The 95,337-nt window shown below is 70.7% G+C and carries 100 protein-coding genes, 1 tRNA gene, 1 other RNA gene and 1 pseudogene; 55 read left to right on the top strand and 48 right to left on the bottom strand.

The window, feature by feature from the left end:
* The 3 genes from ACIBHX_RS48635 to ACIBHX_RS48625 all read left to right on the top strand — a co-directional run.
* The coding region (locus ACIBHX_RS48635; RefSeq protein ID WP_397075377.1) for a DUF899 family protein at positions 1-245 on the top strand (245 nt) is incomplete at its 5' end.
* Between the two features lie 94 nt (positions 246-339).
* The gene (locus ACIBHX_RS48630) at positions 340-813 is read left to right on the top strand and encodes a hypothetical protein (RefSeq protein ID WP_397075376.1); all 474 of its coding nucleotides are present in this window, start codon (positions 340-342) and stop codon (positions 811-813) included.
* Positions 814-936: 123 nt separating this feature from the next.
* Positions 937-2,277 carry a serine hydrolase domain-containing protein gene (locus ACIBHX_RS48625; RefSeq protein ID WP_397075374.1) on the top strand — a complete coding sequence of 447 codons (1,341 nt, stop codon included), beginning with the start codon at positions 937-939 and terminating at the stop codon, positions 2,275-2,277.
* Here the strand turns inward: ACIBHX_RS48625 and ACIBHX_RS48620 are convergent.
* Complete coding sequence (locus ACIBHX_RS48620; RefSeq protein ID WP_397075373.1) at positions 2,264-3,070, bottom strand: TIGR03620 family F420-dependent LLM class oxidoreductase; 807 nt, start codon at positions 3,068-3,070, stop codon at positions 2,264-2,266. The two genes, ACIBHX_RS48625 and ACIBHX_RS48620, sit on opposite strands and share 14 nt — an antisense overlap.
* 48 nt (positions 3,071-3,118) lie before the next feature.
* Entirely contained in the window at positions 3,119-3,409 is a 291-nt protein-coding gene (locus tag ACIBHX_RS48615) for a hypothetical protein (RefSeq protein ID WP_397075372.1), read from the bottom strand.
* Positions 3,410-3,573: 164 nt separating this feature from the next.
* Here ACIBHX_RS48615 and ACIBHX_RS48610 point away from each other — a divergent pair, with 164 nt between their 5' ends.
* Positions 3,574-4,926 (top strand): glycosyltransferase 87 family protein, encoded by a 1,353-nt coding sequence (locus ACIBHX_RS48610; protein ID WP_397075371.1) that lies wholly within the window; start codon positions 3,574-3,576, stop codon positions 4,924-4,926.
* Here the strand turns inward: ACIBHX_RS48610 and ACIBHX_RS48605 are convergent.
* Positions 4,830-5,480 carry a glycosyltransferase family 2 protein gene (locus ACIBHX_RS48605; protein WP_397075369.1) on the bottom strand — a complete coding sequence of 217 codons (651 nt, stop codon included), beginning with the start codon at positions 5,478-5,480 and terminating at the stop codon, positions 4,830-4,832. The genes ACIBHX_RS48610 and ACIBHX_RS48605 overlap by 97 nt on opposite strands.
* Positions 5,477-6,469 (bottom strand): NAD-dependent epimerase/dehydratase family protein, encoded by a 993-nt coding sequence (locus ACIBHX_RS48600; protein WP_397075367.1) that lies wholly within the window; start codon positions 6,467-6,469, stop codon positions 5,477-5,479. The genes ACIBHX_RS48605 and ACIBHX_RS48600 overlap by 4 nt, the downstream gene beginning before the upstream one ends.
* Positions 6,470-6,595: 126 nt before the next feature.
* Between ACIBHX_RS48600 and ACIBHX_RS48595 the strand changes: the two genes are divergently transcribed.
* A complete protein-coding gene (locus ACIBHX_RS48595) occupies positions 6,596-7,567 on the top strand; it encodes a zinc-binding alcohol dehydrogenase family protein (RefSeq protein ID WP_397075365.1) in 972 nt (323 codons plus the stop codon).
* Here the strand turns inward: ACIBHX_RS48595 and ACIBHX_RS48590 are convergent.
* A complete protein-coding gene (locus ACIBHX_RS48590) occupies positions 7,557-7,733 on the bottom strand; it encodes a hypothetical protein (protein WP_397075363.1) in 177 nt (58 codons plus the stop codon). The two genes, ACIBHX_RS48595 and ACIBHX_RS48590, sit on opposite strands and share 11 nt — an antisense overlap.
* 7 nt (positions 7,734-7,740) lie before the next feature.
* Positions 7,741-8,625: an alpha/beta fold hydrolase gene (locus tag ACIBHX_RS48585; protein WP_397075361.1), complete on the bottom strand. Its 885-nt coding sequence runs from the start codon at positions 8,623-8,625 to the stop codon at positions 7,741-7,743.
* 60 nt (positions 8,626-8,685) lie between these two features.
* Between ACIBHX_RS48585 and ACIBHX_RS48580 the strand changes: the two genes are divergently transcribed.
* Positions 8,686-9,219 (top strand): helix-turn-helix domain-containing protein, encoded by a 534-nt coding sequence (locus ACIBHX_RS48580; protein ID WP_397075359.1) that lies wholly within the window; start codon positions 8,686-8,688, stop codon positions 9,217-9,219.
* On the opposite strand, the gene ACIBHX_RS48575 is transcribed toward ACIBHX_RS48580, so the two are convergent.
* The gene (locus tag ACIBHX_RS48575; RefSeq protein ID WP_397075358.1) at positions 9,182-11,143 is read right to left on the bottom strand and encodes a polysaccharide lyase 8 family protein; all 1,962 of its coding nucleotides are present in this window, start codon (positions 11,141-11,143) and stop codon (positions 9,182-9,184) included. The two genes, ACIBHX_RS48580 and ACIBHX_RS48575, sit on opposite strands and share 38 nt — an antisense overlap.
* 47 nt (positions 11,144-11,190) lie before the next feature.
* Between ACIBHX_RS48575 and ACIBHX_RS48570 the strand changes: the two genes are divergently transcribed.
* The gene (locus ACIBHX_RS48570) at positions 11,191-11,964 is read left to right on the top strand and encodes a CPBP family intramembrane glutamic endopeptidase (protein ID WP_397075356.1); all 774 of its coding nucleotides are present in this window, start codon (positions 11,191-11,193) and stop codon (positions 11,962-11,964) included.
* Between the two features lie 2 nt (positions 11,965-11,966).
* Here the strand turns inward: ACIBHX_RS48570 and ACIBHX_RS48565 are convergent, their stop codons facing one another.
* Both ACIBHX_RS48565 and ACIBHX_RS48560 read right to left on the bottom strand, forming a co-directional pair.
* Positions 11,967-12,944, bottom strand: coding sequence for an NADP-dependent oxidoreductase (locus tag ACIBHX_RS48565; RefSeq protein WP_397075355.1), 978 nt, complete (start codon positions 12,942-12,944; stop codon positions 11,967-11,969).
* 91 nt (positions 12,945-13,035) lie between these two features.
* Positions 13,036-14,409 carry an APC family permease gene (locus ACIBHX_RS48560; RefSeq protein ID WP_397075353.1) on the bottom strand — a complete coding sequence of 458 codons (1,374 nt, stop codon included), beginning with the start codon at positions 14,407-14,409 and terminating at the stop codon, positions 13,036-13,038.
* Positions 14,410-14,517: 108 nt separating this feature from the next.
* Here ACIBHX_RS48560 and ACIBHX_RS48555 point away from each other — a divergent pair, with 108 nt between their 5' ends.
* From ACIBHX_RS48555 to ACIBHX_RS48545, 3 genes are read left to right on the top strand one after another with little or no spacing between them, the layout of a single operon-like run.
* Entirely contained in the window at positions 14,518-15,138 is a 621-nt protein-coding gene (locus tag ACIBHX_RS48555) for a TetR/AcrR family transcriptional regulator (protein ID WP_397075351.1), read from the top strand.
* On the top strand, positions 15,125-16,186 hold the full coding sequence (locus tag ACIBHX_RS48550; protein ID WP_397075349.1) for a P1 family peptidase: 1,062 nt from the start codon (positions 15,125-15,127) through the stop codon (positions 16,184-16,186). Before ACIBHX_RS48555 ends, ACIBHX_RS48550 begins: the two co-directional genes overlap by 14 nt.
* A 44-nt stretch (positions 16,187-16,230) precedes the next feature.
* Positions 16,231-17,028, top strand: a complete 798-nt coding sequence (locus ACIBHX_RS48545; protein WP_397075347.1) for a class I SAM-dependent methyltransferase — start codon at positions 16,231-16,233, stop codon at positions 17,026-17,028.
* Here the strand turns inward: ACIBHX_RS48545 and ACIBHX_RS48540 are convergent.
* Positions 17,025-19,529 (bottom strand): AAA family ATPase, encoded by a 2,505-nt coding sequence (locus ACIBHX_RS48540; RefSeq protein WP_397075345.1) that lies wholly within the window; start codon positions 19,527-19,529, stop codon positions 17,025-17,027. The genes ACIBHX_RS48545 and ACIBHX_RS48540 overlap by 4 nt on opposite strands.
* Before the next feature lie 66 nt (positions 19,530-19,595).
* Here ACIBHX_RS48540 and ACIBHX_RS48535 point away from each other — a divergent pair, with 66 nt between their 5' ends.
* The 3 genes from ACIBHX_RS48535 to ACIBHX_RS48525 are packed head-to-tail and all read left to right on the top strand — an operon-like array spanning position 19,596 to position 22,909.
* On the top strand, positions 19,596-20,420 hold the full coding sequence (locus tag ACIBHX_RS48535) for a hypothetical protein (protein WP_397075344.1): 825 nt from the start codon (positions 19,596-19,598) through the stop codon (positions 20,418-20,420).
* A 37-nt stretch (positions 20,421-20,457) separates the two neighbouring features.
* Positions 20,458-21,339 carry an ATP-binding cassette domain-containing protein gene (locus ACIBHX_RS48530; protein WP_397075343.1) on the top strand — a complete coding sequence of 294 codons (882 nt, stop codon included), beginning with the start codon at positions 20,458-20,460 and terminating at the stop codon, positions 21,337-21,339.
* A gap of 1 nt (position 21,340) precedes the next feature.
* Positions 21,341-22,909: an ABC transporter permease gene (locus ACIBHX_RS48525; protein ID WP_397075341.1), complete on the top strand. Its 1,569-nt coding sequence runs from the start codon at positions 21,341-21,343 to the stop codon at positions 22,907-22,909.
* Here ACIBHX_RS48525 and ACIBHX_RS48520 read toward each other — a convergent pair.
* Together ACIBHX_RS48520 and ACIBHX_RS48515 are read right to left on the bottom strand one after the other, a co-directional pair.
* Positions 22,906-23,823 carry a DUF5996 family protein gene (locus ACIBHX_RS48520; protein ID WP_397075340.1) on the bottom strand — a complete coding sequence of 306 codons (918 nt, stop codon included), beginning with the start codon at positions 23,821-23,823 and terminating at the stop codon, positions 22,906-22,908. The genes ACIBHX_RS48525 and ACIBHX_RS48520 overlap by 4 nt on opposite strands.
* Positions 23,824-23,837: 14 nt before the next feature.
* Positions 23,838-24,290: a MarR family winged helix-turn-helix transcriptional regulator gene (locus ACIBHX_RS48515; RefSeq protein WP_397075338.1), complete on the bottom strand. Its 453-nt coding sequence runs from the start codon at positions 24,288-24,290 to the stop codon at positions 23,838-23,840.
* Positions 24,291-24,321: 31 nt separating this feature from the next.
* On the opposite strand from ACIBHX_RS48515, the gene ACIBHX_RS48510 reads away from it, so the two are divergent.
* Together ACIBHX_RS48510 and ACIBHX_RS48505 are read left to right on the top strand one after the other, a co-directional pair.
* Positions 24,322-24,735, top strand: a complete 414-nt coding sequence (locus ACIBHX_RS48510; RefSeq protein WP_397075336.1) for a cupin domain-containing protein — start codon at positions 24,322-24,324, stop codon at positions 24,733-24,735.
* An 8-nt stretch (positions 24,736-24,743) separates the two neighbouring features.
* On the top strand, positions 24,744-25,118 hold the full coding sequence (locus ACIBHX_RS48505) for a cupin domain-containing protein (protein WP_397075334.1): 375 nt from the start codon (positions 24,744-24,746) through the stop codon (positions 25,116-25,118).
* On the opposite strand, the gene ACIBHX_RS48500 is transcribed toward ACIBHX_RS48505, so the two are convergent.
* Positions 25,096-27,321: a xanthine dehydrogenase family protein molybdopterin-binding subunit gene (locus tag ACIBHX_RS48500; protein ID WP_397075332.1), complete on the bottom strand. Its 2,226-nt coding sequence runs from the start codon at positions 27,319-27,321 to the stop codon at positions 25,096-25,098. The two genes, ACIBHX_RS48505 and ACIBHX_RS48500, sit on opposite strands and share 23 nt — an antisense overlap.
* A gap of 80 nt (positions 27,322-27,401) precedes the next feature.
* On the opposite strand from ACIBHX_RS48500, the gene ACIBHX_RS48495 reads away from it, so the two are divergent.
* From ACIBHX_RS48495 to ACIBHX_RS48475, 5 genes are all read left to right on the top strand, one after another.
* Positions 27,402-27,779 carry a VOC family protein gene (locus ACIBHX_RS48495; RefSeq protein ID WP_397075331.1) on the top strand — a complete coding sequence of 126 codons (378 nt, stop codon included), beginning with the start codon at positions 27,402-27,404 and terminating at the stop codon, positions 27,777-27,779.
* Between the two features lie 4 nt (positions 27,780-27,783).
* A complete protein-coding gene (locus tag ACIBHX_RS48490) occupies positions 27,784-28,155 on the top strand; it encodes a VOC family protein (RefSeq protein WP_397075329.1) in 372 nt (123 codons plus the stop codon).
* A 219-nt stretch (positions 28,156-28,374) separates the two neighbouring features.
* Entirely contained in the window at positions 28,375-29,754 is a 1,380-nt protein-coding gene (locus tag ACIBHX_RS48485) for an LCP family protein (RefSeq protein WP_397075328.1), read from the top strand.
* Between the two features lie 173 nt (positions 29,755-29,927).
* Entirely contained in the window at positions 29,928-30,362 is a 435-nt protein-coding gene (locus tag ACIBHX_RS48480) for a VOC family protein (RefSeq protein ID WP_397075326.1), read from the top strand.
* Positions 30,363-30,396: 34 nt separating this feature from the next.
* A complete protein-coding gene (locus ACIBHX_RS48475) occupies positions 30,397-31,341 on the top strand; it encodes a serine hydrolase domain-containing protein (RefSeq protein WP_397075324.1) in 945 nt (314 codons plus the stop codon).
* Here the strand turns inward: ACIBHX_RS48475 and ACIBHX_RS48470 are convergent.
* Positions 31,331-32,278, bottom strand: coding sequence for a zinc-binding alcohol dehydrogenase family protein (locus ACIBHX_RS48470; RefSeq protein WP_397075322.1), 948 nt, complete (start codon positions 32,276-32,278; stop codon positions 31,331-31,333). The two genes, ACIBHX_RS48475 and ACIBHX_RS48470, sit on opposite strands and share 11 nt — an antisense overlap.
* A 63-nt stretch (positions 32,279-32,341) precedes the next feature.
* On the opposite strand from ACIBHX_RS48470, the gene ACIBHX_RS48465 reads away from it, so the two are divergent.
* The gene (locus tag ACIBHX_RS48465; RefSeq protein WP_397075320.1) at positions 32,342-32,941 is read left to right on the top strand and encodes a TetR/AcrR family transcriptional regulator; all 600 of its coding nucleotides are present in this window, start codon (positions 32,342-32,344) and stop codon (positions 32,939-32,941) included.
* Here the strand turns inward: ACIBHX_RS48465 and ACIBHX_RS48460 are convergent.
* Positions 32,922-33,791 (bottom strand): LysR substrate-binding domain-containing protein, encoded by an 870-nt coding sequence (locus ACIBHX_RS48460; RefSeq protein ID WP_397075318.1) that lies wholly within the window; start codon positions 33,789-33,791, stop codon positions 32,922-32,924. The genes ACIBHX_RS48465 and ACIBHX_RS48460 overlap by 20 nt on opposite strands.
* Positions 33,792-33,862: 71 nt before the next feature.
* On the opposite strand from ACIBHX_RS48460, the gene ACIBHX_RS48455 reads away from it, so the two are divergent.
* Positions 33,863-34,717: a 4-hydroxy-tetrahydrodipicolinate synthase family protein gene (locus ACIBHX_RS48455; protein WP_397075317.1), complete on the top strand. Its 855-nt coding sequence runs from the start codon at positions 33,863-33,865 to the stop codon at positions 34,715-34,717.
* Between the two features lie 44 nt (positions 34,718-34,761).
* Here the strand turns inward: ACIBHX_RS48455 and ACIBHX_RS48450 are convergent, their stop codons facing one another.
* On the bottom strand, positions 34,762-34,995 hold the full coding sequence (locus ACIBHX_RS48450) for a hypothetical protein (protein ID WP_397075315.1): 234 nt from the start codon (positions 34,993-34,995) through the stop codon (positions 34,762-34,764).
* Positions 34,996-35,223: 228 nt separating this feature from the next.
* Positions 35,224-35,733, bottom strand: a complete 510-nt coding sequence (locus tag ACIBHX_RS48445; RefSeq protein ID WP_397075314.1) for a DUF1269 domain-containing protein — start codon at positions 35,731-35,733, stop codon at positions 35,224-35,226.
* A gap of 102 nt (positions 35,734-35,835) precedes the next feature.
* Here ACIBHX_RS48445 and ACIBHX_RS48440 point away from each other — a divergent pair, with 102 nt between their 5' ends.
* Positions 35,836-36,756 (top strand): NADP-dependent oxidoreductase, encoded by a 921-nt coding sequence (locus tag ACIBHX_RS48440; RefSeq protein WP_397075312.1) that lies wholly within the window; start codon positions 35,836-35,838, stop codon positions 36,754-36,756.
* Here the strand turns inward: ACIBHX_RS48440 and ACIBHX_RS48435 are convergent.
* Positions 36,734-37,210: a CGNR zinc finger domain-containing protein gene (locus ACIBHX_RS48435; RefSeq protein ID WP_397075310.1), complete on the bottom strand. Its 477-nt coding sequence runs from the start codon at positions 37,208-37,210 to the stop codon at positions 36,734-36,736. The two genes, ACIBHX_RS48440 and ACIBHX_RS48435, sit on opposite strands and share 23 nt — an antisense overlap.
* A gap of 103 nt (positions 37,211-37,313) precedes the next feature.
* Here ACIBHX_RS48435 and ACIBHX_RS48430 point away from each other — a divergent pair, with 103 nt between their 5' ends.
* Entirely contained in the window at positions 37,314-37,841 is a 528-nt protein-coding gene (locus ACIBHX_RS48430; protein ID WP_397075308.1) for an HPP family protein, read from the top strand.
* Here ACIBHX_RS48430 and ACIBHX_RS48425 read toward each other — a convergent pair.
* The 3 genes from ACIBHX_RS48425 to ACIBHX_RS48415 all read right to left on the bottom strand — a co-directional run bounded on the left by ACIBHX_RS48425 (position 37,829) and on the right by ACIBHX_RS48415 (position 40,225).
* Positions 37,829-38,746 (bottom strand): aminoglycoside phosphotransferase family protein, encoded by a 918-nt coding sequence (locus ACIBHX_RS48425; protein ID WP_397075307.1) that lies wholly within the window; start codon positions 38,744-38,746, stop codon positions 37,829-37,831. The two genes, ACIBHX_RS48430 and ACIBHX_RS48425, sit on opposite strands and share 13 nt — an antisense overlap.
* 78 nt (positions 38,747-38,824) lie before the next feature.
* The gene (locus ACIBHX_RS48420) at positions 38,825-39,703 is read right to left on the bottom strand and encodes a 1,4-dihydroxy-2-naphthoyl-CoA synthase (protein WP_397075305.1); all 879 of its coding nucleotides are present in this window, start codon (positions 39,701-39,703) and stop codon (positions 38,825-38,827) included.
* 9 nt (positions 39,704-39,712) lie between these two features.
* A complete protein-coding gene (locus ACIBHX_RS48415) occupies positions 39,713-40,225 on the bottom strand; it encodes a PadR family transcriptional regulator (protein ID WP_397075304.1) in 513 nt (170 codons plus the stop codon).
* Between the two features lie 74 nt (positions 40,226-40,299).
* Between ACIBHX_RS48415 and ACIBHX_RS48410 the strand changes: the two genes are divergently transcribed.
* The gene (locus ACIBHX_RS48410; protein WP_397075303.1) at positions 40,300-40,854 is read left to right on the top strand and encodes a hypothetical protein; all 555 of its coding nucleotides are present in this window, start codon (positions 40,300-40,302) and stop codon (positions 40,852-40,854) included.
* 4 nt (positions 40,855-40,858) lie between these two features.
* Here the strand turns inward: ACIBHX_RS48410 and ACIBHX_RS48405 are convergent, their stop codons facing one another.
* A complete protein-coding gene (locus ACIBHX_RS48405) occupies positions 40,859-41,197 on the bottom strand; it encodes an ArsR/SmtB family transcription factor (RefSeq protein WP_397075301.1) in 339 nt (112 codons plus the stop codon).
* Between the two features lie 86 nt (positions 41,198-41,283).
* Between ACIBHX_RS48405 and ACIBHX_RS48400 the strand changes: the two genes are divergently transcribed.
* On the top strand, positions 41,284-41,439 hold the full coding sequence (locus tag ACIBHX_RS48400; RefSeq protein ID WP_397075299.1) for a DUF3073 domain-containing protein: 156 nt from the start codon (positions 41,284-41,286) through the stop codon (positions 41,437-41,439).
* Positions 41,440-41,895: 456 nt separating this feature from the next.
* On the opposite strand, the gene ACIBHX_RS48395 is transcribed toward ACIBHX_RS48400, so the two are convergent.
* A complete protein-coding gene (locus ACIBHX_RS48395; RefSeq protein ID WP_397075297.1) occupies positions 41,896-42,732 on the bottom strand; it encodes an alpha/beta hydrolase in 837 nt (278 codons plus the stop codon).
* Between the two features lie 417 nt (positions 42,733-43,149).
* On the opposite strand from ACIBHX_RS48395, the gene ACIBHX_RS48390 reads away from it, so the two are divergent.
* The 6 genes from ACIBHX_RS48390 to ACIBHX_RS48365 all read left to right on the top strand — a co-directional run bounded on the left by ACIBHX_RS48390 (position 43,150) and on the right by ACIBHX_RS48365 (position 48,532).
* Positions 43,150-44,121, top strand: coding sequence for a polyprenyl synthetase family protein (locus tag ACIBHX_RS48390; protein ID WP_397075295.1), 972 nt, complete (start codon positions 43,150-43,152; stop codon positions 44,119-44,121).
* 86 nt (positions 44,122-44,207) lie between these two features.
* Positions 44,208-44,870: a hypothetical protein gene (locus tag ACIBHX_RS48385; RefSeq protein ID WP_397075294.1), complete on the top strand. Its 663-nt coding sequence runs from the start codon at positions 44,208-44,210 to the stop codon at positions 44,868-44,870.
* Positions 44,871-44,921: 51 nt separating this feature from the next.
* The gene (locus tag ACIBHX_RS48380) at positions 44,922-45,488 is read left to right on the top strand and encodes a hypothetical protein (RefSeq protein WP_397075292.1); all 567 of its coding nucleotides are present in this window, start codon (positions 44,922-44,924) and stop codon (positions 45,486-45,488) included.
* A gap of 94 nt (positions 45,489-45,582) precedes the next feature.
* The gene (locus tag ACIBHX_RS48375) at positions 45,583-46,533 is read left to right on the top strand and encodes a 3-oxoacyl-ACP synthase III family protein (RefSeq protein WP_397075290.1); all 951 of its coding nucleotides are present in this window, start codon (positions 45,583-45,585) and stop codon (positions 46,531-46,533) included.
* The gene (locus ACIBHX_RS48370) at positions 46,530-47,645 is read left to right on the top strand and encodes a cytochrome P450 (protein WP_397075289.1); all 1,116 of its coding nucleotides are present in this window, start codon (positions 46,530-46,532) and stop codon (positions 47,643-47,645) included. Before ACIBHX_RS48375 ends, ACIBHX_RS48370 begins: the two co-directional genes overlap by 4 nt.
* Positions 47,642-48,532, top strand: a complete 891-nt coding sequence (locus tag ACIBHX_RS48365) for an NAD-dependent epimerase/dehydratase family protein (protein WP_397075287.1) — start codon at positions 47,642-47,644, stop codon at positions 48,530-48,532. The genes ACIBHX_RS48370 and ACIBHX_RS48365 overlap by 4 nt, the downstream gene beginning before the upstream one ends.
* Here the strand turns inward: ACIBHX_RS48365 and ACIBHX_RS48360 are convergent.
* A complete protein-coding gene (locus ACIBHX_RS48360; RefSeq protein WP_397075286.1) occupies positions 48,487-49,251 on the bottom strand; it encodes a class I SAM-dependent methyltransferase in 765 nt (254 codons plus the stop codon). The genes ACIBHX_RS48365 and ACIBHX_RS48360 overlap by 46 nt on opposite strands.
* A 125-nt stretch (positions 49,252-49,376) precedes the next feature.
* On the opposite strand from ACIBHX_RS48360, the gene ACIBHX_RS48355 reads away from it, so the two are divergent.
* Positions 49,377-50,750, top strand: coding sequence for an LCP family protein (locus ACIBHX_RS48355; protein ID WP_397075284.1), 1,374 nt, complete (start codon positions 49,377-49,379; stop codon positions 50,748-50,750).
* On the opposite strand, the gene ACIBHX_RS48350 is transcribed toward ACIBHX_RS48355, so the two are convergent.
* Positions 50,747-51,475, bottom strand: coding sequence for an SAM-dependent methyltransferase (locus ACIBHX_RS48350; RefSeq protein WP_397075283.1), 729 nt, complete (start codon positions 51,473-51,475; stop codon positions 50,747-50,749). The two genes, ACIBHX_RS48355 and ACIBHX_RS48350, sit on opposite strands and share 4 nt — an antisense overlap.
* Before the next feature lie 162 nt (positions 51,476-51,637).
* On the opposite strand from ACIBHX_RS48350, the gene ACIBHX_RS48345 reads away from it, so the two are divergent.
* Genes ACIBHX_RS48345 through ACIBHX_RS48330 form a run of 4 tightly spaced genes read left to right on the top strand, consistent with a single transcriptional unit; the run spans position 51,638 to position 54,738 of the window.
* Entirely contained in the window at positions 51,638-52,675 is a 1,038-nt protein-coding gene (locus ACIBHX_RS48345; RefSeq protein ID WP_397075281.1) for an ABC transporter substrate-binding protein, read from the top strand.
* Between the two features lie 4 nt (positions 52,676-52,679).
* On the top strand, positions 52,680-53,462 hold the full coding sequence (locus tag ACIBHX_RS48340; protein WP_397075279.1) for an ABC transporter ATP-binding protein: 783 nt from the start codon (positions 52,680-52,682) through the stop codon (positions 53,460-53,462).
* A gap of 26 nt (positions 53,463-53,488) precedes the next feature.
* On the top strand, positions 53,489-54,343 hold the full coding sequence (locus ACIBHX_RS48335; RefSeq protein WP_397075278.1) for an ABC transporter permease: 855 nt from the start codon (positions 53,489-53,491) through the stop codon (positions 54,341-54,343).
* The gene (locus tag ACIBHX_RS48330; protein WP_397075276.1) at positions 54,343-54,738 is read left to right on the top strand and encodes an RrF2 family transcriptional regulator; all 396 of its coding nucleotides are present in this window, start codon (positions 54,343-54,345) and stop codon (positions 54,736-54,738) included. The genes ACIBHX_RS48335 and ACIBHX_RS48330 overlap by 1 nt, the downstream gene beginning before the upstream one ends.
* Here ACIBHX_RS48330 and ACIBHX_RS48325 read toward each other — a convergent pair.
* Positions 54,708-55,130, bottom strand: coding sequence for a tetratricopeptide repeat protein (locus tag ACIBHX_RS48325; RefSeq protein WP_397075274.1), 423 nt, complete (start codon positions 55,128-55,130; stop codon positions 54,708-54,710). The genes ACIBHX_RS48330 and ACIBHX_RS48325 overlap by 31 nt on opposite strands.
* Positions 55,131-55,194: 64 nt before the next feature.
* Here ACIBHX_RS48325 and ACIBHX_RS48320 point away from each other — a divergent pair, with 64 nt between their 5' ends.
* Positions 55,195-56,124 (top strand): ATP-binding protein, encoded by a 930-nt coding sequence (locus tag ACIBHX_RS48320; protein ID WP_397075272.1) that lies wholly within the window; start codon positions 55,195-55,197, stop codon positions 56,122-56,124.
* Between the two features lie 78 nt (positions 56,125-56,202).
* Positions 56,203-56,589, top strand: coding sequence for an SCO5389 family protein (locus ACIBHX_RS48315; protein WP_397075270.1), 387 nt, complete (start codon positions 56,203-56,205; stop codon positions 56,587-56,589).
* 25 nt (positions 56,590-56,614) lie between these two features.
* Here the strand turns inward: ACIBHX_RS48315 and ACIBHX_RS48310 are convergent, their stop codons facing one another.
* From ACIBHX_RS48310 to ACIBHX_RS48300, 3 genes are read right to left on the bottom strand one after another with little or no spacing between them, the layout of a single operon-like run.
* Positions 56,615-57,718, bottom strand: coding sequence for an LLM class flavin-dependent oxidoreductase (locus tag ACIBHX_RS48310; RefSeq protein ID WP_397075268.1), 1,104 nt, complete (start codon positions 57,716-57,718; stop codon positions 56,615-56,617).
* A gap of 33 nt (positions 57,719-57,751) precedes the next feature.
* A complete protein-coding gene (locus ACIBHX_RS48305; protein WP_397075266.1) occupies positions 57,752-58,423 on the bottom strand; it encodes a ribonuclease HII in 672 nt (223 codons plus the stop codon).
* 52 nt (positions 58,424-58,475) lie between these two features.
* Positions 58,476-59,411, bottom strand: coding sequence for a LysR family transcriptional regulator (locus ACIBHX_RS48300; protein WP_397075264.1), 936 nt, complete (start codon positions 59,409-59,411; stop codon positions 58,476-58,478).
* A 79-nt stretch (positions 59,412-59,490) separates the two neighbouring features.
* On the opposite strand from ACIBHX_RS48300, the gene ACIBHX_RS48295 reads away from it, so the two are divergent.
* From ACIBHX_RS48295 to ACIBHX_RS48285, 3 genes are all read left to right on the top strand, one after another.
* On the top strand, positions 59,491-60,777 hold the full coding sequence (locus tag ACIBHX_RS48295; protein ID WP_397075262.1) for a pyridoxal phosphate-dependent aminotransferase: 1,287 nt from the start codon (positions 59,491-59,493) through the stop codon (positions 60,775-60,777).
* 131 nt (positions 60,778-60,908) lie between these two features.
* Positions 60,909-61,553: a GNAT family N-acetyltransferase gene (locus ACIBHX_RS48290; protein ID WP_397075260.1), complete on the top strand. Its 645-nt coding sequence runs from the start codon at positions 60,909-60,911 to the stop codon at positions 61,551-61,553.
* 251 nt (positions 61,554-61,804) lie between these two features.
* A complete protein-coding gene (locus ACIBHX_RS48285) occupies positions 61,805-64,819 on the top strand; it encodes an AfsR/SARP family transcriptional regulator (protein ID WP_397075259.1) in 3,015 nt (1,004 codons plus the stop codon).
* A 269-nt stretch (positions 64,820-65,088) separates the two neighbouring features.
* Here ACIBHX_RS48285 and ACIBHX_RS48280 read toward each other — a convergent pair whose 3' ends face one another.
* Positions 65,089-66,489 carry a methyltransferase gene (locus tag ACIBHX_RS48280; RefSeq protein WP_397075258.1) on the bottom strand — a complete coding sequence of 467 codons (1,401 nt, stop codon included), beginning with the start codon at positions 66,487-66,489 and terminating at the stop codon, positions 65,089-65,091.
* A 155-nt stretch (positions 66,490-66,644) separates the two neighbouring features.
* Here ACIBHX_RS48280 and ACIBHX_RS48275 point away from each other — a divergent pair, with 155 nt between their 5' ends.
* Positions 66,645-66,947 carry a hypothetical protein gene (locus ACIBHX_RS48275; protein ID WP_397075257.1) on the top strand — a complete coding sequence of 101 codons (303 nt, stop codon included), beginning with the start codon at positions 66,645-66,647 and terminating at the stop codon, positions 66,945-66,947.
* Here ACIBHX_RS48275 and ACIBHX_RS48270 read toward each other — a convergent pair.
* The 3 genes from ACIBHX_RS48270 to ACIBHX_RS48260 all read right to left on the bottom strand — a co-directional run bounded on the left by ACIBHX_RS48270 (position 66,922) and on the right by ACIBHX_RS48260 (position 69,053).
* Positions 66,922-67,878: an NAD(P)-dependent oxidoreductase gene (locus ACIBHX_RS48270; RefSeq protein ID WP_397075256.1), complete on the bottom strand. Its 957-nt coding sequence runs from the start codon at positions 67,876-67,878 to the stop codon at positions 66,922-66,924. The two genes, ACIBHX_RS48275 and ACIBHX_RS48270, sit on opposite strands and share 26 nt — an antisense overlap.
* 66 nt (positions 67,879-67,944) lie before the next feature.
* Positions 67,945-68,544 carry a TetR/AcrR family transcriptional regulator gene (locus ACIBHX_RS48265; RefSeq protein WP_397075254.1) on the bottom strand — a complete coding sequence of 200 codons (600 nt, stop codon included), beginning with the start codon at positions 68,542-68,544 and terminating at the stop codon, positions 67,945-67,947.
* Positions 68,541-69,053, bottom strand: coding sequence for a GNAT family N-acetyltransferase (locus tag ACIBHX_RS48260; RefSeq protein WP_397075252.1), 513 nt, complete (start codon positions 69,051-69,053; stop codon positions 68,541-68,543). Before ACIBHX_RS48260 ends, ACIBHX_RS48265 begins: the two co-directional genes overlap by 4 nt.
* A 59-nt stretch (positions 69,054-69,112) precedes the next feature.
* Between ACIBHX_RS48260 and ACIBHX_RS48255 the strand changes: the two genes are divergently transcribed.
* The 4 genes from ACIBHX_RS48255 to ACIBHX_RS48240 all read left to right on the top strand — a co-directional run bounded on the left by ACIBHX_RS48255 (position 69,113) and on the right by ACIBHX_RS48240 (position 72,462).
* On the top strand, positions 69,113-69,580 hold the full coding sequence (locus ACIBHX_RS48255) for a winged helix-turn-helix transcriptional regulator (protein ID WP_397075251.1): 468 nt from the start codon (positions 69,113-69,115) through the stop codon (positions 69,578-69,580).
* 43 nt (positions 69,581-69,623) lie between these two features.
* On the top strand, positions 69,624-70,409 hold the full coding sequence (locus tag ACIBHX_RS48250; RefSeq protein WP_397075249.1) for an SURF1 family protein: 786 nt from the start codon (positions 69,624-69,626) through the stop codon (positions 70,407-70,409).
* Between the two features lie 10 nt (positions 70,410-70,419).
* Complete coding sequence (locus ACIBHX_RS48245) at positions 70,420-71,160, top strand: tyrosine-protein phosphatase (protein ID WP_397075248.1); 741 nt, start codon at positions 70,420-70,422, stop codon at positions 71,158-71,160.
* A 123-nt stretch (positions 71,161-71,283) separates the two neighbouring features.
* On the top strand, positions 71,284-72,462 hold the full coding sequence (locus ACIBHX_RS48240) for an amidohydrolase family protein (RefSeq protein WP_397075246.1): 1,179 nt from the start codon (positions 71,284-71,286) through the stop codon (positions 72,460-72,462).
* On the opposite strand, the gene ACIBHX_RS48235 is transcribed toward ACIBHX_RS48240, so the two are convergent.
* Genes ACIBHX_RS48235 through ACIBHX_RS48225 form a run of 3 tightly spaced genes read right to left on the bottom strand, consistent with a single transcriptional unit; the run spans position 72,443 to position 75,172 of the window.
* A complete protein-coding gene (locus tag ACIBHX_RS48235) occupies positions 72,443-72,769 on the bottom strand; it encodes a YkvA family protein (RefSeq protein ID WP_397075245.1) in 327 nt (108 codons plus the stop codon). The genes ACIBHX_RS48240 and ACIBHX_RS48235 overlap by 20 nt on opposite strands.
* A gap of 45 nt (positions 72,770-72,814) precedes the next feature.
* A complete protein-coding gene (locus ACIBHX_RS48230) occupies positions 72,815-74,218 on the bottom strand; it encodes an amidase (RefSeq protein WP_397075244.1) in 1,404 nt (467 codons plus the stop codon).
* A gap of 12 nt (positions 74,219-74,230) precedes the next feature.
* Positions 74,231-75,172, bottom strand: a complete 942-nt coding sequence (locus ACIBHX_RS48225; RefSeq protein WP_397075242.1) for an LLM class F420-dependent oxidoreductase — start codon at positions 75,170-75,172, stop codon at positions 74,231-74,233.
* A 138-nt stretch (positions 75,173-75,310) separates the two neighbouring features.
* Between ACIBHX_RS48225 and ACIBHX_RS48220 the strand changes: the two genes are divergently transcribed.
* On the top strand, positions 75,311-76,066 hold the full coding sequence (locus tag ACIBHX_RS48220; protein WP_397075241.1) for a hypothetical protein: 756 nt from the start codon (positions 75,311-75,313) through the stop codon (positions 76,064-76,066).
* On the opposite strand, the gene ACIBHX_RS48215 is transcribed toward ACIBHX_RS48220, so the two are convergent.
* Together ACIBHX_RS48215 and ACIBHX_RS48210 are read right to left on the bottom strand one after the other, a co-directional pair.
* Positions 76,063-76,824, bottom strand: coding sequence for a hypothetical protein (locus ACIBHX_RS48215; protein WP_397075239.1), 762 nt, complete (start codon positions 76,822-76,824; stop codon positions 76,063-76,065). The two genes, ACIBHX_RS48220 and ACIBHX_RS48215, sit on opposite strands and share 4 nt — an antisense overlap.
* 20 nt (positions 76,825-76,844) lie before the next feature.
* Positions 76,845-77,522 (bottom strand): TetR family transcriptional regulator, encoded by a 678-nt coding sequence (locus tag ACIBHX_RS48210; protein WP_397075238.1) that lies wholly within the window; start codon positions 77,520-77,522, stop codon positions 76,845-76,847.
* Positions 77,523-77,686: 164 nt separating this feature from the next.
* Between ACIBHX_RS48210 and ACIBHX_RS48205 the strand changes: the two genes are divergently transcribed.
* Positions 77,687-78,310 carry a hypothetical protein gene (locus tag ACIBHX_RS48205; protein ID WP_397075236.1) on the top strand — a complete coding sequence of 208 codons (624 nt, stop codon included), beginning with the start codon at positions 77,687-77,689 and terminating at the stop codon, positions 78,308-78,310.
* Positions 78,311-78,449: 139 nt separating this feature from the next.
* Here the strand turns inward: ACIBHX_RS48205 and ACIBHX_RS48200 are convergent, their stop codons facing one another.
* On the bottom strand, positions 78,450-78,719 hold the full coding sequence (locus ACIBHX_RS48200; RefSeq protein ID WP_397075378.1) for a hypothetical protein: 270 nt from the start codon (positions 78,717-78,719) through the stop codon (positions 78,450-78,452).
* A gap of 37 nt (positions 78,720-78,756) precedes the next feature.
* On the opposite strand from ACIBHX_RS48200, the gene ACIBHX_RS48195 reads away from it, so the two are divergent.
* A complete protein-coding gene (locus ACIBHX_RS48195; RefSeq protein ID WP_397075234.1) occupies positions 78,757-79,296 on the top strand; it encodes an ArsR/SmtB family transcription factor in 540 nt (179 codons plus the stop codon).
* Entirely contained in the window at positions 79,293-80,603 is a 1,311-nt protein-coding gene (locus ACIBHX_RS48190) for an MFS transporter (protein WP_397075232.1), read from the top strand. The genes ACIBHX_RS48195 and ACIBHX_RS48190 overlap by 4 nt, the downstream gene beginning before the upstream one ends.
* A 741-nt stretch (positions 80,604-81,344) precedes the next feature.
* Here the strand turns inward: ACIBHX_RS48190 and ACIBHX_RS48185 are convergent.
* The 5 genes from ACIBHX_RS48185 to ACIBHX_RS48165 form a co-directional block, all read right to left on the bottom strand.
* Positions 81,345-82,400, bottom strand: coding sequence for an aspartate-semialdehyde dehydrogenase (locus ACIBHX_RS48185; RefSeq protein ID WP_397075231.1), 1,056 nt, complete (start codon positions 82,398-82,400; stop codon positions 81,345-81,347).
* Positions 82,397-83,671: an aspartate kinase gene (locus ACIBHX_RS48180; RefSeq protein ID WP_397075229.1), complete on the bottom strand. Its 1,275-nt coding sequence runs from the start codon at positions 83,669-83,671 to the stop codon at positions 82,397-82,399. Before ACIBHX_RS48180 ends, ACIBHX_RS48185 begins: the two co-directional genes overlap by 4 nt.
* A gap of 72 nt (positions 83,672-83,743) precedes the next feature.
* Positions 83,744-84,274 carry a DUF5063 domain-containing protein gene (locus tag ACIBHX_RS48175; protein WP_397075227.1) on the bottom strand — a complete coding sequence of 177 codons (531 nt, stop codon included), beginning with the start codon at positions 84,272-84,274 and terminating at the stop codon, positions 83,744-83,746.
* On the bottom strand, positions 84,267-84,866 hold the full coding sequence (gene recR, locus ACIBHX_RS48170; protein WP_397075225.1) for a recombination mediator RecR: 600 nt from the start codon (positions 84,864-84,866) through the stop codon (positions 84,267-84,269). The genes ACIBHX_RS48175 and recR overlap by 8 nt, the downstream gene beginning before the upstream one ends.
* A gap of 3 nt (positions 84,867-84,869) precedes the next feature.
* Entirely contained in the window at positions 84,870-85,220 is a 351-nt protein-coding gene (locus ACIBHX_RS48165; protein WP_397075224.1) for a YbaB/EbfC family nucleoid-associated protein, read from the bottom strand.
* Positions 85,221-85,527: 307 nt separating this feature from the next.
* On the opposite strand from ACIBHX_RS48165, the gene ACIBHX_RS48160 reads away from it, so the two are divergent.
* Positions 85,528-86,967 (top strand): GAF domain-containing protein, encoded by a 1,440-nt coding sequence (locus ACIBHX_RS48160; protein ID WP_397075223.1) that lies wholly within the window; start codon positions 85,528-85,530, stop codon positions 86,965-86,967.
* A 1,568-nt stretch (positions 86,968-88,535) separates the two neighbouring features.
* Here ACIBHX_RS48160 and ACIBHX_RS48155 read toward each other — a convergent pair.
* Positions 88,536-90,587, bottom strand: a pseudogene (locus tag ACIBHX_RS48155) (DNA polymerase III subunit gamma and tau); the annotation flags it as partial.
* Between the two features lie 31 nt (positions 90,588-90,618).
* Positions 90,619-90,714: signal recognition particle sRNA small type (ffs, locus tag ACIBHX_RS48150), an RNA gene on the bottom strand.
* Positions 90,715-90,797: 83 nt separating this feature from the next.
* On the opposite strand from ffs, the gene ACIBHX_RS48145 reads away from it, so the two are divergent.
* Positions 90,798-90,882, top strand: a tRNA-Ser gene (locus ACIBHX_RS48145).
* 145 nt (positions 90,883-91,027) lie between these two features.
* Entirely contained in the window at positions 91,028-91,603 is a 576-nt protein-coding gene (locus ACIBHX_RS48140; protein WP_397075222.1) for an HAD family hydrolase, read from the top strand.
* A 97-nt stretch (positions 91,604-91,700) separates the two neighbouring features.
* Here ACIBHX_RS48140 and ACIBHX_RS48135 read toward each other — a convergent pair whose 3' ends face one another.
* Positions 91,701-92,126, bottom strand: a complete 426-nt coding sequence (locus ACIBHX_RS48135; protein ID WP_397075221.1) for a GntR family transcriptional regulator — start codon at positions 92,124-92,126, stop codon at positions 91,701-91,703.
* A gap of 104 nt (positions 92,127-92,230) precedes the next feature.
* Between ACIBHX_RS48135 and ACIBHX_RS48130 the strand changes: the two genes are divergently transcribed.
* Positions 92,231-92,875 carry a hypothetical protein gene (locus ACIBHX_RS48130; RefSeq protein ID WP_397075220.1) on the top strand — a complete coding sequence of 215 codons (645 nt, stop codon included), beginning with the start codon at positions 92,231-92,233 and terminating at the stop codon, positions 92,873-92,875.
* A gap of 664 nt (positions 92,876-93,539) precedes the next feature.
* Here ACIBHX_RS48130 and ACIBHX_RS48125 read toward each other — a convergent pair.
* Positions 93,540-94,826 (bottom strand): hypothetical protein, encoded by a 1,287-nt coding sequence (locus ACIBHX_RS48125; RefSeq protein WP_397075218.1) that lies wholly within the window; start codon positions 94,824-94,826, stop codon positions 93,540-93,542.
* Positions 94,827-95,337: the final 511 nt, after the last annotated feature.

Below are 95,337 nucleotides of genomic sequence, written 5' to 3'. Positions count from 1 at the left end.
CGGGCCGCGGCAACGAGCCGGCCAACGGGACCTTCGCCCTGCTCGACATGACGCCCTACGGCCGCCGCGAGGCGTGGGAGGACAACCCCGAGGGCCGGCCCGAGGGACGCGGCCCGTGCTGGTACTGGCGCTCGGACGCGGACGGGAACGCCACCTGGGGCCCGACCAGCCGCCCCGTACCGCAGTGGACCCGCCCCGGCGCGAACCCCGTGGAGACCCTCGGCCGGCACGGCCACCACCACTGACGGCCTTCGTCCACGGCGTCGGCAAAGGTGTCGGGAGCCGGGCGTGAACCTCCGGACGATGCTCTTCGACCCTGGCGCCTCTAGGATCAAGCCAATGGGTATCCCGCTTACGCAGTTCCGTTTGTATCGGTACGCGTGCGTCGAAGAATGTCAACACACATTGCTGGTCCGGGTGAACCGGCCGGGCTATCCCAACCACGATCAGACGGCCGAAGACGCGGCTGAGGATTTCGCGGATTCCGCGGCCGATCACCTTCGGACCTGGTGGCAGCACTGGATTTTGCCCCGTGACTGCCGCCGTGAACACGAGTCCCGACTGATGAACGTCTTTTTCCAGGCCGTTTCTGAAGAACTCGACGGCCCGGGCTTGCGAGAAATGTTGGTGTGGGAGGCGGTGATCGATGACGATCGGATCATCGGCGCGGCCTCTGCCGAAGAAGAGTTTTGGCGCCAGTTGAACGACTACTACGCGCCGGACGACGTACCCACATCCGACCGGCGGATTGTCTCCCATTCCGTCTATTTCCTGACTGAGCAGGACGGAGCAGGCGATCTCCGCGATGCCTGACAGGCAAAATACCGTGCCCGGGTTCGAGGTCGACGAACCTGTTGGCGTAACAGCGCGACATCAGCACCGTGACAGCGAAGGTGGGCATCGTCGGGGGCATCCACGAGGGAAGGAAACCAGAGGATGTCCCACGACAAGCTTGCCGAGTTCGTCCGGAGCGCCGCCGAGGAGTTCGGCATTCCGGGCGCCGCTGTCGGGGTGTGGGTGGGCGGCGAGGAGATCTACGCCTGCCACGGCGTGACGAGCATCGAGAACCCGCTGCCCGTCGACCAGGACACGCTCTTCCAGCTCGCCTCGATCACCAAGACTTACACGGCGACCGCGCTGATGCGTCTGGTCGAGGCGGGCAAGGTCGAGCCGGCCGCGCCGGTCCGCCGGTACGTGCCCGAGTTCCCGCTGGAGGACGAGCGGGTGACCGTGGCACGGCTGCTCAACCACACCGCGGGCCTGGACTGGGCGGTCATCGTCGACACCGGCGAGGGCGACGACGCGCTGGCCGCCTACGTGGCGAAGATGGGTGGGCTCATCGCGCCGCCCGGCAGCCGCGCGTCCTACAGCCAGGCGGGCTACAACCTGGTGGGGCGGATCATCGAGAACGTCACCGGCCTGCCGTACGAGAAGGCCGTCGCCGAGCTGGTCCTCGGGCCGGCCGGGCTGGAGAACAGCTTCTTCACGGCCCAGGACGTCATCACCAGGCGCTTCGCCGTGGGGCACGACCTCGGTGACCACGGGACACTGTCCGTCGCGCGGCCGTGGAAGGGGACGCGGGCCAACAACCCGGGCGGCGGCCTGGTGTCCTCGGTGGCCGACCAGCTGCGCTGGGCCCGCTACCACCTCGGGGACGACCCCACGCTGCGCGGGATGCGGGAGCCGACGGTCGCGCTGCGGGCCAGCACGCTGGGCGACGCCATCGGCACCGCCTGGTTCCTGCGCGACGTCGACGGCGTGGGCACCGTCGGGCACGGCGGGTCGGCCAACGGGCTGTTCGCCGAGCTGCTCCTGGTGCCCGAGCGCGATTTCGCGGTCGTCGTGGTGTCCAACGCCGGCCCGAACGGCATCCCCTTCGACCAGGCGGTCGTCCGCTGGGCGCTGGAGCACTACCTGGGCGTGATCGACCGCGACCCGGAGCCGATCCCCTACGACGCGGCCCGGGTCGGTGAGATCGTCGGCGCCTACGACATCGACGCCATGACGCTCACCATCACCGACGAAGGCCAGGAGCTGACCCTCGAGGTTCTCATCAAGCCGGAGATCCGCGCCGCCGCCGAGACCGAGCTGCCCCGCGACCACGCCCCGTTCCCGTTCGGCCTGCTCCCGGGCGACACCGATGAGTACGTGATCACCGACGGCGCCTTCAAGGGCCAGCGCGGCTTCTTCACCCGCGACGCCACCGGCACTATCACCGGCGTCGACCTGGCCGGCCGCCTGTTCAACCGCCTGGACGGCTCCCTCAGGGCCGGATGAGCGCGGCCGCCAGGTCCTGCCAAGCCTGGTGCGGGTCGGGGAGGAGGACGCCGATGGCCACCTGGTCGGCGCCCGCGTCGAAGTGGGCCTGGACGTCGGCGCTGATCTGCTCCGGCGTGCCCCAGGAGGCCACGGCGTCCACGAGGCGATCGCTCAGGCCGGAGATGTCGTCGTCGGTGAAGCCCTGGGAGCGGAAGCTGGCGACGTACCCGCCGATCTTCGACAGGAACGACAGCGGCGTCCTGATGTGCCCCCTGGCCTCCGCCGGATCCGTCAAAGGGACCACGAACTGGTGGATGACCAGCGTCGAGTCCTCGCCCAGGATCTCCCGCGCCTGCGCCGTGTACTCCGGCGTGACCAGCAGCGGCAGCGAGCCCGCCGTACGGTCGCGGGCCATGGCGAGCTTGCGTGGGCCCATAGCTGCCAGCATCCGGCGCTCGGCCGGGATGACCGGGTCGAGCTCGTCCAGGTAGGCGTTCAGCGCCGCGAGCTGGCGCGGCTCCTGCCGTCCCCCGAGCCCGACGACGAAGCGCCCCGGGTGCTCCTCCTCGATCGAGGCGTAGGTCTCGATGACGGTCGGCGCGTCGTAGATGCCGGTCGGGATGACGGAGCTGGCGACCGACACCCGCTCGGTGGCCCCGATGACCGCGCCGATCGGGTCCAGGGTCCGCAGCTGCCCGCCGGCCAGCCAGATCGTCGAGTAGCCGAGCCGCTCCAGCTCCGCGGCGTCATCCAGATAGGTGTCGGTCACGTTCAGGCCCACGCCGATGCGGCCGAGGTTCAGTCGGGTCATGCGGCCACGCTAGGAGCTCAACCACAGTTGAGGTCAACGCGTGCCGTGCTAACTCTCGTCGATGAGCCGGCCGTTCTGGGCGGAGGCGTCCCGGGTGAGCGACATGGCCAGGGGCGCCTCGGGGAAGTTCGGGATGTCCTGCAGCGCCGCGACGAGCTGCTCGACGCTGTCCCAGTACCAGATGTCGGAGTAGGTGCCGTCCTCCAGGCCGATGAGCCGGGTGGCCGACAGTCCGGGGTGCTTGGCGCGCACCGCGGCGATCAGGGTGCCACGGCGGACGATCAGCTCGTCCAGGTCGGCCGGGTCGACGGAGTAGACGTGGCTGCGAACGACGGTCATCGGGTCCTCCAGGTGGTCCGTTCTGGCTACGGACAAGAGCTTGCACGCCCCGGTTAATACATTCGCGATGCGTTCACGATGCTCGGGGTGATGACTTCTTACGGACTAAGGAAGATCTACCGCCTGCAGATGTCTTCGCAGGTCAGGCATGCGAGGCTCGCCTCATGGCGGTGGTGGTGCTCCTGGCTCTGGTGGCCGTGCTCGTCAGGCTGGCGCTCGGCGGGCCCGGCCTGCTCGGCTGGTATCTGGCCGCGTGGGCACTGTTCGGCGCCGCCCTGTGGCTGTCGCGGCGCGGCCGCCACCTGAAGCTGCTCGTCATCGGCGGCGGCCTGGCCGTCATCGCCACCGGCCTCGCGGGCCCGCCCAGCACCAGCAGCGACTCCTACCGCTACGCCTGGGACGGCCGCGTCCAGGCGGCCGGCATCTCCCCCTACGACCACGCCCCCGCCGACCCGGCGCTGGCCCCGCTGCGCGACGGCTGGCTCTTCCCGCCCGGCTGCGGCGGCTGCACCCGGATCAACCGGCCCACCGTGCACACGATCTACCCGCCGGTCGCCGAGGGTTACTTCCTGGTCGTGCACTGGCTCTCGCCCGCCGGCTCGCGCCACAAGCCGCTCCAGGTCGGCGGGGCGCTGCTGGCCTTCGCGGTGCTGCTCGCGCTGTGCCGGGTTTCCGGGGTACGGCGGGCCGCCGCGTGGGCGTGGTGCCCCGCCGTACCCATCGAGGCCGTCAACAACGCGCACGTCGACACGCTGGCCGTGCTGCTGGTCGTGCTCGCGTTCAGCGTCAACCGCGGGCGGGGAGCGCTGCTCGGCGCGGCGATCGCGGCCAAGCTGCTACCCGTCGCCACGCTGCCCGGCGCCTTGTCGGGCGTGCTGCGCCACGGGGTGGCCTGGCGGCGGATCCTGGCCATCATGGTGCCCGCGACGCTGGTCGTGGCGCTGGTCTACCTGCCCTACGTGCTGCTCTCGCGGTCCTCCGTGCTGGGCTACCTGTTCGGGTACGTCCAGGAAGAGCACTACTCGGCGCCCTCCGCCGGCGACCGGTACGCGGTGCTGCGGCTGGTGCTGCCCGACTCGTGGGCGCCGGTGGCCGCGATCGTCGTGCTGGCCGCCGTCGCGCTCTACGTGCTGCGGTACGGCGAGCCCGACCGGCCGTGGCACGGCGCCCTGCTGGTGACCGGGTCCCTGCTGCTGCTGTTCACCCCCGGCTACTCCTGGTACGCGCTGCTCGTGGTCGCGCTGGCGGCGATGGACGGCCGGTGGGAGTGGCTCGGCGTGGCGCTGGCCGGCGGCGTGGCCTACCTGGCGGGCCCGGCGACCCTGGCCTACACCCTGGCGACCGTGGCCGTCCTGGCAGGTCAGTGGCCCTCCATCAAGCGGCTGGCGGGTCAGTGGCCCTTCATCGAGCGGCTGGCGGGTCAGCGGTCGTTCATCACGCGGCGCATGTCGGAGATCGCTCGGGCGGTGCCGCGCAGCGTGCCGGTGACCTTGGAGCGGCCCCGGCGGCGCAGGTAGGCCACGTCCACCTCGGCGATCCGCCAGCCGCTCGCCGCGGCCCGCAGCACCATCTCCAGCGGGTAGCCGAACCGGCGGTCGGTCAGCCCCAGCGCCAGCAACCCGGCCCGCGAGCAGGCCCGCATCGGCCCCAGATCGTGCACGCGCGCCCCCGCCCGGCGGCGCAGGTTCCAGGCCAGGACCGCGTTGCCGAGCCGGGCGTGCAGCGGCCACGCCCCCGGCTCGGGCACCCGCCGCCCGAGCACCAGCTCGGCCTCCCCTGCCGCGACCGGCGCGACGACCTCCGGCAGCTGCCGGGGATCCAGGGAGGCGTCGGCGTCCATGAAGCACACCAGGTCCGCCGTGGCCGCGAGCAGCCCGGTGTGGCAGGCCGCGCCGAACCCCCGGCGCGGCTCGCGGACCACCCGGGCGCCCAGCTCGGCCGCAATCTTGGCGGTGCCGTCGGAGGAGCCGTTGTCGACCACGATCGGGGTGAAGCCGGGCGGGATGCGTTCCAGCACCCACGGCAGCGCGGCTTCCTCGTCCAGGCAGGGCAGCACCACGTCCACGTTCATGACTCCCCCAGCGGTGCCGTGGCGAACTCCTTCATCCCGGTCTCGAACCCGATCTCCGCCGCGAAGCCGAGCTCGGCCCTGGCCAGGGCGGGTGAGGCGACGATGTGCCTGACGTCGCCCAGCCGGTACTCGCCCGTGACCACCGGCTCGGGCCCGCCCCGCGCGGCGGCCAGCGCGGCGGCCATCTCGCCGACCGTGTGCGGGGTGCCGCTGGCCACGTTGTAGGCCACCAGCCGCCCGGGTGCCCCGGCACCCGCCGCCGCCAGGTTCGCCCTGGCCACGTCCCGCACGTGCACGAAGTCGCGCAGCTGACCGCCGTCCTCGAACACCCGCGGCGTCCTGCCCGCCTCCAGCGCGGACCTGAAGATCGCGGCCACCCCCGCGTACGGGGTGTCGCGCGGCATCCGCGGCCCGTAGACGTTGTGGTAGCGCAGCGCGACCGCCGTCCCGCCCGTCTCGCGGGCCCACCCGGCGACCAGGTGCTCCTGGGCGAGCTTGGTCGTGGCGTAGGCGTTGCGCGGGTCGGTCGGCGCGTCCTCGCTGATGACGGCGTGCCGTACCTGCGCTCCGCACACCGGGCAGGACGGCTCGAACCGGCCCCGCTCCAGGTCGATGCGGGAGCGCGGGCCCGGACGTACCCGGCCGTGCTCGGCGCAGTCGTAGGCGCCCTCGCCGTAGACCACCATCGAGGAGGCCAGCACCAGCCGCTCGACGCCATGCCTGGCCATCGCCGCCAGCAGCACGGCCGTGCCGTACACGTTGGCCGAGGCGTAGGCGGGCAGGTCCGATACGTCCACCCCGAGCCCCACCTTGGCGGCCTGGTGCACCACCAGCGCCACCCCGGGCAGCATCCGGTCCAGCGCCGCGTCGTCCCTGACGTCGGCGCCAGAACGCAGGTCGAACCCCAGCACGTCGTGCCCGGCCCCCTCGAAAGCCGCCACCACGTGCCCGCCGATGAACCCGGCCGAGCCGGTGACCAACACCCTCACGCAACCGACGGTAACCATGCCACCGCGCCCGGCTGAAGCACCGGCGGCGTGTCGTTCGCAAGCCGTAAGAACCTCAGGTCACCCGGGTCGGACAGCCCGCGGAACCGTATGAATAGGATCGGCGCCATGCGCGCCGTCGTCCTCATCGAACCCGGGCCGGTCGAGAACCTGAAGCTGGCCGACCTGCCCGTTCCCGAGCCCGAGCCGGGCTGGGTCCGTATCCGGGTGAAGGCCTTCGGGATCAACCGGTCCGAGCTGCACACCCGGCTCGGCCTGGCCGTGGGCGTGACGTTCCCCCGTGTGCCCGGGATCGAGGCGGTCGGCGTGGTCGACGCGGCGCCCGGCAGCGACCTGGAGCCGGGGCAGCAGGTGGCGGCGATGATGGGCGGGATGGGCAGGCAGTTCGACGGCGGCTACGCCGAGTACACCGTGGTGCCCAGGTCCACGGTGGTGCCGTTCTCCTCCGACCTGCCGTGGGAGGTGCTCGGCCAGGTCCCCGAGACGCTGCAGACGGCCTACGGCTCGCTCACCACCGGGCTCGACCTGCGGCAGGGCCAGAGCCTGCTGATCCGCGGCGGCACCTCCGGGGTCGGCTTCGCGGCCGCCGCTCTGGCCAGAGACATGGGCGCCACCGTCTTCGCCACCTCCCGCAGCCGCGACCGGCTCGCCGCGCTGGCCGAGCGGGGCGTCGACCACCCGCTGCTGGACGACGGCGATGTCGCCGCCCAGGTCCGCGCGATCGTCCCCGAGGGCGTGCAGGCCGCGCTGGAGCTGGTCGGCACGCCCACGCTGCCTGACACGCTGGCCGCAACCGCCGTGCACGGCACGGTGTGCTTCACCGGCATGCTGTCCAACCAGTGGACGGTCCCCGACTTCTACCCGATCGGCTACCTGCCGGCCGGTGTCCGCCTCACGGCCTACGGCGGCGAGGCGTCCGACCTGCCGACCGCGGTGCTGCAGCGGTTCCTGGACCAGATCGCCTCCGGCGAGCTGAGCCTGGGCCCGGCGACCGTCTACCGCATGGAGGAGATCCAGCGGGCCCACGACGACCTGGAGCACAATCGCGTCTTCGGCAAGCTGGTCGTCCTCACGTCGTGACAGGGGCAGCCTGCGGGCGCCCGGCGACCACCCCGTCGGCCCGCCAGCTGGACCATTCGGTCCGCACGAGGAACCCGTCGGAGGGGGCGTCCAGCCGGACCGCGACCGCGATCACTCCCAGCACGACCAGCGCGATCGCCGCTAAAGCCGGGATCCTGCGCCTCACCCCGCCATCATGACCGGCCCTCGCCCGCGCCGGGAGACCCGGCGAGTTCGGCGATGGCTTCGATCACCGCGTCCTGGCGTTCCTCGTGCAGCCAGCCGTGCCCGGCGTCGTGCAGGATCCGATGGGTGCCGCGCGGGACCGAGGCCGCCAGCCGCGCGTGCAGGCCGGTCTTGGCCGCGTTGATCGCGCGCAGCGTCTCCTCGGGCCACAGCCGGTCCTGGGTGTCGTCATGGCCCACCACGGTCAGCACGATCAGCGGCACGTCCGGCAGGGCGAGCGCCTTCCTGAGCTCGTCCGCGACCTGGTCGTAGAGGTTCCTGTCCTCCAGCAGGCCCGCCTTCCACGCCTTGGTCAGGTGGTGCTCGACCAGCCGGTCGCGCACGTCCTCCGGCCAGGCCGCGAACTGCGGCGCGACCTGCTCGCGGGCCTGTTCCAGCTGTTCTGGGGTGGGCTCGGGCCAGTCCTGGGCGTGCATGTGCTCCACCTGGTCGCGCGCCTCCTGCGGCGCGGCGGCGTGCAGGTCCTCGTGGAAGGGGTCGAGCAGCAGCAGCCCGGCCACCTCGGCGGGGAAGCGCTGGGCGTACAGGCGGGCGTAGGCGCCGCCCAGCGAGTGGCCGACCAGCACGTAGGGCCCGGGCACCGCGGCCTCCCGCAGCAGGTCGCGCAGCTCGGTGGTGACCTCGGCGGCGCTGCGGGGCAGCTCGGCCGCCTCGCTCCAGCCGGTGCCCGCCCGGTCGTAGAGCACGCTGGTGGTCAGCTCGGCCGCCCGCTCGTGGACGTTCAGGTAGTCCAGCCCGACCTGGCCCGCGCCCGGCAGCCACACCACGGCCGGGCTCCCGCTTCCCGCCTGCTCCAGCACGAGCGTGCGCCCGCCCACCTGGTAAGGCCGCATCGACGACTCCCATCATTCTCAAGAATTGAGACTATTCGCAATCGGTGAGAGCATACATCCATGGACCTCCTGGAACTGCTCGCCCATCCCGTACGGCTGCGCATCGTGCACGCCATGTCAGGAGGCCGGGTGCTGACCGCCTCCCAGCTCTGCGAGCGCTTCCCCGACGTGTCCAAGGCCACCGTGTACCGGCACATCGGCCTGCTCGCCGACGGCGGGGTGCTCGAGGTGGAGAGCGAGCAGCGGGTGCGGGGCGCGGTGGAGCGGCACTACCGGCTGCGCAGGGACCGGGCGGTCATCGACGCCGAGGCGGCTGCGGCGCTGCCTGTCGATGGTCACCGCCGGGTCTTCTCCGACGCGATGGCCACGCTGATCGCCGAGTTCAACGCCTACCTCGACGGCGATCGGGCCGACCCGGCCGCCGACCTCGTCGGATACCGCCAGCACACGCTGTGGCTGACCGATGCCGAGCGCGCCCGGCTGATCGAGGGCCTGCGGGCCGCGATCCTGCCCGTCGTCGGCAACCAGGCCTCGGACGAGCGCCGGCCCTACCTGCTCAGCCCGATCCTGTTCCCGGTGGCAGAAGCACCGTGACGGTGTGTGAGGCGCCGCCCCGGTCCGCCAGGCGGCCGAAGGTGAGCGTGAGCTTCTGCCCGGTAGCGGCGCTCGTCAACCGGGGATGGGCGCGCAGCACCCGGGAGACCGGCCGGTCCCAGGCCACGGTGAGCCCGTCGAGGTCGCGCCGAGGATCCGCCACCGTCACCGTGGCCGTGCCGCCGTGCTCGCGCACCAGCACGGCGCAGGGACCCGAGGCCGACAAGGGCCCCGCGGAGCCCGCCGTCCAGAAATTCACCGCGATCAGACCCGGAACCTGGATGCCCTGCTGATGGGCGGTGTTGGTGATCACTCTGGCCCAGCTCGGGTCGGCCGCGCGGGCCTCGGTCGCCACCTGGGTGGCGCCGGGCATCAGCAGATAGGCGTAGCTCGCCGAGCCGGGGTCGACGCCGTGGTCCAGCCAGAGCGTGGCGTAACCCCCTTCCCTTGAAGAGCGCAGGCGGCCGTCGATCACGACGTATCCCCCGTGCCCGGCCAGGTGCGCCCAGGCCGGCCGTACCGTCAAAGGCGTCGTGGCGCGGCGGTTGTCCACCACGGTCTCCACGGGGACGCCGTCGTCGCAGGTGATCCCGGCGCCCAGGCACACCACGGCATCCTGGAGGAAGATCCACGACTTGAACGCCTCCAGCGTGCTCTCCAGCCCGTTGAGGTGCTGTCCGACCGTGGCGTAGACGCCGTCGGTGGCCCCGCCGACCCATCGGCCCGGCGGGCAGGCGCCGCCCCAGGCCTCGCCCGCGCCGTCGGGCAGGCGTTTGGTGGAGACCGTGGTGCCGGGCAGCCGGTAGGGGTCGACGGTGGACCAGAACGTCCCGAAGTACTGGTCGGCGTGCCCGTCGGCCCACCAGTAGAGCATCCCCGCGCCGGTGTGCCAGCCGTGCGGGTTCTCGCCGTTGCCGTGCTCGTAGTGGGCGATCCGGTAGGAGGACATGCTGAGCCCGGCGCACCAGCCGCCCGCCCGGTGCACGGCGCGGGCGCTCATCGGCAGCAGCCGGTGCCCTGGCGGCTCGGGCGCTCCGCTCTCCCACCGCTGGATCATGGCTTCCCACCTGCGACGAAGCGCCGATGGGGCCGTCTCGCCGAGCAGCCGCACCGCCGCCGCCAGCCTGACGGCGCTGCGCCGGTCGCCGGACGGCGCCCTGCTGATCGCGCGCCCGCGCACCAGGTCCATGCAGGCGCCCGCGTGCACGAACGGCGCGAAGCCCCGTTCCACCGCGTCGTGGACGTTGCGCCGCGCCGGATCGGTCACCTCCCACGGCGTGCCGCGGACCAGCTTGAACATCGCCGCCAGCCCCGACAGCAGCACCACGCCGTACTCGCCCTGGTAGGGCACGGTCGAGTGCTGGATGAACGACCCGTCGCGGTAGATCCCGTCGCCCTCGCTCACGTAGCGGAACACCGGCGACAGCGCCGAGGTCGCCAGCGCAGCCTTGCCCGCGTCGCCGGTCAGCGTCGCCCGCAGCAGCGTCACCAGGCACAGATCCACCCGGTTGGCCGCGGTGCTGGTGCCGCTGTAGTCGGCTAACAGGCACTCGGGCACGAAGTGGTCCACGGCCTCGGCCAGCTGCTGCCCGTCCCCCAGATACGGCCCGATCAGCAGAGCCGCGTCCAGCAGCCGCTTGGGGATCCCGATCTGCCACGTCCACCAGTTGCCCTCAGGCTCGGCGCCCGCGTAGTAGACCTCCCGCCGGTACCGGTCGATCTCCGCCGCCACCGCCCGCCCCAGCGCCGCGTCCCCGGTCGCGGCGTACCGGCGCGCCATCGCCACCACGCCAGAGCCCGGCCCGCCGGCCAGTGAGATCTCCCGCCACCGCGACCGCATCGTCCCGAAGTCGTCAGAAGGTACGGCCGGCAGCACGGAAACCACGCCGAGCTGGAGGAAATCGCGCCGCGTGAGGCCCGTCACGCAAGGACCTTATCCGGGACGGACCCGATGGCCGCTACCCTGCGGCCATGCGCACAGAGACCGAGACCTTCACGCTCGCGCCCAGGCTCATCAGGGCCGAGATCCTGGCCGTGATGTCGGTCTCGCTGGGCGCCAGCGCGCTGGTGTCGCTGGTCAGGCTCATCGGGGCGCTCACGGCGCCCAAGCAGCTGAAGGGCCAGCAGGCCGTCCTGGTCGGCTCGCTGGCTCCCGGCCGGCCCTGGCTGGACCTGGCGCTGCAGCTGGTCGACATCGCGATCACGGTCGCTCCCGTCGGGCTGGTGGCCTACCTGCTGGTCAGGTCCGGGGAGTCGATGCGGACCATCGGCGTCGACCTGCGCGAGCCCCGCCGGGACCTGATCCGCGGCGCGCTGCTGGCGGCCGCGATCGGCGGCACCGGGCTGGCCTTCTACCTGATCGTGTACGCCGCGGGAGTCAACCTGACCGTGGTGCCCGGCCAGTTGCCCGACGTGTGGTGGCGGATCCCGGTCCTGCTGCTTGCCGCGGCGCAGAACGGGATCCTGGAAGAGGTGGTCGTCAGCGGCTACCTGCTGCACCGCCTGGACCAGGCGGGCTGGCGGCCCTGGCGGGCGGTCGCGCTGTCGGCGGCGCTGCGCGGGTCCTACCACCTCTACCAGGGCTTCGGCGGCTTCGTCGGCAACGTCGTGATGGGCGTCGTCTTCGGCCGCCTCTACCAGCGCTGGGGAAGGGCGATGCCGCTGGTCGTGGCGCACACGCTCATCGACGCCGTCGCCTTCGCCGGCTACGCCGCCCTGCACGGCCACGTCAGCTGGCTGCCGTGAGCCTAGTCGTCGATGACCTGCAGGACGATCTTGCCCTGGATGTGCCCTGCCTCGGCGCGTTCGTGGGCCTTCGGCGCGTCCGCGAGCGGGAAGACGCTGTCGATCCCGGCGCGCAGCAGGCCGGCGTCGACCAGGCGTGCGAGCTCGGCCATCTGCGCCCCGTCGGAGTGGACCTGACCTGAGGGGAAGGTGATGCCCAGCTCGGCCGCGCGGTCACGGTGGTATTCGCCGTGGAAGACGGGACTGATCGTGCCGCCGCGCCTGACCACGGGGAGCAACCGGTGGGCGTGCGGGCCCCCGACCGTGTCGAAGAGGTGGTCGACGTCGCGCACCACGTCCTCGACGGCCGTGGAGGTGTAGTCGATGAACCGATCGACGCCCAGGTCGCGCAGGAACGCCGCATGACGCCCGGAGGCGACCCCGATGACCCGCGCGTTCCTGGTCCTGGCGAGCTGGACGAGGAAGTGGCCGACGCCACCGGCGGCGCCGTTGACCAGGACGGTCCTGTCCGGTTCGAGCCGCACGTGGTCGAACAGGTACTGGTAGGCGGTGAGTGCGGCCATCGGGATCCCGGCGGCCTGGACGTGGTCGATCCCGGCCGGCTTGCGCGCGAGATGTGACGCGGGCGCGGTGGTGTACTCGGCGTATCCCTTGCCGCCGTTGTTCAGCTGGGGGAAGCGCACCAGCCCGAACACCTCGTCGCCTTCGCTCCACTCGGTGACCTCCGGGCCGACGGCGGCGACCACTCCCGAGACGTCCGAGCCGGGGGTGAAGGGCAGCCGCAGGGTCGGCCGCATCGCCTCGGGAATGTTCGCGAACCCGGTCCTGGCATACCAGTCGGGCGGGTTCAGACAGGCCGCGTGGATCCGGATCAACACCTCGCCCGGGCCCGGTTCGGGAAGCGGGACCTCCTCGTACGCCAAGACCTCGGGGCCGCCGAACGCGTGCAAGCGCACGGCCATCATCGTCTGCTTCGGCATCGCTACTCCTGGATCGCTCGAGCTCGATGCCCCGCCAAATATGCGGAGCGGTGCTCCGGAATATATCCGGAGCACCCCTCCGCTTGTCAATTCACTCCGATGGTCCTGTGAGCTCCCATGCGCGGCGGCGCAGGACGAGCAGGTAGTAGACCGCGCTCAGCACCGCGATCACGACGGTGGCGATCAAGCTCGGCCTGCCGACGACCGGGTCGAGGAAGTTGCGGTAGGCCACGTAGCCCAGCGCGAGCAGGGCCAGGATCGGCGCGAGCGGGAAGGCCGGCATCCGGTAGCCGGCGTGCGCGGTGGTGCCGTTGCGGCGCCCGGCGATCGTCGACAGGCACAGCGCGGCGTAGATGGCGATGATCGTGGTCGAGGTGACCACCAGCAGGAAGTGCTCGTCGACGTAGCAGAAGGCGGCGCCGATGAGCCCGGCGACGAGCGTGGCGATCCACGGGCTGCCGAAGCGCGGGTGGATGGCCCCGAGCGCCCGGCTGACCGGGCTCGGCCAGGTGCCGTCGCGGCCGGTGGAGAACACCATCCGGGCGGTGACCAGCACGATGGCCAGCACCGCGTTGAGGATGGCGACCACGATGGCCAGGCTGATGACCGTGTTCAGCGTCGAGCCGGCGGTGGCCCCGACGAAGTAGCTCATCATGTTCTCGGCCCCGAACAGGTCCTTGAGCGCGGGCGCGCCGATGAGCACGGCGGTGACCGGGATCAGCTCGGCGGCCACGGTGATGGCCAGCGCCCACAGGATCGTCCTGGCCATGGAGCGCTTGGCGTCCTGGAGCTCCTCGCCCAGGTAGACGGCCGCGCCGTACCCGTTGTAGGAGAAGATCGCCACAGCCGTGGCCGCGCCGATGAGCCCGGCGGACGCGGCGATGACCGTGCCGTCGCCGCTCGCGGCGACCGGGTGCAGCAGCAGGTCGGCGAAGGAGCGCTGCGGCTTGAGGAAGCCGAGCAGGCTCACCACGACCAGCGCGATCATCTCGATGGCCAGGAAGATCCCGGTGATCCAGGCGTTGAGCTTGATGTCGAAGACCGCCAGCACAGTCGCCAGGACCGTGGTGACGGCGCCCACGGTGGGGGCGTGCAGGCCGGGGAAGACGACCGACAGGTAGGTGCCGACGCCGAGCGCGATCACCGCGATGATCAGCAGCTGCGTGACCAGGAACAGGCCGAGCACCACGAACCCGGCCGGCTTGCCAGAGACGCGGGCCACGATCGCGTACTCGCCGCCGCTGAGCGGGTAGGCCGAGCCCAGCTCGGCGTAGACGAAGGCCATGAAGACGCCCACCACGGCCGCGAGCACGTACGCCCAGAAGGCGCCGGTGCCCGCCTGGCCGATGACGCCGGGCGCGATGATGAACACGGACGAGGCGGGAGTGATGGCGGACAGGGTGATGAAGAGGGTTCCCAGAACCTTCAGTCCGCGATGGAGATGGGGATGCCGAACGTCTACCATGACGCCTCCTGCGGGCGTGCCGTTCTTTGATTGCGTATCAAAGAACGGCACAGAAGCCCCGTCAAGACCCACTTGAGTTTTTTGACGGTTGTACAGAGAATCACCTTCATGGCCCGACCGAGCCGAGCACACGAGAAGCGCGCCGAACTGATCGCCGCCGCGCGCCAGGCGGTACTCAGGCGCGGCATCGCGGATCTGCGGCTGCGCGATGTGGCCGAGCAGGCGGAGATGTCGACCGGCTCGGTGCTCTACTACTTCCCCGCGCTCACCGACCTGCTGCGCGAGGTGCAGCGGGAGGCCGTCGAGCGCTTCTGCGTCGATCGGGAGCAGGCCGCGCGGGCCGAGCCCGACCCGCGGCACCGCCTGCGCGGCATGATCCGCACCGGCCTGCCCACCAGCACCGACGACGAACTGTGCGTGCTGCTGCTCGAGCTGGGCACCCATGCCCGGCGTGACCCGGCGTACTCGGCGCAGTACATCAGGCTGTACGAGCGGCAGGTCGCCCTCTACGCCTCGATCCTGGAGGCGGGCGCGGCGACCGGCGTGTTCACCCTGACCCGTGACGCGACCACGATCGCGCGCAGCCTCGTGGTGCTGGAGGACGGCCTCAGCCTGCACCTGACGATGGCCGTGCCGACTCTCGAACCCGGGCAGGCCGAGCGCCTGCTGCTGGCCTATGCCGCCGACGCGACCGGCTGTGACCTGGAAGGACCCGATGCGAGCACGTGAACTCGGCCTGGAACTGCCCGGCCGCCCCGGACCCGGCAACGCCATCACCGACGTGCCGGGCGTGGAGGTCGGCTACACCACGCTGATCGAGGGCGAGGCGGTGCGCACCGGCGTCACCGCGATCCTGCCGCGCGGCAGGGAGGGCTTCGACGTGCCGTGCGCGGCCGGCTGGCACTCGCTCAACGGCAACGGCGAGATGACCGGTACGGCATGGCTCAGCGAGACCGGGGTGCTCCGCCTCCCCGTGCTGATCACCAACACGCACGCCGTCGGCCCCTGCCACCGGGGCGTGATCGACTGGGTGGCCCGGCACAAACCGTCGGCCGCGGACCAGTGGCTGCTGCCCGTGGTGGCCGAGACCTGGGACGGCTACCTCAACGACATCAACGGCCCGCACGTCCGCCCCGAGCACGCGATCGCCGCCATCGACGCGGCCAGGCCCGGCCCGGTGGCCGAGGGCTCGGTCGGCGGCGGCACGGGCATGAACTGCTACGGCTTCAAGGGCGGCAGCGGCACCTCCTCCCGGCAGGTGTCGTACGGCTCGGCCACCCACACCGTGGGGGCGTTCGTGCAGGCCAACTTCGGCTCCCGCAAGGAGCTCACCGTGTGCGGCGTCCCGGTCGGGCGGGACCTGGCCGACGACGACCCGCTGGAGACCTTCTACGCCGGCGCCGGCTCGGTCATCGCGGTGATCGCCACGGACGCGCCGCTGCTGCCGATGCAGTGCACCGCGCTGGCCCGCCGGGTCCCGCTCGGGCTGGCCCGCACCGGCACCACCGGGTCGCACTTCTCCGGCGACATCTTCCTGGCCTTCTCCACGGGCAACCCGCAGGCCTTCGACACGGCGTTCCCGCGCGGCGAGCCCGGCTACGCGCAGGTGAGCTTCGTGCCGTGGAACCGGCTGGACGACTTCTTCGAGGCCGTCGTGGAGTCGGTGGAGGAGGCCGTGCTCAACGCGCTGCTCGGCGCGGAGACGATGATCGGCCGCGACGGCCACCGCTCGCCAGGCCTGCCGGTCGACCGCCTGCTCGAGCTGCTCGGCCGCTGAGCCTTTGGATTGTATTTGCTAGCCGTTTCAGTCACAATTGAAATATGCAACTCGGCCAGATCCAGCAAACGGCGCTGCTCACCCTGTATGCCCGGGCTCTGGACAGCAGGCTGTCCAGACCGATACTCGGCGACCCCCTGTCGGCGGACATCGCCTCCCAGATCGACTACGACTTCGCCAAACTGAAGGTCAAACCCAACCTGGTGTACAGCACGGCCCTGCGGGCCAGGCGGATCGACGACGCCGTCCGGGCGTTCACGACCGCCCACTCCGAGGCGATCGTGCTCGACCTCGGCTGCGGGCTCGACACCCGCGCCGCCCGCTGCGCCCCGCCCAGCGGCGTCGACTGGTACGACGTCGACTACCCGGAGATCCTCGACCTGCGGGAGAAGTACCTGCCGGGCCGCTCCCACCTCGTCGCCGCCGACCTGACCAGCGACGCCTGGCTGGAGCAGGTGCCCACCGGCCGGCCGGCGATGCTGGTGGCCGAGGGGCTGCTGCCGTTCATGCCCGGCGACACCTTCGCCACCATGATCCGCCGCCTCGCCCGGCACGTCTCCGGCGGCGAGCTCGCGCTGAACGGCTACACCCGCTTCGCCGCGTGGACCATGAAGTACCACCCCACGATCAAGGCGCTCGGCATCCAGGCCGCGCAGGGCTTCGACGACCCGCGCGAGCCCGAGTCGTGGGGCTCCGGGCTCACTCTGGCCGGGGAGCAGCTGCTCTGCCGCGATCCGCTGGTGGCCGAGTTCCCGCAGCCGCTGCGGGCGGCCACCCGGTTCATGGCGCTGGGCACCGGCATGTCGCGACAGGGCAGCCGCGTCCTGCGGTACCGCTTCTAGAGACCGCCCACGCGCTGGGCCAGCTCGGTCCTGTTGGAGACGCCGAGCTTGGGGAAGGCCCGGTACAGGTGGTGGCCCACGGTCTTCGGGCTCAGGAAGAGCTGGGCACCGATCTCCTTGTTGGTGGCTCCCGTCGCGGCCAGCCGTACGATCTGCAGCTCCTGGGGGGTCAGGGCGGACAGCGCGTCGTCCTGCGCGGCGGCGACCTGCTCTCCCGCGGCGCGCAGCTCGGCGCGGGCGTGGTCGGCCCATGGGGCGGCGCCGGCGTGCTCGAAGTACTCAAGCGCCGGGCGGAGCTGGGCGCGGGCCTCGGTCTTCCTGCGCGACCTGCGCAGCCACTCGCCGTACAGCAGCCTGCTCCTGGCCTGCTGGAAGGGCAGGTCGGGGCAGACCACCGCCTGCTCGTAGTGGTCGTTCGGGTCCTCGGCCAGCAGGGCCAGGCAACGCTGGTGTACGGCTGCCGCCCACGCCTGCCCGCAGGCCGCCGCCCACCGGCCGAAGCGGTCCACCGGGGCGCGCTCGGGACGCCCGCCCCGCACGGCCGCCTCGACCTGGTCGGCCAGGAAGTACACGGCCAGCGGGCGGGTGGCCAGCGCCTCGAACCGGTCGAAGGCCGCCTCGAAGCGACCGCGCCCCAGATCCAGCACCGCCCGCGCCCGCTCCGCCCAGTCCCCCTCGCCCGCGTAGCCCGCCCCGCCCAGAGATTCGCCTGAGGAACCTCGCGCATCGGCTGGGTCGTCGCCTCGGAGGGCGGCGGCGTAGGCGAGCAGGCCGCCGGCGTGGGCGGCGTGCCGTACCTGGCCCGTGTCGCGCGCGATGGCCAGGGCCTCGCTGGCGGTCTCCCTGCCAAGGCCGAGCAGCGTCTCAGCCTCGGCCAGCGTGGCCAGTACCCCCGGCAGCCAGCCGATCGCGCCCCTGGAGCGCAGGTCGGCCGCCAGCGCGAGCAGGTGCTCCCTGGCCGTCAGAAGGTCGCCGGACAGCAGCGCCACCGAGGTGGCACCGATCCGGAGCCCGTCGGCGCCCTCGCGCCGATGTTCCGAGGCGCGCTCCCTGATGAGCGCGAGACCCTGCCCCGGATCCCCCGACAGCAGCTCGATCGCCCCGCTGATCAGCGTGCCCGTGTCGCCGTTGAGCCGGTCGCGGACAGCGCGCAGCCCGTCCAGGTCCCCGACCGACCACGCCACCCTGGCCGCCTCGACGAGCAGCGAGGGCTCCTCGGAAAGCAGCCGCCAGGCCGTCCCGGGCGAGCCGTGCTCGAACTCGATGCGCGCCCGCAGCCGCGCCAGGTCCGCCGAACCCCCGCCGAGGTGCGCGGCCTGGTCGATCAGCACCCGCGCCCGGTCGGAGTCGCCGGAATCGGCCGCCAGCGTGGCGGCCGCGGTCAGTCTGCGGACCCGGTCCGGCACGGCGGGCGTGAGCCGGGCGGCCCGCTCGACCGCGTACCCGGAGATGTCGTGCGCCGTGGCCTCGAGCGCCGCGGCGACCTCCTCATCGGGGCCGGTCGCGGCGGCCGCCAGGTGCCAGGCCCGCCGGTCGGCCTCGGAGACCGCGGCCAGCGCCTGGTGCACCGCGATGCGCTCGGCGAACGTCGCCCCCTGATAGGCGGCGGCGCGCACCAGCGGGTGGCGGAAGGCGCCGCCGGCGACCAGCCCGGCGTGCTCGGCCGAGGCCAGCGCCGCCACGGACAGCCCGGTGGCGCGCAGCGCGGCGTCGAGATCCTCGGCCGCCAGCGCGAGCAGCAGGGTCCTGGTGTCCTGCGGCAGCCCGGCGATCCGCTCCTGGTAGGCCTCCTGGAGCCGGTGCGGCAGCGGCAGCGGCCCGGCCGACAGCGAGTCCACATCCATCGACGGCAGCTCGATCAGCGCCAGCGGATTGCCACCCGACTCGGCCAGGATCCGGTCGCGCACGTGCGCGGGCAGCCCGGGCGCGTGCTCGGCCAGCACGCCCAGCGCCGCCTCCCTGTCCAGCCCCTCCAGCACCAGCTCCGGCAGTGCCGCCGAGGCGAGCAGGTCGCGAGAAACGGCCCGGGTGGCGAACACCAGCGCCACACCCTCGCAGTCCAGCCGCCGCGCGGCGAACAGCAGTGCCTCGAGCGAGGCCCGGTCCACCCACTGGGCGTCGTCCACCAGGCAGGCCAGCGGCCCCGCCTCGGCCAGCAGCGTCAGCGTGGCCAGCCCGATCAGGAACCGGTCCGACCCCGACGACCTGGCCAGCCCGAGCGCGCCGCGCAGCGCGTCGGCCTGCGGCTCGGGCAGCGCGTCCAGCCCGCCGAGCAGCGGCCGCAGCAGCAGGTGCAGCGCGGCGAACGGTAGCTCGGCCTCGGTCTCGACGCCGCTGCCCCGCAGCACCCTGATCCCGGCCTCGGCCGCCGCCGCGTCCAGCAGCGCGCTCTTGCCGGTGCCCGGCTCGGCCCTGACGACCAGGACGCCGCTGCGCCCGGCCGCTGCGCCGGCGATCACCTGGCGCAGCCGGTCCTGCTCCTTCTGGCGGCCGAACAGCATGCCCGACAACATATCGGGCAAATGCCCGATACCTCCATTCACCAGTGGCTTCCTAGCGTGCCGGGCATGTACTCACTCGACGAGCGCGACCGGCGCTGGGCCCTGGCCCGCGACCTCATGGACGAGGAGGGCGTCGAGGCCGTCGTCGCCTACGGCGGCCCCGCCGACTCCTACCTCAGCGACGCCGGCGGCCCGATCGTGCTGCTGCCCCGCCATGGCGACCCCGTCTGCCTGTCCGACGCCCCGCTCGGCGGCGCCTGGGTGACCGACGTGCGCCCGGCCCGCCACGCCTACGGGCTGGCCGAGGCCGTACGCGACAAAGGGCTCGCGCAGGCGCCCATCGGCGTGCTCGGGCTGGACGGCGTGCCGTACCCGATCTGGGAGACCGTGCTGCGCCAGCTCCCGCAGGCGGCATTCAGGTCGGTCTGGCCGGGTTTCCTACGCCGCGCGATGCCGCAGTCGGCCGAGGAGATCGAGGTCGTCCGGCGCGGCGCGGCGCTGGGCTCCGCGATCCCCGGCGACGAGGTGAGCTTCGTGTACGGCTTCCGCGAGACGTACCACGTGGCCGCCCGGGAGTCGCCCGTGGCACGGCGGGTGTACGAGGCGGGGCTGGCGGCGCTGCGCCCGGGCGCCAGGTTCGGCGAGGCGGCGCAGGCCATGACCAACGCGCTGGAGAACGAGCGCTGCGACGGGCCGATGCTGCTGGGGCTCAACCCGCGCGGGGCGGTGGGCGCCGATCCGTCACGCCCGCCGGTGGGGCACGACCTGGAGATCGTGGCGGGGATGACGTTCGCGCTGCGGGTGGTGTGCGGCGGGGGCGCGCTGGGCGGGACGGTGCTCGTCACAGCGTTGGGCACATGCCCGATACCGCCTGATCGTCGCCTTCCATAGCGTTCTGACCTGCAAGCACACCCCCTCAAGGAGCGCCATGAACACCGCGATAGCCGTACACGGGCTGCACAAGAGCTTCGGCAAGGTCCACGCGCTGGACGGGCTCGACCTGACGGTCAGGCAGGGCGAGGTGCACGGGTTCCTCGGCCCGAACGGCGCGGGCAAGTCCACCACGATCCGCGTGCTACTCGGCCTGATGCGCGCCGAGTCGGGCAGCGCCCGGTTGCTGGGCGGCGACCCCTGGAAAGACGCGACCGAGCTGCACCGGCGGCTGGCCTACGTGCCTGGCGACGTGAACCTGTGGCCGTCGCTGACCGGCGGCGAGGTGATCGACCTGCTCGGCAACCTGCGCGGCGGCCTGGACCCGGCCCGGCGCGCAGAGCTGCTTGAGCGCTTCGAGCTGGACCCGCGCAAGAAGTCCAAGACCTACTCCAAGGGCAACAGGCAGAAGGTGGCCCTGGTCGCGGCGTTCGCCTCCGAGGCCGAGCTGCTCATCCTGGACGAGCCCACCTCGGGACTGGACCCGCTGATGGAGGCGGTCTTCCAGGACTGCGTGACCGAGGAGAAGCGCCGCGGGCGCACGGTGCTGCTGTCCAGCCACATCCTCAGCGAGGTCGAGGCGCTGTGCGACCGGGTGAGCATCATCCGCTCCGGCCGCAACGTCGAGTCCGGCACGCTGGCCGAGCTGAGACACCTCACGATGACCCGCATCGACGCCACGATCTCTCGCGAGGTCCCCGACCTGCCCTGGGCGCACGGCCTCACCGTGGCCGGGCGCCGCCTCGGCTTCCAGGTGGACGACCAGGACCTGGACAAGGTCATGCGCCGCCTGGCCGAGGCCGGGATCGTCAGCCTGACCAGCCGGCCGCCGTCCCTCGAAGACCTGTTCATGCGTCACTACTCGGAGAAGAGCGCCTGAGATGACCGGCACCTGGAAGCTCGCCAAGCTGATCCTGCGGCGCGAGCGGCTGATCGCCCCCGCCTGGATCCTCCTGCTGGCCGTGCTCGCCGCCGGCCAGGCCAAGCGCTACCTGCAGACGTTCCCCACGCCGCAGGCGATCGCGGACTTCGCCCGCGAGATGGCCGCCAACAAGGCGCTGACCGCCTTCGGCGGCGAGGTGTACTCCTCGACCGTGGCCGGGATGGCGGTCTGGAAGAACGCCGACGCCATCTACACGGTCCTGGGCCTGCTGGCCATCCTGACCGTCGTCCGGCACACCCGCGGTGAGGAAGAGTCCGGCCGCGCCGAGCTGGTCGGCGCCGGAGTGGTCGGCCGGCTGGCGCCGCTGACGGCGGCGGTGCTCGTCACCTCCTCGCTGATGGTGATCACCGGACTCGTCTCAGCGGCCGGGATGATCAAGATGGGTTTCGACGTGACCGGCTCGCTGGCCTTCGGCGCCGCCATCGCCGGGGTCGGGCTGGTCTTCACCGGGATCGGCGCGGTGGCCGCGCAGCTCACCGAGGGCGCCCGCACCGCGATCGGGCTGGCCGCGATCGGGCTGGGCGTCAGCTACCTGCTGCGCTTCGTGGCCGACGGCAGCGGGCTGGGGGTGCTGAAGTGGCTCTCGCCGCAGGGCTGGTCGCACCTGGTCAAGCCGTACGCCGACAACCACTGGGCGGTGCTGCTGCTCAGCCTGGCGCTGGCCGCGATCTCGACCCTGGTGGCCTACCGGCTGGCGGCCCGGCGCGACCTCGGGCACGGCGTCATCCCGCAGCGCCCCGGCCCCGCCGGCTCGACCCGGCTGCGCAGCCCGCTGGCACTGGCATGGCGGCTGCAGAAGGGCCTGCTGACCGGCTGGATCGCCGGCTACGCCGTGGCCGGGCTGGTGCTCGGGTCGCTGGCCCTGTCGATCCCCGAGGTGTCCAAGCAGGGCGCCGCCGTGCAGGAGTTCCTGCGCCGCTACACCGCCGGCGAGGGCGCCACCATGACCAGCGCCTACCTCTGGCTGATCGCGCTGAGCCTGGGCTACGTGGCCTCCCTGTACCCCCTGCTCGCCCTGTTGCGGCTGCGCGGCGAGGAAACCGGCGGCCGGGCCGAGCTGCTGCTGACCACCCCCGTCAGCCGCCTGGCCTGGGCGGGCAGCCACCTGCTCATCGCCCTGGCCGGCAGCGCCACGATCCTGGTGGTGGCCGGGCTCGGCCTGGGCATCGCCTCCGGCGACGCGCTGGGCGTGCTCGGCGGCACGCTGGTCCAGATCCCCGCGGTGTGGGTGCTGGCCGGGGTCGGCGTGCTGGCCTTCGGCCTGCTACCCAGGGCGGCGGCTGGGATCAGCTGGGCGGCCTTCCTGTTCGTGAACCTCTTCGGCGAGGTGCTCGGCCCGATCCTGGGCATCGACTACTGGATCGCCAAGTACTTCGTGCCCTTCCCCAACCTGCCGATGGTGCTGTCGGGCGAACCGTTCACCGCGGCGCCGCTGCTGGTCATGACCGCGATCACGGCGGTGCTGGCCGGGGCCGGGCTGGCCGCGCTGAACCGCCGGGCGGTCTAGTGGGAGTGCTTCAGGTGGGGGTCGGTGACGCCGTCCGGGCTGGCCAGCCCGGCGGCGTCGCAGCCTGTCGTGCGGGCTCCCGCGCGGTAGGCGCTGTTCAGGAAGCCGAGCACGGTCTCGGCGGGGTCGTCGGCCTGCCGTACGTCGTCATAGCGCAGCACCGCCAGGTGGCTGCCCCTGGCGGGGATCCAGGCCGCCCAGTCGGGCCAGAGCTTGTGCTCGGTCAGGCCGGCCGGCTCGGGCGCGGTGTAGGAGTAGAAGGCAGGCCAGGGCCGCTCCTCATCGCCGAACCAGAATCCGCCGCTGATCACTTCCCAGCTGTAGGCCTCCCTGGTCACCGGGTCGGCCTCGGCGGACGGGTCCACCTTGCGGCCGGTGAAGCGGGTGACCGCGATGTCAAGGGTGTGCCAGAAGTGGTGGACCGGGCTGGTCTTGCCGCAGAAGTCGGCCGCGTACCGCTCGAGCACCTGCGCCACCTGCGAGAGGATCACCCAGTAGCGGTTGATCAGGGCGGGGTCGTAGGCGGCGTGCTTGGTGTCTTCGGCGAAGGGGGTGCTGTCGGCCAGGTCGAACGGCACGGCGCGGATCTCGACGTGGATGCCGAGGTCGTGCAGGATCTCGAAGAGCCCGGCGTAGAAGCTCGCGACCGACTGCCCGATCAGTGAGAGCTCGGCGCTGCGGCCGTCCATCCTGTCGACGACGAGCCGGTGGCGCACCAGGTCGAAGTCGATGCAGAAGCCGTCCATCGGCCTGGTGGTCAGGCCCCGCCCGGTCAGGTGGAAGGGCACGTTCCACCAGTGGTTGCGGCGGACGCTAGCGGCCAGCCGTACTTTGCCCACGATCTGGGCGAAGCGGTGGAAGGTGTCCTTGGTGTCCACCCACTCGTCGTAGGGCATCGCAGGAAAGAGCTCCACAGCGTCACGGTAACTCAGAGCTGCTTGAGTGTCCTGGCCAGGCTGTCCGGTGAGTCGCTTCGCGCCACCATCGCGTCCAGGACCTGGCGGAACGCCTCGATCCGCGCCTCGCCCAGGCTCTGCGCGAGCTCGCGCTCGAAGGCCTGGTGGAACTCGTGCCCCACCTCCAGCAGCGCGCGGGCGCGGTCGGTGAGCACCAGCAGCTTCACCCGCCCGTCGGACGGATCCGACACGCGGTCGACGTAGCCGGCGGCCACCATCTCCTCGACGGTCTTGGCCGCGCCCTGCGGCGTGATCCCCAGCAGCGCGGCCAGGCGGCTGGTCGTGACGCTCTCCTGGGCCAGCACCTTGAACGCGAAGCCGAACGTGGGCTTGAGGTGCGTGAATCCATGCTTCGCCAGATGCGCGTGCAACTCGTCGACGAACTGGTTGTAGGCCAGCCCCAGCAGCACCCCGAAATGGGTCACTTGACGTCCCTCCTTCCCGAGATATACAACTATGGTTGTAAACCTCGGTTGTAGATCTGTTGAGAGGATACCAATGCCGGTTATCAGCGGGGCCACCGCCCCGACCTTTGACCTCCCGACCGCCACCTTCACCGGTCTTGCCTCCCCCAGTAGGGGCGCCAAGGAGACCTGCGTGTGGCGCACCAAGGTCCACCCGGGCGCCGAGCCCGGCATGCACTCCTTCGACCACGAGGAGGTGCTGGTCGTCGTCGCCGGCGCCGGAGTCGCCCACCTCGGCGAGTCCGAGCATCCCATCGTCACCGGCGACGCGATCGTGGTGCCCACGGGGACGCTGTTCGGCCTCGGCAACCCGCACGACGAGCCGCTCGAGCTGATCGTGGCGCTCCCCGTCGGCGCGCTCGCCCACATGAACGGCCAGAGCGTCGTCCCCATGACCGCCCAGTAGGAGGAAACATGCCCGTGATCGACGGGGCCACCGCCCCCACCTTCAACGTCCCCAACGTCACCGCCACCGGGCTGGCCGCGCCCAGCCGGGGCTCGACAGAGACCTGCATGTGGCGCTTCACCATGGATCCCGGCACGCCCGTCGGCATCCACCAGGTGGACCGCGAGGAGATCTTCGTCATCCTGTCCGGCCGGGCGCAGGCCACCATCGACGGCGCCGAGCACACCCTCCAGCCGGGCGATGCCCTGGTCGTGCCCGCGCACACGCCCTTCGGCATCGCCAACCCGCACGAGGAGCCGCTCGAGATGGTCGCCGTGCTCCCCGTCGGCGGCCAGGCGATCATGCCGGGTCAGGATCCGTTCATCCCGCCGTGGGCCCGCTGAGGTAGCTCCAGATCCTGGCGGGCGTCATCGGGGTCCGGGTGAGCCGGGCGGCGATCTCGGGCACGGCGGCGGCGATCGCGTTGCCGATGGCCGCCGGCGGCCCGATCGTCCCGCCCTCACCCACCCCTTTCATCCCGCCGGGAGTGATCGGCGAAGGCGTCTCGAACAGCACCACCTCGATGTCGGGCACGTCGGAAGCGGCCGGCAGCAGGTAGTCCACGATCGGCTGCCCGTCGTCGGTGTAGACGATCTCCTCGCTCAGCGCCATGCCGATGCCCTGCACGACCCCGCCGTGGATCTGCCCCCGCACGATCGCCTCGTTCACCACGACCCCCGAATCGTGGACCGCCCAGTACCCCTCGACCTCGACAGCCCCCGTCTCCACGTCGACGGCCACGGCCGCCGCGTGCGCCCCGTAGGCGAACGTGGTCTCCGCCGGGTCGTAGCTGGCCCGCTCCTCCAGCCCCGGCTCCATCCCGGGGGGCAGGTCCCAGCCCCGCCAGGCCGCCGTCGCCAGCTCGCGCAGCGTCAGCCCCGACTGCGGATCGCCCTTGACCCGCACGCCCGAGCCGTCCAGCTCCAGGTCGGCCTTCGCGGCCTCCAGCCGGTGCGCCGCGATCGTCAGGATCTTCTCCCGCAGCTTGCCCGCCGCCTGGACCAGCGCCCCGCCGCCCACCGCCAGCGCCCTGCTGGCGATCGACCCCAGCGAGGAGTACGGCGTGGCCGCGGTGTCACCCAGCACCACCCGCACACTCTCCACGGGCACGCCCATCCGCTCGGCGGCCAGCTGGGCCAGCGTGGTCTCGATCCCCTGGCCGATGCCGACCACCCCGGCGATCACGACCAGCGACCCGTCGGGCTCCATGCGCAGGATCGCGGTCTCGAACCCGCCGGCCCGCATCCCCATCGCCTTCATCGCCATCGAAGGGCCCAATCCCGTCCCCTCCACGTGGCAGGAGAAGCCGATCCCGCGCCTGCGCCCGTCGTCGCTCTGGCGCACCTTGGCCAGGTCGCGCACCATCCGCAGCGCGCGCGGGTAGTCGCCGGAGTCGTAGGACTGCCAGATCCGCGAGGTGTAGGGCAGCTCGCCGGGTCCCAGCATGTTGCGCAGCCGCAGCTCCACCGGGTCGAACCCGAACCGCCTGGCCGCCTCGTCGATCAGGCGCTCCCTGGTCATCGCCGCCTCGGGCTGGCCGAACCCGCGGTACGACCCGGTGGGCGCCGTCGTGGTCAGCACGCCGCGCAGCCGTACGCCCGCCTTGTCGAAGCGGTAGGGGCCGGGCAGCAGCGTGGCCGTCACGGCGAACGGCGAGATGCCGACGTTCGATGGATGCGCCCCGAGATCGCCCACCACCTCCGCGTACAGCGCCACGAACCGCCCCGACGAGTCCAGGGCGAGCCGGGCCCGATGGACGGCCTCGCGAGCGGGCAGCGTGGCCACCAGCCGGTCGACCGGCGACTCGCTCCAGGCCACCGGGCGGCCCAGGCGCATCGCCGCCAGGCAGATCAGCGCCTCGTCCGGATACAGATGCTCCTTGCCGCCGAACCCGCCGCCTATGTCGCCGCTGATCACCCGGACCTGCCCGTGCGGCAACCCGAGCGCGTCGGCGGCGTGGTCGCGCACGTGGTGCGGCGCCTGGGTGGCGATCCTGATGGTCAGCTCGCCGTCTGCGAAGGAGGCCACCAGGCCGCGCGGCTCCATCGGATGCGGGGAGCACCTGCCGAACCTGAACTCCAGCTCCACCACGTGCTCGGCGTCCACCGCAGCCGCGTCGGCGTCGCCCATCGCGAAGTCGCAGAACTCCTCGCCCCGGTCGATCCCGATCACCGGGGGCAGCTCGTCGAACTCCAGATCCAGCAGGTCGGCCGCGTCCCTGGCGGCCTCCGGCGTGGCGGCCACCACGACCGCCACCGGCTGGCCCACGTACCTGATCGCCTCGTCCATCACCGGGTAGGACAGCACCTGCTGGCCGGGCGCTAGGCTCACACACGGCAGCCGCACCCCTTCGGCGTCCCGCGCGATGATCACGTCCAGCACTCCCGGGTGCGTGCGGGCCGCCTTGGCCTCGCAGCTCACCAGCCTGCCGTGCGCGATCGGGCTGCGCACGACATGCGCGTGGGCCATGCCGGGCAGCCTGATGCCGGCGACGAACCTGCCCCGTCCGCTCAGCAGCCGGGGGTCCTCTCTACGGGCCATGCTCATGAACCCGATTGTGACCGCGCACCGATGAGTTTCCAGTCTCTGGTTGGTCTACATGGTCAACGACAGAAGGAGGCAACACCATGACGAGCCCGACCCTTGGCAGCATGCTGCTCTCCAGCGCCGACCCGCAGCGGCTGCGCGACTGGTACGTGGCGGCGCTCGAGCCGGCGGAGAACAATGAGGGAAACGGCTACCGGATTCTCAAGTTCGGCGAGTTCCACGTCCTCATCGACTCCCGCGCGGACATCGGTGACAAGAACCCCGAACCAGGCCGGGTGATCTTCAACTTCCACGTGGACGACGCCCGCGCCGTCGCCGCCCGCATCGACGGGCTCGGCTCGACCTGGCTGGCCGAGCTGGAGGACCGTGACGGCGGCCTGTTCGCCACCGCGATCGACCCGGACGGCAACTACGTGCAGATCATCCAGCTCAGCGAAGAGCAGAAGAAAGCGATGTAGCGACATGTTCGGCGACACCAAGGCATTCAGCGGCTTCTCCGTGAACGACCTGGCCGCGGCCAAGCAGTTCTACGGCGAGACGCTCGGCATCAGAGTGACCGAGGAGCACGGGCTGCTCACCCTGCACCTGGCCGGTGGGGACCGGCCCACGCTGGTCTATCCCAAGGACGACCACACGCCCGCCACCTACACGGTCCTCAACTTCCCCGTCGAGGACATCGAGAAGGCGGTCGAGCAGCTCGCGGGGCGGGGTGTGCGGTTCGAGCGGTACGAGCACCTGGAGACGGACGAGAAGGGGATCTTCCGCGGGGGCGGTCCCCTGATCGCCTGGTTCACCGACCCGGCGGGCAACGTCCTGTCGGTGATCCAGCAGTAGAACACCGGCTGGTCCGCGCCGCGGCCCCGACTTCCCGGGCGGCGGGAGCCGCTCCGGCCGCGGGCGGACCAACCGGGCAAACGATCACCGTTCGCGTGAACCTTACGCCGCGTTTACCGGCAGTGAGTACACTCGGGCGCGATCCAACCGGCCGAGAACTGTACGGCGAGGCTCTTGGCCATGGGCGGCGGCCCTCGGCCCTGTCCCATGGAGAGTCACGTGCTTCTAGACGCTGCGCCGCCCTCCACCGCCCCGCCGAAACGGCGCCGCTGGCTGCGCTGGACCCTCATCATCGCCGTGACCCTGGTGCTCGCGCTCGTCGGTGCCACCGTGGCCGTCTACGCCAAGCTCACCGGCAACGTCAAGCACATCGACATCACCGGCGAGGACCTCGGCGCCACCCGCCCGCCCAAGATCGCGACCACCGCGCAGAACATCCTGATCGTCGGCTCCGACCAGCGCGACGGCAAGAACGCCAAGTACGGCCACCGCGTCGCCGGCGAGCGCACCGACACGATCATGCTGGCCCACCTGTCGTCGAAGCGCGACGGCGCGATGGTCGTCAGCTTCCCCCGCGACTCGCTGGTCCAGCTGCCCGCCTGCCGCGCCAAGGCTCCCTTCGTGGGCCAGCAGCCGCACCTCGGCATGATCAACGAGTCGTTCAACTCCGGCGGCATCGGCTGCACCTGGAAGACGATCGAGTCGCTCACGCACATCCACATCGACCACTTCGTCAAGGTCGACTTCACCGGCTTCAAGAGCATGGTCGAGGCGGTCGGCGGCGTCGAGGTGTGCCTGCCGCAGCGCATCGACGACACCAAGGCCCTGCTCCACCTGCCGGCCGGGCGGCAGACGCTCACCGGCGAGCAGGCGCTCGGCTACGTCCGCGCCCGCTACAGCATCGGCGACGGCTCCGACATCGGACGCATCCAGCGCCAGCAGATGTTCATCGCCTCCATGATCAAGAAGGTGATGAGCGGCCAGACGCTCACCAACCCAGCCAAACTGCTCGGCTTCCTGGACGCGGGCACCAAGTCGGTCACCACCGACCCCGACCTCACGCCCGGCGTCATGAAGGACCTGGCCACCAGCCTGCAGGGTCTCAAGGCCGGCCAGATCCGCTTCATCACCACGCCCTGGCGCTACTCGCTCACCCAGCCCGGCCGGGTCGAGTGGGTACAGCCGCAGGCGGGCAAGCTCTTCGAGACCGTCGCGGGCGACCACAGCCTGCAGGGCGTCAAGGGCGGCCAGGCCAAGGTCCCGCGCGAGAAGATCCAGATCGAGCTGCGCAACGGCACCTACCGCGGCGGCTTCGGCACCCAGGTCGCCGCCGCCCTCGAGCAGCGGGGCTACCACATCACCAAGGTCACCGACACGCGCACCAAGCCTGTGGCCAAGACGACCATCCTGTACTCGCCCACCGGCGAGACCCGGGTCCCGACCCTGACCAAGGACCTGCTGGCCGGCCAGACGCACCTGGTCCCCGCCGCGCAGACCCCGCACCTGGTCCTGATCATCGGCTCCGACTGGAAGGGCCTCAAACCCCAGCCCCCCACCGTCCCCAGCTTCGACGCCACCCACGACACGTGCGCGTCCTGATCCTCTGCGTGCTGTATGACAAGGCCCTCTTCCTGTTACGGCGAGCCACGCCCACCGGCCGCCCGCCGTACTTCGGTTGAGGGCCTGTAAGCGGCGCTTCCGGCGAGTCGAGGACGGTTGCCCGCCGCCACGGCGCACGAGCTCGTGGGCGCGGCGCATCGCGGCCCGGGTGGGTGTTGCTGGGGAGTGGGGCGTGCGAGCATGGCTGGGTGATTGGTCATATTGGGGTAAACGTGCCGGATCTCGGGGCGGCCAAGGGGTACTACGACCAGGTCATGCCGTTGCTGGGGTTCGAGGAGTTCGTGTCTAGCCACGACCAGTTCGCCTACCGGCCCGCGGGCGGGAAGCCGGGGACGTTCCTGTTCTTCTATCCGGCGCTGGAGGACAGTGGCTTCTCGCGGCACCGGACCGGCCTGCAGCACCTGGCGTTCATGGTGAGGTCCCGCTCCGCCGTACGGCAGGCGCGCGATCTGGCCGAGAAGCTGGGCAGCGAGATCGTGCACGAGCCGCGCGAGTTCCCCGAGTACCCGCCGCCCTACTACGCCGCCTTCTGGCTCGACCCCTTCGGTTTCATGATCGAGGCGGTCTGCCACCACGACCGCGATTGACCCTGACATGGTGTGAGGACCTATGCCTGGAGTCATGAAACTCAGCGAACGCATCGACGGCCTCTTCGACTCCGGCAAGGCGCCCAATCTGCACGGCATCGTGATCCTCCAGGACGGCGAGCAGATCTACGAACGCTACGGCCAGGGCGAGGACTACAAGCTCGGCGAGGCCCTGGGCGACGTGCGGTTCGACGCCGACACGCTGCACGACGTCCGCTCGGTGTCCAAGAGCGTCGTCGCGCTGCTGTACGGCATGGCACTGGCGCAGGGCAAGGTGCCCGGCCCCGGCGAGCCGCTGGTGCCGAACTTCCCCAAGTACCCGGACATCGTGGCGGACCCGTCCAAGGCCCGGCTGACCGTCGGCCACGCCCTGACCATGACGCTCGGCCTCGACTGGGACGAGAGCGTGCCGTACACCAGCGCGGCCAACAGCGAGATCGCCATGGAGGAGGCCCCCGACCGCTACCGCTACATCCTGGAGCGGCCTTTCACCGACGAGCCGGGCGCCACCTGGCACTACTGCGGCGGCGCCACGACCCTGCTCGGGAGCCTGATCGCCACCGGCACCGGCGAGCCGCTCGAGGACTACGCCCGCACGGCGTTGTTCGAGCCGCTGGGCATCACCGCGTCCGAGTGGAGCACCGGCGCCGACGGCGTCGCGCTGGCGCCCGCCGGGCTGCGGCTACGGCCCCGCGACCTGGCCACCATCGGGCAGCTGGTGCTGGACGGCGGGCGCGACGTGGTGCCGGGCAGCTGGATCGAGGAGATGCTCACGCCCCGGATCAAGATCGACGAGGGCTTCGAGTACGGCTACCAGTGGTACGTCGGCCCCACCTGGGTCAGCGGGATGGGCAACGGCGGGCAGCGGCTCTTCCTGATGCCCGGCCGCCGCCTGGTCGCCGCGGTGGCGGCCGGCGACTACGAGAACTTCACCCAGCCGAGCACCGCGGCGGTGATGGACGAGCTCGTCAGGGAATGAGGACGATCTTGCCCTGCGCGCCGCGCTCCTCGACCAGGCGGTGCGCCTGCGCCGCCTGCTCCAGCGGGAACGTCGGCCCGACCGCGGCCGTGGTGCGCCCGTCAGCGAGCCTGGCGAACGCCTCCGGGTAGTGCACGTCGAAGGTCTCCTGGAACCAGGCGGGCCCGCTGCACCCCACCAGCGACACTCCGCGGCCGAGCAGGTCGTCGGGCGTGACGGCGGGCGCCAGGCCGCTGAGCCGGCCGTAGTACAGCATCCGTCCCGCGCCCGGGGTGAGCGCCGCGACGACGCCGCGGGCCGAGTCGCCGCCGATCGACTCGAAGGCCACATCGATGCCGTCCAGCTGCGAGGTCCACCCCTCCTCCCGGTGATCGATCACCGTGTCGGCGCCGAGTTCCTCGGCCCGGTCGCGCTTGTCCCGAGCTCCCGCGGTGGCCACCACCCGCCCGGCGCCGAACTCCCTGGCCAGCTGGATCAGGTAGCCGCCCACATTGCTGGCACCCGCCTCGACCAGCACGGTCTCGCCGGCACGCAGCCCCGCCCTGCGCACCAGGCCGAGCGCCACGGCCAGGGCCGCGCCGGCGGCGACCGCCTCGACCGCTGAGACGCTCTCGGGAACGGGCCTGACCATCGCGGCGGGCATCGCCGCGTACTCGGCGTACGAGCCGGTCGCGCCCGTCACCCCGCCGACCGTCTGGCCGAGCAGTCCCTGGTCGACGCCCTCGCCGGTGGCGACCACCTCGCCCACGGCCTCGACCCCGAGGACCGCGGGCAGCGGGAGAGGCAGGATCCCCGCCCGCATGTGCGCCTCGACGATGCTGACGCCGATCGCCTGGGTGCGGACGACGACCTGTCCGGGCCCCGCCTCGGGCCAGGGCACGTCCTCCAGTAAGAGCACTTCCGGGCCGCCCGTCTCGTGAACGACTATCGCGCGCATACGCGGACCTCCTAAGTGAACCGTTGGTCCAGTTAATATATGGACCGCTGGTCAAGTTTGTCCATGGGCAAGAATGGCACGATGGAGCGGAAGGAGCGGGCGGACGCGGCGCGCAACCGGCGGGCGATACTGAAGGCCGCCGAGAAACTGCTGCGCGAGCATCCGCCCGAGCAGGTCTCCGTGGAGCGGGTCGCGGCCGCGGCCGGCGTCGGCAAGGGCACGGTCTTCCACCGCTTCGGCAGCCGGGTCGGGCTGATGCAGGCGCTGATGACCGAGCGGGCGCTGGCGCTGCAGGAGGCCATCGTTTCTGGCCAGCCGCCACTCGGGCCCGGGGCCGCGCCGCTCGAGCGGCTCCTGGCCTTCCTCGACGCGGTGGTCGAACTGGCGGCGCGCAGCGGGGGGCTGCTCACCGCGCACGAGCACGCGCAGGCGATCAGGAAGGACAGCGCCGAGCCGCGTCAGTCCAGCCCGATCTACCTCTTCTGGCACGAGCACATGACGAGCCTGCTGGCCGAGCTGCGCCCCGACGCCGACGCCGACCTCATCGCGCACCTCATCCTGAGCTCGCTGCACAACGAGCCGATCGCCGCCCTGCTCCGGTCAGGTGATCACGAACGCCTGGCAGCCTGCTTCCGCGGGCTCGTCACAGCGGTAGCGGTGTGATCGCCGTGTGGAAGGCGGCCACGGCGGCGCGGATCGCGGGGTGCTCACCGTTGCCCCGGCGGAAGGCGGCCAGTGTGCGGCGGCCGAGAGGCAGCGGCGCGAGCCGTACGCCCTGAGGAGGGGACAGGGCCGCCAGGCGCGGCACCAGCGCGACACCCTGGCCGGCGGCGGCGAAGGCGAGGATGGTGTCGAAGTCGTCGATGTGGTGGCGGACGCGGGGTTCGAAGCCGGATGCCTGGCAGGCCCTGATGGCCATGGTGTGGCAGAGCGTGCCCGGCTTGTTGGTGATCCACGGGTCCTCGCGCGCCTCGGCCACGGACGAGCGGTTCGTCAGGTACATGACCTCGGTGAACAGGGACTCGGTCTCGAGCGAGGCGTCGGTGACCGGGGGCACGAAGTCGTACTCGTGGACCAGCGCCAGGTCCAGCTCGCCCGCACGCAGCGCGGCCGAGACGTCGGCCGGGTCGATCTCGGAGACCATCGGCTCCAGCGCGGGATGGGCCTGGGCCAGTTCGGCCAGCGCGACCGGGAGCAGCACCCGGGCCGCGGTCGGGAACGCGCCGATGCGCAGCGGGCCCGCCGGGCCGCCGCTGGCCGCCGCCAGCGCGGCCGAGGCCCGCTCGAGCTGCTCCAGCACCGCCTGCGCGTGCTCGACCAGCAGGTTTCCCGCCGGCGTCAGCGTGACGGTGCGCCCCGTGCGCTCGAGCAACGGTAGGCCCGCCTCCCGTTCCAGCGCGCTGAGCTGCTGGGAGACCGCCGACGGGGTGAACGTGAGCGCCTCGGCGACGGCCGCGATCGTGCCGCGCTGGGCGAGTTCGCGCAGCAGGCGGAGCTTGCGTGGGTCCAGCATCAGATCATCTTACGCTCGACGGTAGAAACGTGCGCTGGACCTAACCAATCGCGGCGAGGCACGCTCATTGCATGCTGAAGGGAATCCACGTACCGCTGGTCACGCCGTTCGACGAATCGGGCGCGGTCGCGCTCGACGCGGTCGAGAAGCTCGCCAGGCACGTGCTCGACCAGGGCGCCTCCGGGCTGGTGGCGCTGGGCACGACCGGCGAGGTGGCCGCGCTGACCGCCGAGGAGCGGGCCGGCGTGATCGAGACCTGCCTCGGGATGGGCGCGCCGCTGGTCGTCGGCGTCTCGGGCAACGACACGCGCTCGACCGCGCAGGCGCTGCGCGAACTGCCCGCGGGGGTGACGGCCGCGCTGGTGCCCGTGCCGTACTTCCTGCGGCCGTCGGAGCGCGGGGTGATCGCGCACTTCGAGGCGCTGGCCGAGGCCTCGCCGGTGCCGATCGTGATCTACCACATCCCCTACCGGACCGGACAGCCGGTCAGCGCCGCCACGCTGCGCCACCTGGGCGGGCACCCGATGATCGCCGGGGTGAAGTACGCCACGGGCGGCATCGACCAGGACGCTGTGGACCTGCTCGGCGACCTGCCGACCGGGTTCGAGGTGCTGGGCGGCGACGACGCCTACATCTCGCCGCTGCTCGCGCTGGGCGCCTCGGGCGGGATCCTGGCCTCGGCCCACCTGGACACCGGCTCGTTCGCCGATCTGGTCACCGCCTGGCACGCCGGCGACGCCGTCCGGGCGCGGGCGCTGGGCCACCGGCTCGCGCGGCTGTCGGCGGCGTTGTTCACCGAGCCCAACCCGACCGTGATCAAGGGCGTGCTGCACGCGCGCGGCCTGATCCCCACGGCCGACGTACGGCTCCCGCTGCTCCCCGCGGGCGCCGATTCGATCGCCCGAGCCGAAGCACTGGCGGCGTGACAACCGCGTGGTCGCGATGGCCCGGCCCATCGCGACCACGCGAGTCAGCGGGCGGCGCGGGCCGCCGCCACCTTCTTCTTGCCGATGGCGAACCAGAAGATCCACCCGAACGGGATGAACAGGATCAGCAGCCACCAGCCGAAGGTCGCCTTGTTCCTGATCGCCGAGACCAGGGTGGCGATGGCGATGACGTAGTAGACCGCCACGAGGACCAGCGAGATGACCGAGGACCCGGCCGAGGCCGTGGCCACCTCTTCACCGTCAGCAAGCAAGTACACGAGTGCTCCTTTGGGTCGGATCGCAATGACCCGCAGACACTCGCAGCGCCACGTAGACGTCCGATCGACAACCCGTAAACGCGCACGCTCGACGGTGCCGACGCGCCGTACCGCCTCGAGACGGTACGTCTCCAGGCGGTACGGCGAGCCGCTGTGGAAACCCGGCGGACGGCAGGCAAAGCCGCCCGCACGGGGTCACGAGGGGCTGTGTTTTACGTGAAACCTTGCTCAGGAGGCCTCGGGGCGGGCAGCGCGGACGACCGCGACCGCGTGCTTGAGGCGGGCCTCGTCCTCGGCGCTGAGCGAGGTCTTGATGATCTCGCCCCTGTACTTGTCGATCTCCGGGATGACCTTGTCGGGCGTGCTGCTGACGACGAGCAGGAACAGCGCCGCCGAGCCGGGCTCCAGCTTGGAACCCAGGTCCTTCATGAAGTCGTTGTTGACGCCGACGTCGGTGAGCGCGCCCCCCGCGGCGCCCGCGGCGGCGCCGAGCGCCATGCCGAGCAGCGGCATGAAGAAGATCAGGCCGATGAGGCCACCCCAGAGCGCCCCGCCTGCCGCGCCGACGCCGGTGGTGCTGCGGACCTGATGGAGCTTGATCTTGCCGTCCTGCTCGCGCTCGACGACCGCGGCGTCCTCGAGCGTGATGAGCTTCTCCTTCTGCAGCTCGAAGAGCCGATCGCGGGCCGCGGTGGCGGTGGCGACGTCCGGGTAGGCGATCACGACTAGATTACTCATGGTTCCCCCGATGCTACGTTTGGTAGTCGAAACGATACTAAGTCCCGCTTGACCTCAACCAAGCTTGAGGGAGCACGCTTGGCGCTCATGAGCGGAAATTTCATGAATGCAGCGGCGTTTTCGGAGTTCGGCGGGCCGGAGGTACTCCGGGTGATGGAGCTGGAGGCGCCGCAGGCGGGCCCGGGCCAGGTGCGGGTCCGCGTCAGGGCGGCCGGGGTGCAGCCCTATGACGCGGCGGTGCGGGCGGGCTGGACGCCGCCGGGCGTGACCAAGGAACTGCCACGCATCCCGGGCAACGAGTTCGCCGGGGTGATCGACCAGGTGGGCGAGGACGTGACCGGCGTGTCGCTTGGTGCGGAGGTGCTCGGCTTCACCCAGCTCGGCGCGTACGCCGAGTACGTGGTGGTGCCCGCGACCGACGTGACGGCCAAGCCGGCCGGCGTGCCGTGGGAGGCGGCGGGCGGGCTGACCGCGGGAGTGCAGACCGCGGAGATCGCACTGGACGGGCTCGGCGTGGGCGAGGGTGACACGGTGCTGATCCACGCCGCCGCCGGCTCGGTGGGCACCGCGGCCGTGCAGATCGCCAGGATGCGCGGCGCCACGGTGATCGGCACGGCCCGTGAGGAGAACCACGAGTACCTGCGCGAGCTCGGCGCGATCCCGGTCGTCTACGGTGACGGGCTGGCCGACCGGGTCCGCGCGCTCGCGCCCGGCGGCGTGGACGCGGCGCTCGACGGCGCCGGCGGCCAGGCGCTGGAGGTGTCGCTGGAGCTGGTCAAGGACCGCCGGCGCATCCTGACCCTGGTCGAGCACGGCAAGGCCGCCGAGCTGGGCATCAGGCTCACGCAGGGCGTGCGGACGGCCGAGCGGCTGGGCCGCTACGCAAAGCTGTACGCCGAGGGCGCCTTCGCCTTCCCGATCCGCCGCGCGTTCCCGCTGGAGCAGGCCGCCGACGCGCACCGCGAGATCGAGACGGGCCACGGCCGCGGCAAGCTCGTCATCACGATCGCTGCCGCTCGTTGAACCTGCCCACCTTGGCGCGGTTGCCGCAGGCGTCCATGCGGCACCAGCGGCGGCTGCCGTTCTTGCTCACGTCCAGGAACCACAGCACGCACCGCGGGTTCGCGCACTTGCGGACCCGCTCGCGCCGCTCGCCGTACACGTGCACGAAATCGGCCGCCGCCACCCAGGCCGCATGCCACGCGGGATCGTCCACGATCACCAGGTCCGCGTCATCGAGCCGGGGGCGGCGGCTGCCGTGTTCCAGCACGGCCCGCAGCCCCTCCTTGCGGCCGTCGGACAGCAGCGCGCGCAGCGCGTTCCTGGTCTCGACCAGGCGGTCGCGCACCCGTTCCAGGTCGTCGGCGCCCGGCAGGTCGTGGTCGGCCAGCCAGGCGCGCACTCCCTCCAGGTCGTCGAACTGGTCGGCGAGCGCTCCCTGATCCATCCACACGGTGTCGACCAGGTCGAGCGCCACCGGCTCACCACGTAGCGGCCGACTTCTCACGTCTTAACCCCTCAAACCGATTTGACTGGTTACTGATCACCATGCTATCACCTAACCAGCAAATGTGATTTAGATGGTTAATGAGAGGTTCGTCATGTCCAACGTGCAATCCGCCAGGACTGGGGCGAAGGCCCCGGCCGCGCCCCCGCTGCCAGTAGTGATCAAGGCGACCGTGGCGGCGCTGGTGGGCCTGCTGTTACTGGCGGGCGTCACCAGGTTGACCGGGCTCGCGCTGTTCGCCCTGCCATTTGCGGCCACCGCCGGGCTGGTGGCGTCCGCCCCGGCCGCGCCGTTCGCGCAGCCGCGCAGCATCTTGCTCGGCCACGCCAGCGCCGCCGCGCTCGCCCTGGCGATCACGGCGCTGACCGGCCCGTCGCTGTGGACGGCGGCGGTGGCGGCGGCCCTGTCCACAGCCCCGATGCTGCTGCTACGGGCGCCGCATCCGCCGGCGGGAGCCACGGCCGCGCTCATCGGCCTGACGGCCCCCGCCCCGATCTACCTCCTCACCCCGGTCCTGACGGCCAGCGCCGTCGTCATCATCGGCGGTGTGATCCTCGGCCGGATCCTGCCCGGCCACCGCTACCCGGTCTACTGGCGGTGACGGACCACCTCGGCGATGGCGAGCTGCTCCTGGTTGAGGTGCGGCGCGCCGTCCGCGACGTCCCACAGCCCGTTCTGCAGGATCCGGCCCAGGGTCCAGCCCGCGGCCCTGGCCGGGTCCAGCCCGAGCCTGTCGACCATCTGGTCGAAGCGGCGCAGCACCGCGCGGCGCACGTCACCGGTGGCGAGCACGTCCTCCCACCTGTTGTTCAGCGCGGGCCACAGGTCGAAGCCCGGGTCACCGGCCAGCGGCTTGGGATCGATGGCCAGCCACGGCTCCCTGTCGGCGGCCAGCACGTTGTCATAGTGCAGATCCCAGTGCAGCAACCGGTCGCCCGGCTCGTCCACCAGCTCCCGCACCGCGCCTGCGCACACGTCCAGCCAGCGCCTGTCCGACTCCCGCGACAGCTTCTCCGTCGCCTCGGGGACGTCGTCCAGCATCCGCCGCGCGATGTCGCCGAGCGTCCGCATCCCCGGCGGCGCCGGCACCTCGACCAGCCTGGCCAGCAGCTCGGTCAGGATGGCCAGCGCCTTGGCGTCGTCGGTCACGGACGACAGCGAACGTCCGGCGTCCAGCCGCTCGAGCAGCAGCGTCCCGGTGGCAGGGTCCTCGTCGAGCAGCAGCACGGACCCGTCGCCCGCCCAGGCACGCAAACCCGGCGCCTCGGTGGCGTTCTCGTCCGACACCGGCTGCAGCTTCAGTGCCGCCCCGGTGCCGTCCTCACGCACGACCGGCAGGACCAGCGACACGTACCCGTGCGCAGGCTCGCCGTCCAGCCGCAGGCCCCACCGCTCCAGATACGTCTCCGCCAGCGCCGGCAGGCCGGCCGACCAGGCCCGTCCTGCCTCTCCCTGCTGCTCCACGTGATTGGCGGTCAACGCCGCGGGCACAACAAATCCACTCATGATCTCCCCTTGGTTCTACGAGTACGGTCGGCAGGGAGACCACGGCGGAGCACGCGCCCGCCGTACGCGAGGGAAGCGTCAAAAGTGCCAGGGGAACGGCGACCAGTCAGGCGCCCGCTTCTCCAGGAAGGCGTCGCGGCCCTCGGCGGCCTCGTCGGTCATGTAGGCCAGCCGGGTGGCCTCACCGGCGAAGACCTGCTGCCCGACGAGCCCATCGTCGATCATGTTGAAGGCGTACTTCAGCATCCGCTGGGCGGTGGGCGACTTGCCGTTGATCTTGCGAGCCCACTCCAGGGCCGTGGCCTCCAGCTCGGCGTGCGGAACGACCGCGTTGACCATGCCCATGCGGTGGGCGTCGGCCGCCGAGTACTCCTCGCCGAGGAAGAAGATCTCTCTGGCGAACTTCTGCCCCACCTGGCGGGCCAGGTAGGCAGAGCCGAAGCCGCCGTCGAAGCTGGCCACGTCGGCGTCGGTCTGCTTGAAGCGCGCGTGCTCGGCGCTGGCCAGCGTGAGGTCGGAGACCACGTGCAGGCTGTGGCCGCCGCCCGCGGCCCAGCCGGGCACTACGCAGATGACCACCTTCGGCATGAAGCGGATCAGCCGCTGCACCTCCAGGATGTGCAGGCGGCCGGTCGCCTTGGTGCCGTCGGCGTACTGGTAGCCGTCCTTGCCGCGGATGCGCTGGTCGCCGCCGGAGCAGAAGGCCCAGCCGCCGTCCTTGGGCGAGGGGCCGTTGCCGGTCAGCAGCACGCAGCCGACGTCGGTGGTCTGCCGGGCGTGGTCCATGGCGCGGTAGAGCTCGTCGACCGTCTGCGGCCTGAAGGCGTTGCGGACCTCCGGCCGGTTGAACGCGATGCGCACCGTGCCCTGGTCGACCGCGCGATGGTAGGTGATGTCGGCGAAGTCGAAGCCCTCAACCGCCTGCCACGCCTTGGGGTCGAAAAGTTCGGAGACCATGGCCAGAGCCTAATGGATCTGCCCCTCCGCCCATTCGGCCCATTCCCGCTGAACCCGGCCGAGCCGCAGGCCGTACTCCAGCGCGAGCCTGCCGTAGACCGACAGGTTGTCGTGGCCGCTCTCCACGAACGGCTTGATGTCCTCCAGGTGCTCCAGCCTCTTGCCGACATTCTCGGCGCGACGCCGCAGGTAGGCGCGGGCCTGCTCGGGATCGACCTGTGAGAGGAAGAACACCCTCAGCAGCATGTCGCTCCTGGTGACCGCGGTAGGCTCCACCTCGGTCAGCCAGTGGCGCAGCTCGGCGCGGCCTGCCTCGGTGATCGCGTACTCCTTGCGGCCGCGCGGTCCCTCGGCGGCCACGCTCACCAGCCCGGCGTCGGCCAGCTTGCCGAGTTCGGCGTAGAGCTGACTCTGGGTGGCCGGCCAGACGTTGGACAGCGAGACGTCGAACATCTTCAGAAGGTCGTAGCCGCTGGCGGTCCTCTCGGACAACAGTCCGAGCACCGCGTGTCGAAGACTCATATTCCTATGTTGACATATCTCCGCCGGAGGTTCTACTTTCGACATGTCTACATAGGAATATGAAGGAGCCGGAGATGCCTGGTCTACTCGGATTCGCCCCCTGGATCGTGTACGCGATCATCGCCACGAGTGACGAGTGGCGCTGGGGTGCGATCGTGGGCCTCGTCACCGCGATCGCCCTGGTCGTGCTCGACAAGATCAAGGGCAAGGCCTGGGACGAGATGGTGATCGAGTCGAGCGCCGCCGTCTTCTTCGCCTGCCTGACCGTGCTCTCCCTGATCGACCCGCACTCGGCGCTCACGCCGTACGGCCCGGCCCTGGTCAACGTCTGGCTCGCGGGCACCGCGTGGGGCTCGCTGGCCATCCGCAAGCCCTTCACGCTGGGCATCGCGCGCACCATGACGCCGCCGGAGGTCCACAACCAGCCGATGTTCTACCGCGTCAACGCGATCATCACGTCCGTCTGGGCCGCCGCCTTCACCATCGCCGCCGTGACGCTCACGGTGGTGCTCAGCCTGGCGCCGCACGCCACCACGCTGGTCATCGCGATCAAGGTGGTCACGTTCGTGGCGCCGGCCCTGTTCACCATCCGCTACCCGAAGATCGTCAGGGCCCGCGCCGGCGTCTGACGGATCACCCGGTAGTCTCGGCCCGCAGCTCCGCGAGCAGTTCGCCCTGGTCGGCGAGCATGTCCGTCAGGATGCGGCGGGCCGCACCCATGAGCTCCGCCAGCTCCGGCGTGGCCAGCGCGTACACGACCGTGCTCCCCTCCCGGCTGGCGATCACGACCCCCGCTCTGCGCAGTACGGCCAGCTGCTGTGAAAGGCTCGAGGCCTCGATGTCGATGCGGGTGAGGAGATCCCGCACCGGCAGCGGTCCCTCCTCCTGGAGAAGCTCCAGCACCCTGATCCGTGCTGGGTGGCCGAGCGTCCTGAAGAAATCGGCCTTGGCCTGATAGAGCGGGACGGGCATACCGCCAGGGTAATCCAGCGCAGTTGCATAGTTCTTCAAGTCGTAACGTCGTTGGATAGGATGACCCCGGGGACTAGGGAGAAGCCATGGGTCGAGGAAGAGCTAAGGCGAAGCAGACAAAGGTCGCTCGCGAGCTGAAGTACGCCAACCACAACATCGACTACGAGCGGTTGCGTGAGGAGCTCACCACCGACTCTTCCCGCGACGAGTCAACCGCCTCCGACCAGGAGTCGGACCGCTAGCGGTTCGCTCGCTCGCGGTCGCTTTGCCAGCGGTTCGCTCGCTCGCCTGCTTCGCCGATACCGCAGGGCGCTCTTTCCCGTACGACAGAGCGCCCTTCTGCTGTACGGCAAGGCGCTCTTTCCCGTACGACAGAGCGCCCTTCTGCTGTACGGCAGGCCGCCCAACCGCCCGCCCGCCGTACTTCGGCTGAGGGCCCGCGACCGGCGAGTCCGGCGAGTCGGTGACAGTCGCCCGCCGTCACGGCGCACCAGAACGTGACGGCGCGACGAGGCGTACACGGGGTGACGAGGTCGTCGTGATCCCACCACGGGACCGGCGACCTTCCGCCATGAGCCACACAGATGGCAGAGCCATGCCCCGCGAACCAGGCAGCGCGCCGGTCGGATGCCGCGGCCGTGTTGGTCAGGTCCGGGATGCGTGCGCTTCGGACAGCAGGCGGTCGGTGGCCGCGTTGGTCAGGCGTGGGATGTGTGCGCTTCGGACAGGAGCGTGCGGGCGTCGGTCAGGAGGCGGTCGGTGGCCGCGTTGGCGGCGGGGTCGTTGTTCTGGACGAACCCATGCTCCAGATCCGGCTCCCTGCGATGGATGACCCGGACTCCGGACTCCGCCAGGCGTTCGGCATAGGCGTCACCCTCGTCCCGCAGGGCGTCGTGCTCCGCAGTGACCAGCACCGTGGCGGGCATCTCGCGCAGATCGGGCACCCGCAGCGGGCTCACCACAGGATCCGCCCGCAGCCCGTCGTCCGGCACCCACTGCCGGACCGCCCACTGCAGGAAGTCGGCGTCCAGCGAGTAGCCGGACCCCTTGTCGCGCACGCTGTCCTTCGACAGCGTCAGGTCCGTGTTCGGGCACGCCAGGATCTGCACGGCGGGCAGCTCCTCGCCCGCGTCACGCAGCCGCAGGCACGCCATCGTGGCCAGGTATCCACCCGCGCTGTCACCGGCCACCCCGACCGGCCGCGCCCACCGCAGCACCGCCACGGCGTCGTCGACGGCCGCCGGGTAGGGGTGCTCGGGCGCCAGCCGGTAGTCCACGGCCAGCACCTCGACGCCGCACGCCATCGCGATCCGCCGGCAAAGCCGGTCATGGGAGTCGAGGTCGCAGATCACCCAGGCTCCGCCGTGCAGGAACACCACGAGAGGCCGCCGCTCCTCGGCGGGAAAGTAGTGCCGCAGCCGCAACCCGCCCGGCCCGGTCACCTCCTGGACCCGCGCCACCTCGGGCCCCTTGGGCCGCATCGCCCGGCGCTCGATCACTCCACGCCGCAGTTCCCCCAGATCCGGAACGGTCATGACCGCACATCCTAGAACGCCCCCGAGACCCGCCCCCGTGCTGGGACGACCCCCGAGGCTCATCTCTCGGACACCGGCGGGCCGGGACGACCCCGAGGCTCATCTCCCGGACGCCGGGTCGGGGGATGGGGTACAGCACAAGGCGGCGCCCTGTGCGGCGGGCGGCCGGGTCGGGGGGAATGAGGTACGGCGAAAGGCGGCGCCGTGTGCGGCGGAGGGCGGGCCCGGGGACGCCACGGTTACGAGAGGGCGTTGCGGCGGGCACGTGGCATCGACTCGCCGGATTCGCCGGTCGCGGGTCCCCGGCCGGAGTACGGCGGGCGGCCGGTGGCGGCGGCATGCCGTACATCAGCATTTCTGAGAGACTTCTCAGCATTTCTCAGGTATCGCACAGCGGTCTGGGGCCAAGCTGGAGGCATGATTGAACTTGTTCAAACGCCCGCGATCGCCCAGGGACTGCGCAAGGTCGAGGCCAAGATCCGCCGGCTGGGCGGCTCGTCGGCGCTGCCCGGGATCAACGACGGCACCGAGAGGATCATCACCGCGGGAGGCAAGCGCCTGCGGCCCGCGCTGACGCTGGCCACCTCGCTGGCGCTGGGCAAGAACCCCGACCGCAGGGTGATCACCGCCGCGGCGTGCGTCGAGATGATCCACGCCGGTTCGCTGATCCACGACGACCTGATGGACGGCGCCAGGCAGCGCCGCGGCACCGCGACGCTCAACGCCGAGTTCGGGGCGGGCAAGGCGCTGGTGATCGGTGACTTCATGCTGGCCAGGGCGGCCCTGGCGGCGGTCACGGCGGTGTCGAGGCCGGTCGCCGAGGTGCTGGCCGCCACCACGGTCGAGCTCGCGGAGGGGCAGTTCCTGGAGACCAACGATCTCTATGACGCCCGCCGTACCAGGGAGAGCGCGATCAAGTCGATCACCGGCAAGACGGCCGCGCTGTTCAGGGCGAGCTGCCTGGTGGCGGCCGTGTGCGCGCACGCCTCGCCGGAGGACAGGGCCAGGATGGCCGCCTACGGCGAACGGTTCGGGCTGATCTTCCAGATCCTGGACGACCTGCTCGACCTGACGGCCAGCAGCCGGCTGCTGGGCAAGCCCGCGGGCAACGACCTGCGCCAGGGCGTCTACAGCCTGCCGTTACTGATGTCGGACGCCGACGTGCGGCACCTGCTCGGCCCGAACATGACCGACGAGCAGGTGACCGAGGTGCTGGAACGGCTGCGCGCCAGCCGGATGACGGCCACCACGCTGGAGTACTGCCGGGGACTGGCCGCCGACGCGGTCGCGGCGCTGCCGGTGATCCACGACAAGGAGCTCGCCGGCGTCCTGTACGGCCTGCCGACCGCCTACATCGAGCACGCCGTGGAGCTGACCATGGCCAGTTGAGATTTGTTGGAATAATTGGCAGGAATCTCAGTCAAATCCCTGGAGGCGTGCTCATACTGGAGTCAAGGCCACCCAGGAGCACGCTCATGCGGAAGTCACCCCCCTTACAGGTGCCGCTCGACGCGACCCACTTCCTTCAGCTGACAGCGGTTGATTTCACCGGTATCTACGCGGTCCACCTGGCCGCCAAGGAAGAGCGCCTGAAAATGACCAGGCTCGCGATGAGCCTGCTGTCTGGACCGTTCCTCGCCGCGATCGCCCTGGCCAGTGCCAAAGTGGTCGATCCCGCCCAGCTGACCTCGTGGGAACGGATCCCCTGGTACCTGTTCGCGCTGGTCACCGCGTTCGGACTGCTCAGCATGCTGCCGTTCTTACGGCTGATCGAGGCTGTCAACGCGCACGCCAGGACCGCCAGGGCGATCAACAACTTCCGCCTGCTGTACTCCAGCAGGCTCAAAGACGAACTCGACTGGAGCCCGAACCTGCCGGTCGACCCCCGTTTCCCCGAGACCTACGCGCCGCTGACCTGGCCGGGCATCAACGTGATGATGCTCGCGCTGGTCAACTCCACCTACCTGACCATCGGCGTGACGGGCCTGGCCAAGCAGGTGCCGAACCTGCCGCTGCTGCTGCTCAGCATCCTGCTGGTGGCGCTGGTGCACTACGCGATCTACTACGTGCGCTGCAACGTGACCCGGCGGCGCCGCTTGCCTCGCAACCCGTACGATTTCCCGAATCTGGAGACGTAAATGCCCGGCCCATCGCAATGGGCGTCATGTGGGGAGGCGTGGATCTGGTTGATGCGGCATGTCTGGGAGACAGGCGTGCCCGCCGACGACGACCGCGGCCCGGTGATCGAGGCGCCGCCGGCGCTGTTCGACATCGCCGAGGTCCGGCGTGACGATCCGCTCATCGAGCAGTACGGCGACGCCGTCAAGCTGGCGCTGTACGGCAGGAAGTTCACCCAGGACACCATCGTGCCGCCGTTCAAGTACAGCTACGGGGCACGCATCAAGGGGCAACTGCAGTGGGCGACGGATCTGCTGGCCGCCAAGCCGTACAGCAAGAGCGCCTGGATCTCGCTGACCGGGCCGGGCGAGGCCTACGACGGCGTGCCCTGCCTGGCGGGGCTGGCGTTCAGGATCAGGGACGGCCGGCTGGTCATGACCGCCGCGTTCCGCTCGCAGAACGCCTTCACCAGCTACCTGAACTATGTGCCGCTCGCGGACGTCCAGGCCGGGATGGCGCGGAATCTCGGCCTGGGCCGTGGCCCGATGCGCGTGTTCGTGGACGTGCCCCACCTCTACCTGGCGGACGTCGCGGCGGCGCTGAAGGTCATGCGGCCTTCGCTGCCTCGGCTGCTGTGAGCGGTGCGGCGATGGCCTCCTTGCGCTCGGCCTTCGGGATACCCGAGGACCGGGTGTCAAACGTTCTGCAAGGTGTGGCGGCTAGTTTGCTGGCGTGAAGGCGCGCATCACCGACATATCCACGTATCTCCCCGACGACGTGCTGACCAGCGAGGAGGTCGAGCGGCGCATCGAGGGCTACCGCCCGCCCCGCGGCATCGTGGAGCGCATGACCGGCATCCGCCGCAGGCACGTCGCCCGCGCCGACCAGCAGGCCTCGGACCTGGCCGTGGCGGCCGCCCGCGGGATGCGCAAGGACGTGGACCTGCTGATCTTCGCCTCTGCCTCGCAGGACCTGGTCGAGCCCGCCACCGCGCACATCGTGGCGGCCAAGCTGGGGCTGTCGTGCCCGGTCTTCGACGTCAAGAACGCCTGCAACAGCCTGCTCAACGGGATCCAGGTGGCCGAGGCGCTGATCGTGTCGGGACAGTACCGGCGGGTGCTGGTGTGCAGCGGGGAGACGCCGTCGCGGGCCATCCGGTGGCGGGTGCGCGACCGGGCGCAGTTCGTGGACTCCTTCGCCGGGTACACGCTGTCGGACGCGGGCGCGGCCGTGCTCATCGAGGCCGATCCCGGCACCGGCATCTTCTACCGCGACTTCTCGGCGGAATCCACGGCGTGGGCGATCGGGACGCTGCCGGGCGGCGGGTCCCAGCATCCGCGCGACCCGGAGTACTCCTACTTCCGCGGCGACGGCCGCCGCCTGAAGGAGGCCTTCGAGCTGGTCGGCCCCGACCTGTTCCTGCGGGCCCTCAAGCGCACCGGGCTCACCTGGGACGACTTCGACGTGATCGCCGTGCACCAGGTGGCCGTGCCGTACCTGAAGGTCCTGGCCGGCGCGTTGGGTCTGCCGGAGGAGCGCCTGGTGCTGACGCTGCCCGAGCACGGCAACTGCGCCTCGGCCACGCTGCCGCTGCAGCTCGCCCAGGCGTCACCGGGCGACAAGGTGGCCATGCTGGGCCTGGGTGGCGGCATCAGCCTCGGCATCGTGCTGGCCGACCTGTGAACGCCGAGACCCGCCTCTACCTGGCCGCGCACCCGTTCGCCTACCCGCTGATGCGGCTGCTGGCCCGGCTCGGCCCCGTGGTGCGGGTGCCGGGGCTGGGGGTGGTGGTCAACGACGCGGCGACCGCGCGGCGGGTGCTGATGGATCCGCGCTTCCGCAAGGACGGCCCCGGCTCGCCCGGAGACCTGTGGACACCGGTGCTCGGGCCTTCTGTGCTGCTCAACATGGAGGGCGAGGCGCACGCGGCGCTGCGCGCCAAGCTCGCGCCGCTGTTCACCCCCGCCTCGGCCGCCACGCTGGTCGACGACGTGCTGGCCGCTCCCCTGGACAGGCTCGACGTACGGCTGGCCAAGGGCGCCACGGTGGACCTGGTGGAGGAGATGCGGCTGCTGGCTGGGGCGGTGATCTGCCGGGTCGTCGGCCTGGGCGAGGTGTCGGAGTCGCGGGCCAGGCAGCTGTTCGCGGACGGCGAGCGGGTGGTGTCGATGGTCTCGCTGCGCACCAGGCGGCTGAGCCCGCGGCAGGTGGGCCTGGCACGCCGCGTGCTCGACGGGATCGGCGACATCGCCCAGACGGCCTACGAGGCCGGCGACCCCGCCACAGTCATGGGCCGGATGCGGGAGCTGGGCCTGTCGGCGGCCGAGGCCAGGGGCGCCGCGGGAGCGTTCTTCCTGACCGGCACCGAGACCGTGGCCACGCTCGTGCCGCGGCTGGTGGCCCTGCTGCACGACCACGACGCGCTGGGCGCCGACCTGGACCACGCGATCGAGGAGTGCCTGCGGATGACCACGCCGACGCCGGTGATGCTCCGCTCGGTCGCCGAACCCGCCGAGATCGGGCGGCTGCGGGTCCGGCCGGGAGACCGCGTGGTGATCGTCACGCACAACTGCGTGCACGGCCCCTTCGACCTGGAGCGGCGCCATCCGCCCGAGTGGCGGCGGCTCTGGTTCGGCGCCGGGCCGCACTTCTGCATCGGCTACCCGCTGGCCATGGCCGAGATCAGGGCGGTGGCCTCGACCGTGCTGCGCCACCGGGTCCGCGTGGTGTCCAGGCGCGCGGCCCGCGGCGTGCTGCTGCCCACCTACGAGCAGCTGTGGATCAGGGCCGCATGAGGGTCGGGGTGACCGGGGCGTCCGGGTTCGTGGGCCGCGCGGTGTGCCTGGCCGCCGCGGCCAAGGGCTGGCAGGTCCACGGGTTCGGCAGGAGGCCCCGCGTCCAGGACATCCCCGGCGTGCCGTACACCTCGTGGGATCTGACCCGTGACCGGCCGCCCGCGCTGGAGCTGGACGCGGTGATCCACTGCGCGGGCAGCGTCACCGACTGGGGGCCGCCCGAGGAGATCTGGCGGGCCAACCTGGCCGGCACCCGGGCGGCGCTGGCCGCCTTCCCCGGTGCCCGGTTCGTGCACGTGAGCACGGCCAGCGTCTACGACCCGCGCAGGCCCACCGTGATGGCCCGCGAGCACGAGGCCCCGGTGTCCCGCTACGTCAACGCCTACGGCGCCTCCAAGGCGGCGGCCGAACAGGCCGTCGAGGGCAGGGCGGTGATCCTGCGCCCGCACGCGGTCTACGGTCCCGGCGACACCACGCTACTGCCCCGCGTGCTGCGGTCGGTCAGGGGGTCGCGGCTGGTCGCGGTGGGCGACGGCAGGCAGCGCGTCAGCCTGACCTCGATCGGCAACCTGGTCCAGGCCTGCCTGCTGGCGGTCGAGGCGCCGATCGGCGTCTACAACGTCACCGACGCCGAGCCCGTCATCCTCGACGACGCGCTCAGGGAGATCCTGCGCGAGCGCGGCATCGACGCCACCCCGCGCTACCTGCCAGTCGGGCTGGCGAACGCCGTCGCGGCACTGTCGGAGACGTTCTCACGCACCCCCAGGCTGACCAGGTACGCCGTGGGGCACCTGGCCGTGGAGCGCACGCTGGACATCACCGCCGCCCGCGAGCGGCTGGGCTACTCCCCTGCCGCCACGTCCTTCGCGGGCGCCTCGGCCTGGTGAGGCTTGCGCGCCTCCAGCATCACGGTCTTGAACCACGGCCCGCCGTACCAGAACCGCCAGCCGAGATCGCGCAGGCGCACGTCGGTCACGCCGAGCTCGCGCAGGCTCTCCTGGTAGTCCGGCGTGTGGCGGAAGTCGGCGATCAGCATCAGTCCGCCGGGCCGCAGCACCCGGTGCGCCTCGGCGACGGCCCTGGCCCTGCCGGCGGCATCGGGGATGTTGTGGATGGCCAGGCTGGAGACGACCACGTCGAACTCGCCGTCGGTGAACGGCTGCTCGCACATGTCGCCCGTGACCAGCTCGACCCGGTCGGCCACGCCCTCCTTGCCGGCGTTGGCCTTGGTCACGGTCTCGTCGTTGCCCGACTGGTCCTGGGTGCGCCACAGGTCCAGGCCCGTCGCCCGGCCCTTGGGCAGCCGCTTGGCGGCCAGCAGGAGCACCGCGCCGCGCCCGCAGCCGAGATCGAGCAGGTGCTCGTCTCCCTCGAGCCGATCCAGCTCCCCCGCCCACACCGCGAACTTCCCCCACCGCGTCGTGTAGAGGTAGCTCAGGGCGCTGAGCAGGGTATATATCCCTCCGACGAGGAACGCGACGCCCGCCGCGGGGATGTCGAACGCGAACGAGAGCGCCATCAGGACCAGTAGGACGACCGCCCCGAACAGCAAACCGGCGAGCGCCCATGGCGCGTCGAACCCGTAGCTTCCACGTCGATCATTCACATTCACGTTATATCTCAAGAAGGGCTTGCCGGGAATTGGTACGACACTTCCCCGGCCAGTAGCCGATCAATCACCAACCGTTACTAATCTGTGCCGAATATGTCTGTAACGGGGGTTGACCAGGGATGACAGACAATGAGCGCGGCTTCGGACCCTTTTCGAGCATCGCACTGACGCTCGGATCGGCCGTCCTGTGGGGCGTGGCGCACGTGGCGACGGGGCGCCACCGGACCGGTCTCGCGCTCATGGTGCTCTACGTGGCGCTGCTCGCGGTGGTCATCACCGCCGTCGGCGGGTTCGGCACCACGCTGCTCACCCTGGCCGTCCGGCCGGGCTGGCTCACCGCCCTCACCATCGCGCTGGCCGCGATCGCGCTCGCCTGGACCATCGTCATCATCTGGTCCTACCTGCTCGTCCGGCCCGTCGACGCGCACACCGCCGGCCGTACGATCACCACCGCGCTGGCCATCTGCCTGTGCGGGCTCGTGCTGGCCCCGGCCGCCTACGCCGCCCGCCTGGCCTACGTCTCGCGCGACGTGGTCAACACCCTGTTCAGCAACCCCTCGCCGGTCGTCGCCCAGGACCCGTGGAACGGCCAGGAACGCGTCAACTTCCTGCTCATCGGCGGCGACGCGGCACCCAGCAGGCCCGGCGTGCGCACCGACAGCATGACCGTCGCCAGCGTCGACACCGCCACGGGCGCCACCACACTGTTCGGCCTGCCCCGCAACCTCGAGCGCGTGCAGTTCCCGCCCGGTCCCGCCAGGCAGCGCTTCCCCTTCGGCTTCTCCGGCGAGCCGCCCTCCTCGCCCGGCCTGCTGAACGAGATCTTCCAGTACGCCGAGGACCACCCGGAGCTTGAGCCCGGCCTGCGCCGGGGACAGCGCGGCCCCAAGCTGCTCAAGGACACGATCTCCGGCATCCTCGGCATCCCGGTGAACTACTACGCCATGGTCGACATGGCGGGCTTCGCCGACATCGTCGACGCGATGGGCGGCGTGAAGATCACCATCAAGGAGCCCATCGTCTACGGCAAGTACCGCGAGGGCCTGCTGCCGGCCGGCACCCGCAAGCTGTCGGGCGAGCAGGCGCTGTGGTTCGGCCGCTCGCGCACCGACAGCGACGACTACGTGCGCATGGGCCGCCAGAAGTGCCTGCTCAACGCGGTCGCCAAGCAGGCGGACCCGATGATGGTGCTCAACAGGTTCGAAAGCCTGGCAACGGCCACCAAGCGGGCGATCTCCACCGACATACCGCAGAGCCTGCTGCCCGCCCTGGTGGAACTGTCACAGAAGGTCAAGGACACCAGGATCCGCAGCCTCAGCTTCGTGCCGCCACTGATCAACACCGCCTACCCGGACTGGGCCCTGATCAGGCACCGGGTCGCCCAGGCCCTGGCACAGCGGCCGGCCAACAAGACGGCCACCGCCCCGAACACCCAGCACGCGCCCGTGCCGAGCATGGACGCCCCGATCACCCTGGACAGCACATGCGGTTAAACCACGCGCAGCAGCAGCGTCACGAAACCGAGGAGACCGCGATAGCCCTGCAGCCACATCGCCCGGTGCTCCAGCGAGGCGGCCATGGCCGCCTCGCCGTCGGCGCCTGGGTTCCGCGCTGCCCAGTCGAGGAGCGAGCCCGTCCACGACCACTCGTAGTCGTCCCATTCGGCAAGCTCGCTCACGTGGGCGTAGACGGTGCGCAGACCCGCCGCCTCGGCCTGGGCCACCGTGCCCGGCAGGTCGGGATACTCCCCGATCTCCGTCTCGAGCCGCTCGCCCGGCGGCCGTTCCCAGAAACCCTCACCGACCACGGCCAGCCCGCCCGGCCGCAGCAGCCCGCGCACGGCCTCGAGCGTGGGGGTGAGGCCGCCGAAGGCATGTGTCGCGCCCACGCACAGCACCAGGTCGTACGAGTGCGCGGCTGCGAACTCGGTGGCCGACCCGTGGTGCAGCGACAACCGCTCCGCCACCCCTGCCCGCTCTGCGTGCCGCCTGGCGTTGCCGAATCCGGCGTCGGAGATGTCCACGCCGTCGGCCGTGGCCTCGCCGTACAGCTCGAGCAGGCGCACGCTCCAGAAGGCCTCGCCGCAGCCGAGGTCGAGCACCCGCGCGCCCGGCGCGAGCTTGGCCCTGCGCAGCAGCCTGTCGAGGTTGGCCTCGCTGATGGGCGCGGCGATGGGATGGTCGGCGTGGGCCAGATGGCTGATCAGCTGTCGTTCCATCGGCTCAGGCTAGGGCCTGATCAGCAGGGCGAGGACACCGCTCCTGGCCTGGGGATTCAGCCGGGGACGCCGAATCATCCCCAATACCTACTTGACATGAAGGGAACTAGAGCGTTTGATGCCCACATAGACGACTTATTAAGTAGGAAATAGGGAGTGGGCATGAACGCTCGCAGGGTGCTCGCCGCGCTGGCCGCATCGGCACTCGTCTCGTTGGTGGCAGCCTGCGGGGGCGGCTCTACATCCGGCACGTCGGCCAAGGCGAAGGAGGTCCGGCTCGGCTTCTTCCCGAACATCACGCACGCGACCGCGCTGATCGGGACCGAGAAGGGCCTCTACGCCAAGCACCTCGGCGTGCCGGTGAGGACCAGCACGTTCAACGCCGGCCCCGCCGCCGTCGAGGCGGTCTTCTCCGGGGCCATCGACGCCACCTACGTGGGCCCGAACCCGGCGATCAACGCCTGGGCGAAGTCCCAGGGCAAGGCGATCAAGATCATCGCAGGCGCGGCCTCCGGCGGCGTCTACCTGGTCGTCAAGCCCGGGATCAACTCGGTCGAGGACCTCAAGGGCAAGAAGATCGCCACCCCGCAACTGGGCAACACCCAGGACGTCGCGCTGCGCTACTGGCTGCAGAGCAAGGGCCTCAAGACCGACACCCAGGGCGGCGGCGACGTCCACATCGTGCCGCAGGAGAACGCCCAGACCCTGCAGACCTTCGCCACCGGCCAGATCGACGGCGCCTGGGTGCCCGAACCGTTCGCCAGCAGGCTGGTCCTCGAGAGCAAGGGCAAGATCCTGCAGGACGAGCGCGAGCTGTGGCCGAACAAGCAGTTCGTGATCACGCAGCTGATCGTCCGCCAGGACTGGGCCAACGCCAACCCCGACCTGGTCAAGAAGCTCCTCGAGGCGCACGTCGAGGCGACCAAGTTCATCAACGACGACCCCGCGGGCGCCGCCCAGGTGGCCAACCAGGCGATCGAGAAGCTGACCCAGAAGCCGCTCAAGCCGGAAGTCCTGGCCAGCGCGTTCAAGAACATCACCTTCACCAACGACCCGATCGCCTCCTCACTCACCGCCAGCGCCGACCACGCCGTCAAGGTCGGGCTGCTCAAGCCGGTCGACCTGAACGGCATCTACGACCTCAAGCCGCTCAACGAGGTCCTGGCCGCGCAGGGACAGCAGTCGATCTCGGACAGGTGACGCCATGACCACGCAGGTAGTCGACCGCGGAGAGGCCGTCCGGCTCGAGGGCGTCTCCAAGATCTACGGACAGGGGCGGGCCGGGCTGCTCGCCCTGGACAAGGTCTCGCTGACCGTGGCCCCCGGCGAGTTCGTCTGCCTGCTGGGCGCCTCAGGGTGCGGCAAGAGCACCCTGCTGTCGCTGGTGGCCGGGCTGGACCAACCCTCGGGCGGGCAGATCGCCACCGACGGCCGCAAGGTCGCGATGATGTTCCAGGAGCCCGCGCTGTTCCCGTGGCTGACCGTCTCGGCCAACGTCGAGCTGGCGCTGCGGGCGGCCGGGCTGCCCAAGGCCGAGCGGCGGGCGCGGGCGGCCGAGTACCTCGACATCGTCCACCTGGGCGGCTTCGGCAGGAAGCGTCCGCACGAGCTGTCGGGCGGCATGCGCCAGCGCGTGGCCCTGGCCAGGGCGCTGGCACAGTGCTCGGGCTCCGAGGAGGCCGCCGTACTGCTCATGGACGAGCCGTTCGGCGCGCTGGACGCGATGACCAGGGACCTGCTCCACGACGAGCTGGAGCGGATCTGGCGCGAGCGTGAGCTGTCGGTCCTGTTCGTCACCCACAACGTGCGCGAGGCCGTCCGGCTGGGCGACCGGGTGGTGCTGCTGAGCAGCCGACCCGGCAGCGTGGTGGAGGAGTTCCCGATCGAGCTGGCCCGGCCCCGCCGTACCGACTCCGCCGAGGTCGCCGGGCTGGCCGCCAAGATCACCGACCGCCTGAAGGAGGAGGTCGTACGGCATGGCCGCTGAGGTTTCCGATCGAGAGGGCGCCCCCGATGGCCGTTGACACGCACGCGCGGCAGATCGCCGGGCTCGACGCGCTCGAACTGGGCGGCGCCCAGCGCACCGGGATCGCCACGCGCGTCTGGGCCCGCGTGTGGCCCATGCTGACCGCCGTGGCACTGGTCCTGGTCGCCTGGGAGCTGGTGGTGTTGAGCGGACGCTGGCCCGAGTACGTCTTCGCCGGGCCGGTGACCACCTTCCATGACCTGGCGACCAGGCTCGGCGACGCGGAGTTCTACCAGGCCGTGGCGACCACGATGCGCCGCGCGATCACCGGGTTCGCCTTCGCGGTGCTGGTCGGGCTCGTGGTGGGCGCGGCGGTGTCGCGGGTGAAGGTGCTGCGGGCCGCGTTCGGAGCACTGATCACCGGGTTGCAGACGATGCCGTCGATCGCCTGGTTCCCGTTCGCGATCCTGCTGTTCGGGCTGAACGAGAGCGCGATCACGTTCGTGGTCGTGCTGGGGGCGGCGCCGTCGATCGCCAACGGGCTGATCACCGGGGTGGACTACACGCCGCCGCTGCTCCTGCGGGCCGGGCACGTGCTCGGGTTCCGCCGGCTGCAGCTGTACCGGCACGTGATCCTGCCGGCCTCGCTGCCGTCGTTCCTGGCCGGGCTGAAGCAGGGCTGGGCGTTCGCCTGGCGCTCGTTGATGGCCGGCGAGCTGATCGTCGTCATCGCCTACCAGTCGTCGCTGGGCCAGCAGCTCGCGATCGCGCGTGAGCTGTCGGACTCGCCCGGCCTGATCGGCACGATGATCGTGATCCTGGCCATCGGCATCGTGATCGACCTGCTCTTCGAGCTGGCCGACGGCGCGCTGCGGCGGCGCTGGGGCCTGAACCCGGTGTGATGCGGATTTCCGCCAGAACCGACTACGCGCTGCGGGCGGTCACCGAGCTGGCCGCCGCACCGCCCGGCCCCGTGCCCGCCGACAAGATCGCCTCCGCGCAGAACATCCCGCGCAGGTTCCTGGACAACATCCTGCTACAACTGCGGCGGGCGGGGCTCATCCACAGCCTGCGCGGGCCCGAGGGTGGCTACTGGCTGGCCGTCCCCGCCGGCCGGCTCACGCTCGCCGACGTGATCGCCGTCATCGAGGGCAAGCCCGAATACCCCGAGCACGGCGGCTACCCGGGGGTCGCGGGTCCCCTGGCCGACGTGTGGAGCGCCCTGCGCGAGCACGAGGAACGGTTACTCACCGAGGTGACGTTCGCTCAGATCGTCTCGTCCAGGTTCTCCGCGTAGTACGCGACTGCCCTGCCGTACGGGCCGACCTGGTCCTTCTCGGCGAGCAGGGTGAGCAGGGTGCTGACCGCCCGCCTGGCGTCGCCGCGGTTGTAGAGCGCCATGGCCAGGAACGCGCGCAGCGCGGGATCGCTGGGGAACTCGGCCAGGCCCTGCTCGAAGACCTTCACCGCGTCCTCGAAGCGGCCGATGACGCGCAGCGTGCTGCCGTAACCGGTGAAGATCCCCAGCCGGTCAGCCGCACCCAGCGCCAGCGCCCGCTCGTAGTACGGCACGGCCTCGTGCTCCAGGCCGCGCCGGTCGTGGGCGTAGGCGACCTCCCGGACCAGCTCCGGATCGTCCGGATCGCCCGCCAGACGCGCCATCAGCTCGTCGAATTCCACGTCACTCACCGGATCAGTGTGCCATCATCGATCACAACGGAAACGGTTTTCATAATCACAGGGGGAGCACGACGTGAGGGTGGCGTTCGTCGGCAAGGGCGGCAGCGGCAAGACGACGATGTCGGCGCTGTTCGCCAGACACGTGGCGAGCCAGGGCGGCCCTGTGGTGGCCATCGACGCAGACATCAACCAGCACCTGCCGCTCGTCCTCGGGGTCGAGCGGGCGCCCGAGCCGCTCGGCGCCCACCTCACCGAGCTGAAGGAGCTCCTGCGCGGCGACAACCCGCGCATCGTCTCGGCCGAGTCCATGGTCAAGACCACCCCGCCCGGCCGCGGCTCGCGCCTGCTGAGCTTCGACGACCTGGCCGCGAGCGAGTATGCGGTGAGCACTCCCGACGGCATCGGCCTGATGGCCACGGGCCCGTTCAGCGAGGACGACCTGGGCGTGGCCTGCTACCACTCCAAGGTGGGCGCGGTAGAGCTGCTGCTCAACCACCTCGTCGACGGTCCCGGCGAGTACGTGGTGGTCGACATGACCGCCGGGGCAGACTCCTTCGCCTCCGGGCTGTTCACCCGCTTCGACCTGACGTTCCTCGTCGCCGAGCCGACCCGGCAGGGCGTCAGCGTCTACCGGCAGTACCGCGACTACGCCGCCTCCTACGACGTGCCCATCGCCGTGATCGGCAACAAGGTCCAGGACCCGGCCGACGTGGACTTCCTGCGTTCCCAGGTGGGCGACGACCTGCTGACCTGGATGGAGCACTCCCGCGCGGTGCGCGCGATGGAGCAGGGCCGCCCGTTCGCGCTGTCCGACCTGGAGCCCGCCAACGCCGACGCGCTGGCCATACTGCACAAGCACCTGGACGCCCAGGACAAGGACTGGGAGCGCTTCGGCCGCCAGACCCACGAGTTCCACCTGCGCAACGCACGCGCGTGGGCCAACGAGCGCACCGGCCTCGACCTGGCCGAACAGATCGACCCCGGTTTCGTCTACGGCCCCTGAACTGTCCCCTTCCTGGCATCTGGAGCCTTCCGAATGCCGCACATAGCGTCAGAGAGATCCCCTTCGAGAGGAGCAAGCATGTCGCTGACCGTTCCGAACGATCTGCTCGACCAGGCCGTCGCCGGGGACGTCGACGACGAGGCGTTCGTCGCCTGCGTCCGCGACTCCCTGCCCTACGCGTGGTCGGTGATCAGCGAGCTGGTCCAGCAACGCGATCAGAGCGGCGCCGCCTTCGCCGACAACCAGGTGCCGCCGCCGGACGAGGCCGCCCGCGGGCAGCTGCTGCGGTGCCTGGCCAGCGATGCGATGCGCGGGGCGGTCGAGCGCCACTTCGGCGTCCGCCTGGCCTTCCAGAACTGTCACCGCGTGGCCGTCTTCGACCCCACCGCGACCGAGGCACTGCGCGACTTCGTCACCCCGCGCGCCCAGATCCTCAACCAGAAGCCCGAGCTGGTCGACTGCTGAGACTTCCCCGGTACGGCAGGCCCGGTCATCCCGCATGGCCGGGCCTTCGCACCCGTGGCAGCACCTCGGCGCCCAGTCGCCGGATGTTCTCCAGGGTCCTGGCGTGCTCGCCCATCCCCTCGACCATGAGGATCAGGTGACGCAGCCCCGTCACCTCGGCCGTGCGCAGGATCGTCTCCACGCAGTGATCCGCGGACCCGACCGGATGCACCCGGGTCAGGAAGTCCACATATTTCCCGATATCGCGGGCAGGCCGAGGGCGGCCGTCCACCGGCACGTATCCCGCCAGCCCCGGCTCCAGCCACCGCGGCATCGACGCCTTCAACTCCGCCACGGCCCGCCGCGTGGAATCACCGACATACCCCACCACGGCGGCCAGATGATCACCACGCCCCACCTCCCCGAAGACCCGCGCCGCCTGCCCAGCGCCCTGCGCCGCGGCCCCACCGCCCTGCGTTTCGGGCTCGGCGATCTGCGTTGCGGGCCCGGCGGCTTGCTTGGTGGCGGCCAGAGTCTCGTAGGCGGTCATGGCTGCCGCCTTCTCCTCGTCGTCAACGTGCATCCCCAGCAGCATCGGCAGGCCCCGCTCGGCCGCGAGCCGGGTCGTGGACTCCGACGTGCAGGCCACCACGGGCCGCATCCGGGCCGGCGGCACCACGCGGACCTCGCGGAAGCCGAAGAACTCCCCGTCGGCCGAGACCGGCTCCCCCGACAACGCCCCGCACAGCACGTCCAGTGACTCGGGGAACCCGCGCTCGAAACGCTCCACCCCGGTCCCGAACACCTCCAGGTCCACCCACGGCCCGCCCCGCCCGACGCCGAGCAGGAAGCGCCCGCCGGACAGGTGGTGCAGCATCGCCGCCTCCTCGGCCAGCGCCACCGGATGCCGCGTCGACAGCACGCTCACCGCGGTCCCGACCCCGATCCGCGAGGTACGGGCGAGCGCCATCCCTGCCAGCAACGTCGCCGACGGGCACACGCCGTACGACATGAAGTGGTGCTCGGCGATCCACGCGTCGTCGAAACCCGCCTCCTCGGCGGCGACGATCAGCTCGACCGCGTCCGCCAGCACGCGCCCCGCAGGCTGACCGGGAAACTGCGCCACCACCAGAAAGATCCCGATGCGCATCCTCCCGATGGTGTCCCGCGGGCCGCCGGCCGTCTAGCCGAAGAGGCTGACCTGGCCCTCGACGGCCAGCGGGTCGCGGTGCACCTTGAGGTGGCGCCACTGCGGAAGGTCGTCCAGGTAGGACCACGACAGCCGGTGGTGCTCGGTGGGCCCGAGGCGGGCCAGCGTCTCCTGGTGGACGGGCGAGGGGTAACCGGCGTTCTCCGCGAAGCCGTACTCCTCGAATCCCAGCTCGGCCATGTAGGCGTCGCGCCGGACCTTGGCCAGGACCGAGGCGGCGGCCACCGAGACGCTCGCCGCGTCGCCCTTGATCTCCAGGCGGACCGGCCAGGGCGTGCCGATGTAGTCGTGGTTGCCGTCCAGGATCACCGCGTCGGGCCGGACGGGCAGCGCCTCCAGGGCCCGCCGGGCGGCGCGGCGCAGCGCCTCGGTCATGCCGACCTTGTCGATCTCCTCGTGGGAGGACTCGCCGAAGCCCACCCCGGCGGCCCAGGCCGACAGCTCGTCCTCCAGCGCCTCCCGTCGCAGGGCGGTGAGCTGCTTGGAGTCGGTCAGCCCCGCGGGCGGCTCCGACAGGTCGGTGACCACCGCGCACACGGTGACGGGCCCGGCCCACGCGCCGCGGCCGACCTCGTCGATGCCCGCGACCGTGCGCGTACTGGGCTGGGCGAGCAGCAACTGCTCGATGTCGTAGGTGGGCGCCACGGGCGCACACGTTACCGCTCGGCCGCCCGGACCGGGTCCCTATCGGCGCTCGTCACCGCTCGGCCGGCCGTACCGGGTCGAGATCTGCGGCGATGTAGCGGGCGGCGACGTGGATGGCCCGCAGGGTGACCGACACCGAGGGGCGGTGCACGCTGGAGCCGCGCGCGACGGCATGCACCTCGCGCCCGACCGGGTGGCCGGGGAACTGGCGTACGGCGATGCCGCGCACCGAGGAGGCCAGCGCGAGCGCGGGCACGGCGGCGATCCCGATGCCCTTGGCCACCAGCGACAGGATCGTTCCCAGGCCCTCGAACTCCCACGGCGTGGGCCGCGTGCCGCCCACGTCCACGAACAGCCGGTCCACCGCCAGACGGGAGGGCTCGCCGTCGGGCGTGGCCATCCACGGCTCGTCGCGCAGCTCGGCCAGGTCCAGCGGCACCTCGGGGTCGGCCAGCCGGTGCTTGCGCGGCACGACCAGCACCAGCGGGTCGTACAGCAGCGGGAAGACGCGCAGCGAGTCGCTCTCGCGGACCCGGCCGTACCAGTCGTCGACCAGCGCGATGTCGGCCTCGCCCGACTGCACCTCGCGCATGCCGCGCCCCGATCGGCTCTGTCCCAGCCGCAGCGTCAGCTCGGTGTGCCGGCGCAGCGAGCGGGCCAGCGCGGGCGCGAAGGCCACCGCCGCGGTCGGGAACGCGGTCAGCACCACGCGCCCCGACGGCGTGCCCGCGTGCGCCGACAGGTCGGACTCGGCCTCCTCGACCATCGACAGGATCCGCTCGGCGTGCGCCACCAGGCGGCGGCCTGCGTCGGTCAGCTCGGCGCTGCGCGCGGTCCTGTCGAGCAGCGCGGTGCCGGTCTCCCGCTCCAGCGCGGCCAGTTGCTGCGACACGGCGGCCGGGCTGTAGCCGAGAGACTCGGCGGTGGCCGCGATGCTGCCCCGGCGGGCGAACTCACTGATCAATACCAGTCGACGCAATTCAAGCATCGGACTTCCTTATGCCTACCCATGAAAAGCCTCGCTTGTCCTGATGCCTTCCTACCTCCAACCTGGGAACGTGACAACCATGAGCGTTACCCTTTCCGCCACATTGGCGGCGAACGAAGACATCGCTCGAAGACGACGCGCCGGGGAACGTGTGCTCAATCTGGCCTTCGGTGAAGCTGGGTTGCCCGTCCACCCGGCGCTTCGCGACGAGCTGGTGGCCGCGTCCGACCGCAATGGCTACGGTCCGGTCGCGGGGGCGTCCGGGCTCCGTGCGGCGGCGGCGGACTACTGGAACCGACGAGGGCTCATCACCGACCCCGAAATGGTCGTCAGCGGCCCCGGCAGCAAGTCGCTGCTGTACGGCCTGCTGCTGGCCATCGGTGGCGACATCGTCCTGACCAAGCCCAGCTGGGTCAGCTACGCCGCGCAGGCCGACCTGGTCGGTGCCAGGCCGCTGCTGGTGGCCCCACCGCCGGGCGAGGGCGGCGTACCCGATCCCGAGCGCATCACCTCCACCGTGCTGCACGCCCGCGCTCAGGGCCGCATCGTCCGATCCGTGCTGGTCACGCTCCCCGACAACCCCACGGGCCGGCTCGCGACGCCGCAGACCATCTGCCGACTGGTGGAGGTCGCCCGCGAGCTCGACCTGATGATCATCTCTGACGAGATCTACCGCGACCTGCTGCACGACCCCGCCCCGCACTACATCTCCCCGGCCGATCTCGCCCCCGAGCGGACCGTCATCACGACCGGGCTGAGCAAGAGCCTGGCGCTCGGCGGCTGGCGCATCGGCGTGGCCAGGCTGCCCGACGGCGCCCACCAGCTGCGCAGCAGGCTGCTCGCGGTGGCCAGCGAGATCTGGTCCGCGCCCGCCGCGCCGGTGCAGGAAGCTGCAACCTACGCCTTCACCGAGCCCCCCGAGCTGGTCGAGCGGGTCACCCGCAGCCGCAGGCTGCACGGCCTGGTGGCGCGGGCCGTCCACGACCGCTTCGTCGAGGCCGGCGCGTCGGTGCCGATGCCGCAGGGCGGCTTCTACCTCTACCCGGATCTCAGCCATCTGCGGCTCGGCGGCTCAGCGGAGATCGCCAGGGTGCTGCTGGACGAGCACGGCCTGGGCGTGCTGCCCGGCCACGCCTTCGGCGACGACCCGGCGGCGGCCCGCGTGCGCGTGGCGGTGAGCCTGCTCTACGGCGACACGACCGAGCAGCGCCTGGCCGCGCTGACCAGCCCGGACCCGCTGTGCCTGCCCTGGATCGCGGAGAGCCTCGACCACCTGGCGACGGGGTTGAAGGAGCTGTCGATGGCCCGGCCGGAGCCGGTACGTGAACGGCGGCAGGCACTGGTGCCTACTCCTGCGCACAGTTAGCCAAAAATCTACCTTCGCGGCGCCTCGAAATGGGGCTCTGACCTGGGCAAATACCGTGCCTGCAGAAAGCTGCGAAAAGATGCGCGAGCTGCCTCTTACCCCCAGGGCGGGGCAGCCCTCATCATGTGCTCATGCCCGCTCTTGTCACCTTGTCCGGGCGCTCCGTGCGCCTGGAACCTCTCAGCCTCGCGGCGATCGACGATCTCGTCGCCGCGGCGTGTGAAGACCGTTCCACATACGCCTTCACTCGCGTCCCGAATGGGTGGGACGAGGTTGCCTCCTACGTGGAGGCCGCCATGGCTGAGCAGGCGGAGGGCCGTACGCTGCCCTTCGCCATCCGGTGGCTGACCACCGACCGCATCGTCGGTGCCACCCGTCTGATGAACCTGGAGTACTGGCAGGGCCCCATGCCCTGGCCTCCGGGCGCGCGGGGAGCGGTGGGCGAGGTCCCGTCCGTGGCGGACATCGGTTACACCTGGCTGGCCGCCTCGGCCCAGGGCACGGGTGTGAACCGGGAGAGCAAGTTCCTCATGCTCTCGCACGCGTTCGAGACCTGGAACGTCCACCGCATCACGCTCAAGGCAGACGTACGCAACCATCGTTCCCGGGTCGCGATCGAGGCCCTCGGCGCGCAGTTCGACGGGATTCGGCGAGCGGAAAGTCGGGGCGCCGACGACACGGTTCGAGATACGGCCTTCTACTCGATTCTCAATGCCGAATGGCCGGCCGTACGAGAACGGCTGGCCATGCGACTTGGCCTGGTAGAGGCCGCATAGGAAACCGTCCGCAGCAGGCCCCGCCCGTATTTACGGGCGGGGCCTCACGTATTTATGACAGGGCCCACGACGCCCCCGCGTATTTCCTGGGTCGTGCGACCTGGTGACTCCAGGATCGGCCGGACCCCTCAACACTCGATCAAAAACGGATCAACGCTTCGGTGAACGAATGGCCGGATGCCTATGTGTTAGGCAAGGAAGGATCTATCATTTGGTAACAAATCGTTCCATTGCGTTGGAGATAAGACGGCATGGCTGGTCAGAGCGTCGAGGGTGGGCTGCGCTTCGCCGTTCTCGGTCCCGTGCGAGCGTGGCGTGATGGGCGGGAACTCGACCTGGGCACCCCGTTGCAGCGTTCCATCCTGGGCATGCTGCTGCTGCGCGAGGGGCGTCCTGTCACCCCGACCGAGATGATCGACGCCGTCTGGGGCGAGGACGCGCCACCGCGGGCCCTGGGGGCGCTGCGGACCTACGTCTCCCGGCTGCGTACCGTGCTCGAGCCCGACCGGGTGGCCCGCTCCCGCCCTGAGATGCTGACCTCCGTGGGCCGGGGCTACGCACTGCGGCTGCCGGAGAACGCGCTGGACCTGACCCGCTTCGAGAAGGGCATCGTCGAGGCCGAGGCGGCCCGGCGGGCGGGGCGGCTGTCGGAGGCCGCCGAGGGCATGCGGGCGGCGCTGTCGCTGTTCGAGGGCGAGCCGCTGGCCGGCGCGGTCGGCCCGTACGCCGATCACCAGCGCGACCGGCTCATCGAGCGGCGCATCAGCGTCATCGAGACGCTCATGGACCTCGACCTGGAGCTCGGCAACCACGCCGCGATCGTCTCTGAGCTGATCGCGCTGACCGCCGACCACCCGCTGCGCGAGCGGCTGCGCGCCCAGCTCATGCTGGCCTACTACCGCTGCGGCAGGCAGGGCGACGCGCTGGCCGTCTTCACCGAGACGCGCGAGGCGCTCATCGACGAGCTGGGCATCGAGCCGGGGCCCGAGCTGGCCGCGCTGCACCAGCGCATCCTGGCCGCCGACCCGGCGCTGGCGGCCAAGGTGACGCCACGCGCCCCCTCGACCTCCTCGCCCGCCGAGGCGAGCGGCGAGGCGGCAGGCGAGGACGAGGAGCTCGAGGAGCACGCGCCCGAGCTGCCCCGCCCCGCCCAGCTCCCGGCCGCGGTCAGCGACTTCACCGGCCGCAGGGAGATTGCCGGGCGGCTGCGCACGCTGCTGTCGGCGCAGAGCGCGGCAGAGGGCGTGCCCGTCGCCGCGATCTGCGGCATCGGCGGCGTGGGCAAGACCGCGCTGGCCGTGCACGTGGCACACGCGGCCGACGACCTGTTCCCCGACGGCCAGCTCTACGCCGACCTGCGCGGCTACACCGACGAGGCCACCGCGCCGGAGTCGGCGCTGGGCGCGTTCCTGCGGGCGCTGGGCATCCCGCCCGACGTGATCCCCGAGGGGCTGCCGGAGCGCTCGGCGCTGTACCGGTCGCTGCTGGCTGACCGGCGCATCCTGGTGCTGCTGGACAACGCCCGCGACGCCGAGCAGGTGAGCCCGCTGCTGCCCGGCTCGGCGGGCTGCGCGGCGATCGTGACCAGCCGGGTGAAACTGGCCGACCTGCCCTCGGCGCGGCTCATCGACCTGGACGTGATGGAGCCCGACGAGGCGCTGTCGCTGTTCGCCGCCGTGGCGGGGCCCGAGCGGGTGGCCGCCGAGCACGGCGCGGCCATGGACGTGGTGGCGGCCTGCGGGTTCCTGCCGCTGGCCGTACGGATCGTGGCGGCGCGGCTGGCGGCCAGGCCCTCGTGGACGGTGGAGTCGCTGGTGCCGCGGCTGGCCGACGAGCAGCGCAGGCTGGACGAGCTGCGCGTGGGCAACCTGGCGGTGGAGGCCACCTTCGCGCTCGGCTACGGGCAGCTGGACCCCGGCCAGGCGCGCGCCTTCCGGCTGCTGTCGCTGCCCACCGGCCCCGACATCTCCCTGGGAGCGGCGGCGGCCGTGCTGTCGATGAGCCTGTTCGAGACCGAGGACCTGCTGGAGTCGCTGGTCGACGCCTCGCTGCTGGAGGCGCCGGCGCCCGGCCGGTACCGCTTCCACGACCTGCTCAAGCTGTTCGCCAGGCGGGTGCTGGACAAGACCGAGCGGCAGCAGGCCAGGACCATGGCGCTGCGCCGACTGCTGGGCTTCTATCTGGCCTCGGCACAGTCGGCGCACCGGCTGGCCTACGAGGGCAGCATGATCGCCGACAACCTGGTCGTGGTGGGCAGCGGGCGCACGTTCACCTCAGCCGACGAGGCGGTCGCCTGGCTGATCGCCGAGGGCGACGCGCTGTTCGCCGCGATCAACCAGGCCGCGAGCGCCTCGCGCACCGCCGAGCAGCTGCTGCCGGCCGGCGACCTGCTGGTGGCGATGGAGCCGCTGCTGGAGGCGGGCACCCACACCCGCGAGTTCGACCCGGGCACGCGCGCCGTGCTGGCCACCGCGCTCAAGATCAACGACGAGGGCAGCGAGCTGCGCGCCCGCTACGTGCTCGGGAGGGTGCTGTTCGCCGGTAACTCGCTGACCGAGGCCGAGGAGCAGTTCAGGATCGTCCACCGGCTGTCGGTGGCGCGCGGGGAGAAGGTCGTCACCGGGGAGGTGCTCAACGCGCTGGCCGTCGTGGTCGGCCGCCAGCGCCGCCACACCGAGGCGCTGGGCTGGTTCGAGGCGGCGATGAAGTGGTACCGCGAGAACGGCGTGCCCGCCGGCGAGGCGCTGGTGCTCAGCTACTCCGCCCGCGACCACCTCGGCCTGGGCCGGCCGGAGGACGCGATCGCCGCCGCCGAGAAGGGCCTGGCGATCTTCACCGAGATCGGCAGCGGCGCCGGCACCGCCCGTGCCCGCTACCACCTGGGCATCGTGCTGTCGCGGGTCGGCCGGCTCACCGAGGCGGTCCACCACCACGCCGAGTGCCTGGCCTTCTTCCGCGCCAGCAAGCAGCGGGTCTGGGAGCAGCGCGTCTGCTCGCGCCTGGCCGAGACGTTCATCGCCGCCGAGCGCTACGCCGACGCCGTACGGCACGCCGAGCAGGCCCTGGTGGTCTCGCGCGAGATCGGTCACCCCTACGGCGAGGCGCTGTCGCTGGCGGTGCTCGGCAAGGCGCTCATGGGGTTGGGCAGCACCAGCAGGAGCGTGGACTGCCTACGGCAGGCCTTCGACATCTTCGCCGGGCTCGGCGCCCCCGAGGCCGGAGACCTCAAGGCTCTCCTCGACAGCGCCCAGGTCGTCGAGTCCTGAGTACAGCTCGTCGTCCAAACGTGTCATCCACACATGGTTGATCAAGGCTGTCCCCTGGGTGTCACGAGATTGTGGCCCGGCCGGTCATCTGACCGCCACGCTTCGCTAGGGGGCCCGGTTATCCGGATGCTCCACGTGGCGGCTAGCCGCCTCACGAGACGACCGGCCGGGCGCGACGCTGACCTCGAACCCCCCAGGTCCGCGCCTCGCCTCCGAGCTTCCCCCAGGCCGCTCAAAGAGCAATCAACAGGGAATCAACACCCGCGGGATCAGCCCGAGATCTCGAAGTAGCCCTCGGCGATGAGCGGGCGCAGCGCGTCGGCGTTGAGGATTTCGCCGTCGCCGACGAGCTCGGCGATCACGTTGAGCAGCGGGCCGAGTGCCAGCTGTCCGTCGCAGACCCCGGCCAGGGCGGCCTCGACGGTGCCGACGTCGCGGGAACGGCGCAGGCCGCGCGTCTGGCGCAGGGTGATGCGCATGGGGTCCTCGGCGCCGGGCAGGCCGACCCGCTCGTCCAGCAGGCCGGCGATGGTCTTGAGCAGGGCCGCGTCGAGGTCCTTGGCGCGGTGCGCGACGGCGATCGCGGCCATGACGTCGTCCACGTAGCCGCCCACCGGCAGCTCCACCTGGTGCGTGAGCTCCTCCACGCGCACCACGGGATCGACCGTGCCGGTGTTGCGCAGGGTGATCCAGCCGAACCCGATGCCCTCCACGCGGTGGGCGGCGAACCAGGACAGCCAGCGGTCGTAGTGCTCGGCGTAGCCCGGCGTGCCCTGCTCGGCGGCGTCGCGCAGCCACAGCTCCACGTACTCGGCGGGATCCTGCACGTCGCGCTGGACCACCCAGCCGTCGCAGCCCGTCTCGCCCAGCCATCCGCCCACGCGGTCGCGCCAGTCCTCGCCCGCCACGTGCAGCCAGTTGGCCAGGAAGTGCGCCTGGCCGCCGGGGTTGAGGTGGCGGGCGGCCTGCCGTACCAGGTCCGCGCAGAAGCCGTCGTCGGCGCCCGCCTCGCGGTAGGTCAGGTCGCCGCCCGGTGAGATGACGAAGGGCGGGTTGGAGACGATCAGGTCGAACCTGGAGTCCTCGACGGGCTCGAACATCGACCCCACCTTGCCGGAGACGCCGGAGACGCCGGACAGCCGCCAGCTGAGCCGGGCCAGCTCCAGGGCGCGCGGGTTCACGTCTGTGGCCGTGATCTCCTCGGCCCGTCCGGCCAGGTGCAGCACCTGCACGCCGCATCCGGTGCCCAGATCCAGCGCGCTGCCCACCGGGCGGCGCGTCACCAGCTGCGCCAGGTTCGCCGACGCGCCCCCGGCCCCCACGACGTGGTCGGCCCTGATCGCCGGATCCCCGGGCCGCACCTTACGATCGGAGACCACGTAGGAGGCCGTCTCCCACGGCTGCAGGTGCACGTCCGCGCGCACCTCGTCGCCGTCGACGGTGACGAGCCCCGACTCCAGTACGGCGGGCGGCACGCGCGAGGCGGGCACCGCGGCTCCCAGCCACCACAGCCGGATCAGCGTCGCCAGCGGATCCCCGTCGGCCGTGGCGCGCAGCGCGGGCACGAGTTCCTCGCGGGCAAGGGCCGAGGCCGCCACCGTGCCGAGCCGGTCTCGGACGCCGTCGATGGTGTAGCCGGTCTCCAGGAGCAGCTCGCGCAGTCGTTCCACGAGCCCATCCTTTCACCGCAGACATAGTCGCATGATCTTATACCTACAGTAATCATTCTGTTACCGGACTACCCAAGCAATCTGCAAGCGGCCCACAAGGGGGTCGCGATATCTCTAGACAGCCCAACCGCCGTTCGAACGAGGAGCGGACCCCGATGCTGATCCCGTGCTTGGCCTGCGAGTCCCGCTTCGGCCCTGACGAGTTCTTCCGCGCCTGCTCCGACTACAACCGCGGGCGCGACCTGGTCGCGTGGACCTGCCCGCGCTGCGGCAACCACGACGAGCTGCGCGTCCTGCCCGGGGAGCTGGGGTTCGGCTATCCGCAGTGCGGCCGCTTCGCCGTGTACGACCGGCTGCGCGTGCCCGGGCTGCGCAGGCAGCGGGGCGATCTGCGGCTGGACATCTCCCTGGAGTCGGCCAGCTGGCGGGTGTTCACGCGGGTCCGGCAACCGGTATGACGGCGGGCTCACCGCGCAGCAGCCTGGCCACGTGCTCGACGACCGTCTCGGCGTGCCGTTCCCTGCTCTCGCCGGTGGCCTCGCCCAGGTGCGGCGTGAGCACCACGTTGGACAGGCGGGCCAGCGGGTGCGTGGGATCCAGCCACTCGCCCTCGAAGTGATCGAGGCCCGCGCCGCCGAGCCTGCCCGAGCGCAGCGCGTCCACCAGTGCCGACAGGTCGTGCAGGGCCCCGCGGGCGGTGTTGAGGTAGACCGCGCCGGGGCGCATCGCGGCGAACTCCGCGTCGCCGAAGAAGCCCCGGGTCTCGGGCGTGAGCGGGACGTGCAGCGAGACCACGTCCGCCTCCGCCAGCAGCTCGCGCAGCGAATAGGTGGCCTCCCCGACGTAGGGGTCGCAGGCGATGACGCGCATGCCCAGCCCCTCGCACCGCCATCGCACGGCCCTGCCGACCCGGCCGAGCCCGACGATGCCGACCGTGAGGCCGCTGAGCCTGCGACCCCGGTGGCGCTGGGCGGGTGGGATGCGGCCACGGTAGACGCGGCCGCGCCGTACCTCCCTGTCGGCGGTGACGATGTTGCGGCTGACCGCGAACAGCAGCGCTAACGTCAGCTCGGCGACGGCGTCGGCGTCGCGGTGCTCGGTGTGCAGGACGATCACACCGCGCTCGGCGGCGAGCGTCAGGTCCACGTTGGTGGGGGCGCCCATGCTGGCCACGACGTCGAGCGGGAGCGCCAGCACGGAGCCGCGCACCTCGTCCCCGTCGGTGATGAGCACGGTCGCGCCGGTCTCGACGATCAGGTCGGCGAGTTGCTCGTCGCTGAAGCCGAGGCTGGGGCGTGCGGAAACCTCGGCCAGATCGGCGACCTCGCCCAGCCGGGCGAGAGCAGCCTGCGGCAGTGCGGGCAGAACCAGCGCCCGAGGTCGTCTCACATTCGCGACAATAACACCACAGAGAGTGTTCGACTCATCGCGCGTCGCTTACAGCCGGGTCTTCGGCTAGCTCTCCTCGTGGTTTCTCAGCGACTGCCAGGCCGCCTCGCCCATTCCCTTGATCTCCTCGTCGGTGGGCGTGTGGGCGCCGGCGAACCACAGCCGGCACATCTCCTGCGCGGGGCCCAGCCACAGGACGTAGCACATGGTCGGGTGCACGGGCTGGAGCAGGCCGTTCTTCATGTGCGGCTTCCACCAGTCGGAGACCTGGCGGAAGAAGGCGCGGCGGGCCTCGGCCACCTCGGCGCCGCCCGGCTCGCTCTTGCGCGGCGGGCGCTCGCTGACCAGGATCCTGGCCCGCTCGGGGTTGTCGCCCGCCCAGCGCATGTGCAGGGCCACGACGGCCTCGATGCCGTCGCGGGCCTCGGAGTGCTTGACGAGCTCGTTGACGAAGGCCTCCTGGTAGGAGGCGAGGATCTCGGCGTACAGGACGCCGAAGACGTGTTCCTTGCTGGCGAAGTGGTGGTAGAAGCTGCCGACGCTGACGCCGCTCTCCTCGCGGAGGCTGGCCAGCGTCGTGGCCGACACCCCGTCCTGGCTGAAACGGCGCAGGGCACCCTCGATGATCCGGGTCCGGCCGTCGCGTCCGTTCTTGACACTCTTCACGTTGTCAATGGTGATGCACCAGAACGTTGTTCCGCAAATACCGCCGCTTCATGGATCATAGCGGTCACCTCGACCGACCCGGAAGCGACCTTCATCGTGGCGTTGGGCCAGACCCTGCGGATCAGCCGCAGCACCCGGCGGTTCTCGCCGAGCACGTCCATCCCGACGGTGGTCGCCCCCCTGACCGCGGCCCGCAGCAGCAACGTGTCGATCAGTCGCGGGCCCAGCCCCCGCCCCTGCCACCTGTCGGTGACCACGACCGCGATCTCCACGTCAGTCTCGTCGCCGCGGTAGCTCATCGCGTGTCCGATGATCTCGCCGTTCAGCGTCATCACCAGGGCGTCTCGGCACTCGTCCACCGCGATCAGGGCCCGCACCAGGCCGGCGGCCGGACGGCCGAGGCCGGAGAAGAAGCGCAGGGTCTGCGTGTGCAGCGAGAGCCCCGACAGGAAGCACCGGACCCCCTCCTCGTCGTCGGACCGGGCGGGCCTGATCTGAGTTCCGAGCATAGACCCAGCTTGCAGCTGGACGGCTGAGTCTGTCAATCAGACTCAGATATGATGTGACCATGAGCGTGACCCCACGTCCGAACAACTGCTCGATCGAGCGCACGCTGGACATCGTCGGGGAGAAATGGACATTCCTCGTGCTCCGCGAGGCGTTCGGCGGGGTCCGCAGGTTCGCCGACATGCAGGCGACGACCGGCGCCCCCCGTCAGGTCCTCAGCGCCCGGCTCCAGCGCCTGGTCGACGAGGGGCTGATGCGCAAAGAGCCCTACCGCGTGCCCGGCCAGCGCCAGCGCGACGAGTACCGCCTGACCGACAAGGGCCGCGACCTGTACCCCATCCTGGTGGCGCTCATGCACTGGGGCGACACCTACGCCGCCGACGACGACGGACCCCCCATGCTGCTGACCCACCGCGACTGCGGCGCCCCGGTCGAGCAGTACCTGCGCTGCGCCGACGGCCACGAGGTGCACGGCCCCCGCGAGATCACCCCGCTGGCCGGTCCAGGGGCCGGGCTGAAGTCGGCGTGAACCCACGGACGGGGGCACCGGGTGGGGTGCCTAACCTGGAGGGGTGTACCGGTTCCTGCTGACCCCTCGATGGCTCGCGCTGCACGTCGTCGTGCTGCTGGTCATCCCTGCCTTCGTGTTCCTCGGCAGGTGGCAGTTCGGCCGGTACGAGGAACGCTCGACCAACAGCGACGTGGTGACCGCCAACCTCGAGGCCAAGCCCGTGCCCATGGGCGACCTCGTCGCGCCGGGGCAGGCGGTCAAGGAGGACGACCGGTTCCGCTCGGTGAGCGTGGCGGGCGCCTACGACGCCTCGCACGGGCTGCTGGTACGCCGCAGGCCCCAGGACGGCCGCAACGGCTTCTACGTCCTGACCCCGCTCGTCACCGGCAACGGGCAGGCCGTCCTGGTGAACCGCGGCTGGGTCCCGGCCGGCGCCACGGCTGAGACGGCCCCTGTGGTGCCGGCTGCGCCGACGGGTCAGGTAACTGTCACCGGCAGGCTACGTCCCGGCGAGACCGAGGACTCCAGCGGGATCAAGGAGCGTTCCGGGCTGCCCCAGGGGCAGGTGCTGTTGATCAATCCCGCCAGGATCGGCAGCGGCCTGCCGTACCGGCTGATGGGCGGATATGTGGAGCTGACCGGGCAGGAGCCGAAGGGTCAGCCCGCGCCGGAGCCGGTCCCCGCGCCCGACGTGGGCTCGGGCGGCGGCCTGAACTTCGCCTACGGGCTGCAGTGGTGGGCCTTCATCGGCGTGGCCATCGGCGGATGGATCATGCTCATCCGGCGTGAAGCAGCCGACAGGCAGGCGAAGGATGGCGAACCGGAGAAGGTTCGCACAGCCGATTAAGGTGGCAGATGTGACCCGCCACATCGAATTCGCCAATATCCACAATTTTCGTGATGTAGGCGGATACGCCGCCTCGGATGGCCGCACGATCCGGTGGCAGCGGCTCTACCGCGCCGACTCGCTCAGCTGGCTGACCGGCGACGACGCCGAGCGCTTCCGCGCACTGATGGTGCGCACCGTGATCGACCTACGCGGCCCCGACGAGGTCCGCCAGCGCGGCCGAGCCCCGGAAACCGAGGGACAGCGGTACCACAACCTGCCCGTCGAGGGCCGCCCGTGGAACATCCGGCAGTTCGACCCCGAGGTCGGCCTCGGGCGCTTCTTTGCCGACCGCTACCTGGAGGTCACCGAGGACGGCGTGGACAACCTGCGCACGGCCATCGAGACGATCGCCAAGGCCGACAGCGCGCCGGTCGTCGTGCACTGCGTCGCGGGCAAGGACCGCACCGGCCTGCTCATCGCGCTGGTGCTGGCGCTGGCCGGGGTGGCCGAGGACGACATCGTGGCCGACTACGCGCTGACCGGGCTGGCCACGGAACGCTTCATCGCCGACGGGCCGCGCAAGTACCCCGACCACCCGATCTGGCCGGGGTTCGGCGTCGCCCCGGCCGAGGCGATGTGGCTGTTCCTGACGGATATGGCGGCGCGGCACGGCTCCGTGGAGGGCTACTGCAGGAAGATCCTCGGGCTCGACGCGGCCACGATCGAAGATCTCCGGGCAAACCTGACTGATCCAATCCCCGGCGGGTAGAGGGCGCCGGGGTTCGCGAAAGCGGCACCCTCCCTCCAGCGGACCCCACCGTCCCGGGATCGCCCCGTCGATCCCGGGACCGCAGCTTGTTCGAGGTCGCGCCCCCGTCGTACGGTTACCTGCGTGACTACGCCGCTGCTCCCCGACCCCGAACCCCGGCGGCGCGACTATGTGATCATCTCCGCCGACGATCATCTGATCGAGCCGCAGGACCTGTTCGAAGGCCGGCTTCCGGAGAAGTACGCCGAGGTCGCGCCCAAGGTGGTGGAGACGGAGGCCGGTCACCAGGTCTGGCGATACGGCGGAGCCACCTACCCGTGCGCCGGGCTGGACGTGGGAGCCAAGACCCTCGACCCCGTCCGTTTCGAGCACATGCGCCCCGGTTGTTACGACATCGAGTCCCGCATCGAGGACATGGACGTGGCCGGCATCTGGGCCGCGCTCTGCTTCCCCGGCATGCTCGCCCAGCAGGCCGGCATGCCGTTCGCCAGGACCCGCGACCAGGAGCTCGGCCTGGCCCTGGTCAAGGCGTGGAACGACTGGCACATCGACGTCTGGGCAGGCACCTACCCCGAGCGCATCGTCGGCCTGCAGCTGCCGTGGCTGCCCGATCCCGACGTCGCCGCCAAGGAGATCAGGGCCAACGCCGCCCGCGGCTTCAAGGCCGTGACCTTCCCCGAGTTCCCGACCCGGGTGCGGCTGCCGTCGATCCACACCCGCCACTGGGACCCGTTCTTCGCCGCGTGCGAGGAGACGGGCACGGTCGTCTGCCTGCACACCGGCGAGTCCGGCTGGTCCCCCGTGCCCTCGCCCGACACCCCGATCGAGGCGATCACCACGCTGATGCCGACCAGCGCCATGTTCGCCTGCGCCGACTGGCTGTGGTCGGGCATCCCGCTGCGCTTCCCGAACCTGCGCATCCTCATCGTCGAGGGCGGCGTCGGCTGGCTGCCCATGCTGGCCGAGCGCGCCGACTACGCGCTCGACCACCCGGTCGCCGGCGAGGCAGAATGGGACGGCGGCCTCAAGCCGAGCGAGGTCCTGCGCCGCAACTTCTTCTTCGGCACCCTGGACGACCACGCCCTGTCCGGCGTACGGCTGGCGGTCGGGCTCGACCACGTCCTGCAGGAAAGCGGATACCCGCACTCCGACTCGACCTGGCCGGACACCCAGATGTCGGTGGCCAAGAACCTGGGCCAGCTCCCGCCCGCCGACATCGCCAGGGTCGCCTACGGCAACGCCGCCCGCCTGTTCGGGCACCCGCTGCCGTCACGGGCGTGGCTCAGGATGGAACAGATCTGATCTGCTTGCGCTCCCACTCGACGTAGCGCCCGCTCTCGCCCAGCATCGCGCTGATCAGCCAGAGGAACACGCCGAAGTCGTCCACAACGCCGATGCCGACCAGGAAGTCGGGGATGACGTCGATCGGCGAGACGATGTAGAGCACGCCCAGGGCCATCAGCGCCAGGTTCTTCCTGGCGCCGAACTCACCGCGGGCGCTCGCGCCGATCATGCGGGGGATGGCCCGGACCCTGGCCATCAGACCGGGGGTGCCGGGCTTGGTCACATCCCGGTAGGTCCGCCAGGCACGGGCCGATTTTGACATCATGAGCACCTCCTCACGACATAACGTGTTACCCGTGCCCCGCGGTTCCTAACTGTCGAACGGGTGGGCCGCCTCGATCTGGGCGGCGATCCTGATCAGCAGGTCTTCCCTGCCGATGGCCGCCACCAGCTGAACTCCGACCGGCAGCCCCGTCGCGGTCCTGTGCAGCGGCAGCGAGATCGACGGCTGCCCGGTGGCGTTGATCGGCGCGGTGAACGACACCACGTGCGCGGTCCTGCCGAACCCGATGCTCAGATCGTCCTCGGGGATCCAGCCCAGCGGGAAGGGCGCGACTCCGACCGACGGCACGAGCAGCAGGTCGAACCCGCCGCTCCACCAGGACGTCATCCGGCGGCGGAAGCGGTCGATCCACTGCGTGGCCAGGATGTGGTCGGCTGCGCTGTGCCCCCTGGCCACCGAGACCATGGCGGCGTTCCTGGGTTCGAGCTCCTCCAGGTCGACGGGCTTGCCGCGGAGCACTCCGACGTTCTCGATCTCGGCGGCCAGGTTGTTGGCCACGATCGCGCCGAAGTGCGGGGGGAAGTCCGGATCGCCGAGCGCCGCCGGGTGTCCGGGCTCGACGTCGTGGCCCAGGCCCTCCAAGATCCGCGCCGCCCCGGCCACGGCCTCGGTCAGCTCGGGCTCCGCTGGGACGTCGCCGCGCGGGTGCACGTCGGCGTACCCGATCCGCAGCCGGCCGGGGTCTGCGCCCACCTCCTCGGCCAGCGGCCTGCCGAGCGCGGGCGCGTCGTACGGGTCGCCCGGCTGGTAGCCGGAGATCAGATCCAGGGCCGCCGCCGTGTCACGCACCGTTCTGGTGACGAAGCCGTTGCAGGAGAAACCGTTCCAGCCCTCGCCCAGGGTCGGCCCGAAGCTGGAGCGCCCGCGAGTCGGCTTCAGCCCCACCAGGCCGCACAGGCTCGCCGGGATCCTGATCGAGCCGCCGCCGTCGCTGGCCGTCCCGATCGCCACCATGCCCGCCGCGACCGCCGCCGCCGACCCGCCGCTCGAGCCGCCCGCCGAGAACCCCGGGTCGTAGGGGTTGCGGGTGGGTCCGAACGCGCGCGGCTCGGTGGTGATCGTGCTGCCGAACTCCGGAGTGTTGGTACGGCCCAGCACCACGAAGCCCGCCTCCCGCAGCTTCACCACCCCGTGCGCGTCGGCGTCGATCCTGACCCCGTCCATGGTCCGCGACCCGGCGCTGTACGGCTCGCCCGCCTGCTGCCAGCCCAGGTCCTTCAGCAGGATCGGCACCCCGCGGAACGGCGCCTCCTTCGGGATCCGGTCGATCTCCTCCAGCGCCCGCTCGAACCGCTCGTAGATCACGGCGTTCAGCGCCGGGTTGCGCGCCTCGATCCTGGCGATCGCCGCCTCGACCAGCTCGCGGGGATCCGCTCCCTCACGAACGGCCTCCGCCTGCCCGATCGCGTCCAGCCGCAGGATGTCGTCCATGCTCGTCCCCTTTCACGCTCGGGGGGCCAGGTCGCGCACGGCCTGGGCGAGAGGGATCTCGCCGCCGGGGATCGGGGCGAGGACGGGGGTGTCGAGCCCGTTGTCGACGTACTCCTGGATACGGGCCCGGCACGTCGCGGCGTCGCCGTGGATGACCAGGGCGTCGACGACCTCGTCGGGGATGGACTTGAGCGCGGTCTCGCGGTCGCGGGCGGCCCAGGCCTCGTGCATCGGCCGCAGCACCTCGCCCCGCCCCAGCCAGTCGTGGAAGGCGGCGTAGACCGGCACGGTCAGGTAGCTGGCGATCATCCACCTGGCCAGCTGCCGCACCTGCTCGGCGTTCTCGCTGACGCACACGAACAACCGCGCGATCAGCTCGGTGCCGGGCCCCACCTCGGCCCTGACCTTCCGCACGTCCTCGGGCGCGAGCCAGTTGGTGATCGCGCCGTCGGCCTCCGCGGCGGCCAGGTGCAGCATCCGTGGCCGCAGCGCCGCCAGCACGATCTTCGGCGCCACCCGCGGCGCCCGCTCCAGCTTGAACCCCTTGATCTCGAACGTCTCGTACTTCTCCGAGACCTTCTCCCCCGCCAGCGCCTGGCGCAGGAAGCGCAGCGTGTCGCGGGTGCGGGCGTACGGCTTGGCGAACGTGCCCGCGTTCCAGCGTTCCACGATGGCCGGGGACGAGGATCCGATCCCGAGCACGAACCGCCCCGGCGCGAGGTCGGCCAGCGTGGCCGCCGACATCGCCAGCAGCCCGGGACCCCTGGTGTAGACCGGGATGATCGCGCTGCCGAGCCGGATGCCCTCGGTCCACTCGGCGGCCATCGCCAGGGGGAGGAAGCCGTCGTTGCCGTTGACCTCGGCGGACCAGGCGTCGGTGTAGCCGAGCGCGGGCAGCTCGGCTATCAGCTCCCGCGAGTCGGCCAGCGAGCGGTCATGGAAGGGAATCGTCATGCCCCAGTTCTGCGTCAAACCGGCCTCCAGGGGTGAGCCTCGCTTCTGCTCGACCATACCAACCAGACGGTATGGCGTCGCTACGCTGCGGCCCGGTTGCCGGGAATGTCGGCTGTGACGTGCTAGAACTTGACCACGATGAGGGGACGGCGGCTGCTCGCGGCGGGGGTGCTGGCAACCGGGCCGGCGCTCCTTCCTGTGCTCTGCGCCGTCGCCCTGGCCTCTCCCGTCGAGCCGCCCGCCTACGATCCGGTGCCGATCTGCATCGACACGGTCCACCGCGAGGTGATCGACGTCGATGTGCCCGTCGTCCGGCCGGCCGCCGCCTGCGCCTGCTCCCGCCCCTTCCTCGGCCACCTCTTCGGCCATGCCCGCTGCCCCGCGCCGCCATCCGCGACTCCCGACGCCCCCGCCTCCCCGACGCCCAGCCCCGCCGAGGGATCGCCGTCCCCCGCCTCCCCGACGCCCAGCCCAGCCCAAGAATCGCCATCCGTCGTCACGCCCACGCCCTCCCCAATGCCGGATCGCCATTCGGCCCACGTTCCTTGGGGCCCGGGCGGGTCCAGGCGGCCCGCCTCCTTCCGGCCCACACACGCACCCGCACAGCCGTCGACGCCCCGCCGGCACCCCCAGCGACCCTCGCCACGCCTGGACGCACCCCAGGCCGCCCCGAGGCATTCCAGCGCCCGCCAGACGCCCAGCAGTGGCCCCCGGCGCCCGGGCCCCGGCCGGCCTGCCGTACAGGCCGACGAGACGACATCGGTGACGAGCAGGTTCGCCGAGCGGCGGCAGGGGATGGACCGGGCGACCGCCTTGGTCGTGATCTTCACCGGCGCCATCTCCGTGACGGCCGTTTCCACGCTGGGCCGCAGGACGACGATCCGCCGCCGCTAGCGCTCGGCGGCGTAGTGCCGGTCGATGGCGTCGAACTGGCCCTGCGCGGCCTGGAAGGCGTCCGGCCGGACGGCACCCGGCCCCGAGTACGGCTTGGCCAGCAGCACGATGATGACGACCCCCACCACGACCACGCAGACCCGTACCAGGTCGCTCGTGATCGAGGCCGGGCTCGGCCGCACCCCGGCCAGCCAGGGCAGCACGATCACCAGCGCCCCCGAGGCGATCATCGAGACGAGGAAGATCGGGTCAAGGCTGGTGGAGGCGTCGCCGGCCCGCACGCCGCGCGCGTGGCTCACGTCGGCGGCCCTGCCGAGGGCGTCCGAGCGCGAGCGGAGGCCGGTGATGCCGGCCGGGTGCAGGCGCTGCACGGCGATCCGCAGGTCGTCGAGCGTGTCCCCGGGCACGGGCGAGAGCCGGCCCCCGGGCATGAGCGGCCAGTCGAGGGCGATCGACTGGGTGGTGTACTGGCGCACCTGCGCGCGGATCGGCGCGGCCTCGGGCAGCGGCGCGACGGCCCAGTAGAGCTCGGTCAGGCTCTCCGCCTCGGCCGCGGCGTCGGTCTCCGCCGCGTCGATCGCGTCGTGGCCGAGCACCGCGGCGTACGCGAGCACCAGCAGGTAGACCGCCAGCGCGAGGTTGACGGCGAAGTCCAGCGCGGCAGGACCGTGGCCCTCGTCACTCCTGCCTCTGCGCCGCAGCACGACCAGAGCGACCAGCAGGACGGCGACGGCAGCCGCGACCAGGAACCACACCATGATTACCGAGAGTAATCATGTCATGCCCGCAGTTCGTGGACCGCCGCGATGAAATCCTTGGTAATGCCTCGCAATCCCGGCAAATGCGACAACCCGACGAGGCGGTCGACGAGCGGAACCGTGACATCGATCAGGCGGAACGTGCGGACACACCCGGGCGAGGTGTCGTGCACCCAGAACAGGACCATCCCCATCGACAGCAGCCAGAGCAGCTCGGGCAGCTCCTCGCGCAGGTCGGAGTCCATGCGGTCACGCGAGCCCTCCACGACCTGGCGGTAGATCGCGATCGACGCCTCCCGCGCGGGGGAGGACTGGGCGCTGAACGGGCTCAGTGGGTTCGTGGGCTCGGCGGCATGCTTGAAGAACTTGACGGCGAACTCGTGGTACGGCTCCGACACGCGCACCCATTCGCCCAACACGCCGCTCAGCCGGGCGGCGAAAGAGGTCTCGGTGGCCAGCAACTCCCGGCAGGCCGCTTCGTGCTCGGCCTGGGCCCGGTCGTAGTAGGCCTGGATCAAGGCCTCCTTGCTCTCGAAGTAGTAGTAGGCGTTACCTACGGATACACCAGCCTCGGCCGCGATGGCCCGCATCGTCGTCGCATCGAAGCCGCGCTCCCGGAACAGTCGCAAGGCCGTCTCGACAATGACCTCTCGGGTGCTCTCCGATCCTCGGTTTCGGGCTTCGGACACGTTCGTCACTTTACGTCTCTCGGCCGTGTTCGGTCATGGAGCCGCACGGTGATCGCCACCACAGGGCAAAGTTACGCCTGATCCAGGGGTCATCATGCGTGAACGGTGGGATTGATGATTCTGGCGGAAGGGCTATTCCGCGAAAAGGCATCGACATGTGGATACGTGGAACGGTGCGGCTCGCTGGAGTCGCGCTTCTCGGCGTACAGATCACCATAATCGCGCTCGCAACGTCCGCATCTGCGACTCAGCGGATAGCGAACTCCGAGCCGAAGCGGTCGCCGACGCTGATCACTCGCCACTACGCGATCGAAGGAGCGATCGAAACAGCACGCTGGTACGCCGACCTGGCCAAGGCCGACAAGCCAGTCGAACTAGCTCGTGCCAGGCCCCGTCACGCGGCGATCCGGATCTCGAACACCAGGGCGGTCGACTGGCTGCACGACGCGGGAGTCCGCGCGAAGTCGTCCGGTCACTGCACTGACAGGCGGCAGTCCAGCTGCACGTCCCTGGAAGCGGTCCGGACGTCCACCATCACCTCGATCATCGCACTCCGGCAGGAGAGCGGCTGCCCCATCCTGGTCACGGGGGGCACGGAATCGGGGCACGCACCCGGGCGCTACAGCCACGGGCAGGGCTACAAGCTGGACATCACCCATAACACCTGCATCGACCACTACATCACCAACAGCCAGTCCAGAAGCGGCGTCCGCGGCGACGGCTCCACCGTCTACCGCACCCCGACCGGCACCGTCTTCGCCAGCGAGTCCAGCCACTGGGACATCCTTTTCCGGTAGCAACTCTCTCGGGGCGCTCCTGCACGGCTCTACGGACGCTCTCGCACGTCATCATGGGCGCCCTTGCACGGCACCATAAGTGCTCTCGCACGGCACCATGAGCGCCCTTGCACGTCATCATGGGCGCTCCTGCACGACATCATGAGTGCTCTTGTACGGCGGGCTGCCGCGACCGGCCGCCCGCCGTCGCGCGCTGACGGCCCGCGACCGGCGCTTCCGGCGAGTCGAGGACGCTTTCTCGCCGCCACGGCGCTTGGCTTCCCAGATCGGCGCGGTAGTTCGCGAGCTGGCCGGACGCGCCGGTATGCGAGTCCTGTCCGCGCCGGCCGTGCGCCTGTCCCGGCATACCGCGCTGCGCATCCTGCTGCGGCTTTGGCCCATAGAACTCGACACAACGGACAAAATCCACTTGCGTAATGGTCAAGAGTCGTTGACTATTGGGTTCCATGTCTACCGATGATCTCCCCGAGACGTTTCACGTCACCACTGACGAGCAGCTACGCGCCGTCTCCAATCTCACGCGTCACCGGATCATGGCCGTGCTCCGCTTCGAGCCGGCGACGATCACGCAGATCGCCCAGCGGGTGGGCCTTGCGAAGGGGAGTTCCAGTTATCACGTGCGGCTGCTGGAGCGGGCCGGCCTGGTGAAGGTGGTGCGGACGCGGAAGGTGAGAGGGGTCACCGAGCGGTACTACGCGATGGCCGCGCGGTCGATCGTGCTACCCGATCCGGGGCCGGGGCAGCCGGACGTGCTGCTGCGGAATGCGGTGGCGGACCTGGAGGCGTCACCGGTGGACGGCGAGCGGTACGTACGGATGGCACATCTGCGGCTGACCGAGGAGCAGTTCACGGAGCTGGGAGCGCGGCTGGAGGCACTGGCGGATGAGTACAGAGCGCTGTCTGATCCATCGCTTCCGGACGTGTCACTGGCCTTCGCGCTGTTCCGGCCGACTCCGCGCCAGCAGGTCGAGGGGGACGCCAAGTGACCGCGAAGCCTCCGACCGGGTTCGGGCGGCTGTGGACCGCGCAGACGGTTTCCTCGCTCGGTGACGGGGTGACACATGCCGCGCTGCCGCTGCTGGCATTGACTGTGACGCAGGATCCGATGGCGCTGGCCGTCGTCACCGCCGCCGGGACGCTGCCCTGGCTGTTGTTCGGAATGCTGGGCGGTGCGCTGGTGGACCGCTGGGACCGCCAGCGCACCATGTGGGGCGCGGACGCGGCGCGTGCGGTGCTGCTCGCGATCCCGGCGGCAGCAGCCGCGCTCGACGTACTGAGCATCGCGCTGCTCGCGGCCGTCGCCTTCCTGCTCGCCCTCGGCGGCCTCTTCTTCGACACGGCCGCCACGGCCTACCTGCCCGATCTGCTCGGCCGCGACCCCGCACTCCTGGAACGCGCAAACTCCCGGCTGCGCGGCACCCAGACCGCCGCGTCCGGCTTCGCGGGGCCGCCCGCGGGCAGTGCGCTGCTGGCGCTCGGGCGGGCGGTCCCGCTGCTCGCCGACGCGGTGTCGTTCGCGCTCTCCGCCCTGCTCGTACGATCGCTGCCCACCATGCCACGGCCTACCGCAGGCACCCACGAGTCACTGCTCCGCCAAGCGCGAGCCGGGGCCTCCTACGTCTTCCAGGATCGGCTGCTGCTCGGCCTCGCGCTCCGCCCGGCGGTCGGGAACATCGCCTTCCTCGCTGTGGAGACCGTCCTGGCTCTCTTCGCGCACGAACGTCTCGGAATCGGAGCCTTCGGCTTCGGCCTGCTCCTCACCGCGGAGGCCACCGGCGGCCTACTCGGCGCGGGCATCGCCTCCTTCCTCGGCCGACGACTCGGCACCGGCACCGCGTTGACCTGCACGGCCGCGGTCGAAGGACTGGCCATCTTGGGGCTTGCCGCCGCCCCGAACCCCTACGTGGCCGGGCTTGCTCTTGCCGTTTGCGGGGCGGGCATGGGCGCCACGATGGTGCTCGCACCCTCTCTGCGGCAGGCGGTCGTCCCGGCCCACCTGATGGGCCGCGTCGCCTCCACCTCCCGCATGCTCGCCATGTGCGCAGCCCCGTTCGGCGCCGTGCTCGGCGGCTGGCTGGCCACCACCTACGACCTGCGCACCCCGCTCTACACCGCCGGTGGCCTCCTCCTGGCCATGACCGCCGTCACGGCCACCATGACCAGCAACCGCCGAGTCGAGACGGCACTACGCAACGCCGCCTCGGCCAGCGGACCAGGTCACACCGAATCCGAGAATCCCCTTCGGGAAGACGCACCCGAACCGCAGCAACCCACCGAAGTCTCGCCGCGCTGACCAACCCGACGTCGCTGAAGCACCGCTGATATTAAGGCTCGATAACCACCCGAAATCGGCCTCACGGCGTCAAACCGTCGACAACTCCCACGTCAAGGCCATGATCAATCACTGCTCGCTCATTCTCGTCCGTCATGCACGGATCCTACGAACACGCGTCACCCCAGGCACAGCGAATATCAAGCCCGAAGTGATCAGCACCGTCCGGGGATCGAGCTCCGGAGGGAGGAACCCGCTTCACGGTTCCTGCGGCTAGGTGCGACAGCCGTGGCCAACCTACTCGCCTCACGTGCCTGAACGACCTTCAAGCAGCTGACCAGCTAGTTCTCTTGACAACCCCAGATAACCGGTGCGGCGCCTGTGGGTGGTCTCCAGGGAACCGTCGAGGTCCCAGGACCTCACGGGGCGCCGGGGCGGCGGGGTGTGGGACGGCGGGGGTCGGCGCCGCTGTACGGCGGTCAGGCGGGCTGTGGTGCCCGGATACCGGAAGACCGTGGCGGCGGGCAAGCGGGCCCACCCATGCGTGTCGCCGACAGCAGGACGGCAGGACACGGCGGCGAGTAGCGGCCAACCGTGCCCTGCCGTACAACAAAAGCCCTAACAACCCCCGAGCAACCAGCTTGGCGGCCAGTAGCGGCCTACCGTGCCCCGCCGTGCAGCAGAAGCCGTAAGAACTTCCGAGCAACCAGTTCAGCGGCACGGCGGCCAGGAGCGGCCTGCCGTGCACTGCCGTTCTGGGGGTCAGAGTTCCTGGGCGACCAGTTCGGCGATCTCGGCGGCGTTGAGGGCCGCGCCCTTGCGGAGGTTGTCGCCGCAGACGAACAGGTCGAGCGTGTTCGGGAAGTCGATCGCCTGCCTGACCCGGCCCACGTAGGTGGGGTCCGTGCCGACGACGTCAGCCGGGGTGGGCCAGACGTTGTTGGCCGGGTCGTCCATCAGGACGACCGTGGGTGCCGCCTCCAGGACGCGGTGCGCGTCGGCGACCGTGATCGGCCGCTGGAAGCGGGCGTGGACCGCCAGCGAGTGGGTCGTCACGACCGGCACCCGCACGCAGGTCGCCGACACCCTCAGGTCGGGGATGCTGAGGATCTTGCGGGACTCGTTGCGGAGCTTGAGCTCCTCCGAGGCCCAGCCGCCGTCCTTGTAGGAGCCGGCCCACGGCACCACGTTGAACGCGATCGGGGCCGGGAACGGCGACTCCGCCTCAAGCTTGTCGGCAAGCACCTGGCGCACGTCGCCGGCCTTCTGGCCGACCGAACGGTCGCCGGCCAGGGCCTCGACCTCGTCGTAGAGCCGGGCGGAACCGGCCACGCCGGCGCCCGAGACCGCCTGGTAGGAGGCGACCACGAGCTCCTCAAGACCGTACTCCGAGTGGAGAGCGCCCATGGCGGCCATCATCGACAGGGTCGTGCAGTTCGGGGTGGAGATGATGTTCCTGGGCCGGTTGCGCACCTCGCCCGGGTTGACCTCGGGCACGACCAGCGGAACATCCGGCTGCATCCGGAAAAATCCGGACTTGTCGACTACCACCGGGCCGCGCGAGGCGGCGACCGGGACCCATTCCGCCGCGACCTCGTCGGGCACGTCGAAGATGGCGATGTCGATGCCGTCGAAGACCTCGGGCGTGAGCGCCTGGACGACGACGTCCTCACCGCGGACCGACAGGACCTTCCCCGCCGACCTAGCAGAGGCGATGAGCCGGATCTCTCCCCAGATGTCCGGGCGGTTGGAGACGATGTCCCGCATGACGGTGCCTACCGCACCGGTCGCCCCTACGAGCGCAAGATTCGGCCTCATCGTCCGCTACCTCCGTACACCACTGCTTCGACCTGGTCGGCGTCGAGGTCGAAGGCGCGGTGCGCGGCCGCCACGGCCGAGTCGACGTCGCCCTGCTCGACGATCACTGAGATGCGGATCTCCGAGGTGGAGATCATCTCGATGTTGACCCCCGCGTCGGCGAGGGCCGCGAAGAACGTCGCGGTGACGCCGGGGTGCGAACGCATGCCCGCGCCCACCAGCGACACCTTCCCGATCTGGTCATCGAACAGGAGCGACTCGTAGGCGATGTCACCCTGGATCTTCTTCAGCGCGGTGAGCGCCGTCTGACTGTCAGCCGTCGGAAGCGTGAAGGAGATGTCGGTGCGACCCGTCGCCGCGGCCGAGACGTTCTGCACGATCATGTCGATGTTGATCTCGGCCTCGGCCAGCGTTCTGAAGATCGCGGCAGCCTCGCCGACCTTGTCGGGAACCCCGACAACGGTGATCTTGGCCTCGCTCCGGTCGTGCGCGACGCCGGAGATGATCGGCTGCTCCATCTCGGTTCCTTCTGTGTAAGGGTCGGACACGACCCACGTGCCTTCCTTGGTGCTGAACGAGCTGCGGACGTGGATCGGCAGATCGAAGCGGCGAGCATACTCGACGCACCGCAGGTGAAGGATCTTGGCGCCGCAGGCCGCCATCTCCATCATCTCGTCGTAGGAGATCTTGGGGATCTTGCGGGCGGCCCGCACGATGCGCGGGTCCGCGGTGAAGATGCCGTCCACGTCGGTGTAGATCTCGCAGACGTCGGCCTCCAGGGCCGCCGCCAGCGCGACCGCAGTGGTGTCGGAACCGCCGCGGCCCAGCGTGGTGATGTCCTTGGTGTCCTGCGAGACACCCTGGAAGCCGGCCACGATCGCGATGTGGCCCTGATCGAGCGCCTCGCGGATGCGGCCGGGCGTCACGTCGATGATGCGCGCCTTGCCGTGCGAGGAGTCGGTGATCACACCCGCCTGCGAGCCGGTGAACGAGCGCGCCTCGTGCCCCAGGTTGGCGATCGCCATCGCCAGCAGGGCCATCGAGATCCGCTCACCCGAGGTCAGCAGCATGTCGAGCTCGCGGCCCGGCGGCAGCGGCGAAACCTGCTCGGCCAGGTCGAGGAGCTCGTCGGTCGTGTCGCCCATCGCGGAGACGATCACGACCACGTCGTTGCCGGCTTTTTTCGTCGCGACGATCCGCTGCGCGACCCGCTTGATGCAGGACGCGTCGGCGACGGACGAACCACCGTACTTTTGCACAACGAGCGCCACGAGAGTCTCCCGGTCTGGACTGTGAACCGCCAGTCTACCGAGGCCGTCTCATGGTCCCGCTGGCCTGGACCACTATGTGGACAGCGCCTCCTCGGCCACGTCCAGCCGGGTGTGCGCGGCCAGGGCCTGCAGCGCGCGCATCGCGGCGCCCGCGTGGTTGCCCCAGGTGTTGAAGTAGGAGTACTGCCACCACCACAGCGCCTCGTGCGGCCGCCCGGCGTGGTAGTGACGCAGCCCGTGGATGAGGTCGGCCGCGACCGCCGTGAGGTCGTCGGAGAGCCGGTAGGCCGTAACAGCGGTGTCCTTGTACGGGTCGAACACCTCGGCGTAGTCGTCGACCGCGCCCAGCCGCTCGGCCAGCGCCGTACGCACGCCGTCGACGTCCGGGTCCTCGCTCATCGGCGGTTCGTTGTTGCCGGACAGGATCACGTCCTGGCTGGCGCCGAGCTTGGCCCCCGCCAGGCTCACCTGAGCCACCTCCACCAGCAGCAGGGCCCAGATCCCGTCGCCACCCTCACCACAGGCGACCCTCGTCAGGCCGTCCACGTAGTTCTGGGCGTGGCCCGCGATCTCTTCGGCGAGAACATTCCACTGGTCAGACATCCAGCAGCCTCCGTCCTTCGAACGCGCGGCCCAAGGTCACCTCGTCGGCGTACTCGAGGTCACCGCCGACAGGCAGACCGCTGGCCAGTCGTGTCACTTTCACACCCATCGGCTTGACCAGACGGGCTAGGTAGGTAGCCGTCGCCTCCCCCTCCAGATTGGGGTCGGTGGCGAGGATGAGCTCGGTGACCCGGCCGTCGGCCAGGCGCGTCATGAGCTCGCGAATGCGCAGGTCGTCCGGCCCGATGCCGTCGATCGGGCTGATCGCCCCGCCGAGCACGTGGTAGGTGCCGCGGAACTCGCGCGTCTTCTCGACCGCCACGACGTCCTTGGACTCCTCGACCACGCAGATGACGTGCGTATCGCGACGCGGGTCGCGGCAGATGCGGCACTCCTCCTCGGAGGCCACGTTTCCGCACACCCGGCAGAATCGCACCTTCTCCTTGACCTCGAGCAGCGCGTGGGCGAGCCGCTTGACGTCGGCGGGATCGGCCGCCAGCAGATGGAACGCGATCCGTTGCGCGCTCTTGGGACCGACGCCGGGCAGCATGCCCAACTCGTCGATCAGATTCTGGACGACCCCCTCGTACATGACCTAGAACCCCGGTAGCTGGCCGAGACCGCCACCGCCCAGCCCCTGTGCCAGCGGCCCGAGCTTCTCCTGCTGCAGATCGGCGGCCGCCCGCACGGCGTCGCGGACGGCGGCGATCACCAGATCGGCGATCGTGTCGGCCGTGTCCTGCGGGTCGGATGCGTCGACCACGCTCGGGTCGATCTTCAGCTCGAGCAGCTCCCCGGAGCCATTGACCACGGCGGTCACCAAGCCGCCCCCGGATGAGCCCTCGATCTGCGCGTCGTTCAGCTCCTGCTGGGCGCTGACAAGCTGCTGCTGCATGAGCTGGGCCTGCTCCAGCAGCTGCTGCAGGTTGACATCCCCTGGATTCACCTTCGTGCGCTCCTCGTCGGCTCCGTCGTCTTTGACTTCAACGAGCCTACGGTGTTTGAGCGCCCTCATGTACTGGCATGGCCAGGTGTTTTGGCCTTGGCCGGGTCCCGGCCCCCCTCCAGCGCCCAGGACCCGGCCATCACGTCGGCCGGAGCGGCCGCACCACGCCGACGTGTCGAGCAGAAAATCTAGTAAGGACAACGTTGCACACAGGTTGCGATCGTTCAATCACCCTTCGCAATCCCCTGAACGGCTTGCGCTCGGCTCCTTGAACCCGGATGCTTCGGTTGACTACTTGGAGTGGCCGATGAGTTACGCCCATCTCGACGCGTACTCCCGCACGCTGCGCGGAGCCCACGAAGCGGCGGTGACCGGTGAGGCCTGGCCAGCCGGGCCTCGACGCCTGATCACCGCCTCTTGGCGGCGTTCCATGGAAGCCGGGATCGATCCGGAAGGCAGAGCCGCACCCCTGGTCTACGACCAGACGGACATCAACGACGTCCGGCAGGCCCATCCGCTGCTGCCGATGCTGCCGATGCTGGCACAGACGCTCACCCAGATGGCCGACGAGAGCGCCCACATCATGATCGTCACCGATGCCGCCGGCCGGATCCTGTGGCGCGACGGCAACCTCGGCACCATGCGCATCGCCGACCAGGTCGGCCTCGCCGACGGCCACCACTGGGCCGAGGGCTCGGTGGGCACCAACGGCATCGGCACCGCGCTGGCCGCCCGCCGGCCCGTGCACGTCTACTCGGAAGAGCACCTGATGCGGGTCCTGCACGTCTGGTCGTGCAGCGCCGCGCCCATCGTCGACCCCGACACCGACCAGGTGCTCGGCTGCGTCGACGTGAGCGGCACCGCGCCCAGCCTCCATCCCGCCACCGTCGCCCTCGTCGCGGCCACGGCCAGGCTCGCCGAGACCCAGCTCGCCCTGCGCATGTACGAGCGCGACGAGCTCCTGCGCCGCCGCTACGAGGCGCTGCGCTCGCGCCCCGGCGTCCTGCTGTCGGCCACCGGCCGTGTCCTGGCCGGCGACCCCTGCGGCGCGCTCGGCCGCCGCATCCAGCTGCCCGGCACCGGCGAGCGCATGATCCTGCCCGACGGGCGGGTCGCGCAGCTCGAACCCTTCTCCGACGGCTTCCTGCTGCGCGCGTCGATCTCGCCCGCCGCGCCTCCCGCGACGCTCCGCCTCACCTTGCTCGGCGAGGGCATGCCCACCGCCACCGTGGGTGACCGTCAGATCCAGCTCTCGCTGCGCCACGCCGAGATCCTGGCACTGCTGGCGTTGCATCCGCGTGGCCTCACGGCCGAGCAGCTCTCCTTCCACCTGTACGGCGACGACGGCAACCCGGTCACCATCCGCGCCGAGATCCACCGGCTGCGCTCGCAACTCGACGGCACCATCGGCGCCAAGCCGTACCACCTCAACTCCCCCACGGAGGCGGACTTCCTGGAGATCAGGCGCCTGCTGTCGGGCGCCACGCCCGACACGCTCGCCCGCGCCTACACGGGCCCGCTGCTGCCGCGCTCGGAGTCACCCGAGATCCGCCGCGAGCGGGACGAGCTCGAAGTCCAGGTCCGCTCCTGCCTGCTGCGCCGCGGCTCCCCCGACGAACTGTGGACCTACGCGCAGACGACCAACGGCCGCGACGACCCGCTCGTCCTCGAACGCATCGCCTCCACCCTCGCCCCCACCGACCACCGCGCAGCCGCCGCCCGAGCCCGCCTAACCACCCTCCTCTAACCCCCACCGGCCCTGCGCCATCTCTCCCCGGCGCACCCCCCAATCCTCCCGCGCGGGCCCCTCCCCGGCGTGCACCCACGTCTCCCGCCACGCTCCCGCAGGGATTCTCCCGGCCACCCAGCCGACGCCTCCCGGCTACTCTCCGTCCCATCGCCTCGGCCGTCCCGTACCCCTGGCGTGTGGGGTGCTCGGGCGCGTGGGGTGCTCGGGCGTGTGGGGCTGTCGCTCTTTGGGCTTCGGTACGGCGAGCCGTACTACCCGCTGCTCGCCGTCGTCACGGCCGGCTGTCTGTTGCACGGCAGGCGGGCGATGCCACGCTGAGCGACGTTACGGCCGCATGGGAACCACCAGGGTGGTTACGTGTGGTCGATCTCCCCGATGACCGTGGCGCCGAGCTCGCGCTGCAGCAGGGCCATGCCCGAGACCGCGTCCACATCGGCGTCGGCGTCGTTCAGCGGGTCGACGTCGTCGCTGTCGGACGGCCTGCCACGGCCCGGCACCGACTCGGGCCAGCCGGACGACCCGCCCTGCCTCGGCGCGGGAGCCCGAGGCCCCGCCTGAGCCGCCGCCAGGGCAGCCGACCGAGCCGCCGCATACCCGGAGCCGGGAACACCTTGCATCGGATCCAGCGACGGCGGCATCCCAGGCCCTCCGTCATCCGGCGCATCCGGCCACGACTCATCCGTCGTAGGCGCACTCTGCCCAGCGCCCCCCGCACCACGGGAACCACCGGGACCACCGGCCGACCCAGAACCACCGAGACCTCCGGCCGACCCGGCACCGCCCGCCAACCCGGCACCGTTCTGCCCCACAGCTCCAGCCGCACCAGGCCCACCGGACCCGCCGACGCCCGCTGCCCCGCCAGAACTTACGAGCCCACCGGACTCTCCGTAGCTGCCATGGTCCCCAGATCCAGCAACGCCACCGGCACCGCCATGACCAACAGATCCAGCAACGCCACCGGGACCGCCATGGCCAACAGATCCGCCAACGCCGACGAGACCGCCATGGCCAACAGATCCACCTACGCCGACGAGACCTCCTTGGGCGACAGGTCCAGCAACGCCGCCAAGATCATCTGTGCCTCCATGGCCTACAGGCGCGCCACCGGAATCACCGGAACCGCCGTGGCCCCCAGGCCCAGCAGCGCTGTAGCCTCCCGGCCCAGCAATGCCGCCGGAACCACCTGATTCACCTTGGCCCGCAGCCCCGCCACTGCCCAGCCCGCCAGCACCGCCAAGCGCGCCAGCACCGCCAAGCGCGCCGGAAACGCCTGGTCCGCCGGGACCGTTAGCGGCGCCTTGAAGGCCGGGGCCGCTGGCTCCCCCAGTACCAAGAGGGCCGCCAGGGTTGGCAGAACCGGCGTCCGACATACCGGGCGCGCCGAGGCCGGTCGCACCTGAGCCGGGAGCTCCGGAGTCGGGCGTGCCGGGACCCGAGGCTCCCGCACCGACACCAGAGCTCGCGTGTCCGGAGCCCGGACCCGCGTGGCCGGAGTTGCCCGCGCCAGAGTTGCCTGCGCCGAAGTTGCCCGGGGCGAGGTTGCTTACGCCGGGGTTGCCTGATGCGGGGTTGCCTGATGCGGGGTTGCCTGCGCCGGGGTTGGCTGGGGCGGGGTTGGCTGGGGCGGGGGAAGGGCCGCGGTTGGGGGCGGTGGGTGGGTGGCTCTGGGAGCCGCGGGGCGGGGGTGAGCCGCCGACTACGGCCTCGACGCGCCACGTACCGCCGAGCACGTCGCTCAAGGCGGTCGCCACGACGGCGTCCTTGCCGCCACCCGTGAAGTTCTTCATCGCGCCGACCTGGCTGAAGCCGAGCGTGACGAGGTTGCCCTCGACGCCGACCACCTGGGCGTTGGTGCTCACGTTCGCCCAGACGACGATGCTGCGTTGCTTCAGCGCCGCCAGTACGGCAGCCCACTGCTGCTGTATCGCCGCAATGCCACTACCTCCAGCACCGGCCCCGGACGCGGCGCCCCCTCCGGACGCCGCGCCCGCGGACCCAGCGCCCGCTCCGGACGAGGAGCCCGCAGAAGCAGCCCCGCTCCCGGGCGCGGCCATGCCACCAGACACAGCCGGTCCGCCGGACGCAGCCGCACCGGACGAAGCGCCACCCGTTCCGGAAAGCTGACCCCCTTGCCCGGGCCGCACCGTCTCCGGCCAGTCGTCATCCGCCGCGGCAACCCCGGAACCGGAACCCGTCCGCCCAGAGTCCGCCACACCGGAACCTGCCGGCCCCGAGCCCGCCACGCCAGAGCCGGAACCTGCCGGCCTGGAGTCCGCCGCCCCAGAAGCCGCCGAACCCGCCGACTCCCCACCCACGGGCGCCGCAGACGCAGGAGCCCCGGAAACCGCGGGGCTGACCGCTGGAGCCGCGGAAGGTGCACTGCCCGCCGTACCAGCAACGCTCGCCGTACCAGGACTGCCTGCCGTACCAGCAGAAGAGCGAGCGGCCATCTGAGCCACAGCCGACCCGCGCTCGAGCCGCTCCAGCCGGGCCAGCAGCGCCTCCTCGCCCCCGGCGGCCCCGGGCAGCAGGACGCGGGCGCACATGAGCTCGAGCAGCAGCCGCGGCGAGGTGGCGCCGCGCATCTCGGTGAGGCCGGCGTTGAAGACCTCGGCGGCGCGGGTGAGCTCGGCGGGGCCCATCGAGGACGCCTGCTGAACCAGGCGCTCCAGCTCGTCGGCGGGCCGGTCGAGCAGGCCGCTGGAGGCCGCCTCGGGGACGTTGGCCAGGATGACCAGGTCGCGGAAGCGTTCGAGCAGGTCGGAGGCGAAGCGGCGGGGATCGTGGCCGCCCTCGATGACCCGGCTGACCGCGTGGAAGACCTGCGCACCGTCACGGGCCGCGAAGGCGTTGACCACCTCGTCCAGCAGGTCACCGTCGGTGTAGCCGAGCAGCGAGACGGCCTTGGCGTAGGTGATGCCGTCGTCTTCGGCCCCGGCCAGCAGCTGGTCGAGGATGGACAGCGAGTCACGGGCGGAACCGGCGCCGGCCCGCACGACCAGCGGCAACGCGGCCGGCTCGAAGGGCACGCTCTCGGAGGTGAGGATCTCCTCCATGAGCGCGCGCAGCGTGGCGGGCGGCATCAGCCGGAACGGGTAGTGGTGGGTACGCGACTTGATGGTGCCGATGACCTTTTCCGGCTCGGTCGTCGCGAAGATGAACTTCAGGTGCGGCGGAGGCTCCTCGACGAGCTTGAGCAGCGCGTTGAAACCCTCGCGGGTCACCATGTGCGCCTCGTCGATGATGTAGATCTTGTAGCGCGCCGAGACGGGAGCGAAGAAGGCCCGCTCGCGCAGGTCGCGCGCGTCGTCGACGCCACCGTGGGAAGCGGCGTCGATCTCGATCACGTCGAGGTGGCCGGGACCGGTGGGGGCGAGCGCGATGCAGGACTCGCATACGCCGCAGGGGTCGGGAGTGGGGCCTTTCTCGCAGTTGAGGCTTCTGGCGAGGATCCGGGCGCTGGACGTCTTCCCGCACCCGCGCGGGCCGCTGAAGAGGTAGGCGTGGTTGATGCGCCCCGTACGCAGTGCTTGGCGGAGCGGCTCGGTGACGTGCTCCTGACCCTTGACCTCGGCGAAGGTCCCGGGCCGGTACTTGCGGTAAAGCGCAAGGCTCATGCGACCATCCCGCCTGCGAGGGGGCTCCCAACGAAGAGACCCCCCGCACACCCGCCAGAGCCCGCTTATCCTTGCTGCCTTCCGGCCCTGGGGAGGTTCACAGGATGACGCCGCGCGAGGGGTCCTGTCACAGTCTAGCCACATCCAGCAGTGCTCGCTGCCGCTAAATCGTGGTCCGCGCACAGCGCGAAGTCCGGTAAGCTCTTCGGCGGAGGATTCGCCTAGTGGCCTAGGGCGCACGCTTGGAAAGCGTGTTGGGGGCAACCCCTCACGAGTTCGAATCTCGTATCCTCCGCCTGCTCAGAAGGGGTGCGCCGTAGTCACGGCGCACCCCTTCTGGCTTTCCAGTCTCAGTTTCAGTCTCAGTTGGCCTCTTAGAAGGGCTCTTCCCCCTCCTCGCTTGACTCTGCGACATCTTCGCCGGACTGCCGGCGCCTACTGTGGCGGATGCTCTCCGCGCCACGCTGGAAGCAGCTGGCGCACAGCTTCCGCCGAAAGTGCGTGCCACCGATGACCCGCTGGAGGTGTTCCGGCACAGCGCATCCCTTGGCGACGTACTCAACGAACTTGCCATGAGGAGACTCACCGAGCTGGAGGTGAAGGCGGCTGGAATGGCACGGCCGACGCCGGGAGCGTCGGAACTCATGGAACGGGCACGCGGCAAGGCCCTGCCCGTGGCCATCGTCAGCAACAACTCCGTGGCCGCGGTGACGACCTTCTTGGATCGGGAAGGACTTGCCGATCTGGTGGGATACGTCTCCGCGCGAGCAACCGCGGACCCGTCGTTCATGAAGCCGAACCCTCACCTGCTCAATCAGGCGCTGGTCCATCTCGGCGTGGAGCCGTCCTCTGCTCTGCTGGTTGGCGACTCCACGACTGATGTCGAAGCGTCCAAGCACGCCGGGGTGGTTGCCGTCGGCTACGCCAATCAGCCGGGGAAGGTCGAGCGGCTTGGTGACGCAGGAGCGGATCTCATCGTGACAAGCATCAAGGAACTGGCAACAGCGCTCATGTGAGCTCTCCCGCCCCGAGCCCCTTCCCGCTAGGACCGGGACTCCGGGGACCTGAGGGTTCAGAGCAACGCTCTTCTCGCTTCTCAGGACCTCTCAAGGGCTACTGCTCCCGATCCCCCGGCGCGGGACCAGCGACGATCGCTGATCGCGCCAGGACCTCAGCCCGTCCATCGGCATAGGTGACGACCAACACTGGTTCGCCCTCCGGCAGGTTCAAGGTCATGCGCTCCTTGGCCGTCGGCATCCGGGCGGTGATCCTCGCGGGCTTCTCCAGGCTCACCACTGTCAACTCCGGTGGCTGCCGGACGGTGCTCCCCCGCCGGTTCTCCGTGTCGATGAGCCCTTCGGTACGCAGGAGCCGGAGCGCTTGGCGAACGGTCGCCTTGCCCGTACCGAACTCCTCCGCCAGGGCGTCTTCGTTCTTGAGCTTGTCTCCTGGCCGCAGTGTGCCCTCTTCGATCTGGGCGCGCAGCAGGTCAGCCACCTGCCGATAGAGCGGCGTGAACGAGTTCGGATCAACCTGCACCGTCCCATGGTTCTGGTGCAATAGCGCTTCTGCACCTTTACGCTATTGCGCTATAGAGCAATCTTAAGCGCATGGTGACCGACTCCACACAGGGAAGTGCAACCATGACCGGGTACACGACCGTCCCGTACACGATCGCGTTCGCCAACGAGCTGGTGACAAATCCGATCGCCTTCGAGCCCTTCGCCGGGCGGCTACGCCTGGCCTACCAGCCATCACAGCCCGGAGACTGGATCGTCCCACCCAGAGCGGAACCCTGGCGGCCGGGCATCCTCCGCGCAAGGACCCGCGACTTGCGCGACAAGCCTGAACTGCGGGGACCTGAGCGCATGAGAAAGCTCAACACGCGCCGGCAGTGGCGCTGCATGGACAAGCTGCTGTGCCAGGTGTGCGGCGCTCCGGCGATGGACTCTGGATCACACCTGATCCCGTGGCCCCTGACCAAGACCGTGTTCGAGCGCACCGGCTTGAACAGAGGCCGTACCAACGCCCCACCGACGTGTTGGAGTTGCATCCCCACGGCTCTGGAGGAATGCCCCATGCTGCGGGCGGACTTCGCCCTGTACACCGTGCAGGCAGTCGAGAGCGTGGGCGTGCTGGCCGACCTCTACCGGCCAGGGATCTTCCGCGAGCCCATCCTCACCTCACACAACGTCTTCAACTCCTGGGACGCTCCTCGATATCACCCCCGCGCCCTGGCCGTCGCCAAGGTGCTGGAGCTCCATGGCATGAAGCATGTAGGCCCGTAGGTGGACAGTTCGTGTCCCCACTGTCCCAGACGTCCCACACCTACCATGACCAGCGCTAACACAGGCTTCCTGTCTGGGACGGACCCTCTGGAGCCTGTCCCCGCTGTCCCGGCACGATGACATGCGAAAGAGCTGAACGGCGCTTCGCACGCCCTTCTGAGCGCGCTACGCGCGAAAACGGCTGTAACACTCGCGCCCTGGTGTTACAGCCGGATCTTGCGCGCGAACCGTCTCAGCTGCGCTTCCTCCCTGGGAGGGCTCCTTGGGTGTGTGCGTCGGCCTCGATGGGATTCCAGACCAAGAGGAACCACAAATCCGTCGTACCGCTGGGGAGCCCAATTGCCCATGGCCCGACAGGCTTTCCCGTGTTCCGGCAGGGGATAGTCGGTGTTCGGGGAGACGGCGGCGGGCGTGCGATCCCAGCGCCTCCCAACCGCCAAGGCTCGGGCCTGGCACTCATGACAGCTGAAGACGTACTCGCTGAGCGGCACTGCCGGATCAAGGCTTCGGAAGCCGGTTCACAGAAAGTCGTTTCCCCCGGGCAGGTCGATCATGCCTGACCGTACGGGCTGGACATCTCCCTCACTTCGGGCGCGGCCAGCACCCGGCGGGCTGGCCACTCGGCCGCGCCGTGCACGACAACGTTGATCATCTATGTCCACCCCTACCATCGAACGGTCGCGATTCGGGCTATCATCGGGTCCGCCCAGGTGCGTAGATGTCCGGCGATCCGCAGCAGCGGCCCCGCCAGCAGATAAGCGCCCACAGCGAGGCCGTAGGCAAGGTATATCCACTGACCCGCACTCAGGGGCTTGCCTCCCACCACGAACGGATACCACAGCGCGCTGAACTCCGGCGTGTAGAAGCAGATCGGCGCCTCGTACTGGCCGCCCCCGTCGGGCCAGCACACCTTGGGAACGTCGACGTCCCCGAACACCGCACCGTTGAGCCCAGCCCAAACCGACAGGCCGAGTGCCAAGACTGTGATGAAGTCGGCCACAGCCGAGTCACCCGGCCGATGGCACCTTACGGCCAGCGCGAACGCGGCGGGCACTGCCGCGAACAGCAAATACCGCGGCCCCCAGAACGACGAGCCGCTCCATGACCAATACATCGCGTACGGCAACAGCAGCCCGATCACGAATGCCAACCACAGATCGTAAAGCTGCCGTCCGGCGGCTAGGTCACGCAGCCGCTCTCGTACGGGCAGGAACAACCCGGGGGCGAAGAACAGCAGGCCTTTGCCGAAGGAGAAGACCAGCGACAGAATCCCGAAGAAGATCGGATAGCTGAAACCCGGCAGGCCGGAGTAGGGCATGATCGTGCGATTCCCACGGTCATCCGCCTCGTAGCCAGTCGCGAATGGACTGCCACGCCGGAGCCACGCCTCCACCATCACCAGCGCAACCGCTGAGCAAACCGCCAGTGCCCAGCGCAGTCTCCGGACGTCCCAGATCCACTTGGTGGTCATCAGCGCCATGGCGGGCAGGGCAGCGGGCGTGCTGGCGACCCCAACGGCTATCGCCAGCCATCCTGGCCGGACCTTGCCTGCGACCAGCCCAACAGTCCCTGTGAGAACGAGGATGGCGGTGAAGGTCTCGCCGTTGTATCCCAGCTGATGGTGGGCGAACATCGACGCAAAGATCAGCAGCAGGATGAACCGCCGCAGGAGCCGCCGGGGCAGCCGGTCCCGCAGGGTGAACCAGACAAATGCCAGTCCGCCCATGACCAGAAGGGTGTTGTAGCGCAGTGTCCACCACTCCGGCGATCCTACGAGCTTCCCGATCAGCCAGAGCGGGGCCGAGAGCAGCGGCCCGACCATCGAGTATTTCCCGTCCGGGACCGTGCCTTGCGTGAGCAGGGCCGTCAACTGGAAATAGCGGACCGAGCCGTCGCCCCAATCCAGGCGGGGCAGGAGAAAAAGCATGCCGGCGAACCCTGCGACGATCAAGAACGTCTCGACCCTAGCGGCCACGCGATTGTCGTCCTCGGGAGGCACATGGACCGTGGGTCGCTCAACGACTCTGATGCTCACCCTTCAAGACCATGACGAGTTGCCATCCAAGAGAGAGCCAAAGACACGGCCCGTCATCATCACGAGCATGTCCTTTGGATTCGGCATGCCATGAGGCGGCCGACCACTGGATTCCTGGGATCCAGTGGTCGGCCGCCTCATGATTCGCAAGCCTGACCGGCGGGATGGACCGTCAGCCGGTCACTCGGAGGTTCTTCCTGACCACCGTAGGAGCCGGTGCCAGAGCAAGCCCCTCGTGGCAGGACTCATGGTGCCCATGGTCGTAGGAACATGGCGCGGGCTTGTGAGGCTTCTTAGTCGGCTTCGGCTTTCTAGTGTGAGTCGGGGTCACCGTCGGGGTCACCGTCGGGGTCACCGTCGGGGTCACCGTCGGGGTCACCGTCGGGGTCACCGTCGGGGTCACCGTCGGGGTCACCGTCGGGGTCAC

The sequence above is a fragment of the Nonomuraea sp. NPDC050536 genome, from assembly GCF_044457685.1.
Lineage (GTDB): Bacteria > Actinomycetota > Actinomycetes > Streptosporangiales > Streptosporangiaceae > Nonomuraea.
Note: the sequence above shows the minus strand (reverse complement) of the source record. Positions and strands in the feature narration are given on the sequence as shown.

Excerpts from the sequence above, each read along its gene's own strand:
- ACIBHX_RS48630 (WP_397075376.1), top strand. The coding sequence starts at position 340 with ATGGGTATCCCGCTTACGCAGTTCCGTTTGTATCGGTACGCGTGCGTC.
- ACIBHX_RS48625 (WP_397075374.1), top strand. The coding sequence starts at position 937 with ATGTCCCACGACAAGCTTGCCGAGTTCGTCCGGAGCGCCGCCGAGGAG.
- ACIBHX_RS48620 (WP_397075373.1), bottom strand. The coding sequence starts at position 3,070 with ATGACCCGACTGAACCTCGGCCGCATCGGCGTGGGCCTGAACGTGACC.
- ACIBHX_RS48615 (WP_397075372.1), bottom strand. The coding sequence starts at position 3,409 with ATGACCGTCGTTCGCAGCCACGTCTACTCCGTCGACCCGGCCGACCTG.
- ACIBHX_RS48610 (WP_397075371.1), top strand. The coding sequence starts at position 3,574 with ATGGCGGTGGTGGTGCTCCTGGCTCTGGTGGCCGTGCTCGTCAGGCTG.
- ACIBHX_RS48605 (WP_397075369.1), bottom strand. The coding sequence starts at position 5,480 with ATGAACGTGGACGTGGTGCTGCCCTGCCTGGACGAGGAAGCCGCGCTG.
- ACIBHX_RS48595 (WP_397075365.1), top strand. The coding sequence starts at position 6,596 with ATGCGCGCCGTCGTCCTCATCGAACCCGGGCCGGTCGAGAACCTGAAG.
- ACIBHX_RS48585 (WP_397075361.1), bottom strand. The coding sequence starts at position 8,625 with ATGCGGCCTTACCAGGTGGGCGGGCGCACGCTCGTGCTGGAGCAGGCG.
- ACIBHX_RS48580 (WP_397075359.1), top strand. The coding sequence starts at position 8,686 with ATGGACCTCCTGGAACTGCTCGCCCATCCCGTACGGCTGCGCATCGTG.
- ACIBHX_RS48570 (WP_397075356.1), top strand. The coding sequence starts at position 11,191 with ATGCGCACAGAGACCGAGACCTTCACGCTCGCGCCCAGGCTCATCAGG.
- ACIBHX_RS48565 (WP_397075355.1), bottom strand. The coding sequence starts at position 12,944 with ATGCCGAAGCAGACGATGATGGCCGTGCGCTTGCACGCGTTCGGCGGC.
- ACIBHX_RS48560 (WP_397075353.1), bottom strand. The coding sequence starts at position 14,409 with ATGGTAGACGTTCGGCATCCCCATCTCCATCGCGGACTGAAGGTTCTG.
- ACIBHX_RS48555 (WP_397075351.1), top strand. The coding sequence starts at position 14,518 with ATGGCCCGACCGAGCCGAGCACACGAGAAGCGCGCCGAACTGATCGCC.
- ACIBHX_RS48550 (WP_397075349.1), top strand. The coding sequence starts at position 15,125 with ATGCGAGCACGTGAACTCGGCCTGGAACTGCCCGGCCGCCCCGGACCC.
- ACIBHX_RS48545 (WP_397075347.1), top strand. The coding sequence starts at position 16,231 with ATGCAACTCGGCCAGATCCAGCAAACGGCGCTGCTCACCCTGTATGCC.
- ACIBHX_RS48540 (WP_397075345.1), bottom strand. The coding sequence starts at position 19,529 with ATGCTGTTCGGCCGCCAGAAGGAGCAGGACCGGCTGCGCCAGGTGATC.
- ACIBHX_RS48535 (WP_397075344.1), top strand. The coding sequence starts at position 19,596 with ATGTACTCACTCGACGAGCGCGACCGGCGCTGGGCCCTGGCCCGCGAC.
- ACIBHX_RS48530 (WP_397075343.1), top strand. The coding sequence starts at position 20,458 with ATGAACACCGCGATAGCCGTACACGGGCTGCACAAGAGCTTCGGCAAG.
- ACIBHX_RS48525 (WP_397075341.1), top strand. The coding sequence starts at position 21,341 with ATGACCGGCACCTGGAAGCTCGCCAAGCTGATCCTGCGGCGCGAGCGG.
- ACIBHX_RS48510 (WP_397075336.1), top strand. The coding sequence starts at position 24,322 with ATGGTTGTAAACCTCGGTTGTAGATCTGTTGAGAGGATACCAATGCCG.
- ACIBHX_RS48505 (WP_397075334.1), top strand. The coding sequence starts at position 24,744 with ATGCCCGTGATCGACGGGGCCACCGCCCCCACCTTCAACGTCCCCAAC.
- ACIBHX_RS48500 (WP_397075332.1), bottom strand. The coding sequence starts at position 27,321 with ATGAGCATGGCCCGTAGAGAGGACCCCCGGCTGCTGAGCGGACGGGGC.
- ACIBHX_RS48495 (WP_397075331.1), top strand. The coding sequence starts at position 27,402 with ATGACGAGCCCGACCCTTGGCAGCATGCTGCTCTCCAGCGCCGACCCG.
- ACIBHX_RS48490 (WP_397075329.1), top strand. The coding sequence starts at position 27,784 with ATGTTCGGCGACACCAAGGCATTCAGCGGCTTCTCCGTGAACGACCTG.
- ACIBHX_RS48475 (WP_397075324.1), top strand. The coding sequence starts at position 30,397 with ATGAAACTCAGCGAACGCATCGACGGCCTCTTCGACTCCGGCAAGGCG.
- ACIBHX_RS48470 (WP_397075322.1), bottom strand. The coding sequence starts at position 32,278 with ATGCGCGCGATAGTCGTTCACGAGACGGGCGGCCCGGAAGTGCTCTTA.
- ACIBHX_RS48465 (WP_397075320.1), top strand. The coding sequence starts at position 32,342 with ATGGGCAAGAATGGCACGATGGAGCGGAAGGAGCGGGCGGACGCGGCG.
- ACIBHX_RS48460 (WP_397075318.1), bottom strand. The coding sequence starts at position 33,791 with ATGCTGGACCCACGCAAGCTCCGCCTGCTGCGCGAACTCGCCCAGCGC.
- ACIBHX_RS48455 (WP_397075317.1), top strand. The coding sequence starts at position 33,863 with ATGCTGAAGGGAATCCACGTACCGCTGGTCACGCCGTTCGACGAATCG.
- ACIBHX_RS48445 (WP_397075314.1), bottom strand. The coding sequence starts at position 35,733 with ATGAGTAATCTAGTCGTGATCGCCTACCCGGACGTCGCCACCGCCACC.
- ACIBHX_RS48440 (WP_397075312.1), top strand. The coding sequence starts at position 35,836 with ATGAATGCAGCGGCGTTTTCGGAGTTCGGCGGGCCGGAGGTACTCCGG.
- ACIBHX_RS48430 (WP_397075308.1), top strand. The coding sequence starts at position 37,314 with ATGGTTAATGAGAGGTTCGTCATGTCCAACGTGCAATCCGCCAGGACT.
- ACIBHX_RS48425 (WP_397075307.1), bottom strand. The coding sequence starts at position 38,746 with ATGAGTGGATTTGTTGTGCCCGCGGCGTTGACCGCCAATCACGTGGAG.
- ACIBHX_RS48420 (WP_397075305.1), bottom strand. The coding sequence starts at position 39,703 with ATGGTCTCCGAACTTTTCGACCCCAAGGCGTGGCAGGCGGTTGAGGGC.
- ACIBHX_RS48415 (WP_397075304.1), bottom strand. The coding sequence starts at position 40,225 with ATGAGTCTTCGACACGCGGTGCTCGGACTGTTGTCCGAGAGGACCGCC.
- ACIBHX_RS48410 (WP_397075303.1), top strand. The coding sequence starts at position 40,300 with ATGCCTGGTCTACTCGGATTCGCCCCCTGGATCGTGTACGCGATCATC.
- ACIBHX_RS48405 (WP_397075301.1), bottom strand. The coding sequence starts at position 41,197 with ATGCCCGTCCCGCTCTATCAGGCCAAGGCCGATTTCTTCAGGACGCTC.
- ACIBHX_RS48400 (WP_397075299.1), top strand. The coding sequence starts at position 41,284 with ATGGGTCGAGGAAGAGCTAAGGCGAAGCAGACAAAGGTCGCTCGCGAG.
- ACIBHX_RS48395 (WP_397075297.1), bottom strand. The coding sequence starts at position 42,732 with ATGACCGTTCCGGATCTGGGGGAACTGCGGCGTGGAGTGATCGAGCGC.
- ACIBHX_RS48390 (WP_397075295.1), top strand. The coding sequence starts at position 43,150 with ATGATTGAACTTGTTCAAACGCCCGCGATCGCCCAGGGACTGCGCAAG.
- ACIBHX_RS48385 (WP_397075294.1), top strand. The coding sequence starts at position 44,208 with ATGCGGAAGTCACCCCCCTTACAGGTGCCGCTCGACGCGACCCACTTC.
- ACIBHX_RS48380 (WP_397075292.1), top strand. The coding sequence starts at position 44,922 with ATGCGGCATGTCTGGGAGACAGGCGTGCCCGCCGACGACGACCGCGGC.
- ACIBHX_RS48365 (WP_397075287.1), top strand. The coding sequence starts at position 47,642 with ATGAGGGTCGGGGTGACCGGGGCGTCCGGGTTCGTGGGCCGCGCGGTG.
- ACIBHX_RS48355 (WP_397075284.1), top strand. The coding sequence starts at position 49,377 with ATGACAGACAATGAGCGCGGCTTCGGACCCTTTTCGAGCATCGCACTG.
- ACIBHX_RS48350 (WP_397075283.1), bottom strand. The coding sequence starts at position 51,475 with ATGGAACGACAGCTGATCAGCCATCTGGCCCACGCCGACCATCCCATC.
- ACIBHX_RS48345 (WP_397075281.1), top strand. The coding sequence starts at position 51,638 with ATGAACGCTCGCAGGGTGCTCGCCGCGCTGGCCGCATCGGCACTCGTC.
- ACIBHX_RS48340 (WP_397075279.1), top strand. The coding sequence starts at position 52,680 with ATGACCACGCAGGTAGTCGACCGCGGAGAGGCCGTCCGGCTCGAGGGC.
- ACIBHX_RS48335 (WP_397075278.1), top strand. The coding sequence starts at position 53,489 with ATGGCCGTTGACACGCACGCGCGGCAGATCGCCGGGCTCGACGCGCTC.
- ACIBHX_RS48330 (WP_397075276.1), top strand. The coding sequence starts at position 54,343 with ATGCGGATTTCCGCCAGAACCGACTACGCGCTGCGGGCGGTCACCGAG.
- ACIBHX_RS48315 (WP_397075270.1), top strand. The coding sequence starts at position 56,203 with ATGTCGCTGACCGTTCCGAACGATCTGCTCGACCAGGCCGTCGCCGGG.
- ACIBHX_RS48310 (WP_397075268.1), bottom strand. The coding sequence starts at position 57,718 with ATGCGCATCGGGATCTTTCTGGTGGTGGCGCAGTTTCCCGGTCAGCCT.
- ACIBHX_RS48300 (WP_397075264.1), bottom strand. The coding sequence starts at position 59,411 with ATGCTTGAATTGCGTCGACTGGTATTGATCAGTGAGTTCGCCCGCCGG.
- ACIBHX_RS48295 (WP_397075262.1), top strand. The coding sequence starts at position 59,491 with ATGAGCGTTACCCTTTCCGCCACATTGGCGGCGAACGAAGACATCGCT.
- ACIBHX_RS48290 (WP_397075260.1), top strand. The coding sequence starts at position 60,909 with ATGCCCGCTCTTGTCACCTTGTCCGGGCGCTCCGTGCGCCTGGAACCT.
- ACIBHX_RS48285 (WP_397075259.1), top strand. The coding sequence starts at position 61,805 with ATGGCTGGTCAGAGCGTCGAGGGTGGGCTGCGCTTCGCCGTTCTCGGT.
- ACIBHX_RS48275 (WP_397075257.1), top strand. The coding sequence starts at position 66,645 with ATGCTGATCCCGTGCTTGGCCTGCGAGTCCCGCTTCGGCCCTGACGAG.
- ACIBHX_RS48260 (WP_397075252.1), bottom strand. The coding sequence starts at position 69,053 with ATGCTCGGAACTCAGATCAGGCCCGCCCGGTCCGACGACGAGGAGGGG.
- ACIBHX_RS48255 (WP_397075251.1), top strand. The coding sequence starts at position 69,113 with ATGAGCGTGACCCCACGTCCGAACAACTGCTCGATCGAGCGCACGCTG.
- ACIBHX_RS48235 (WP_397075245.1), bottom strand. The coding sequence starts at position 72,769 with ATGATGTCAAAATCGGCCCGTGCCTGGCGGACCTACCGGGATGTGACC.
- ACIBHX_RS48230 (WP_397075244.1), bottom strand. The coding sequence starts at position 74,218 with ATGGACGACATCCTGCGGCTGGACGCGATCGGGCAGGCGGAGGCCGTT.
- ACIBHX_RS48225 (WP_397075242.1), bottom strand. The coding sequence starts at position 75,172 with ATGACGATTCCCTTCCATGACCGCTCGCTGGCCGACTCGCGGGAGCTG.
- ACIBHX_RS48220 (WP_397075241.1), top strand. The coding sequence starts at position 75,311 with ATGAGGGGACGGCGGCTGCTCGCGGCGGGGGTGCTGGCAACCGGGCCG.
- ACIBHX_RS48215 (WP_397075239.1), bottom strand. The coding sequence starts at position 76,824 with ATGGTGTGGTTCCTGGTCGCGGCTGCCGTCGCCGTCCTGCTGGTCGCT.
- ACIBHX_RS48195 (WP_397075234.1), top strand. The coding sequence starts at position 78,757 with ATGTCTACCGATGATCTCCCCGAGACGTTTCACGTCACCACTGACGAG.
- ACIBHX_RS48185 (WP_397075231.1), bottom strand. The coding sequence starts at position 82,400 with ATGAGGCCGAATCTTGCGCTCGTAGGGGCGACCGGTGCGGTAGGCACC.
- ACIBHX_RS48175 (WP_397075227.1), bottom strand. The coding sequence starts at position 84,274 with ATGTCTGACCAGTGGAATGTTCTCGCCGAAGAGATCGCGGGCCACGCC.
- recR (WP_397075225.1), bottom strand. The coding sequence starts at position 84,866 with ATGTACGAGGGGGTCGTCCAGAATCTGATCGACGAGTTGGGCATGCTG.
- ACIBHX_RS48160 (WP_397075223.1), top strand. The coding sequence starts at position 85,528 with ATGAGTTACGCCCATCTCGACGCGTACTCCCGCACGCTGCGCGGAGCC.
- ACIBHX_RS48130 (WP_397075220.1), top strand. The coding sequence starts at position 92,231 with ATGACCGGGTACACGACCGTCCCGTACACGATCGCGTTCGCCAACGAG.